A 115343-nucleotide genomic window follows, 5' to 3' on the forward strand; every position below is an offset into this window, starting at 1 on the left:
GTTGTTGAAGAAGTTGGTCACCCCGGTGCGCACGAAGCGTGGGGTGACGTACTGGTAGCCGCTTACCATCGGCAGCAGCACCCATTGGTCCAGGCGGTAGTTGAAGTGATAGACGCGCCGGTTGATCGACTCCAGCGGGTCGTACACGTTCAGCGCTTGCAGGGTGGAGCGCTCGAACTCGCGCTGGTCCAGCCCCGGGTTGAATTTCAGCTCGCGCAGCGGGTCGACGAAACCATCGGCCTCGGGCGCCAGTGGTGCTTCGGTGACTTGCGGGTCGGCCTCGATCACGCTGGCCCGGGGGGCGGTTTCGGCTGCCAGGGCCTGGCCGGCGGCGAACAGGGCAGTGGCGAAGAGGAGTTTGTTAACCACGGAAGAACTCCAGCATGGCGTCACTGTTGACGCGGTAATTTAGGTTGCCGCAATGGCCGCCATGGGGGTAAAGGGTCAGGCGCTCACCGAACACCTTGCGCAGGAAGCCGATGTCGCCAGGGCCGAGGATGACGTCGTCGGCGTTGTGCATCACGGCGATCTTGTCGCTGCTGCTCAGGTAGTCTTCCAGCGCATACAGGCTGACCTGGTTGACCAGTTGCAGGATGCTGTTGCCGTCGGTGCGGGCGCGCCACATGGGGATGACCTGCTCGGTCATGTAGCAGTCGAAGTCGCACTGCAGGGCACGCTTGAAGAACGGCGTGAGGCTGCTGCCCTCGGTGATCGGGAACTTCGGCGGAATGATCAGGCCGCGGCGGTTGATCAGGTCGGAGGTGAAGGCAATGTCGGCCGCCGAGAAGCGGAACGAGGTGCCGATCAGCATGGCCATCTGCTCGTTGGACAGGTGCTGGCGCGACTGCTGGAAGTCGTACAGCAGGGCTTCATTGAGGTCGATGTAGCCCTTTTCCTGGAAGTAGCGGGTCAGCTTGGCCAGCATCAGCTCGTAGAAGGTGGTGCTGCGGTCGATGCCCTTGACCTGGGTCTGCACCAGCTTGTCCAGGTTGTTGATCGAGGTGTACAGATTGACCGGCGGGTTCAGCAGCAGCACGCGCTTGAAGTTGAAGCTGCGGCGGGTTTCGTCCAGGTGGCTGACAAAGGCAGCGTCGAGTGCGCCCAGGCTGTAGCCGGTGAGGTAGAACTCGCTGATCGGCAGGCGCGGGTGCTGGGCGCGCACGGCCTGCATCACCCGGTACATGTCTTCGGCATCCTCCTGGCTGACGCCTGGGGTGGCGAAGCGCGAGGCGGCGCTCATGAAGTCAAAGCTGGTGGGCGAGGAAAGCTGCACCACGTGGAAGCCGGCCTGGTAGAACAGCTTTTTCAGGTATTCGTTGATGCTGCTGGTGTAGGGCGCACCGGTGCCGGCGATGATGAAGATCAGCGGCGCCTCGTGGTCCTGGCGGGCCAGGCGGTACTTGAGCTTCTTCACTGCCCAGAAGTTGTCGGGCAGGGTGAACTCACGGTCCGGGCGCAGGTTGAGGCTGTAGTCGGACTGGCTGATTTCGTCGTCGCCGGGCAGGGTGGGGCGCTGGTCCGGCGGCGTGGTGGCGATGGTTGCCTCGAACGGGTTGGTCAAGGGGTAGCCATAGCTTGCGGCGTCGATATCCCGCGCCGAAGCGGCCACAGCCATGAGCAGGCCGCCGAGCAAGGCAGCGAGGCGCAAAGATCGAAGCATGTAATCCCCCAAAAGAACGCAAGGTCGAGCAGTGTGCAGGCTAGGACCACAACGGGGCGGGCAAAGTTGCCAGGCGCGGTGGTCTTTGGTGTGCTTGTTATCTGCAACATAGCTGCAGGGATGTGATTTTGCCTTACAACTGGGCATAAGCGATCATGGATGCTTTCGATTTCCGCTATTGGAGAACTGGATGTCTCGTTCGCTGCCGGCTGCGCTGCTTGTGCTGTTTCTGGGGCTTTGGCTTGCTGCCAGTTATGGCGTGCGCTACGGGCTGATGGAGGACGGGCAGTGGGTGGGACTGTGCACGGCGCCGGCGGGGTACTGGCAGTGTGAGGTACGGTCGTTGCTGGGGCTGGGCATTCATCATCAGGTGATGGCCTGGGGTGGGCTGGGGCTGGCGCTGCTGGCTCAGTTGGTTGCAGGGCGTGGCGGCTGGTGGCTGGCAGTGGTGGCGTTGGTGTTCGCGGTGCCGGCACTGGTGCTGTATACCGCCAGCATTGCCGTGTTCGCGCTGGTGCTGGCGGGGTTGCGGTTGGTCAGGTCGCCGGAGTAAGGCTGAAAGGGGCCGCTTTGCGGCCCATCGCAGGCAAGCCAGCTCCCACAGGGACCGCGCCGATTCATAGGCAGCATAACTCCTGTGGGAGCTGGCTTGCCTGCGATGGAGCGCGAAGCGGTCCCAAGGATATCAGGCCGGGCGCAGGCGCAAGCTCCGCCACAAGGCTGCGGTCATCAGCACACTGACCACTGCCCACCCCCAGGCCTGTTGGTTCTCCAACCCTTCCACAAACAACTGCGGCGCCACACCGGCACCGACGATGAACGCCAGCAACGCCACCTCCGCCCGCCGCGCCGGCACCGGCCACAGTGCAAACACCAGCGCCGGCAATGCCAACGCTGCGCTGGGGAAGCTGCGATAGCGTGGGTCGAACACCATCGCCAGCATGCTCACCGCCGCGGCAAAACCCGCTGCCAGCAACAGCCAGCCGGCCCGCGCCTGCAGCCAGGCGTACAGGCGCTCGCGCCAGCCCGTGCGCCGCGCCAGGGCCAGCACGGCATGGGCCAGCACCAGCAGGTTCAGCCCTGCCAGCAGCACCGCCCACAGCCACTCCCCGGCAAAGCGCGCATGGGTACGCATCAGCTCGCCCCAAAGCCCCAGGCAGCCTGCCCCAAAAGCTGCCAGCAACGGCAGCAGCATGGCCGCCGCCGGGGTGGCCGGGCGCCCGGCAAGCATCAGCATCAGTACCATCAATACGGCACTGGCCAGCAACCACTGCGGCCAGTAAGGCAGGTTGCTCACCGGCCCTTCGAGTACGCCTTTGTCCTGCCGGTCCGCATCGTAAAGCCCCCAGTAGCCGCCGACCGCCCCCTCATTGGCGCGCTTCCATGGCTGGTCGAACGCCTCGATCAGGTTGTAGTGCCAGCCGTTGCTTTCGGCCATGGCCACGAACCCGCGAATGAAGCGCGCCTCGTTGACACGGCTGGGCTCCGCGGTTTCGCGCTGGCGGCCTTCGCTGGGCCAGCCGGTTTCGCCGATCAGGACGTCCTTCGGCGCGAAGCGTGTGCCGAACACCCGGCGTACATCGGCAACGTGGGCCAGGGCTTCGTCGATGCCACGCGGGTCGTCTTCCCAGTAAGGCAGCAGGTGGATAGTCAGGAAGTCCACCGCAGGCGCCACCTGCGGGTGCTGCAACCAGAACTCCCACACATCGGCGTAGGTCACCGGCACCTTGACCTGGCTTTTCACACGGGCGATCAGCGTGGCCAGGTGCGCGCCGGTCACTTCCTTGCGCAGCAGCGTCTCGTTGCCGACGATCACCGCGCTGACCACGTCGGGGTTGGCATTGGCGGCGGCGATCAGCAGCTCGATTTCTTTCTCGGTGTCGGCCGGGTGGGCGTTGACCCAGGCACCCAGCATCACCTTCAGGCCATGCTTGCGTGCCAGCGCCGGGATTGCCTCAAGACCGGTCTGGGAATAGGTACGGATGCACTGAAAACGCTCGGCCAGCAACGCCAGGTCGGCATCCATGCGCGCCGGGCGCAGGCGCAACGGCCGGTCGTAGGGTGACTGGTCCTTGTCGAACGGGGTGTACGAGGCGCATTGCAGCTTGTGCGTCGGGCTGGCCGCGTCGGGCAGTTGCACCGGCTTGCCAAGCCCGTACCAGAGGCCTCCGAGCCCGAGTAGGGCGAGCAGGCAGGCAAGCAGGTACAACGGCAGCAGCAGGCGGGTAGAACTGGGCATCGGGCGGTCCATCGTCAGGCGCAAAAGGGTAGATAGTAGCCCGGCGCCAAACCTTTGGCATGCAAGGATCGCGCAGGTCGGCGCAGGCCGATGGCGCTAATGGCATAGTGCTGTCGCATATGGGGCGGCTACAGGTCGTAGCTGGAGCAGGTCGACTATTGTTGCAGGACGATGATGCAAATTCCGAGACCTGACGAGGGGATGCTTTGATGGCTGCTATTACAAGAATGCGACGTTTCCTGGGTGTGGGCACCGCCATGGTACTGGCCATGAGTGCGGCACAGGCAATGGCCAAAGAAGTCAGCATTGGTTACGTGGATGGTTGGGCTGACAGCGTGGCGACCACCAACGTGGCCGCCGAAGTGATCAAGCAGAAACTCGGCTACGACGTGAAGTTGCAGGCCGTGGCCACCGGGATCATGTGGCAGGGCGTGGCAACCGGCAAGCTCGATGCCATGTTGTCGGCCTGGTTGCCGGTGACCCATGGCGAGTACTGGGCCAAGAACAAGGACAACGTGGTCGACTACGGCCCGAACTTCAAGGACGCCAAGATCGGCCTGATCGTCCCTGAGTACGTCAAGGCGGTGAGCATTGCCGACCTCAAGACCGACGACACCTTCAAGCAGAAGATCGTCGGCATCGACGCCGGCTCCGGCGTAATGCTCAAGACCGACCAGGCCATCAAGGACTACGACCTGACCGGTTACAAGCTGCAGGCCAGCTCTGGCGCGGCGATGACTGCGGAACTGGGCCGTGCCTATGCCAAGCAGCAGTCGATTGCGGTGACCGGCTGGGTACCGCACTGGATGTTCGCCAAGTGGAAACTGAAGTTCCTCGAAGACCCGAAAGGCGTGTATGGCGCCTCGGAAACCGTGAACAGCATCGGCAGCAAGGAACTGGCCACCAAGGCCCCGGAAGTGGCAGAGTTCCTGAAGAAGTTCAACTGGCAGTCGAAGGACGAGATTGGCGAAGTGATGCTGGCTATCCAGGAAGGCGCCAAGCCTGAAGCGGCGGCCAAGGACTGGGTGGCCAAGCACCCTGAGCGCGTGAAGGAGTGGACTGGCAAGTAACAACCCGTCAGGGCCAGTTTTGCTGCTTCGCGGGTGAACCCGCTCCTACAGGGATATCACTGCCTTCCGGGCTGGTGATACCCCTGTGGGAGCGGGTTCATCGAGGCGTCGAACCGCCGCGAATGGGCCATCACTTTGTTACGCAACCGGTAAAACACCGTTGCATCTAAGACTAAGGTCGTCTGGTTGGCGTCCGATAGCCGCATAAAGTAAGGGTCGTGGGTTCCACCCCTATCTGTGCTGCTAGGACAAAAACAATGAACGACAGCATTTACCTCTCGATACAAAACAGCCCCCGCTTCAAGGAGCTGGTCACCAAACGCGAACGGTTCGCCTGGATTCTCTCGGCGATCATGCTCGGCCTGTACTGCGCCTTCATCCTCCTGATCGCCTACGGTCCTCAGATCCTGGGCACCAAGCTCAGCCCTGAGTCGTCGATTACCTGGGGTATTCCCCTGGGCGTCGGCCTGATCGTCTCGGCATTCGTCCTGACCGCCATCTACGTACGCCGCGCCAACGGCGAATTCGATGAGCTGAACAAGGCCATCCTGAAGGAGGCGCAACAATGATTCGCCACGCCAAAGCCCTGGCCGTACTGGCCTGCGGAGCCTTCGCACCCGCCGTGTGGGCCGCCGATGCCCTGACCGGCGAGGTGCAGAAGCAACCGCTGAACGTCTCCGCGATCGCCATGTTCGTGGCCTTCGTCGCCTTCACCCTCGGCATCACCTACTGGGCCTCCAAGCGCAACAAGTCGGCGTCGGACTACTACGCCGCCGGTGGCAAGATCACCGGCTTCCAGAACGGCCTGGCGATTGCCGGCGACTACATGTCGGCCGCCTCGTTCCTGGGTATTTCCGCACTCGTGTTCACCTCTGGCTACGACGGCCTGATCTACTCGATCGGCTTCCTGGTCGGCTGGCCGATCATCCTCTTCCTGATCGCCGAACGCCTGCGCAACCTGGGCAAGTACACCTTCGCCGACGTGGCCTCGTACCGCCTCGGGCAGAAGGAGATCCGCACCCTGTCGGCCTCCGGTTCGCTGGTGGTGGTGGCGTTCTACCTGATCGCGCAGATGGTCGGTGCCGGCAAGCTGATCGAGCTGCTGTTCGGCCTGGACTACCACGTGGCGGTGATCCTGGTGGGTATCCTGATGTGCCTGTACGTCCTGTTCGGCGGCATGCTGGCCACCACCTGGGTACAGATCATCAAGGCCGTGTTGCTGCTGTCCGGTGCCAGCTTCATGGCGCTGATGGTGATGAAGCACGTGGGCTTCGACTTCAACACCCTGTTCTCCGAAGCGATCAAGGTGCACGCCAAGGGCGAGGCGATCATGAGCCCGGGCGGCCTGGTCAAGGACCCGATCTCGGCGTTCTCGCTGGGCCTGGCGCTGATGTTCGGTACCGCCGGCCTGCCGCACATCCTGATGCGCTTCTTCACCGTCAGTGACGCCAAGGAAGCGCGCAAGAGCGTGCTGTACGCCACCGGCTTCATCGGCTACTTCTACATCCTCACCTTCATCATCGGCTTTGGCGCCATCCTGCTGGTCAGCACCAACCCGGACTTCAAGGACGCCGCTGGCGCCCTGCTGGGTGGCAACAACATGGCAGCGGTGCACCTGGCCAATGCCGTGGGTGGCAGCGTGTTCCTCGGCTTCATCTCGGCTGTTGCCTTCGCCACCATCCTGGCGGTGGTCGCCGGCCTGACCCTGGCCGGTGCCTCGGCGGTGTCCCACGACCTGTACGCCAGTGTATGGCGCAAGGGCAAGGCCAACGACAAGGACGAGATCCGCGTGTCTAAGATCACCACCGTCGCCCTGGGCGTACTGGCGATCGGCCTGGGCATCCTGTTCGAGAAGCAGAACATCGCCTTCATGGTCGGCCTGGCGTTCTCCATCGCGGCCAGCTGCAACTTCCCGGTACTGCTGCTCTCGATGTACTGGAAGAAGCTGACCACCCGCGGTGCCATGATTGGCGGCTGGCTGGGCCTGGTGAGTGCGGTGACACTGATGATCCTCGGCCCGACCATCTGGGTGCAGATCCTCGGCCACGAGAAGCCGATCTACCCGTACGAGTACCCGGCGCTGTTCTCGATGCTGATCGCCTTCGTCGGTATCTGGTTCTTCTCGGTCACCGACAAGTCCAAGGCTGCCGAAGACGAACGTGCGCTGTTCTTCCCGCAGTTCGTGCGTTCGCAGACTGGCCTGGGCGCTTCGGGTGCTGTTTCGCACTGATCCCTTCCGGCAATAAAAAAACCGCGCTTCGGCGCGGTTTTTTTGTGTTTTCGCCGCTAGATCATGCCTAGTAGCAACAAAACCAGCAGAACTACCAGCACCACGCCGATGATGCCGGACGGGCCATAGCCCCAGCTGCGCGAGTGCGGGAAGACCGGTAAGCCACCAATCAGCAGAAGGATCAGGATGATGATGAGAATCGTGGTCATGACGGAGTCCTTGCGTGGTTGAGGGTCAAGGGCCTCGGACTGCTGGCCTCTTGTAAATAAGGACTGGTGGTGAGTGTTAAAGATTCCATTTGAATGGTTGCCAGTGCCGGCCTCTTCGCGGGTAAACCCGCTCCCACAGGGACAGAGCAACCCTCAGGCTTGTGATGATCCTGTGGGAGCGGGTTTACCCGCGAAGAGGCCGGTACTGACCACACAGTCATGCCCCTCCATTCACTACCTTGATGAACCCTGCCTGCCCCCCAGGCCTTGATTAGACTGGTTGCACAACCCATCAGAACAAGGCCAGCCACCATGCAAAACCGCATCATGATCACCGGCGCCGGATCCGGCCTCGGTCGCGAGATCGCCCTGCGCTGGGCGCGTGAGGGCTGGCGCCTGGCGCTGGCCGATGTCAACGAAGCCGGCCTGCGCGAAACCCTGGAGCTGGCCCGCGCAGCTGGCGGCGAAGGCTTTGTCCAGCGTTGCGATGTGCGCGACTACAGCCAGCTCACCGCCCTGGCCCAGGCTTGCACCGAACAGTTCGGTGGTATCGACGTGATCGTCAACAACGCCGGCGTCGCTTCGGGCGGGTTCTTCGCCGAACTGTCGCTGGAGGACTGGGACTGGCAGATCGCGGTCAACCTGATGGGAGTGGTCAAGGGCTGCAAGGCCTTCCTGCCGCTGCTGGAGCGCAGCAAGGGGCGGATCATCAACATCGCCTCGATGGCCGCGCTGATGCAGGGCCCGGGCATGAGCAACTACAACGTGGCCAAGGCCGGCGTGCTGGCCCTGTCGGAAAGCCTGCTGGTCGAGCTACGCCAATTGGAGGTGGCGGTGCATGTGGTGTGCCCGTCGTTCTTCCAGACCAACCTGCTGGACTCGTTCCGCGGGCCGAACCCGGCGATGAAAGCCCAGGTTGGCAAGCTGCTGGAAGGCTCGCCGATCAATGCGGCGGACATCGCCGAGTACATCCACCGGCAGGTTGCCGCTGGCGAGTTCCTGATCCTGCCCCATGAGGCCGGGCGCCAGGCCTGGCAACTGAAGCGCCAGGCCCCTGAGCGGCTGTACGACGAGATGGCCGAAATGGCGGTGAAAATGCGGGCCAAGGCTCAGTCGCGATGATTCGTCTGTAAGGAAAATTACCTGGAAATGTAGGGCGCTTCTGAAACACGGTAGAACTATTGAGTAGCCCTATGCCGTCAAGGCAGGCTCCGGTTTTCCCTTTCGCTGGAGGATCGGAGCATGCTGGTAATAGGGCGCGAAGTGGGAGAGATCATCGTGATTGGTGATGACATTCGGATCATGGTCGTGGAGACGCGGGACGGGGTGGTGCGCTTTGGCGTGGATGCACCACGGCAGGTGCCGGTGCATCGGGCCGAGGTGTACAAGCGCATCAAGGAAGGGCAGAAAGATAAAGCCCGGGGAATCTGATGTTGCCTGTACCGGCCTCTTCGCGGGCACGCCCGCTCCCACAGGTACTGCACCGCTCTCAAGACTTGTGAAATTCCTGTGGGAGCGGGCGAGCCAGCGAAGAGGCCAGGCCTGCTAGTCGAGCAGCTCGCGGGGCACATCATGCTTGGCCAGCAACTGGCACTGCTGGCTTTCCAGGTCGAACAGGATGAACGCCTGGCCCTTGGCCAATGCCTGGCGCACCCGCAGCACGCGGGTTTCCAGCGGGGTGTCGTCGCCGTTGTCGGTACCGTCACGGGTGACGAAGTCCTCGATCAGGCGGGTCAGGGTTTCGGCTTGCAGTTGGTCGTAGGGGATCAGCATGGTGGGCGTTGCCTAGGTGTTGGTGGGGGCATGCTACGCGAAACATTCGGGATTTTGGGGCCGCGATGGGCTGCAAAGCAGCCCCCAGGGCCCTCAGCCTTTGTTGCCAACCAGGCTATCCACCGCCGGCACCCGCGTATCGCTTTCCATCTGCGCATCATGTTCCAGCTGATGGCTGAAGCGCTCCAACGACGCATTGGCCGGCTGCGAATCACTGGCAAACACCGGCGGGCTCAGCAGGTACGCCGACAACAAGCGGCTCAACGCCGCCAGGCTGTCGATGTGTGTTCGCTCGTAGCCATGGGTGGCATCGCAACCAAAGGCCACCAGCGCGGTACGAATATCGTGCCCCGCCGTCACTGCCGAATGGGCATCGCTGAAGTAATAGCGGAACAGATCGCGCCGCACCGGCAGGTCGTGGTCGCCGGCCAGCTTCAGCAGGTGCCGGGACAGGTGGTAGTCGTAAGGCCCCGACGAGTCCTGCATGGCCACGCTCACCGCATGCTCGCTGGAGGCCTGCCCGGGCGCCACCGGGGCAATGTCGATGCCGACGAACTCGCTGACATCCCAGGGCAGGGCGCCAGCCGCTCCCGAGCCGGTCTCTTCGGTGATGGTGAACAGCGGGTGGCAGTCGATCAACGGTTGGCGGCCGCTTTCCACCACGGCTTTCAGCGCCGCCAGTAGTGCTGCCACACCGGCCTTGTCGTCCAGGTGGCGGGCGCTGATGTGGCCGCTTTCGGTGAATTCGGGCAGCGGGTCGAAGGCAACGAAATCACCGATGCTTACACCCAGCGCCTCGCAGTCGGCGCGGGTGGCGCAGTAGGCGTCCAGGCGCACCTCAACGTGCTCCCAGCTGATCGGCATCTGGTCGATGGCGGTGTTGAAGGCATGCCCGCTGGCCATCAGCGGCAGCACGCTGCCCCGGTATACGCCAGTGTCGGTGAACACGCTGACCCGGCTGCCTTCGGCGAAGCGGCTGGACCAGCAACCGACCGGCGCCAGGGCCAGGCGGCCGTTGTCCTGCAACTGGCGCACGCTGGCGCCGATGGTGTCCAGGTGAGCGGACACGGCGCGGTCAGGTGAGGTCTGGCGGCCCTTGAGGGTGGCGCGGATGGTGCCGCGGCGGGTCAGCTCGAATGGGATGCCCAGCTCGTCCAGGCGCTCGGCCACATAGCGCACGATGGTGTCGGTGAAACCGGTGGGGCTGGGGATGGCGAGCATTTCCAGCAGCACGCGCTTGAGGTAGTCGAGATCGGGTTCGGGATGTCGGTCGGACATGGTTGGGGACTCCTTTACTCCTGTGCCGGCCTCTTCGCGGGCACGCCCGCTCCCACAGGTCCACCACACCCCTCGATACTTGTGGGGTCCCTGTGGGAGCGGGTTTACCCGCGAAGAGGCCAGCAGCGGTTACGCCAAAGGCCGGCTATGCGGAAACAGCAGGTCGATAAAACGCTCGGCGGTCGGTTGCGGTTCATGGTTGGCCAACCCGGCACGCTCGTTGGCCTCGATGATCACGTAGTCCGGTTGCCCGGCATCACGCACCATGAAGTCCAGCCCCACTACCGGGATCTCCAGCGCCCGTGCAGCGCGCACGGCTGCGTCGGCCAGCACCGGGTGCAGGCGTTCGGTAACGTCTTCCAGGGTGCCGCCGGTGTGCAGGTTGGCGGTGCGTCGCACGGCCAGGCGCTGGCCGGCGGGCAACACATCGTCGTAGCCAAAGCCCGCCGCGCGCAGGGTGCGCTCGGTTTCGTCGTCCAGCGGAATGCGGCTTTCGCCACCGGTTGCAGCCTGGCGCCGGCGGCTCTGGGCATCGATCAGCTGGCGGATGCTGTGTTTGCCATCGCCCAACACCTGCGCCGGGTGACGGATGGCTGCGGCGACCACTTCGTAGCCGATCACCACGATGCGCAGGTCATGCCCGGCATGGAAGCTTTCCAGCAACACGCGGCTGTCGAACTGGCGAGCCTGCGCCACGGCGTGGGTGATGTCGTCGATGCAGGTGAGGTTCACCGCCACGCCCTGGCCTTGCTCGCCATCGACCGGCTTGACCACCACCGCGCCATGCTCGTCGAGAAACGCCAGGTTGTCGTCGGCATTGCCGGCCAGTTGCTGCGCCGGCACCTGCAGCCCGGCATTGTGCAGGGCATGCTGGGTCAGGCGCTTGTCCTGGCACAGGGTCATGGTCACGGCGCTGGTCAGGTCGCTGAGCGACTCACGGCAGCGAATGCGGCGCCCGCCCAGGCTGAGGGTGAACAGGCCGCCAGCGGCATCGTCCACTTGTACCTCGATGCCCCGGCGCAGCGCCTCGTCGACGATGATACGTGCGTACGGGTTGAGGTCGGCTTGAGGCCCCGGCCCCAGAAACAGTTGCTCGTTGATGCCGTTCTTGCGCTTGACCGCGAAGGTCGGCAGGTTGCGAAAACCCAGTTTCTGGTACAGGCGCTTGGCCTGGCGGTTGTCGTGCAGCACCGACAGGTCCAGGTAGGCCAGCCCACGGCTCATGAAGTGTTCGATCAGGTGGCGCACCAGCACTTCACCCACGCCGGGGCGGGTGCAGTGCGGGTCTACCGCCAGGCACCACAAGCTGCTGCCGTGCTCGGGGTCGTCGAATGCCTTGGCGTGGTTCAGGCCCATGACGCTGCCGATCACCGCGCCACTGTCTTCGTCCTCGGCCAGCCAGTACACCGGGCCGCCCAGGTGCAGAGGGGTGAGCAGCTCGGCGTCGACCGGCAGCATGCCGCGCGCCTGGTACAGGGTGTTGATCGCCTGCCAGTCGCCCGGGTTCTGCGCCCGGCGCACGCGGAAGCCGCGGAACACTCGCTGCGCCGGGCGGTAGTCGGTGAACCACAGGCGCAGGGTGTCGGACGGGTCGAGGAACAGTTGCTGCGGGGCCTGGGCCAGCAGCTGCTGGGGCGCGGCCACGTACAAGGCGATGTCGCGCTCGCCGGGGCGTTCTTCCAGCAGGTCGGCGGCCAGGTCGGCCGGGTTGGGGTAGGTGTGGCCGATCAGCAGCCGGCCCCAGCCGCAATGCACGGCGCGCGGCTGGTCGTGGGGCTGGCTGCCATCGCCGGCCAGGCGCGCCTGCAGGCGCTCGTAGGACGGCGCCTGGCCGCGCAGCAGGCGCTGACCGTAAGCGATTTCGTGGGCTTTCATCGGTCAGATTCCTTGTTCGCTCAGCCACAGGTTCAGCGCCGCCAGCTGCCACAGCTTGGAGCCACGTAGCGGCGTCAGCTGGCCGTGCGGGTTGCTCAGCAGGCGGTCGAGCATGGCCGGGTTGAACAGCCCGCGGTTCTGGCTGGGGTCGGTCAGCAGTTCACGTACCCAGCCGAGGGTGGCGCCTTCCAGATGCTTCAGGCCCGGCACCGGGAAGTAGCCCTTCTTGCGGTCGATCACCTCGTGCGGGATCACCCGCCGCGCCGCCTGCTTGAGCACCTGCTTGCCGCCGTCGGGCAGCTTGAAGCGTGCCGGAATGCGTGCCGAAAGCTCCACCAGGCGGTAGTCGAGGAACGGTGTGCGCGCCTCCAGGCCCCAGGCCATGGTCATGTTGTCGACCCGTTTGACCGGGTCGTCGACCAGCATCACCGTGCTGTCCAGGCGCAGCGCCTTGTCTACCGCATCGGGGGCGCCGGGGCGGGCGAAGTGTTCACGGACGAAGTCGCCGGCTGCGTCGGTTTCCAGCAGCCAGGGTGCCTGCACGGTGTCGCGGTACTCGGCGTGGCTGCGATCGAAGAAGGCCTCGCGGTAGGCGGTAAAGGCATCTTCGGCGCCGTCCACCTGCGGGTACCAGTGGTAGCCGGCGAACAGCTCGTCGGCGCCCTGGCCGCTTTGCACGCCCTTGCAGTGCCGGGCCACTTCCCGCGACAGCAGGTAAAAGGCGATGCAGTCGTGGCTGACCATCGGCTCGCTCATGGCGCGGAAGGCGGCTGGCAACTGCTCGATGATCTCGTGCTCGGCGATGCGCAGCTGGTGGTGACGGGTGCCGTAGTGCTTGGCGATCAGGTCGGAATACTGGAACTCGTCGCCGCGTTCGCCGCCGGCATCCTCGAAACCGATGGAGAAGGTCGACAGGTCGTCCACGCCCACTTCGCGCAGCAGGCCGACCAGCAGGCTGGAATCGACCCCACCGGACAGCAGCACACCCACGTCCACCGCTGCCCGTTGGCGAATGGCCACGGCGTCGCGGGTGGCGTCGAGTACGCGGGTGGTCCAGCCTTCCAGGTCCAGCTCACGTTCATCGGGGTTGGCGCCGTAGTGCAGCTGCCACCAGGTCTGGCGTTCCACTTCGCCATGGCGGTCGATGCGCATCCAGGTACCGGGTTCCAGCTTTTGCACGTTGGCCAGCAGGGTGCGCGGCGCCGGTACCACGGCGTGGAAATTCAGGTAGTGGTTGAGTGCCACCGGGTCGAGCATCGGGTCGATGTCACCACCCTTGAGCAGCGCCGGCAGGGTCGAGGCGAAGCGCAGGCGCTCGCCGTTGCGCGACAGGTACAAGGGTTTGACGCCCAGGCGGTCGCGGGCGAGGAACAGGCGCTGGTTGTCGCGCTCCCAGATGGCCAGGGCGAACATGCCATTGAGCTTGGGCAGCAAAGCCGCGCCCCAGGCGTGGTAGCCCTTGAGCAGCACCTCGGTGTCGCCGTCGGACCAGAAGCTGTAGCCCAGGGCCTGCAGCTCCTGGCGCAGTTCGGGGAAGTTGTAGATGGCGCCGTTGAAGGCCAGCGAAAGGCCCAGGGTGTTGTCGACCATCGGCTGGGCAGAGCCGTCGGACAGGTCCATGATTTTCAGGCGCCGGTGGCCGAGGGCGATCGGGCCTTGGCTATGGAAGCCCCAGGCATCCGGGCCGCGGGGCGCCAGGTGGTGGGTTATGCGCTCTACCGCAGCCAGGTCGGCTGGGCGAGGGGCTTGGTCGATGGGGGTGAAACGCAACTCTCCTGCTAATCCGCACATAGGTCCTTACCGGTTTTTCCGTTGGGGAGGGGGTGCCCCGGATTAGGGCACCTTAAGGAACTGACCCATGTGGTTTGTGAGAGTTTTAGATCGATCTGTTATATGGCGCAAAGCTATGGGGGCGCGTTGCGCCCCTTTCGCGACACAAGGCCGCTCCTACAAGTGAATACGATCTCCTGTAGGAGCGGCCTTGTGTCGCGATGGGCTGCGCAGCAGACCCATTTCCCTATTTCCCGCGAATCAACCTGCGCAAGGCAAACCGGTTCGGGTGGCACGCCTCCGCCACCGCCCGTGGCAACGGCAGCGGTTCCCCGCATACCCACGCCGCCACCAGTTCGCCGCTCAACGGCGCCGTGATCAATCCGCGCGAGCCATGCCCGCTGTTCACATACAACCCATCCAGCCAGGGGCAGGCCACATCCGGCACCTGCCGCGCATCCCGGCCCAGCACTGCGTAGGCTTGGGCGAACGCCTGCGCATCCGCCACCGGCCCGACGATCGGCAGGTAATCCGGGCTGGTGCAACGGAACGCCGCACGCCCCTGCAATTGCCCGGGGTCCAGCTCGGCCGTACCCAGGCGCTGGGCCAGGTCGACCGAAATCTCGTCGAGCAACGTCAGGTTGCCCTGGTGCTCGGCCACCGTCGGTGCCAGGTCTGTGCTGTGGAAGTCGAAGCTCGCGCCCAAGGTGTGTTCATCCCCGCGCGGCGGCGCCACATAGCCTTCCGCACACACCACGGTGCGCAGCGCGCGGCTGCTGGCGGTGGCCGGCAGGCGGGTGATCTGCCCGCGGATGCGCTTGAGCGGCAGCTGCGCGCATGGCTCGAAGCGCAGTACGTCGGCGGCACCGGCCAGGACCACCACCGGCGCGCTGGCCAGCAAACGTTCGCCAGCCCAGGCTTGCCACTGCCCGTCGACCTTGCGCAGTTCGAGCACCTCCTGGTGCGTCAGCAGGCGAATACCCGGGTGCTGCAACTGCTGCTGGCACAGCGCCGGCGGGTGCACCCAGCCACCTTCGGGATAGAACAGCCCACCAGCCGGCAAGGCCACCCCGGCGATGGCTTCGGCCTCTGCACGTTCCAGCGAGCGCAACAGGCCATGTTCGAAGGCGCCAGCCAGCTTGCCCTGGCGTTCGGCTTCCTTGCTGTCGAAGGCCAGTTGCAGCACGCCGCAGGCATCCCAGTCGCGGCCACGTTGCAGGCGCTGCAGCTGGCGCCGGGTGTAACCGAAACCGGCCAGGATCATCTGCGACAACGCCGTGCCGTGGGCGGACAGCTTGAGGTACAGCACCCCTTGCGGGTTACCCGAAGCCTCCCGTGCCGGGGTGTCGTGGCGTTCCAGCACGGTAACCTGCCAGCCACGCCGGGCCAGGCTGGCGGCGGTTGTGCTACCGGCGAGCCCGGCGCCTATCACCAGCGCTTCACGCGGCCCCGCTGCGGCAGCCGGGCGCGCGTACCATGGCGCTCCGGGGCTGGGCACAGGGCCGACGTAGGCGCCGCTCATCACTTCCCATTTCTTGCCGATGCCCGGCACCTTCTTCATGGCGAAGCCGGCGTCAACCAGGCTGCGGCGTACCCAACCGGTGGTGGTGAAGGTGCCTAGCACCGTGCCTGGATGTGACAGCCGTGCCAGTTGCGCGAACAGCTCCGGGGTCCACATGTCGGGGTTCTTGGCCGGGGCGAAGCCGTCGAGGAACCACACATCGATCTGCGCATCGAGTTGCGGCAGCTGTTCCAGTACGTCGCCTATCAACAAGGTGAGGGTGACCCGGCCGTTGTCGAAGGTGAACTGCTGGAAACCAGGGTGCACTGCCACGTACTGCTCCAGCAGGGGCTGGCTGTAGGCCGCCAGTTCCGGCCACAGGCGTATGGCGCGGGCCAGGTCGTCGCGACCGAGGGGGTATTTTTCGACGCTGACGAAATGCAGGCGGGCCTCGGCATGGGCGTGCTGCTCGAACAGTTGCCAGGCGCAGTAGAAGTTCATGCCGGTGCCGAACCCGGTTTCGCCGATCACCAGGCAGGCGTGCGGGGCGAGGTTGGCAAAGCGCTCGGCCAGGCGGGTTTGCCCAAGAAACACGTGCTTGGTTTCTTCGATGCCTTCGTTGACTGCGAAATAGACGTCGTCGTATTGCCGCGAATGGGGGCGGCCCTGGTCGTCCCAGTCGATCTGGGCGTGCTGGAGGAGGGTGGACATGGTTGGCTCGGTTGCAGCGGATGGGCGGATTTTATGCCATCCGGGAGGTTTGCGCAGGCTGTGCCGGCCTCTTCGCGGGCACGCCCGCTCCCACAGGTACTGCACAAGCCTTCAAATCCGCTAGTCTTGCTTATCCATTGAAGGAGCCAGTGCATGTTCGAATCCGCCGAAATCGGCCACAGCATCGACAAGGAGGCTTACGACGCCGAGGTACCCGCTTTGCGCGAGGCCCTGCTCGAAGCCCAGTACGAACTCAAGCAGCAGGCGCGCTTCCCGGTAATCGTGCTGATCAACGGTATCGAAGGCGCCGGCAAGGGTGAGACGGTCAAACTGCTCAACGAGTGGATGGACCCGCGCATGATCGATGTGCTCACCTTCGACCAGCAGACCGACGAAGAGCTGGCGCGCCCGCCGGCCTGGCGCTACTGGCGGGCCCTGCCACCGAAGGGGCGGATGGGCGTGTTCTTCGGCAACTGGTACAGCCAGATGCTGCAGGGGCGGGTGCACGGGGTGTTCAAGGACGCCGTGCTCGACCAGGCCATCACCGGCGCCGAACGGCTGGAGGAAATGCTGTGCGACGAAGGTGCGCTGATCATCAAGTTCTGGTTCCACCTGTCCAAGAAACAGATGAAGGCGCGGCTGAAATCGCTCAAGGACGACCCGCTGCACAGCTGGAAGATCAGCCCGCTGGACTGGCAGCAGTCGGAGACCTACGACCGTTTCGTGCGCTTTGGTGAGCGCGTGCTGCGCCGCACCAGCCGCGATTACGCGCCGTGGCATGTCATCGAGGGCGTCGACCCGAACTACCGCAGCCTGGCGGTAGGGCGCATCCTGCTGGAAAGCCTGCAGGCGGCACTGGACAACAACCCCAAAGGCAAGCACCGGGGCAACGTTGCTCCGCTGGGCCGCAGTATCGACCAGCGCAGCCTGCTTGGCGCGCTGGACATGACCCTGCGCCTGGACAAGTCCGACTACCAGGAGCAACTGGTCACCGAGCAGGCCCGCCTGGCCGGCCTGCTGCGCCACAAGCACATGCGCCGGCATGCCTTGGTGGCGGTGTTCGAAGGCAACGACGCTGCCGGCAAGGGCGGCGCCATCCGCCGCGTGGCCGCCGCGCTGGACCCGCGCCAGTACCGCATCGTGCCGATTGCCGCGCCCACTGAAGAAGAACGCGCGCAGCCTTACCTGTGGCGGTTCTGGCGGCACATTCCGGCGCGTGGCAAGTTCACCATCTTCGACCGTTCCTGGTATGGCCGGGTGCTGGTGGAGCGGGTGGAAGGCTTCTGCAGCCCGGCCGACTGGATGCGTGCCTACAGCGAGATCAACGATTTCGAGGAACAGCTGGTGAATGCCGGCACGGTGGTGGTCAAGTTCTGGCTGGCGATCGACCAGCAGACCCAGCTGGAGCGCTTCGAAGAGCGCGAGCAGATCCCGTTCAAGCGCTACAAGATCACCGAGGATGACTGGCGCAATCGCGACAAGTGGGACGACTATGTTCAGGCGGTGGGAGACATGGTCGACCGCACCAGCACCGAGATCGCGCCGTGGACGCTGGTGGAGGCCAACGACAAGCGCTGGGCGCGGGTGAAGGTGTTGCGCACCATCAACCAGGCGCTTGAGGCGGCGTTTGCCAGGGACAAGAAATAATCGAAGTTCCTGTTTGCCTGTGCCGGCCTCTTCGCGGGTGAACCCGCTCCCACAGGAATACCACAGGGCTGAATCTTGTGGGATCCTTGGACTGCCCCCAAGAAGTTGGACACCAATCCAACCCTTGGGGGATCTATGGGTAAATACACAGAGCAGTTCAAGCTCACGGCTATCACCGCTTACCTAGAGGGCAGCCGGGGCTTTCGCAAGGTGGCACAACACTTTGGCATCGATTTCAGCCTGCTTCGGCGCTGGGTTGCTGGCTACCAAGTCGATGCCAGCCTCAGCCCTCGCTCGCATGGTCGCCGCTACACCGAGGAATTCAAGCGGCGGGTGCTCAAGTACATGCTTGAGCATCGCCTGTCCCTGCGCCAAACAGCGGCGCACTTTGACCTTGGACAGTCCTCACAGATAGGCATTTGGCTGCGGCAGCACTACAGTGGCAGTCCTGTAGCCACTCTCGCCAAACAAAGAAAATCAGCCGTGCCGAAGAAAATTAAGCCCATCAAGCCGACAGACACCAATGACGCAGAGAAATCTCGTGAGCAGTTGTTGAGCGAGCTCGAGTATCTGCGCATGGAGAATGATGTCCTAAAGGAGTTAAAGGCTCTGCGAGAGGAGAAGGAGCGAACACGGACGAAAAAGCCCTGATCGTCTGCAAATTCAGACATAAATATCCGCTGCCCGACCTCTTGCAGATGGTGGGGTTGGCACGCAGTACCTTTTATTACCAGGTCAAGTGCCAGCAAAAGCCGGACAGGCACGCCTCGCTCAAGGAGTTGGTGCAGCGTGTCTATCACGAGGAGAAAGGGCTGTATGGCTACCGCCGCATTGCCCTTGCCATCAGGAATCAGGGGACCTTGGTCAACAAGAAGGTCATTGAACGGTTGATGGCTGAGCTTGGTTTGCAGTCCGTTGTACGCCCGAAGAAGTATCGATCCTATCGCGGCATTGTCGGCAAGGTGGCAATGAATTTGCTGGAGCGTAATTTCGTCGCGCAACGCCCCAACCAGAAGTGGGTGACCGATGTCACTGAGTTCAAAGTGGCCCAACAAAAGCTCTACCTGTCGCCCGTGATGGACTTGTACAACGGTGAGATCATCGCCTATGAAACAGCTTGCCGGCCTACCTATGGCTTGGTCGGGAACATGCTGGAAAAGGCGCTCGATGGGTTGGGTGAAAAGCCCAAGCTAGTGATCCACTCAGACCAGGGATGGCATTACCAGCAGCCCCAATACCGCCATAAGCTCGCAGCGCACGGTGTGAAGCAGAGCATGTCTCGCAAGGGTAATTGTCTGGATAATGCAGCGATGGAAAGCTTCTTCGGCACACTGAAGTCAGAGTTCTTCTACCTGAAGCGCTTTGAAAGCGTCGAACAGCTGAAGGCGGGCCTGGAGGAGTACATCCATTACTACAACCATGACCGCATCAGGCTGAAACTCAATGGCCTGAGCCCTGTCAGCTACAGGACTCAGGCCACGGGCTAAAACTGTCCAACTTTTCGGGGGCAGTCCATCCTTGTGGGAGCGGGTTTACCCGCGAAGAGGCCAGAACAGGCAGCACAACTGCCAAGCCATGCCGTAGAAGAATGACCTGATGAATTCTTTTCCCGGCATCCGCCACCGTCCCCGCCCTCCAAGCCCGTAGAATTCAACTACCCCCACCACGGGCTTGATCGAGGATTTTATGCACACCATTACCGGCCGCTGGGGCTATGGCCTGTTCCTGGCACTTCTGACCGCATTGCTCTGGGGCATCCTGCCGATCAAGCTCAAGCAGGTGCTGCAAGTGGTCGACCCGGTCACCGTCACCTGGTACCGCCTGCTGGTCTCCGGTGGCCTGCTGTTCGCCTGGCTGGCCGCCAAGCGCAGGTTGCCCTCCTTGCGCAAACTGGCGCCCAAGGGCAAAGGCCTTGTGGTAGTGGCCGTGCTTGGCCTGATGGGCAACTACGTGTTGTACCTGATCGGCCTCAACCTGCTCAGCCCGGGCACCGCGCAACTGGTTGTGCAGATCGGCCCGGTGCTGTTGCTGGTGGCAAGCGTGTTCGTGTTCCGCGAGCGTTTCAGCCTGGGGCAGGGCGTGGGCCTGCTGATCCTGCTGGCGGGGTTCGGGCTGTTTTTCAACCAGCGTTTGGAAGAGCTGCTGACCTCGCTCGGCACCTATACCACCGGCGTGCTGACCATCCTGCTGGCCACCAGCATCTGGGTGTTCTATGCGCTTAGCCAGAAGCAGCTGCTGACTGTGTGGCATTCGCAGCAGGTAATGATGGTGATCTACCTCAGCTGCGCCGCGCTGCTGACGCCCTGGGTCCACCCGTTGGAGGCGTTGCAGCTGACCCCGGTGCAAGGCTGGCTGTTGCTGGCCTGTTGCCTGAATACCCTGGTGGCCTATGGCGCGTTCGCCGAGGCGCTGGCGCACTGGGAGGCGTCGCGGGTGAGTGCCACGCTGGCGCTGACCCCGCTGGTGACCTTTGTTGCGGTGGCACTGGCGGCGTTGGTGTGGCCTGAGTATGTGCACGCCGAGGACATCAATGCCCTGGGTTATGTGGGGGCAGTGACGGTGGTGCTGGGCTCTGCGCTGGTGGCGCTGGGGCCTTCGCTGGTGGCCGGGTGGCGCGCCCGCAAGTTCAAGAGGGTTGCGCGCTCTGTGTAGGAGCGGCCTTGTGTCGCGATGGGCTGCGCAGCAGCCCCAGAAATCTCGGCAGCGACATAGATTTTTGGGGGCTGCTGCGCAGCCCATCGCGACACAAGGCCGCTCCTACAGGGGAGCGCGGTCTCTGAGCTGTCAGCTCTTGCCCCCCGGAGCCAGCATGTTCTCCGGCCTCACCCACTGGTCGAACTGCTCATTGGTCAGGTACTTCAACTCCAGTGCCGCCTCGCGCAAGGTCTTGCCTTCGCCATAGGCCTTCTTGGCAATTTCCGCCGCCTTGTCATAGCCAATATGCGGGTTCAGTGCCGTCACCAGCATCAACCCCCGTTCCAGGTGCGCCGCCATCTGCTCGGCATCCGGCTCGATGCCCGCCACGCAGTGCTGCTGGAAGTTGCGGCAGCCGTCAGCCAGCAATTCGATCGACTGCAGCAGGTTGTGGATGATCACCGGCTTGAACACGTTCAGCTGCAAATGCCCCTGGCTGGCGGCAAAGCCGATCGCCGCGTCGTTGCCCAGCACCTGGCAGGCCAGCATCGACAGCGCTTCGCACTGGGTCGGGTTGACCTTGCCTGGCATGATCGAGCTGCCCGGCTCGTTGGCCGGCAGGCGTACCTCGGCCAGCCCGGCGCGCGGGCCGGAACCCAGCAGGCGCAGGTCGTTGGCGATCTTCATCAGGGCCACGGCCAGGGTCTTCAGGGCGCCGGCCAGGCTGGTCAGCGGCTCGTGGCCGGCGAGGGCAGCGAACTTGTTCGGCGCAGTGACGAACGGCAGGCCGGACAACGCCGCCAGCTCGGCGGCGATGGCCTCGGCAAAACCATGCGGGGCGTTGAGCCCGGTACCCACGGCAGTGCCGCCCTGGGCCAGTTCGCACACCGCCGGCAGGGTGGCGCGGATGGCGCGCTGGGCGTAGTCGAGCTGGGCGACGAAGGCCGACACTTCCTGGCCGAAGGTGATCGGCGTGGCGTCCATCATGTGCGTGCGGCCGGTCTTCACCAGCTTGTGGTGGCGTGCCGACAGCTCGGCCAGCCCCGAGGACAGCTCTGCGATGGCCGGCAGCAGCTTGTCGTGCACCGCGTGCGCCGCAGCGATGTGCATGGCGGTGGGGAAGCAGTCGTTGGAACTCTGCGAGCGGTTGACGTGGTCGTTGGGGTGCACGGGTGCCTTGCCGCCACGGCCCTTGCCGGCCAGTTCGTTGGCCCGCCCGGCGATCACTTCGTTGACGTTCATGTTGCTCTGGGTGCCGCTGCCGGTCTGCCAGACCACCAGCGGGAACTGGTCGTCATGCTGGCCGCCCAGCACTTCGTCGGCGGCCTGCTCGATCAGCCGGGCGATGTCGGCTGGCAAGTCGCCGTTACGGTCGTTGACGCGGGCCGCGGCCTTCTTGATCAGCGCCAGGGCGTGCAGCACCGCGATGGGCATGCGTTCCTTGCCAATGGCGAAGTTGATCAGCGAACGCTGGGTCTGCGCACCCCAGTAGGCGTCCTCAGGAACTTCGACCGGGCCCAGGCTGTCTGTCTCGATACGGCTCATTCTGTACTCACTCCTGTGTAGTTCGAAATCGCAGTTTAGGCCCTGATTCGACCGAGCGGTTCCGTCGCTCGTCGTGCCACTTGAGCACATCGCCACCACGGCGCAGAATGCTCTACTCTGAGGTACCCGCCTCCCTCTCTTCTGAAGGAAATGCAATGACCCGTCTCCGTGTCCTTTGTGCCGCCGTTGCCCTGGCTTGCGCCAGCGGCCAGGTACTCGCTGCCACCGCCAGCCACAACGCTGCTGCCGAGAAATTCCTGACCCTGGCCAACGCCGACAAGCTGGGCACCCCGGTGTACATGCAGGTCCAGCAGATGTTCGCCCAGCGTTTCGCCCAGACCAAGGCCCCGACCACCAAGCAGGCGGTGCTGGAAAGCTACCAGGCCAAGGCCAACGCCGCGCTGGACAACGCCATCGGCTGGAACAAGCTGAAGCCGAAGATGGTCGACCTGTACACCCAGACCTTCACCGAGCAGGAGCTCAAGGACCTGGTCAAGTTCTACGAATCGCCGCTGGGCAAGAAAGTGCTGCGCGAAATGCCCAAGGTCACCCAGCAGTCGGCCCAGCTGACCCAGCAGAGCCTGGAGCCAGCGGTACCGGTGGTGAACAAGCTGCTGGACGACATGACCAAGGAGCTGGACCCGAACGCTGGCAAGGCCGCCGCCCCGGCGAAGAAGTGAGTACGCCGCGATGACCATGCAACAGCGTATCGAACAGCAGCTGGCCGCCCTGGCGCCGCAACACCTGCAAGTGCTCAACGAAAGCCACATGCACAGTCGTGGTCAGGAGACCCACTACAAGGCAGTGATCGTCAGCGAGCAGTTTGCCGGGTTGAACAGCGTCAAGCGCCACCAGAAGGTGTACGCCACCATGGGTGAGCTGATGGGCGAGATCCATGCCCTGGCCATCCACACCTACACCGCCGAAGAATGGGCCAAGGTCGGCGTTGCACCGGCCTCGCCGGTGTGCGCGGGCGGCGGGCACTGAAACCTTGCTGTTGTTCTGGTAGAATCCTGCAAAATCCGGGGGCCGCTTTGCGGCCCTTTCGCGACACAAGGCCGCTCCTACAGGGGATCGCAACAGCCATCGGGTTGTGCATTCCCTTGTAGGAGCGGCCTTGTGTCGCGAAAGGGGCGCAAAGCGCCCCCAAGCTTTTTCTACACCTGTCAAACCCGGTCCGCCCCTTACGAGGGCAACCACCTGGAGATTCTGCTTCATGTCCCAACCCATCGTCGTCGCGGCGCTGTACAAGTTCGTCACCCTGGAAGACTACGTCGAGCTGCGCGAGCCGCTGCTCAAGACCATGCTCGACAACAACGTCAAGGGCACCCTGCTGCTGGCCCACGAGGGCATCAACGGCACCGTGTCGGCCACCCGCGAAGGCATCGACGGCCTGCTGGCCTGGCTGCGCAACGACCCGCGCCTGGTCGATGTCGACCACAAGGAATCGTACTGCGACGAACAGCCGTTCTACCGCACCAAGGTCAAGCTCAAGAAAGAGATCGTCACCCTCGGCGTGCCGGGCGTGGACCCGAACCAGGCGGTCGGCACCTACGTCGAGCCCAAGGACTGGAACGCGCTGATCAGCGACCCGGAAGTGCTGCTGATCGACACCCGCAACGACTACGAAGTGGCCATCGGTACCTTCAAGGGCGCCATCGACCCGAAGACCGAAACCTTCCGCGAGTTCCCCGACTACATCAAGGCCAACTTCGACCCCAGCAAGCACAAGAAGGTTGCCATGTTCTGCACCGGCGGTATCCGTTGCGAAAAAGCCTCCAGCTACATGCTCGGTGAAGGCTTCGAGGCGGTCTATCATCTTAAGGGCGGCATCCTGAAATACTTCGAGGAAGTGCCTCAGGAAGAAAGCCTGTGGGACGGCGACTGCTTCGTCTTCGACAACCGCGTCACGGTGCGCCATGACCTGAGCGAAGGCGAGTACGACCAGTGCCACGCCTGCCGCCACCCGATCAATGCAGAGGAGCGCGCGTCCGAGCACTATTCGCCAGGGGTCAGCTGCCCGCATTGCTGGGACACCCTGAGCGAGAAGACCCGGCGTAGCGCCATCGACCGGCAGAAGCAGATCGAGCTGGCCAAGGCCCGCAACCTGCCGCACCCGATCGGTTACAACTACAAAGCCGAGGCTTGATGCATGTCTGCACGCCTGATCTATGTGATGGACCCGATGTGCTCCTGGTGCTGGGGTTTCGCACCCGTGGCCGCGGCCCTGATCGCCCAGGCGCGTGACGCAGGCGTGCCCACCCGCCTGGTGCCGGGCGGGCTGCGTACCGGCGGCAGTGCCCTGGACAGCTCTACCCGCAAGTACATCCTCGAACACTGGCAGGCGGTGGCCGATGCCACCGGCCAGCCGTTCCGCTTCGAGGGGGCCATGCCCGACGGCTTCGTCTACGATACCGAGCCGGCCTGCCGTGCCCTGGTCACCGCCCGCGAACTGGACGCCGAGCGCGTCTGGCCGCTGCTGGCGCTGATCCAGCGTTCGTTCTACGAGCAAGGCGTGGACGTTACCGTTGCACCGCATCTGGTCGACCTGGCCGAACAGGCAGGCTTCGACCGTGCCGTGTTCGCCGAGGCCTTCGCCCGTGCCGACACCCGCGCCGCCACTGCAGCCGATTTCAGCTGGGCCCAGGACCTGGGCATCGCCGGTTTCCCGACCTTGCTTGCCGAACGCAATGGCCAACTGGCCCTGCTGACCAACGGCTACCAGCCGCTGGAGCGCCTGCAACCCTTGCTCGGCCGCTGGCTGCAGCAGGCCGCCTGTGCTTGATGTGCCTGGGTCACCCGACCCGGTACCGGGCAAACCTCACACTGTGGCCGATCGATTGAGCTGGGCGGAAATCCGCCGCCTGGCCCTGCATCACAAGAAAAACCTCTGGTCCGCCAACCTCATCGCCGTATTGGCGGCCTGCTGCAGCGTGCCTATCCCGCTGCTGCTGCCGCTGCTGGTGGACGAAGTGCTGCTGGGCCATGGCGATGCCGCGCTGAAGTGGATGAACCACCTGCTGCCGTCCAGTTGGCAGGTGGCCGCGGGCTACATCGGCCTGATGCTGCTGCTGACCCTGTGCCTGCGCCTGGCCGCCCTGGCGTTCAACGTGATCCAGGCCAAGCTGTTCGCCGGCCTGGCCAAGGACATCGTCTACCGCCTGCGCATTCGGCTGATCGAGCGGCTCAAGCGCATCTCGCTGAAGGAATACGAAAGCCTGGGCAGCGGCACGGTGACCACCCACCTGGTAACCGATCTGGACACCCTCGACAAGTTCGTCGGCGAAACCCTGAGCCGCTTCCTGGTGGCCATGCTGACCCTGACCGGCACGGCGGCCATCCTGATCTGGATGCACTGGCAGCTGGCCTTGCTGATCTTGCTGTTCAACCCGCTGGTGATCTACTTCACCGTGCAGCTGGGCAAGCGCGTCAAGCACCTGAAAAAGCTCGAGAACGACAGCACCGCACGGTTTACCCAGGCGCTGGCGGAAACCCTCGACGCCATTCAGGAGATCCGCGCCGGCAACCGCCAGGGCTACTTCCTCGGTCGCCTTGGCCTGCGCGCCCGCGAAGTGCGGGACTATGCAGTGGACTCGCAGTGGAAGAGCGATGCCAGCGGCCGCGCCAGTGGCCTGCTGTTCCAGTTCGGTATCGATATCTTCCGCGCCGCGGCCATGCTCACCGTGCTGTTCTCCGACCTGTCGATCGGCCAGATGCTGGCGGTGTTCAGCTACCTGTGGTTCATGATCGGCCCGGTGGAGCAGCTGCTCAACCTGCAATACGCCTACTACGCCGCCGGTGGTGCGCTGAGCCGCCTCAACGAACTGCTGGCCCGCGACGACGAGCCGCAGTACCCGGCTGCCAGCGACCCGTTCGCCGGCCGCGAGACGGTGGGCATCGAAGTGCGCGACCTGCGCTTTGCCTATGCCGACGAGCCGGTGCTCGAGCACCTCGACCTGTCTATCGCCCCGGGCGAGAAGGTGGCGATCGTCGGCGCCAGCGGTGGTGGCAAGAGCACCCTGGTGCAGCTATTGCTGGGCCTCTACAGCGCCCAGGCCGGCACCATCCGCTTTGGCGGCGCCAGCCTGCAGGAAATCGGCCTGGAAACCCTGCGTGAAAACGTCGCGGTGGTATTGCAGCACCCGTCGTTGTTCAACGACACCGTGCGCGCCAACCTGACCATGGGCCGTGACTGCAGCGACGAGGCCTGCTGGCAGGCGCTGCGTATTGCCCAGCTGGATGCCACCATCGCCGCGTTGCCGCAGGGCCTGGACAGTGTGGTGGGGCGCTCCGGCGTGCGCTTGTCCGGTGGCCAGCGCCAGCGCCTGGCCATTGCCCGCATGGTGCTGGCTGAACCCAAGGTGGTGATCCTCGACGAAGCCACCTCGGCCTTGGATGCCGCCACCGAATACAACCTGCACCAGGCCCTGGCGCGCTTCCTCAGCGGCCGCACCACTCTGATCATTGCCCACCGCCTGTCGGCGGTGAAACAGGCCGACCGGGTGCTGGTGTTCGACGGCGGGCACGTGGCCGAGGATGGCGACCATCAGCAGCTGATTGCCGAGGGTGGGTTGTATGCCAAGCTTTACGGGCACCTGCAGCAGAGCTGAATTTGTGGCAGCCTGTGCGGGCCCCTGTGGGAGCGGCCTTGCGTCGCGAAAGGGCCGCAAAGCGGCCCCAGACAATCAAGGCAGGTGCAGAAATTGCCGGGGCTGCTTTGCAGCCCTTTCGCGACGCAAGGCCGCTCCCACAGTGCCAGTACAGGCCATATGCAAATCACCCCCTTTCCTGCCATAAAAAACCCAACCGCCGGGATGGCAAATGGCCTACGCTGTGCTTTGTCTGGGTTGATTTGCGCCTTATCTGCTCTGTGACAGGGACTCCATGAAGGGACATCGCACTCTAGAAGCGCCAAAGTTGCTCGGCATCACCTGGCCCTTCATCGCCGTTGTGGTCTTCCAGGTAGCCTTGGGCAGCCTCAGCCTTTATACGCTCTCGGCCGTGCGTGCCTATGTCGCGGGCGAAAGCCTTTGGTCCAAGGCGCAGAAAGACGCCATCTACTACCTCAACCTGTACGCCGAAACCCGCGACGACAGCACCTACCATCGCTATCGCCAGGCCATCACCGTGCCCCAGGGCGACCACCAGCTGCGCGAAGTGCTGGACCAGCCCAGCCCCGACCTGGACGCCGCGCGCCAGGCCGTGCTGCAAGGCGGCAACCACCCCGACGATGTCGAGCGGATCATCTGGTTCTACCGCAACTTCCGCAACGTCAGTTACATGCAGACGGCCATCGACTACTGGGACATCGGCGACGACTACCTGGGCAAGCTGGATATGCTGGCCATGGAAATGCGCAGCAGCTTCGCCGCTGGCCCGGTGGACGCCCGCACGGTCAGCGACTGGAAGGCGCGCATCGTCACCATCAACGAAGGGGTAACCCCGGCCGCCAAGGCGTTCAGCGATGCCTTGGGCGAGGGCTCGCGCATGTTGCTGCGGGTGCTGCTGATCACCAACCTGCTGACCGCGATGTTCCTGATTGCCATTGCCTGGCGCCGCTCCAGCAAGCTGTTGGCCCAGCGCCAGGCCTTTGCCAGTGCCCTGCAGGAAGAAAAGGAGCGGGCGCAGATCACCCTGCAGGCCATTGGCGATGCGGTGATTACCGCTGACGTGGAAGGCAGTATCGGCTACATGAACCCCGCCGCCGAGCAACTGACCCACTGGCAGGCCGGTCATGCCCAGGGCCTGCCGCTTTCGGCGCTGTTCAGCCTGGTGGACGAGCAGGCCGAGGAAGACGGCCGCAGCCTGGTCGAACAGGTGCTCAGCGGCAGCCTCAAGGGTGGCGCCGAGCATGCCCGGCTGATCCAGCGCCTGGACGGTAGCACCGTGTCGGTCAACCTGGTCGGTTCGCCGATCGTCAATGACGGCCAGGTCAGCGGCATCGTGCTGGTGCTGCACGACATGACCCAGGAGCGCCAGTACATCGCCAACCTGTCCTGGCAGGCGACCCACGACGCCCTGACCGGCCTGGCCAACCGCCGCGAGTTCGAATACCGCCTGGAGCAGGCGCTCAATGACCTGGCGCGCCAGGCCGGGCGGCATTCGCTGATGTTCCTCGACCTCGACCAGTTCAAGCTGGTCAACGATACCTGCGGGCATGCCGCTGGCGACGAGCTGCTGCGGCACATCTGCGCCGTGCTGCAGTCCGGCCTGCGCGAGGGCGACACCCTGGCCCGGCTGGGGGGTGACGAATTCGGCGTGCTGCTGGAAAACTGCCCGCCCGATCAGGCCGAGCGCATTGCCGAGCAGCTGCGCCAGCTGGTGCAGAGCCTGCATTTCGTGTGGAAAGGGCGGCCGTTCGTCACCACCGTCAGCGTCGGCCTGGTGCATATGGCCCAGTCCCCCGGCACCCTCGAAACCTCGCTGCGTGCCGCCGACATGGCCTGCTACATGGCCAAGGAAAAGGGCCGCAACCGTGTGCAGGTGTACCATGCCGACGACAGCGAGCTGTCCATGCGCTTTGGCGAAATGGCCTGGATCCAGCGCTTGCACGTGGCCCTGGAAGAAAACCGCTTCTGCCTGTACGCCCAGGAAATCGCCCCGCTGAAAACCTTCGAAGGCCCCGGCCATATCGAGATCCTGCTACGCCTGCACGACGAAAGCGGCCGTACCATCCTGCCCAGCAGCTTCATCCCGGCGGCCGAGCGCTACGGCCTGATGACCGCGCTGGACCGCTGGGTGGTGCGCAATGTGTTCCTGGTCATCCGCCAGTGCCTGGACGAAGGGCGCGAGGGGCCGCTGTCGATCTGTGCGATCAACCTGTCGGGGTCGAGCATTGGCGATGACAAGTTCCTCGAATACCTGCAACGCCTGTTCGTCGAATACGCCATTCCGCCGCGGATGATCTGTTTCGAAATCACCGAAACCAGCGCCATAGCCAACCTTGGCAGCGCCATCCGCTTCATCAACGAGTTGAAAGGGCTGGGTTGTCGCTTCTCGCTCGATGATTTCTGCGCTGGCATGTCGTCGTTCGCCTATCTCAAGCATTTGCCCGTGGATTACCTGAAGATCGACGGTAGTTTCGTCAAGGACATGCTCGACGACCCGGTCAACCGGGCCATGGTCGAGGTCATCAACCACATCGGTCACGTAATGGGCAAGCGCACCATTGCCGAATTCGTCGAAACACCCTTGATCGAGCAGGCCTTGCAGGAAATTGGCGTGGATTACGCCCAGGGCTACCTCATCGAACGCCCCCAGGTGTTCACCTGTGACAGTCTGCAGCGCCAACGGATCGCCGCCCGGCCTCTGTTGCAGCGGGCACCTGGCACGTTTCGCTAGCTAGAAATCACAAGGATCAAGGAGCTGAAAGTGATTGACGCATTCGTTCGTATCGGGCCTTTGATGGATCCCGCCAGCTACCCCCAATGGGCCCAGCAACTGATTGAAGACTGCCGCGAGAGCAAGCGCCGGGTAGTCGAGCATGAGTTCTACGCGCGCCTGCGCGATGGCCAGTTGAAGCAATCGACCATTCGCCAGTACCTGATCGGTGGCTGGCCGGTGGTGGAGCAGTTTTCGCTCTACATGGCTCACAACCTGACCAAGACCCGCTATGGCCGTCACCAGGGCGAAGACATGGCGCGGCGCTGGCTGATGCGCAACATCCGTGTCGAGCTCAACCACGCCGACTACTGGGTGAACTGGTGCCAGGCGCATGGCGTGCACCTGCACGAGCTGCAGGCCCAGGATGTGCCGCCAGAGCTGAACGGCCTGAATGACTGGTGCTGGCGCGTGTGCGCCACCGAGAACCTGGCCATTTCCATGGCGGCGACCAACTACGCCATCGAAGGTGCGACCGGTGAATGGTCGGCGGTGGTGTGCTCCACCGACACCTATGCGCTGGGCTTCCCGGAGGATCAGCGCAAGCGGGCGATGAAGTGGCTGAAGATGCATGCCCAGTATGACGACGCGCACCCGTGGGAGGCGCTGGAGATCATCTGCACCCTGGCCGGCGAGAACCCGACCCAGGGGCTGCGCAATGAACTGCGCAAGGCGATTTGCAAGAGTTATGACTGCATGTACCTGTTCCTGGAGCGGTGCATGCAGCTGGAAGGGCGCCAGCAGGGGCGCATGCGCCCGGTGTTGGCAGCGGGCTGATCGCTCTCCTGTCCCGGCCTCTTCGCGGGTAAACCCGCTCCCACAAGTACTGCGCTGCCCTCATGGGCGGTGAATAACCCTGTGGGAGCGGGTTCACCCGCGAAAGGGCCGGTACAGGCAAAAGCCTTACTGGGCGTTGAACGCCTGCCCATTCACCCCTTTGCTGTCCGGCCCCATCAGGTACAGGTACACCGGCATGATCTCTTCCGGCAGCGGGTTGTTCTGCGGGTTTTCGCTAGGGTAGGCCTGCGCCCGCATCGCCGTGCGCGTGGCGCCCGGGTTGATGCTGTTGGAGCGCACCGGTGCCACGCCTTCCAGTTCATCGGCCAGGGTTTGCATCAGGCCCTCGGTGGCGAACTTGGACACGCCATAGGCGCCCCAGTAGGCCCGGCCCTTGCGCCCGACGCTGCTGCTGGTGAACACCACCGAAGCGTCTTCCGACAGCTTCAGCAGCGGCAGCAGGGTGCTGGTGAGCATGAAGGTGGCATCGACGTTGATGTGCATCACGCGCATGAAGTTGTCACCCGACAGCTGTTCCAGCGGCGTGCGCGGGCCGATGATCGAAGCGTTGTTCAGCAGGCCGTCGAGGCGGCCGAACTGGTCTTCGATCATCACCGCCAGTTCGTCGTACTGGTGGGGCAGGGCGGTTTCCAGGTTGAACGGGATCACCACCGGTTGCGGGTGCCCGGCGGCTTCGATCTGGTCGTAGACCTCGTTCAGGTTGGCCTCGGTCTTGCCCAGCAGCAGCACAGTGGCGCCCAGCGCAGCGTAGGCCTTGGCGGCAGCGGCGCCGATGCCGCGGCCGGCACCGGTAACCAGGATGACCCGGCCTTGCAGCAGGTCGGGGCGGGCGGTGTAGTCGAACATGGTAGGTCCTTCGAGTTCGTTGGCGCGGCACCGTCCCCTGTGGGAGCGGGTTTACCCGCGAATGCGTACTATCAGACGCCGGTGTCGCCTGGGCTGGCGCATTCGCGGGTGAACCCGCTCCCACAGGGGCTGTGCTGCGGTCTAGACGGGGTTCAGCAGCCGCACAGCGCGCTGTCGATCACTTTGCGCAGTTCCAGCGGGTGGTCCACCACCACGTCGGCGCCCCAGTTGTTGGGGTTGTCCTCTGGATGAATATAGCCGTAGCGCACCGCCGCCGTGCGGGTGCCGGCGTCGCGGCCAGACTCGATGTCGCGCAGGTCGTCGCCGACGAACAGCACGCTGGCCGGGTCCAGGCCGAGGGTCTTGCAGGCGAGGATCAGCGGCTCGGGGTCGGGCTTGCTGTTCTTGACATGGTCCGGGCAGATCAGCAGCGCCGAACGCTCGGCCAGGCCCAGTTGCTGCATGATCGGCTCGGCGAAGCGCACCGGCTTGTTGGTGACCACGCCCCACAGCAGGTTGCCTTTCTCGATGTCGGCCAGCAGCTCGGCCATGCCGTCGAACAGCTTGCTGTGCACCGCGCAGTCGCGCTGGTAGCGCTCGAGGAACTCCAGGCGCAGGGCCTCGAAGCCTTCGGCATCCGGGCTCATGGCGAAGGTCGCGGCGACCATCGCCCGGGCGCCGCCCGAGATCACGTCGCGGATCAGCTTGTCATCGACGGCCGGCAGGCCGCGCTCGGCGAGCATGGCCTGGCAGATGGCGATGAAGTCCGGCGCCGTGTCGAGCAAGGTGCCGTCCATGTCGAAGAGTACTGCTTGCAAACGCATGCTTATTCCTCGCGCAGGGTCTGGATCATGTAGTTGACGTCGACGTCGCTACTGAGCTTGTAGTGCTTGGTCAGCGGGTTGTAGGTCAGGCCGATGATGTCCTTCACCTGCAGGCCGGCAACGCGGCTCCAGGCGCCCAGCTCGGACGGGCGGATGAACTTCTTGAAGTCGTGGGTGCCGCGCGGCAGCATCTTCAGGATGTACTCGGCGCCGACGATGGCCAGCAGGTAGGCCTTGGGGTTGCGGTTGATGGTGGAGAAGAACACCTGGCCGCCAGGCTTGACCATGCGGTAGCAGGCGCGGATGACCGAAGACGGGTCGGGCACGTGCTCGAGCATTTCCAGGCAGGTGACCACGTCGAACTGTTCAGGCATTTCCTCGGCCAGGGCTTCGGCGGTGATCTGCCGGTATTCCACCTGGACGCCCGACTCCAGCTGGTGCAGCTGGGCCACGGCCAGTGGCGCTTCGCCCATGTCGATGCCGGTGACCGTGGCGCCGCGCAGGGCCATCGCCTCACTGAGGATGCCGCCGCCGCAACCCACGTCCAGCACTTTCTTGCCGGCGAGGCTGGCGCGCTCGTCGATCCAGTTGACGCGCAGCGGGTTGATTTCGTGCAGCGGCTTGAACTCGCTTTCGCGGTCCCACCAGCGGTGGGCCAGCGCTTCGAACTTGGCGATTTCGGCGCGGTCGACGTTGCTCATTAGAACAGTCCTCTGAAACTTCGCAAAATTGCGCCGGAGTATACCCGAGCGCTCGGCCCCGAGGGTCGCTATAATCGCCGGCTTTTGATATCCGAACGACGGGGAGAGGCGATGCGCGAGCGACTTTTGGCGGCGGAGAAGGTGACCGGGATCCGCTGGCAGGGCGGCGTCTTGCACCTGCTCGACCAGCGCCTGCTGCCGTCGGAAGAGCGCTGGCTGGCCTGCGACAATGTCGCGCAGGTGGCGGCGGCGATCCGCGACATGGCCGTGCGCGGCGCCTCGGCCATCGGCATTGCCGCGGCCTATGGCCTGGTGCTGGCCTTGGAAGAGCGGCTGGCCGAGGGTGGCGACTGGGAAATGGACCTGGAAGAAGACTTCCTTGTCCTGGCTGAAGCGCGCCCTACCGCCGCCAACCTGTTCTGGGCGCTGAACCGCATGCGTGAGCGCCTGCAGCGCCTGCGTCCGGACGAAGGCGTGCTGGCGGCGCTGGAGGCCGAAGCGGTGGCCATTCACGAAAGCGACCGCGAAGCCAACCTGACCATGGCCCAGCACGGTATCGAGCTGATCCGCCGCCACCAGGGCAACGCCCAGGCCCTGCTCACCTACGGCAACGCCGGCGCCCTGGCCTGTGGTGGTTTCGGCACCGCGCTGGGGGTGATCCGCGCTGGTTACCTGGAGGGCATGGTCGAGCGGGTGTATGCCGGCGAGACCCGCCCCTGGCTGCATGGTTCGCGCCTGACTGCCTGGGAGCTGGCCAACGAGGGCATTCCAGTGACCCTGTGCGCCGACTCGGCGCTGGCCCACCTGATGAAGAGCAAGGGCATCACCTGGGTGGTGGTGGGCGCGGACTGCATCGCCGCCAACGGCGACGTGGCCAGCAAGATCGGCACCTACCAGCTGGCGGTCAGCGCCATGCACCACGGCGTACGTTTCATGGTGGTGGCGCCGAGCACCAGCATCGACCTGAACCTGGCCACGGGCGAGGACATCCCGCTGGAAGAGCGCGCTGCCGACGAGTTGCTGGACATTGGCGGCACCCGCGTGGCGCCGGATGTCGAGGTGTTCAACCCGGTGTTCGACGTGACCCCGGCGGACTTGATCGACGTGATCGTGACCGAGCGCGGCATCGTCGAGCGGCCGGATGCCGCCAAACTGGCACAATTGATCTGCCGCAAGCGCCTGCATTGATATTCGTGGCGCCTATGCCGGCCTCTTCGCGGGTAAACCCGCTCCCACAGGGATAGCACAAGGCCTGAGGGCGGTGGTGTACCTGTGGGAGCGGGTTTACCCGCGAAGAGGCCGGCACAGGCTATAAAAAATCCAGATTCAACCTCGTGTGAGGCCACCTGCCACATCTCCCCACCGCCCCTGCCTTTGTGATAACATCCGGCAGTTTCCAAGACCGCCCACCACGGCGGCCTTCATTGCGCAGATCCATGGCACAACTCATTGATTTGTCGTAAGTCGTCGCACCCTTATGCGCTGCGGCGGCGAGCTTCGTTCGGCCCTTGATGGAGCTGCGAAGTTTCACCAGAAAAAGGAATCAGGCTTCTCATGGGCGAACTGGCCAAAGAAATCCTCCCGGTCAATATCGAAGACGAACTGAGACAGTCTTACCTCGACTACGCGATGAGCGTGATTGTCGGGCGAGCGCTGCCCGATGCGCGTGACGGCTTGAAGCCCGTGCATCGTCGCGTTCTCTATGCGATGAGCGAACTGGGCAACGACTGGAACAAGCCGTACAAGAAATCCGCCCGTGTGGTCGGTGACGTGATCGGTAAGTACCACCCGCACGGCGACACTGCGGTCTACGACACCATCGTGCGTATGGCCCAGCCGTTCTCGCTGCGCTACCTGCTGGTCGACGGCCAGGGCAACTTCGGTTCGGTGGACGGCGACAACGCCGCAGCCATGCGATACACCGAAGTGCGCATGGCCAAGCTGGCCCACGAGCTGCTGGCCGACCTGCACAAGGAGACCGTCGACTGGGTGCCCAACTACGACGGCACCGAGCAGATCCCGGCAGTCATGCCGACCCGTATTCCCAACCTGCTGGTCAACGGCTCCAGCGGTATCGCCGTGGGCATGGCGACCAACATCCCGCCGCACAACCTCGGCGAGGTCATCGATGGCTGCCTGGCACTCATCGACAACCCCGACGTCACCATCGATGAGCTGATGCAGCACATCCCTGGCCCGGACTTCCCGACTGCCGGCCTGATCAACGGCCGCCAGGGCATCATCGAGGCCTATCGTACCGGTCGTGGTCGCATCTACATGCGTGCCCGCTCCGAGATCGAAGACATCGACAAGGTCGGTGGCCGCCAGCAGATCGTGGTTACCGAGCTGCCGTACCAGCTGAACAAGGCTCGCCTGATCGAGAAGATCGCCGAGCTGGTCAAAGAGAAGAAGATCGAAGGCATCACCGAGCTGCGCGACGAATCCGACAAGGACGGCATGCGCATCGTCATCGAGCTGCGTCGCGGCGAGGTGCCGGAGGTGGTGCTCAACAACCTCTACCAGCAAACCCAGCTGCAGAGCGTATTCGGCATCAACGTGGTGGCCCTGGTCGACGGCCGTCCGCGCCTGCTCAACCTCAAGGACCTGCTCGAAGCGTTCGTGCGTCACCGCCGTGAAGTGGTGACCCGCCGTACCGTGTTCGAGCTGCGCAAGGCCCGCGAACGCGGCCATATCCTTGAAGGCCAGGCGGTCGCGCTGTCCAACATCGATCCGGTCATCGCCCTGATCAAGGCCTCGCCGACCCCGTCCGAAGCCAAGGAAGCCCTGATCTCCACTGCCTGGGAATCCAGTGCCGTGCAGGTCATGGTCGAGCGCGCCGGCGCCGACTCCTGCCGCCCCGAGGACCTGCCGGAGCAGTACGGCCTGCGTGAAGGCAAGTACTACCTGTCGCCGGAACAGGCCCAGGCCATTCTCGACCTGCGCCTGCACCGCCTGACCGGCCTGGAGCACGAGAAGCTGCTGGCCGAGTACCAGGAAATCCTCGAGCAGATCGGCGAGCTGATCCGCATCCTCAGCAGCGCCGAGCGCCTGATGGAAGTGATCCGCGAAGAGCTGGAAGCCATCCGCGCCGAATATGGCGATGCCCGCCGTACCGAAATCCTCGATGCGCGCCACGACCTCAACTACGGCGACATGATCCCGGAAGAAGAGCGCGTGGTGACCATCTCCCACGGCGGCTACGCCAAGACCCAGCCGCTGTCCGCCTACCAGGCCCAGCGCCGTGGCGGCAAAGGCAAGTCGGCTACCGGGGTGAAGGACGAGGACTACGTCGAGCACCTGCTGGTTGCCAACAGCCATGCCACCCTGCTGCTGTTCTCCAGCAAGGGCAAGGTGTACTGGCTGAAGACCTACGACATCCCTGAAGCGTCCCGCGCCGCCCGCGGCCGCCCGCTGGTCAACCTGTTGCCGCTGGAGGAAGGTGAGCGCATCACCGCCATGCTGCAGATCGACCTCGAGGCCCTGCAGCAGAACGCTGACGCCGACGAAGAGCTGGAGGACGCGGAAGACACCGTGCTCGAAGGCGAAGTGGTCGAGGCCGAGGAAGTGGACGAGGAAGACGGCGACACCCCTGAGTGGGTGGCCGAGCCGACCGGCGCCTACATCTTCATGGCCACCGCTTCGGGTACCGTGAAGAAGACCCCGCTGGTGCAGTTCGCCCGTCCGCGCTCCAACGGCCTGATCGCCCTGAAGCTGAAGGAAGGTGACACCCTGATCGCCGCGGCCATCACCGACGGTGCCAAGGAAGTCATGATGTTCTCCGACGCCGGCAAGGTGATCCGCTTCGCTGAAAGCGTGGTGCGCGAGATGGGTCGTAACGCCCGTGGCGTGCGCGGCATGAAGCTGGGCAAGGGCCAGCAGATCATCTCCATGCTGATCCCGGAATCCGGCGCGCAGATCCTCACCGCCTCCGAGCGTGGCTTCGGCAAGCGCACACCGCTGTCCAAGTTCCCGCGTCGCGGCCGTGGTGGCCAGGGCGTGATCGCCATGGGCACCAAGGGGCGCAACGGCCTGCTGATCGGCGCCATCCAGGTGCAGGAAGGCGAAGAGATCATGCTGATCTCCGACCAGGGCACGCTGGTGCGTACCCGCGTTGGCGAAGTGTCCAGCCTGGGTCGTAACACCCAGGGCGTGACCTTGATCAAGCTGGCTACCGACGAGACACTGGTGGGCCTGGAGCGCATCCAGGAGCCTTCCGAGGACGAACTCGATGATGTGATCGAGACGGACGAAGAGGGCGTCGAGGCTGAAGCGCCAGACAACGAAGAAGCTGCTGGTGCCGAAGAGGCCCCGCAGGAGTAAGCAAGCGTAAAACCCGAACGGGGCGACCAAGGTCGCCCCGTTTGACTGATTACAGCAGGCAATACTGAACCTCCCTTTGGTGGGGCGAGCTTTTTGTAGGAGCGGCCTTGTGTCGCGAAAGGGCTGCACAGCAGCCCCAGGATTTCAGCGGCGCTGCAAAAAGCTGGGGGCCGCTTTGCGGCCCTATCGCGACACAAGGCCGCTCCTACAAAGAGCAGTGAGTGGCCTGCAAGAAACGATTTTGTACCATTTGGCAGAGCGAGAGTGGATGTGAGCAAACGAGCCTTTAACTTCTGCGCAGGCCCTGCCGCGCTTCCTGACGCTGTTCTGCAGCGCGCCCAGGCCGAGATGCTGGATTGGCGTGGCAAGGGCTTGTCGGTGATGGAAATGAGCCATCGCAGCGACGATTACGTGGCCATCGCCGAAAAGGCCGAGCAGGACCTGCGTGACCTGCTGTCCGTCCCCTCCAACTACAAGGTGCTGTTCCTGCAGGGCGGCGCCAGCCAGCAGTTCGCCGAAATCCCGCTGAACCTGCTGCCGGAAAACGGCACCGCCGACTACATCGAAACCGGCATCTGGTCGAAAAAGGCCATCGAGGAAGGGCGCCGCTTCGGCAACGTCAACGTCGCCGCCAGCGCCAAGCCCTACGATTACCTGGCCATCCCGGGCCAGAACGAGTGGAAGCTGACCAAGAACGCTGTCTACGTGCACTATGCGTCCAACGAGACCATCGGTGGCCTGCAGTTCGACTGGGTGCCGGAAACCGGTGACGTACCGCTGGTGGTCGACATGTCGTCCGACATTCTCTCGCGCCCGATCGACGTGTCGCAGTACGGCCTGATCTACGCCGGCGCGCAGAAGAACATCGGCCCGAGCGGCCTGGTAGTGGTGATCGTGCGCGAAGACCTGCTGGGCCGCGCCCGCAGCAGCTGCCCGACCATGCTCGACTACAAGGTCTCGGCCGACAACGGCTCGATGTACAACACCCCGGCCACCTACTCCTGGTACCTCTCGGGCCTGGTGTTCGAATGGCTGAAAGAGCAGGGTGGCGTCGATGCCATGGAGCAGCGCAACCGTGCCAAGAAAGACCGCCTGTACGGTTTCATCGACAGCAGCGAGTTCTACACCAACCCGATCAGCCACAATGCCCGTTCGTGGATGAACGTGCCGTTCCGCCTGGCTGACGAGCGCCTGGACAAGGCCTTCCTCGCCGGCGCCGATGCCCGTGGCCTGCTCAACCTCAAGGGCCACCGTTCGGTAGGCGGCATGCGCGCCTCCATCTACAACGCCCTGGGTCTTGAAGCAGTCGAAGCCCTGGTGGCCTACATGACCGAATTCGAGAAGGAGCACGGCTGATGTCCGAGCACGAACTGAAGGCGCTGCGCGTTCGCATCGACAGCCTCGACGAGAAGATCCTCGAGCTGATCAGCGAGCGCGCCCGTTGCGCCCAGGAAGTGGCCAAGGTCAAGACCGCCTCGTTGGCGGAAGGCGAAAAGCCGGTGTTCTACCGCCCCGAGCGTGAAGCAGCCGTGCTCAAGCGCGTGATGGAGCGCAACAAGGGCCCGCTGGACAACGAAGAGATGGCGCGGCTGTTCCGCGAAATCATGTCGTCGTGCCTGGCCCTGGAAGAGCCGCTGAAAATCGCCTACCTCGGCCCTGAAGGCACCTTCACCCAGGCCGCGGCCATGAAGCACTTCGGCCACGCGGTGATCAGCCGGCCGATGGCGGCCATCGACGAAGTGTTCCGCGAAGTGGCGGCCGGTGCCGTCAACTTCGGCGTGGTACCGGTGGAAAACTCCACCGAAGGCGCGGTCAGCCACACCCTGGACAGCTTCCTCGAGCACGACATGGTGATTTGCGGCGAGGTCGAGCTGCGCATCCACCACCACCTGCTGGTGGGCGAGAACACCAAGACCGACAGCATCACCCGCATCTACTCCCACGCCCAGTCGCTGGCCCAGTGCCGCAAGTGGCTGGACGCGCACTACCCGAACGTGGAGCGCGTGGCCGTGTCGAGCAATGCCGAGGCGGCCAAGCGGGTCAAGGGCGAGTGGAACTCGGCGGCGATCGCCGGCGACATGGCGGCCAACCTGTACGGTTTGACCCGCCTGGCCGAAAAGATCGAAGACCGCCCGGACAACTCCACGCGCTTCCTGATGATCGGCAGCCAGGAAGTGCCGCCGACCGGCGACGACAAGACCTCGATCATCGTTTCGATGAGCAACAAGCCGGGTGCCTTGCACGAGCTGCTGGTACCGTTCCACCAGAACGGCATCGACCTGACTCGCATCGAGACCCGCCCATCGCGCAGCGGCAAGTGGACCTACGTGTTCTTCATCGACTTCGTCGGCCACCACCGCGACCCGCTGATCAAGGCGGTGCTCGAGCAGATCAGCCAGGAGGCTGTGGCGCTGAAGGTGCTGGGTTCGTATCCGAAGGCGGTGCTTTGATTTGAGATGGTTGGGGCCGCTTCGCGCCCCGTCGCGACACAAGGCCGCTCCTACAGGTATTGTGCAGGCCTCGAAACTGTACTGGCCCCTGTAGGAGCGGCCTTGTGTCGCGATGGGCTGCAAGGCAGCCCCAATGGCCCTCACAGGCTGTCTAGATTTCTGAACAGGGTTCGCACCAGTGGTAAATGCAGCAAAAACCAAACCCGCACCAATCATCAACCGCCTGGTCGTGGTCGGCCTCGGCCTGATCGGTGGCTCGTTCGCCAAGGGCCTGCGTGAAAGCGGCCTGTGCCGCGAAGTGGTCGGTGTCGACCTGGACGCGCCCTCGCGCAAGCAGGCCGTGGCCCTGGGCGTGGTCGACCGCTGCGAAGAAGACCTCGCTGCAGCCTGTGTCGGTGCCGATGTCATCCAGCTGGCCGTGCCGATCCTGGCCATGGAAAAACTGCTGGCCCGCCTGGCCCAGCTCGACCTTGGCGATGCTGTCATCACCGACGTCGGCAGCGCCAAGGGCAACGTAGTGCGCGCCGCGCGGGAAGTGTTTGGGGGGCGCCTGCCGCGCTTCGTCCCCGGCCACCCCATCGCCGGCTCCGAGCAGAGCGGGGTAGAGGCCTCCAACGCCACCCTGTTCCGTCGGCACAAGGTCATCCTCACGCCGCTGGCCGAAACCGACCCGGCCGCCCTGGCCCTGGTCGACCGCCTGTGGCGCGAGCTGGGCGCCGATGTGGAGCACATGTCGGTCGAACGCCACGACGAAGTGCTTGCCGCCACCAGCCACCTGCCGCATCTGCTGGCCTTCGGCCTGGTCGATTCACTGGCCAAGCGCAATGAAAACCTCGAAATCTTCCGGTACGCTGCGGGAGGCTTCCGCGATTTCACGAGAATCGCCGGCAGCGACCCGACCATGTGGCACGACATCTTTCTCGCCAACCGCGACGCTGTCCTGCGCACGCTTGATACATATCGCAGCGATCTCGACGCCTTGCGCGACGCGATCGCTGAAGGGGACGGGCACCAGCTGCTGGGTGTATTCACCCGCGCACGCGTTGCCCGCGAGCATTTCAGTAAAATCCTGGCCCGCCGGGCCTATGTGGACGCTATGAACGCCAACGATCTGATTTTCCTGGCCCAACCGGGTGGCCGCCTGTCAGGGCGAATCCGCGTACCGGGCGACAAGTCGATTTCCCACCGCTCGATCATGCTCGGCTCGCTGGCCGAAGGCACCACCGAGGTCGAAGGCTTCCTCGAGGGTGAGGACGCGCTGGCGACCCTGCAGGCATTCCGTGACATGGGTGTGGTCATCGAAGGCCCGAACCACGGTCGCGTGACCATTCACGGTGTCGGCCTGCACGGCCTCAAGCCACCACCCGGGCCGCTGTATGTGGGCAACTCGGGTACCTCGATGCGCCTGCTTTCGGGCCTGCTGGCCGGCCAGCCGTTCGACGTGACCATGACCGGCGACGCTTCGCTGTCCAAGCGCCCTATGAACCGTGTGGCCAACCCGCTGCGCGAAATGGGTGCCGTGGTCGAGACCGGCCCTGAGGGCCGCCCGCCGCTGACCATCCGCGGTGGCCACAAGCTCAAGGCGCTGACCTACACGCTGCCGATGGCCAGTGCCCAGGTCAAATCCTGCCTGCTGCTGGCCGGCCTGTACGCCGAAGGCAAGACCACCGTCACCGAGCCTGCGCCAACCCGTGACCACACCGAGCGCATGCTGCGCGGCTTCGGCTACAGCGTCGACAGCAACGGCCCGGTGGCCTCGCTGCAGTCCGGCGGCAAGCTCACTGCCACCCGTATCGAAGTGCCGGCCGACATTTCCTCGGCGGCGTTCTTCCTGGTGGCGGCGTCCATCGCCGAAGGCTCCGAACTGGTGCTGGAGCACGTTGGCATCAACCCGACCCGTACCGGCGTGATCGACATCCTGCGCCTGATGGGCGGCGACATCACCCTGGAAAACCAGCGTGAAGTCGGCGGCGAGCCGGTGGCCGACCTGCGTGTGCGTGGTGCCAAGCTGAAGGGTATCGACATCCCTGAAGAGCTGGTGCCACTGGCCATCGACGAGTTCCCGGTGTTGTTCGTCGCCGCTGCCTGTGCCGAAGGGCGTACCGTGCTGCGTGGTGCCGAAGAGCTGCGTGTGAAGGAATCCGACCGTATCCAGGTCATGGCCGACGGCCTGATCACCCTGGGCATCAAGTGCGAGCCGACCCCGGACGGCATCATCATCGACGGCGGCCAGTTGGGTGGCGGCGAAGTGCATGGCCACGGTGACCACCGTATCGCCATGGCCTTCAGCGTTGCCTCGCTGCGCGCCAGCGCACCGATCCGCATCCACGATTGCGCCAACGTCGCCACCTCGTTCCCCAACTTCCTGGCGCTGTGCGCCGAAGTGGGCATCCGCGTGGCGGAAGAGGGCAAGTCGTGAGTGCCCTGGCGCCAGTCATCACCATCGACGGGCCAAGCGGTTCGGGCAAGGGTACGGTCGCCGGGCTGCTGGCCCGCGAGCTGGGCTGGAAGTTGCTGGACTCTGGCGCGCTGTACCGTCTGCTGGCGTTCAACGCCAGCAACCACGGCGTCGACCTGACCAACGAAGAGTTGCTGACCAAGCTTGCCGCCCATCTGGATGTGCAGTTCATCGCCGCCGAGCCCGGTAAGCTGCAACAGATCATCCTCGAGGGCGAGGACGTCAGCAACGTCATCCGCACCGAAACCGTCGGCGCCGGTGCCTCGATGGTTGCTTCGCTGCCGGCCGTGCGTGATGCGCTGCTGGTGCGCCAGCGCGAATTCCGCGAGGCGCCGGGCCTGATCGCCGACGGTCGCGACATGGGCACCGTGGTGTTCCCGGACGCGCCGTTGAAAGTCTTCCTCACCGCCAGCGCGGAGGAGCGGGCGCGTCGCCGCTACCTGCAGTTGAAGGGCAAGGGTGAAGATGTTAGTCTGTCGAGTCTGCTGGATGAGATTCGTGCGCGTGATGAGCGCGACACCCAACGTGCAGTGGCCCCGCTGAAGCCAGCGGTCGATGCCATTCAGTTGGACTCTACCGAGTTGTCCATCGAGCAGGTGTTGCAACGTATCAGGAGCGAGATCGCACTGCGCGACCTTCTCTGATAGCCAGGAAAGCAGGCAGGGGCACCAGTCAACGTCCTGCCGGCTTTCCTTTACTTAAAACAAACCCACATTGTCTGGAATGTGGCTATGGGCGTCTGTTTCGCCCGAATCTACAGGAATTAAAATGAGCGAAAGCTTTGCAGAACTCTTTGAAGAAAGCCTGAAAACCCTCAATCTTCAGCCGGGTGCCATCATCACCGGTATCGTTGTCGACATCGACGGCGACTGGGTTACCGTACACGCTGGCCTGAAGTCCGAGGGCGTCATCCCGCTCGAGCAGTTCTACAACGAAGCTGGCGAGCTGACCATCAAGGTCGGTGACGAAGTTCACGTTGCGCTGGACGCGGTCGAAGACGGCTTTGGCGAAACCAAACTGTCCCGTGAAAAAGCCAAGCGCGCCGAGTGCTGGATTGTTCTGGAAGCAGCTTTCGCCGCCGAAGAAGTGGTCAAGGGCGTTATCAACGGTAAGGTTAAGGGCGGCTTCACTGTCGACGTTAACGGCATCCGTGCGTTCCTGCCGGGCTCCCTGGTTGATGTCCGCCCTGTGCGCGACACCACCCACCTGGAAGGCAAAGAGCTGGAATTCAAGGTCATCAAGCTGGACCAGAAGCGCAACAACGTTGTCGTTTCCCGTCGCAGCGTGCTGGAAGCCGAGAACAGCGCCGAGCGCGAAGCCCTGCTGGAAACCCTGCAGGAAGGCCAACAGGTCAAGGGTATCGTCAAGAACCTCACCGACTACGGCGCCTTCGTGGACCTGGGCGGTATCGACGGCCTGCTGCACATCACCGACATGGCTTGGAAGCGCATCAAGCACCCATCGGAAATCGTTAACGTTGGCGACGAAGTCGACGTACGCGTTCTGAAGTTCGACCGTGAGCGCAACCGCGTTTCGCTGGGTCTGAAGCAGATGGGCGAAGATCCGTGGGTAGCTATCACTGCCCGTTACCCAGAAGGTACTCGCGTACAGGCTCGCGTTACCAACCTGACCGACTACGGCTGCTTCGCTGAGCTGGAAGAAGGCGTTGAAGGTCTGGTACACGTTTCCGAAATGGACTGGACCAACAAGAACATCCACCCGTCGAAAGTCGTTCAGGTTGGCGACGAAGTGGAAGTCATGGTTCTGGACATCGACGAAGAGCGTCGTCGTATCTCCCTGGGCATCAAGCAGTGCAAGTCCAACCCATGGGAAGACTTCTCCGGCCAGTTCAACAAGGGTGACAAGATCACCGGTACCATCAAGTCGATCACCGACTTCGGTATCTTCATCGGCCTGGACGGCGGCATCGACGGTCTGGTTCACCTGTCCGACATCTCCTGGAACGAAACCGGCGAAGAAGCCGTGCGTCGTTTCAAGAAGGGCGACGAGCTGGAAACCGTCATCCTGTCGGTCGACCCAGAGCGCGAGCGCATCTCCCTGGGCATCAAGCAGCTGGAAGACGATCCATTCTCCAACTTCGTTGCTGTCAATGACAAGGGCGCTATCGTCAAGGGCATCGTGAAAGAAGTTGACGCCAAAGGCGCCATCGTCACTCTGGCCGACGACATCGAAGCTACTCTGAAAGCTTCCGAAATCAGCCGTGACCGCGTTGAAGACGCGCGTAACGTCCTGAAGGAAGGCGAAGAGATCGAAGCCAAGATCATCAGCGTTGACCGCAAGTCCCGCGTTATCAGCCTGTCCATCAAGTCGAAGGACGATGCTGAAGAGCGCGAAGCCATCCAGAGCCTGAAAAACGCTCCGGAAGCGGCTGCCGACACCACCATGGCTGCGCTGCTGCGCGAAGCAATGGCCAAGCAGAACTGAGTTCTGTTTGATCGGTAAAAAAGGGCGACCCTCGGGTCGCCCTTTTTTTATGTCGGAAATGGTCCATATCGGAGGTGGATGATGTTGATGTTTGGCGACGTCATGAAAGGTCGCGGGCGTTATAACAATTTCCTGGTCATCAGGTTGCTGGCGGCAACCGCTGTGGTAGTTGGGCATTCCTTTGCGTTGTCCTACCTGGAGTGCCTGAGTTGTGCCGACCCGGCGTTGCTGCTGGGTATGCCGGTGCCGGTTCACAGCCTGGGCGTTGAAGTGTTCTTCATGGTCAGCGGGTTCTTGATCGCTGCCAGTGGTGAGCGCAATGGTGCACGGGATTTCTACCTGGCGCGCGCACTGAGGATCTTGCCTGGTTTGCTGGTGTGTCTGCTGCTCATGGCCTTTGTGCTGGGGCCAGTGGTTACCTCGTTGCCGCTTGCCGAGTATTTCTCGAAAGGCCAGGTTTACAAGTACGTCTACAGCCCGCTGTTGATATTCAAGGATGCCCAGTTCGTGCTGCCCGGCGTGAGTTTTACTCCGAGGTTTCATGGGGTTTCGGTCAATGGCAGTTTGTGGACCATTCCGCTGGAAATGCGCATGTACCTGGTGCTGGGGGTATTGGTGCTGGTGGCCAGGGTTTGTCGATGGCCGATGGCAGGGCTGACGCTGGCGGCGCTGGTGATTGCGCTGGGGCTGCATACCCTGCATCCGGCTTATGGGGAGTACCCATTCAAGTTGGTGGTGTGTTTCCTGGCGGGTTCGGCGTTCTATTCGTGCCGGGCGGTGATCCCGCATGGGTGGTGGCTGCTGCTTGCCTGCGCCGGATTGTTCTTGCTGAGCAAGGGTGGGCGCTTCGAGGTGTTTACCTGCGCCATCCTGACGCTTTACGGCACGTTGTACTTTGCTTACTGCCCGCAGGTGAAGCTGCCTTCGTTGGTGCAGGATTACTCGTACGGTATCTACCTGTATGCATTTCCGATCCAGCAAGTGTTGGCGGGGGCCATGCCATGGGCCGGTCCCTACTGGTTGATGTTGGCTGCGGTGCCGGCGTCGTGGTTTGCGGGCTATGTTTCGTGGGAGCTGGTAGAGAAGCCTGCCTTGGCGATGCGCAAACGCTTTTCCCGAGCGGGTTCCCGGCAGCAATTGGCATAGGCGTCCGGGTTCCAGCAGCTGGCGTGTCCGCCCCCCCCCTCAGTGGGATAATGGTGTGTCCACCTCTCCGGAAACTGGCGCGATCCCTCTGTGGAAGCGGGTTCACCCGCGAACACCGGCGTAGCCGGTGCCATCCATGGCATCGCCCGCTCTTACAGAAGGTGGTGTAGCCTTCAAGGCATGTGCTGCCTCAGTGGTATTACGGTGTGCCCAACTCTCCAGAAACTGGCGCGATCCCCTGTGGTAGCGGACATGCCCGCGAAGCAGGCGACGCGATGGATGGCACCGGCTACGCCGGTGTTCGCGGGTGAACCCGCTCCCACAGAGGGTGGTGTGGCCTTCAAGGCATGTGCTGCCTCAGTGGTATATCGGTGTGCCCCACCTTTCCGGAAGCTGGCGCGATCCCCTGTGGGGGCTGGCTTGCCGGCGATGAGGACGGGCCTGCCAGGCGCCGCCAGCTAGACCATCCCTGTAAAACTTCAATCTTGAATTTTTTTATTAAGTCAAGAACCACCCTGTTCAAATCCCTCCCAGCGTGCTACAAACTGGTTAAGCAATGATCTAGCTGCTTGATAACGAAGGGAAAAATATGACGAAGTCGGAGCTGATCGAACGTATTGTCACCCATCAGGGGCTGCTCTCGTCCAAGGACGTGGAGCTGGCCATCAAGACCATGCTTGAGCAGATGTCACAATGCCTTGCCACTGGCGATCGCATCGAGATCCGCGGTTTTGGCAGCTTCTCGCTGCACTATCGCGCCCCTCGCGTAGGCCGTAACCCGAAGACCGGCCAGTCGGTCAGCCTCGAAGGCAAGTTCGTGCCGCACTTCAAGCCTGGCAAGGAGTTGCGCGATCGGGTCAATGAAGAAGAACATGAGGCCCACACCTGATTCCACAAGGAGCAATCTGATGCGTAACCTCAAGCGCGCCCTGGCGGCGGTGTTCGTGCTGCTGTTGGCGGCTGTGGTGCTGTTCTTCGTGCTGGAGAACCAGCAAACCGTCTCGTTGGTCCTGTTCGGTTGGGCAGCCCCGGCCGTGCCAGTCGCCGTGCTGGTCCTGGCCGCCCTGGTCATTGGCCTGGCAGTCGGGCCGCTGCTGGGTGCCTACGGCGTGCAGCGCAGCAAGCGCAAGATCAGGGCTTCTGCCCGCCAGGCAGCACTGAACGGTAACTAAGGATATTTCCTACAACTGTTTGGGAAAGTCTCACCTATGCCTGTACCGGCCGTCATGGAGTAATAACGCACTTCATTTTCGGCCCAGGCGAGTGTGCGCAGCATGGAATATCCTGTCCTTTCCCATCACGGTGGTGCCCGTGGCGTCACCGGCTCATGCCATCAACTGCACCTCGCCCCGTCCACCAGCCTGCTGATCGACTGCGGCCTGGAGCAGGGCGCCGAGGCCGCGCCAGGCGCAGCATCGGCACCGTTGGGCTTCGACGTGCAGGGTATTCAGGCCCTGGTCATCACCCATGTGCATCTCGACCATGTAGGTCGCATTCCGGCATTGCTGGCTGCCGGCTACCGTGGCCCGATCCTGTGCAGCGAGCCGTCCGCCCGGCTGCTGCCTCTGGTGCTGGAAGATGCCTACAAACTGAGTATCAGCAGTGAGCCCGCCCAAGTGGCGAGGTACCTGGAGTTCATCCGCGACCTGATCGTGCCGGTGCCTTTCGAGCAGTGGCACACCCTGGTCGAGCGCCCCGGCCTCGGTTGCCGCATTCGCCTGCAGCGCGCTGGTCATCTGCTGGGTTCGGCCTATGTCGAATGCGATGTGCAGCGTGAACAAGCCAATACCCGATATGTGTTCTCCGGTGACCTTGGCGCCGGTGGCAACCCTTTGCTGCGCCCTGTGCTGCCCCCGGAACGGGCCGATGTGCTGGTACTGGAAAGCACCTACGGCGACCGCCTGCACCCGCCTGCAGGCGACCGGCAGCAGCGGCTGGAAGCGGCCATCGACCGCGCCCTTGCCGACCAGGGCACGCTGCTCATTCCGGCCTTCAGTCTCGGCCGCACCCAGGAGCTGCTGTACGAGCTCGAAGGCATTCTTCATCGCAAGGCCTTGCTGAACAAGGCCGGCCCGGCCTCCGAGGGCGACCCGCTCGACTGGTCACAGCTGCCCATCATCCTTGACTCACCATTGGCCCAGCGCATTACCGGTGTGTACCGGGAGTTGCACGACTACTGGGATGCCGAAGCCAGGGCGCGCCTGGCAGAAGGGCGCGACCCGCTTGGCTTCAGCCAGTTGATCAGCGTGGACACCCATGCCCGCCACCAGCAGGTGGTCAATTACCTGAAGAGCACCGGGCGGCCGGCGATCGTGATTGCTGGCAATGGCATGTGTTCGGGTGGGCGCATCGTCAATTACCTCAAGGCCATGCTCGGGGATCCGCGGCACGAGGTGATGTTTATCGGTTATCAGGCCAAGGGCACGCCGGGCGCGGTGATACAGGCGAGTGAAGGGGCGGAAGGGTTTGTGCAGATTGATCTGGATGGGCGGATGTATGAGGTGCGCGCAAAAGTCGTAACCTTGCCGGGCTACTCTGGTCATGCGGATCAGCAGGGGTTGGTTAGCTTCGCGCTGGATGGTGCGAAAGCCGCAAGGAAGGTTGTGCTGGTACATGGAGAAGCTCGGGCGAAATCAGCTTTGGCCGAAGCATTAAGCAAGCGCGGCGGTAGGGAGGTCGACGTCATGGTTGCCCAGTAGCGAGCCGCAGGCCGTCGGCTCGTGGGGCGGCGGTGGAACTTTGTTGACGGTATCTTTCTCTTAGATCGGATAAGTGCTAAAGCTGTAGGTCGTTTCGAGCGGTCTGCGGTGGATGAGCAAAATGCCGCTACGCTTAGCTTCAGCTGGTCTTTCGTCAGGTCAGCTGCAGCCAAGGCTAAGCCTGGCTGACATAGGAATCATGCAAATGGCCGGATCTAAGGAAAACGAGAACAAATGCGAAATGAACGTAGTCCCGGAGTCGAAAATGACGAAGTTGATGTTCTCGAACTCTGGCATGTCTTGTGGAGTCGTAAGCTGCTCATCCTTTCGTGCGTTGTTTTAGTTACTGCAGCTACTCTTGTTTATGTTTGGCTAAAGACGCCGATGTATGAGGCCAAGTCTTTTATATTGCCACCTACCAAGAATGATATTGCCCAGTTGAACTATGGCCGCACTGAAGCCAGCGGCCTCAAAGCGTTTACACCCAAAGATGTTTATCAGATTTACCTGCGTTCCCTGCAATCCGAGTCACTGCGGCGCCAGTTTTTTCGCGCGGTCTATTTGCCTAATTTGCCAGAGGTCGCCCGCCAAGGCTCTCAAGATGCACTTTATGACCAGTTTGGCAAGGTATTGACTGTGGGGGCTGTGGCGGGAGATAGTGCCGAGCGCTTTTTGATCAGGGCGTTAAGCGACGACCCCAAGATGAGTGTGAAGTGGGTAACGCGTTTTTCGGAAATGGCCAGCGACCTTGCTAAAAAGACGCTGGTTGAAGATGCCGATACTGAAGTGAAGGTGCTGGTCAAGAACCTGGAGCAACAGATCCGCAGCGCACGAGATGCGGCGCACAAGCAGCGGGAAGATCAAATCGCCCGCCTTGAAGAGGCGCTGAAAGTTGCCAAGGCAGTGAACCTGAGCAAGCCCCCCATCATTGCCAGTGGCATGGATACTGAGGTGTCTGGCGGCATGCAGGGCGCACTGACCTACATGCGCGGTAGCCAGGCCCTTGAGGCAGAGCTTGCAAACCTTCGCACGCGGGAGTCCGATGACCCATTCGTCGCCGGTTTGCGGGAGATCCAGGAGAAACTCGACTTCTACCGCAACCTGCAGCTGAACCCGGCCGTGATCGAGGTGTTTCAGCAGGATGGTGCCATCGAGGTGCCTGATACCCCGGTCCGGCTGCGCAAATTGCTTATTGTCGTAGGGGGTGTGTTCGTAGGGCTGGTACTCGGTGTGCTCCTGGCCGCATTTACCCACCTGGTATCTACTGAAAGAGAGCGTCGTCTGGGGCGCGTTTGAGCTACCCCGCCCCCCCAGAGCCTGTATGCTGCGGGAAGAGTCGAACTGATAGTAATAAATTTCAACAAGAGGCTGGTTGCGTGAAGCTCATAGAAACAAATATCTCGGACGTAGTCGTTTTTGAACCTACCGTTTTCGAGGACGACAGGGGCTGGTTCTATGAGTCTTATAGCGAGCCTAAGTTTCATGCCTTGCTCAGTGCGCAAGGTATTACCCTTCCGCCTTCTTTTGTTCAGGAAAATTGCTCTTTATCCAAAAAGGGCGTCATGCGCGGCTTGCACTATCAGCTTTATCCATTTGCCCAAGGCAAGTTGGTAAGCGTGGTCAAGGGCGCAGTGTTCGACGTGGCAGTGGATATTCGAAAAGGCTCCCCTACCTTCGGGCAGTGGGTAGGCATGGAGCTGTCGGCGGCCAACCGCAAGATGATGTGGGTGCCTGAAGGCTTCGCCCATGGGTTTATCGCGCTGGAAGAAGATACGGTGTTCCAGTACCGCACGACCAATGTCTACTCTAAAGAGCATGAACGCAGCATTGCCTGGAATGACCCGGACCTTGCCATCGAATGGCCACAGCTGGAGGGGCTGCTGATCAGTGACAAGGATGCGATTGCGCCAACCCTTGCCGAGGCTGACTTGCCACCGCTGATCCTGAAAGGGCAGGCGGAAGACTTGGTACTACCGATCATTGGTGATGATCGCGGGAGCCTGATCAGTATTGAAAAGGCGTTGAATATCCCGTTTGCCATCCGTCGCGTCTACTACATCTTCGGTACCAAGGCCGGCGTCAGCCGCGGCTTCCATGCCCACCGGGATCTCCAGCAACTGATAATCTGCCTGGCCGGCAGTTGCCGCATGACCCTGGATGACGGTACCGGCCGAGTCGACCATATGCTTGACGCGCCACAGAAAGCCTTGCTGATCAAGAATATGGTCTGGCGTGAAATGCATGATTTCAGTGAAGACTGCGTACTCATGGTCATCGCCAGTGAAACCTACGACGAGCGTGATTACATTCGCAGTTACGATGACTTCAAGAGGCTGATCGCCCATGCCTAGCATTCATGCCTTGGCCGATGTACAAACCGATGCCATCGGTGAAAAAACCAGAGTCTGGCAATACGCGGTCATCCTCAAAGGTGCGCGAATTGGCAGCAACTGCAACATATGCGCCCACACCCTGATCGAAGGAGGGGTTGTAGTCGGGGACAACGTCACCGTGAAAAGTGGTGTGTTTCTGTGGGAGGGGCTCGTGATCGAGGACAATGTCTTCATTGGCCCCAATGCTACATTCACCAACGACAGAGTACCGCGCTCCAAGTGTTACCCCGAGGCATACGAAGTCACGGTGCTGAAGGAAGGCTGCAGCATCGGTGCCAACGCAACATTGCTCCCGGGCGTCACGATTGGTCGACATGCCATGGTAGGTGCCGGTGCCGTCGTGACAAAGGATGTACCTGATTACTGCGTGGTAGTGGGTAATCCGGCAAAAATAACAAGGGAGCTAGAGCATGGTTGATTTCCTGAATCTCAAGGCCGTCAATAAACAGTACCGCGAAGAATTGTTGCAAGCGTGTGCCGATGTCATCGATTCCGGCTGGTACATCGGCGGTAGCGCTCTGGCCCGCTTTGAAAGCAACTTTGCCGCTTATTGCGGTACCGCTCATTGCATTGGCGTGGCAAACGGCCTCGATGCGCTGACGTTGACCTTGACTGCCTGGAAACAGCTGGGGCGGGTGAAGCAGGGTGATGAAGTCATCGTCCCGGCCAATACCTACATTGCGAGCATCCTGGCAATCACCGCCAGTGGGCTTGAGCCTGTGCTCGTCGAACCTGACCCCGCAACCTTCAATATTGATACCTCCCTCATACGCCAGGCTATTACCGACAAGACGCGCGTCATCCTGCCGGTACACCTGTATGGGCAAATTGCAGACATGAAGGCGATCACCGAGATTGCCGCCGAATACGGTTTGCTGGTACTCGAAGACTCGGCCCAGGCTCACGGTGCCTCAATCGATGGCAAGCGGGCGGGGAGCTGGGGGAATGCCTCGGGCTTCAGCTTCTATCCGGGCAAGAATCTGGGTGCGCTCGGTGATGCCGGGGCGATAACCACCTCGGATGCCGAGTTGGCGGAAGTGCTGCGCGCCCTCAGAAACTACGGCTCCCATGAGAAGTACAAGAACTTGTACGTCGGAGTGAACAGTCGTTTGGACGAGATCCAGGCGGCTATGCTGGACGTGAAGCTCAAGTATCTGGGTGAAGAAATCAGCCGGCGCCGGCACATCACCAAGTGCTACCGCGCGGGCATTCAAAATGCTCAAATCGTCCAGCCGCAAAATAGTGTTGTCGAGGAGCATGTCTGGCATCTGTATGTAGTACGCACGCCGCACAGAAACGATTTGCAGCAACATCTTCGCGAGCAAGGGATACAGACGCTGGTTCACTACCCAATCCCGCCTCACAGGCAGCAGGCTTACAGTCAATACAACGGTTTGAGCCTGCCGCTGACTGAAAAAATTCATGATGAAGTGCTCAGCCTGCCTGTCGACCCCACCATGAGCGACGCGGATATTCAGACGGTCATCGATGCCTGCAACAGTTTTACTGTGTCCGGGCAATAATACATGACGTTGATCAAGACCAGTCTGCTGAATGCTATTGCTGTTTTTGTAAAGATGGCGACATTGCTGGGGCTCAACAAGGTGCTGGCCCTTTATGTAGGGCCAGCGGGTTACGCGGCGATCGGGCAATTGCAGAATGCCGTTACCATGTTCACGACACTGGCCAGCGGCGCTGTCAGCACAGGGGTAACCAAGTACACGGCGGAGTTTGCTGATCGGCCGGACGAACAACACAGGATCTGGCGAACTGCCGGGACGCTGTCACTGCTGGTTTCGTGTGTATTGGCAGTGCTGATCGTGGCCATGCGGGCACCATTGGCAGGTTGGTTTTTCAACGACGAAAAACTCGCCCCAGTGCTGGTGTGGTTTGCCGCTACCTTGGTATTTTTTGCTTTCAACTCTTTGCTGCTGGGCATTCTGAACGGCAAGAAAGACGTTCAGCGCTACGTGCTTGCCAATATTTCTGGCAGCCTGATATCGCTGGTGGTGACCTGTGCCCTGACCATCAGGCTGGGGTTGTACGGTGCGCTGGTTTCGCTGGCTGTGTACCAGTCGTTGAGCTTCGTGGCCACCTTGGTCATCTGCATGCGCACATCATGGTTCCGCCTCTCAGATTTCATCGGGGCGCTGGACAAGCAGTCCTTGTCCCGGCTGGCAAAGTTTGCCCTCATGGCCGTTGTGACAGCATGTTCTCTGCCCGTTTGCCATGTGTTCATCCGGGATTACCTGGGGGCGGAGTTCGGCTGGGATCACGCTGGTTACTGGGAGGCCATGTGGCGGTTGAGCACGGCCTATCTCATGTTGATCACCACGACGCTTGCGGTCTATTACCTGCCGAGGCTCTCGGAGCTTTCAGATGCAGGTGAACTTCGTCGGGAAATCATTCAGGGATACAAGCTCATCCTGCCCCTGACCATTGCTGCCGGCCTGGTTATCTACCTGCTCAGGGACTTCATCATCCATGTCCTTTTCTCGGCGTCATTCCTGCCCATGCGTGAGCTGTTCGCATGGCAGATGGTAGGGGACAGCTTGAAGGTCATCAGTTGGTTGATGGCCTACCTGATGCTCGGCAAGGCACTCACCCGGTTGTATCTGATTACCGAAGTCCTCTCGACGCTTTCGCTTTATGCTCTGACGGTCTATTTCACCCAGTTGTGGGGGTATGAAAAAGTTACCCTTGCATACGCGGCAAACTACCTGTTGTACGGAGTCGTGATGTATTTCTCGGTATTCCGTCGTTTGCACATTATTGTTGGCGATACGACGCGGAGCTGAGTAGAGATGAAGGACGTCATCGAACAGTTACATGGGCGCATCCTTGGCGCTGAACCTGCCCAGGCATTGGTGCAGGCGCAGGTCTATGGGGCACTGCTCTGGGCGGTGGACCTGGGAATTTATGATGCCACCGCGCTGGAGCGCCACCTGGTGGCCCGATGCGCCAGCCAGGTCACGCTGCCGGCTGTCAGCAGCGTATCGCGCGGCTGCCTGCATGTGGTCAGCGAACCCTATATGCAAGGCGGGCACACCCGGCTGATGGAGCGCCTGGCGCACATGCACGAGGGGCCTGTGGACCTGCTGGTCGCGCGCAGCGCCAAGCCCCAGGTGCTCGAACGCCTGGCAGGCTATTTCGCCCATATCGAGGTGGCGCGCGGCGATGACCCGTGTGCCCGCCTGCAGTCCATCGTCGACATCCTGGCCCAGTACGACAAGGTGGTGTTGCACATTCACCCGGACGACATCATCACCACCGTCGCCTGCGGCCTGCTGAAGCAACAACGTGGCGCCGCGCTGACAGTGTATTTCGTCAACCATGCCGACCACGTGTTCAGCTTTGGCGCGTCGGTGGCCGACGTGTATTTCGAGATCAGCGCCTACGGGCACCACCTGGACAAGAAAAAGCACCTCTCCTGCCAGAAGAGCTTCCTGGCGATACCGATCGAGACCAGCGGCGCCAAAGTGCCGGGTGCCGTGCCAACCCATGAGCGGATCAAGGTGTTCAGCGCTGCCTCGGCGGCCAAGTACAAGCCCCACGGCGGCCTGGACATGCGTCCGTCGATCACGGCGATTCTTCAGCGTTTCCCCAATGCCGAGTGCTGGATCATCGGTGCCAACCCCCTGACCAACACCTGGTGGTGGACAGTGAAGCTGCGCTACCCCAAGCGCTTCTTCATCCGCCGCCACCTGCCGTACAAGGACTACCTGGCCTTTGCGGAAAAAGCCGACTTCTACCTGGACAGCTACCCTATACCCGGTGGCACGGCGTTCGCCGAGCAATTGCTCAAGGGCCGGCGTTGCGTGGGGCTGGTGGCGCCGATTCAGGGCTATTCCCCGGCAGACGGCCTGAAGGTGGCCAGCATCGACCAGCTGCTGGCCAGCATCGAACAACCCCGGCCCAGTGCCTCGGTGGTGGAAGCGGTGCAGCGGGTCAACTCGCTGGAGTCGGTGAAAGCGCGTTACCTGGCGTGCATCGAGCGGGGCGAATTCAGCGAGAACGAACTGGCAGCCATGTTGCCGTGGACGGGCAACCTCGATTTCATGAAACCGACAGGTAAGGTCACTAGCATGATCCCTGCGGATGTCTTCGACGCCCTGTGCCGCATAGACACGAACCTGGCGTTGCGAACCCTGTTTGCCTACGCCTGGGTGCCGAGAATCAAACTCTTGATCAAGGTCGTGCTGTTCCGGCTGGCCAGGCTGACCAGAGCGCGAGGGTGAGTGTGATCAGGATATTTATCGGCGTGCTGTTCTGCCTGCTGTTCTTCAGCGACTTCGTCGTGTTGACGCTGGGGCTGGGCAGTGTGTTTGCCGGTTGGCGAGAAATGATCAGCCTGTTGATGATCATGTGGCTGCTGCTGCGGGTGCTGGCCGGTGTCACGGCACGTGGCATGGTCAACCTCGAAGTCGGGCGGTGGTTGCTGGTCGTGCTGTTCTTCGTCTTCCTGTATCTGCTGTTCGGCGACCTTAGCGCGTCGTCGGTGCGCATGTTCCGCGCACTGGCCGTGCCGGTGTTCGTCGGCATGGCGGTGGCCATCTGGGCCCACGCGGTGTCGACCGAGAAGAAGCTGCGCCATGTGTACTGGTCGGTGCTGGCGATGAGCGTACTTACCGGCGCATATGCGTTTTACCAGTACCTGACCATCGTCTCGGCCGAGCAGTTCTGGTACTGGCCGCTGCTTACCGCCAAAGGCTATGAGCTGCAACCCTACAACTCGATGCGTGACGGGCTGCCGCGGGTTTCCGGCTTCTTTACCGGCACGCTGGAGTTTTCTGCGGTAATCCTCAATACCGCCGCCATGACCCTGGCCGTGTTGCTCAGCGGGCGCAACTGGTCTTTGACCCGGCGCCTGCTGCTGAGTGTTGCCTTCCTGCTGCTGTGCGGGCTGATTGTGATCGGTTCGGTGCGTACGGCCATGATCGGCCTGGTGTGCATCTGCTCGATGCTGGTGGCGGCCCGGGTACTGCGTACGGCCTGGCTGATCTCCCTGCTGGGCTACCTGCAGTTCGTGGGCCTGACCGTGGCGATTTTCGCCTACCTGTCGATGGGCTACACCGAGGACTTGTCGGCACTGGACCGTGAGCGGCAGTGGCTGCACATGTTTGAGGTGCTTGGCGCGCACCCCATGGGCTATGGCTTTGGCGCGGTAGGCCCGGGCCAGCCGCACTGGTTCGATTCGTTCTGGCTCAACCTGCTGGCCACCTGCGGTCTGGTCGGCCTGCTGATCATGGCCGGGTTGATCCTCTGGTATCACAAGCTGGTGACGATCATCGTCCGGGACAGGCCTCACGGCAGCTCCTGGAAAAACGGCCTGGGCAACTTCGTGATTGCCAGCTATCCGTTCTTCCTGAGCTCGTTCTTTTTCCAGTCCTATACGAACAGTGTTGTCCTCTACATTTTCGCGATCGTGGTGATGGTGATCATTGGTGAAAACAGAAGAACAAAAGTTGAGCCTGGCAGTCCTGATCGTTCTGTATCGGAAAGCTAGCCAGGACTCGATTGCCCTGCAGTCGTTGCTCGCGCAGCAGGCGTTACTGCGTGACGAGGGTATCGACCTGCAGCTGTACGTCTGGAACAACTCCCCCGGCGTGGCACAGCCGTGCCCGGGCGTACGCTGGTACGAGGCGGACAACCAGCGGTTGTCGGTGGTCTACAACCAGGTGGCCGAACAGGCGTTTGCCGCCGGGGTCGACCTGTTCATGATCTCGGACGACGACACCAACTACTCGAACATCCGCCTGTCCAGCTGCCTGGCGCAGATCGGCCAGGTACGCCGTGCGCCAGGCGGCGAGCAGGTGGGCGTGTTCATGCCCCGGCTGGTCAGCCATGGGCAACTGGTCAGCCCCGGCAAGCGCTGGTTGTTCATGGGCCGCCTTACCCCCAACGTGGCCGCGGGGCTGGTGGACTCGAAAAACCTGCTGGGCATCAACAGTGGCCTGATCTTCACTCGCGAGTGCTTCCAGCGCATGACGCCTTTCTATGACGAGCGGTTGCGCTTCTATGCCACCGATACCGACTTTTTCATCCGCTACGAGGGTTATTTCCCCAAGGCCTGCGTGCTGGATGTGGAGATTGCCCACGACCTGTCCGAGCACAGTGCCGATACCCCCGAGCGTGCCTTGTTCCGCTTCGAGGAAATGATCCACGGGCTGCGTATCAGCTTCCATTCCCACGGCCTGCTGGAGCGAGGCCTGCTTGATCTGTACCTGGTCTATGCGGCCATTCGCAAAGCGGTGGCCTACCGCCGTCCGGCCTTCGTCAAGGCCTTGTTTACCCAGGTGAGGGCCGTGAAATGATGCATGCCTTGCTCGAAAAGCTGGTGCTGCTGGTTAAAAAGCGCCCATTGGTTGTCGACCGGCGCATCTCGTCGGGCTATCTGCTGGGGCTGTTCGTGACCAAGCTGCTGATGGCCTGCCGCGGCGTGATCCGCCTGCGCCGGCGGCGCCTGGCGTTCATCGGCTCGGGGGTAACCCTGAAGGAAGTGGGCAAGATCGAGTACGGCCCGGGGCTGGTCATTGACCAGGGCTGCTTCGTCGATGCCTTGTCCAATGACGGCATCCGCTTCGGCACCGCCGTGTCGCTGAACAAGCACATCATCATCGAGTGCACCGGCAGCCTGGCCAACATCGGCAAGGGCCTGGTGATTGGCGACAACGTCGGCCTGGGTGCCGGCTGCTTCCTGGGCTGCGCCGGCGGCATCGAGATCGGCAGCGACACCATCATCGGCAACTTCGTCAGCTTCCATTCGGAAAACCACAACTTCGAAGACCCGCTGCAACCCATCCGCCTGCAGGGCGTGACCCGCCAGGGCATCAAGGTGGGCCGCAACTGCTGGATCGGCGCCAAGGTGACCGTACTCGATGGCGCGGTGATCGAAGACGGCTGCGTGTTCGCCGCAGGGGCGGTGGTGGCCGCGGGCGTGTACCGCAAGAATTCGATTTATGGCGGTGTGCCGGCCAAGTTCATCAAGGCGCGCGTAGCGGAAGAAGGGGTGGCATGAAAACGTTGCACTTTGTCCATCTGCTGAATGACTACAGCGGCAGCCCCCGGGTGTTGAACCAGACCATCACCGCGCTACAGCGACACGGCGCCGACTGCACCCTGCATGTGGGCAGCAGCGGCCACGGTGTGCTCGACGAGCTGCAGGTACGCACCTGCAGGTTTGCCTACAAGCGCTTCGACAACCGCTGGCTGACCTTGCTGGCGTATGCCGGCTCGCAGGTGGCGCTGTTCTTCAGCCTGTTGCGCCAGGTGCGGCCGGGGTCGATCGTGCTGGTTAACACCATGCTGCCCTTTGGTGCCGCCCTGGCCGCCCGTTTGCGCGGTGCCAAGGTGGTCTACCACGTGCACGAAACCTCCATCCGGCCTGCGCTGCTCAAGGCGTTCCTGCGCCGGGTGATTGCCGGCTGTGCCAGCAAGGTGGTCTACGTGTCGAAGTACCTGCAGGTACAAGAGGGCGTGGCCGGCGTGCCAGCGGTGACCGTGTACAACGGGCTGGCCGAGGGCTTCCAGCAGCAGGCAATGGCCACGCCGTACCAGCACTTGCACGACGGCAGCTTCAACGTGCTGATGCTGGCGTCGTTGAAGGGCTACAAAGGGGTGGACGAATTTGTCGCCCTGGCCACCGCACTGGCCGCGAACCCTGTGCTGAAGTTCACCCTGGTGCTCAATGCCAGCCCGCAGGAAGTGGACGCCTACTTTGCCGGCAAGGTTCTGCCGCAAAACCTCATGCTCAGCCCGGCCAGTGCCGAGGTGGCGAAGTTCTACCGCAATGCCAGCCTGGTGCTGAACCTGTCCCATGTGGACGGCTGGGTTGAAACCTTTGGCCTGACCATTCTCGAGGCGATGGCTTTCGGCATCCCGACCATAGTGCCCCCGGTAGGCGGCCCGGTCGAACTGGTCAGTGACGGGGTTGAGGGCTACCAGATCGATTCCAAGAACCATGAACAACTGGTGCGCACCGTTGCGCGCCTGTCGCAGGACCCACAGGTGTGCCAGGCACTGTCCGAGTGCGCACGCAGGAAAGCGAGTGAGTTTTCCACTGCCAACTTCCAGAAAAAAATCGTGATGGTGTTTGATGACCTATAAGATTGCAGTGATTGGTACGGTCGGTTTACCCGCTCAATACGGTGGTTGGGAAACACTGACCGAGCAATTGGTGCGCAACCTGCCGGGTGACTGCGAACTCACCGTATATTGCAGTGCGCCCCATTACCCCCAGCGCCCGAAGTTTTTCGAGCGTGCCCGCCTGGTCTACCTGAACCTCAAGGCCAATGGCGTGCAAAGCATTCCGTACGATGTGCTGAGCATGCTGCACGCCTACCGCAAGCATGACCTGATGCTGATTCTGGGTGTTTCCGGCTGCATTGCCCTGCCATTCATGCGCCTGCTGACCCGCAAGCCGATCGTGGTGAACATCGACGGCTATGAATGGAAGCGCGCCAAGTGGTCCAACTTCGCCCGCTGGTTCCTGAAGTTGTCCGAAGCGGTGGCCGTGCGTTTTGCCCACGCGGTCATCACCGACAACAAGGTGTTGCAGGAATACGTGACCGCCGAATACAACAAACCCAGCGAACTGATTGCCTACGGTGGCGACCAGGCCCGGGCCGGCGAGCCAAGCGAGCAAGCCCGCCAGGCTTACCCCTTCCTGGGTGCGCCCTATGCCTTTACGGTGTGCCGCATCGAGCCGGAGAACAACATCCATGTCATTCTCGAAGCCTTCGCCGGCTCTGGCATGCCGCTGGCGATCATCGGCAACTGGAACCACAGCGAATACGGCGTGCAACTGCGCAAGCAATACGAAGGGGTAAGCAACATTCACCTGCTGGACCCGATCTACGACGTGGAGCAACTGAGCCCGCTGCGCAGCAATGCCACGGTGTACCTGCATGGCCACAGCGCCGGCGGCACCAACCCGTCGCTTGTCGAAGCCATGTGGCTGGGCCTGCCGGTGGTGGCCTTCGATGTGTCGTTCAACCGCGCCACCACCGAAGACCAGGCGCTGTACTTTGCCGACAGCACCTCGCTGCGCAACCACGCCCAAGCCCTGTTTGCCGATGAAGGCGCCCGTGCGCAGCTTTCGGCGCGCCTGCATGAAATTGCCAACCGCCGTTACCGATGGTCGGTGGTGGCAGACCAGTACCGTAGCGTGTTCACCCGCCTGCTGGGCCGGGCGGGGAGAGGCTGATGGCCGAGCAAGGCAACGGGCAACGGCCAGGTATCCTGGCCACCGGCGGTAGCGGTTTTGTCGGCAAGGTGTTGCTGCAACGGCTTGCTGCAGACACACGCTGGGCGCCGCGCGCGCTGGTACGGCAAGCGCCCGGCCAGCGGCTGGCGGGCGTCGACTACCGGCCATTCAGCGAACTGGCGGCGGTGGATGTTGCGTCCGGGCATTTCGAGCAGGTCGACACCGTAATCCACCTGGCCTCCCGCGTGCACGTAATGCAGGAAACCGCCGCCGATCCGCTGGCCGAGTTCCGCCGGGTAAACGTGGAAGGTACCCTGAGCCTGGCCCGAGCCGCCGCCCAGGCCGGTGTGCGGCGCTTCATTTTTGTAAGCTCGGTGAAGGTGAACGGCGAAACCACCAACGGCCGCCAGCCGTTCACCGCCGATGAAACCCCCGCGCCTTCGGACCCGTACGGCATCTCCAAGCGCGAAGCCGAAGACGGCCTGCGCCAATTGGCGGCTGAAACCGGGCTGGAAGTGGTGATCGTGCGCCCGGTGCTGGTGTATGGTCCAGGCGTGAAAGCCAACTTCCGCAGCATGATGAACTGGCTGAGCAAAGGTGTGCCGCTGCCGTTTGGCGCCATCCACAACAAACGCAGCCTGGTGGCGTTGGACAACCTGGTGGACCTGCTGCTGACCTGCATCGACCACCCGGCCGCCGCCAACCAGACTTTTCTGGCAAGCGACGGCCACGACCTGTCCACCACCGAACTGCTGCAACGGTTGGGCAAGGCGCTGGGCAAGCCAGCCAGGTTGTTGCCCGTGCCCGCCGCCTGGTTGAAGGGCGCGGCCACCTTGGCCGGCAAGGCCGGGCTGGCCCAGCGCCTGTGCGGCTCGCTGCAGGTAGACATTGGCAAAACCCGTGAACTGCTGGGCTGGCAGCCCCCGCTGGATGTCGACCAGGCACTGCGGGCTACGGCACTCAACTTTCTGAAAGAGCAAGACAAATGATGGCATGGTGGCTTATCCCCCTGGTCGCAGGGGCATCCCTGCTTTTGACCGCAGTGCTGCGGCGCTACGCCCTGAACAAGCAGATCATCGACGTGCCCAACGCGCGCAGTTCGCACACCGTGCCCACCCCACGGGGTGGCGGTGTGGCCATTGTGCTGAGCTTTCTTGGCTGCCTGCCGCTGCTGGGCCTGGCGGGCGCTGTGCCGCTGCCGGCACTGGTTGCCATCGGCGGGGCAGGGGCACTGATCGCGGTAATCGGCTTCATGGACGACCACGGCCACATCGCTGCCCGCTGGCGCCTGCTTGGCCACTTCGCCGCGGCCGCCTGGATGCTGTACTGGCTGGGTGGCCTGGCGCCGCTGCAAGTGTTCGGCTTTACCCTGGACCTGCAGTGGTTCGGCTACATCCTGGCCGCGTTCTACAGCGTGTGGATGCTCAACCTGTATAACTTCATGGACGGTATCGACGGCATCGCCAGCGTCGAAGCGGTGACCGCCTGCCTGGGCATGGTGCTGCTCTCGGCCCTGGCCGGTGTGCCACAGTTGATGGCGTTGCCACTGTTGCTGGCCGCGGCCACGCTGGGCTTCCTGTTCTGGAACTTCCCGCCGGCCAGGATCTTCATGGGTGACGCTGGCAGTGGCTTCCTTGGTATCGTGCTGGCAGGCCTGTCGCTGCAGGCGGCCTGGGCCGCGCCGCAGCTGTTCTGGTGCTGGCTGATCCTGTTGGGCGTGTTCGTGGTCGACGCTACCTTCACCCTGATCCGCCGCCTGCTGCGCGGCGACAAGGTGTACGAAGCGCACCGCAGCCACGCCTACCAGTTCGCCTCGCGCCACTATGGCAAGCACCTGCCGGTGACCCTGGCTGTGGCCGGGCTCAACCTGTTCTGGCTGCTGCCGGTGGCCTTGTGTGTGCTGTTGCTGGGCCTGGACGGCGTGTTGGGCGTGATCATCGCCTACCTGCCATTGGCGTTTCTGGCCGTGCGCTGGCGCGCCGGTGAACTCGAACACTAGCTAGAGTGATAGAAAGAAGACGCTAGACATGTCACTTTGCAACACTCTCAGAGGTTCTATGGATAAGCTGCGCTCAAGACTGCTTGGACTACCTCGACGCCACAAACGGCTGATCCAGGTAGCGACCGATGTAATTCTGGTCTGGTTCGCGCTGTGGCTGGCGTTTGTCGTGCGCCTGGGCATCGATGACCTGGCCAACCCTGTCCGTGATCACACCTGGCTGTTCATCACGGCGCCGATCATCTCGATCCCGTTGTTCATCCGCTTTGGTCTTTACCGGGCGGTGATGCGCTATTTCGGCAATGACGCACTGATCGCGATCATCAAGGCGGTGACCCTGTCGGCGCTGATCCTCGGTTTCATCATCTACTGGGCCAGCAACCACCAGAACGTGGTGCCGCGCTCGATCACCTTCAACTACTGGTGGCTGAGCCTGATCATGGTCGGAGGCCTGCGTCTGGCCATGCGCCAGTACTTCCTCGGCGACTGGTTTGCCACTGCCGTGCAGCACGTGCCCTTTGCCAACCGCGACGACGGCCTGCCACGGGTGGCCATCTACGGCGCCGGCTCGGCCGGTAACCAGCTGGTGGCGGCGCTGCGCATGGGCAAGGCCATGCGCCCGGTAGCGTTCATCGACGACGATGCCAGCATCACTGACCGAGTGATCGCCGGCCTGCAGGTGTACCAGCCGGAACAACTGCAACGCATGATCGACGATACCGGCGCCGAAGAAATCCTGCTGGCGCTGCCCTCGGTGAGCCGCAGCCGTCGCCGCGAAATCCTCAACCTGCTGGAAGGCTACCCGCTGCACGTGCGCAGTGTGCCCGGCTTCATGGACCTGGCCAGCGGCCGGGTCAAGGTGGACGACATCCAGGAGGTGGACATTGCCGACCTGCTGGGCCGCGACGCGGTGCCGGCGCAAGGCGACCTGCTACAGCACTGCATCATTGACCAGACGGTCATGGTGACCGGTGCCGGCGGCTCTATCGGCTCCGAGCTGTGCCGCCAGATCCTCGGGCAGACACCGCGCACCCTGCTGTTGTTCGATCACAGCGAATTCAACCTGTACACCATTGCCGGCGAACTGGAGCAGCGCATCATTCGCGAAGGCCTGGCGGTGCAGCTGATCCCCATCCTCGGCTCGGTCCGCGACCAGGCCAAGATGCTCGACGTGATGCGCGCCTGGCAGGTGGACACCGTGTACCACGCCGCTGCCTACAAGCATGTGCCGATTGTCGAGCACAACATTGCCGAAGGCCTGACGAACAACGTGTTCGGCACCCTGTACACCGCCCAGGCGGCGCTGCAGGCCGGCGTTGCCAACTTCGTGCTGATTTCCACCGACAAGGCCGTGCGCCCCACCAACGTGATGGGCAGTACCAAGCGCCTGGCCGAAATGGTGCTGCAGGCCCTTAGCCGTGAGCTGGCGCCGGTACTGATGGGCGAAACCGGCAATGTCTCACAGGTGAACAAGACCCGCTTCACCATGGTGCGTTTCGGCAACGTGCTGGGCTCGTCGGGCTCGGTCATTCCGCTGTTCCACAAGCAGATCAAGGCCGGTGGGCCGCTGACCGTGACCCACCCGAAAATCACCCGCTACTTCATGACCATCCCCGAGGCCGCGCAGCTGGTGATCCAGGCCGGTTCCATGGGGCAGGGCGGCGATGTGTTCGTGCTGGACATGGGCGAACCAGTGAAGATCGTGGAGCTGGCGGAAAAGATGATTCACCTGTCCGGCTTCAGCATCCGCTCCGAGCGCAACCCGCTGGGCGACATCGCCATCAACTTCACCGGCCTGCGTCCGGGGGAGAAGTTGTACGAAGAGCTGCTGATCGGCGACAACGTGATTGCCACCCGCCACCCCATGATCATGAGCGCACACGAGGACTACCTGCCCTGGGATGTGCTGAAGCAGCGCCTTGACGCCCTGCGCGCGGCGACTGCGGAAGATGACTTTGCCACCGTGCGACAGCTGCTGCGTGACACCGTAAGCGGATACGTGCCTGGCGGCGACATTGTGGATTGGCTGTACCAGCGCCGGCGCATGGAGCCCTGAACGCTGCACTTACAAAATGAACGGCGGTGCCGATACAGGAACGCCTACATGAACTTCAAACGCTGTGAAGTTTGAACGCGGGAATTGGGAAGAACTGAACGATGACTATTCTGGTAACTGGTGGTGCGGGCTTCATTGGCGCGAACTTCGTGCTGGACTGGCTGGCCGGCAATGACGAGCCCGTGGTCAACCTCGACAAACTCACCTACGCAGGCAACCTGCAGACCTTGAGCAGCCTGCAGAACGACGCGCGGCACATTTTCGTGCATGGCGACATTGGTGATTCCGCGCTGGTGGAACAGCTGCTGAAAACCCACCAGCCACGCGCCATCGTCAACTTTGCCGCCGAGTCCCACGTCGACCGCTCGATCCACGGCCCGGAAGACTTCATCGAAACCAACATCGTCGGCACCTTCCGCCTGCTGGAAGCCGTACGCGCCTACTGGGGCGGCCTGGATGAGCAATCGCGTCAGGCCTTCCGCTTCCTGCATGTGTCCACCGACGAAGTGTATGGTTCGCTGGCCGCCGATGAACCGGCCTTCACCGAAACCCACCAGTACCAGCCCAACAGCCCGTACTCGGCCAGCAAGGCCGCCAGCGACCACCTGGTGCGCTCGTACCACCACACCTACGGCCTGCCGGTGTTGACCACCAACTGCTCGAACAACTACGGCCCTTACCACTTCCCGGAAAAGCTCATCCCGCTGATGATCGTCAACGCCCTGGCCGGCAAACCGCTGCCGGTATACGGCGACGGCCAGCAGATTCGCGACTGGCTGTACGTCAAGGACCACTGCAGCGCCATCCGCCGCGTGCTGGAAGCCGGCAAGACCGGCGAGGTGTACAACGTGGGCGGCTGGAACGAAAAGCCCAACCTGGAAATCGTCAACCGCGTGTGCGCCCTGCTGGACGAACTGCGCCCCCGCGCCGACGGCAAGCCCTACGCCGAACAGATCACTTACGTGACCGACCGCCCAGGCCATGACCGCCGCTACGCCATCGACGCCCGCAAGCTCGAGCGCGAACTGGGTTGGAAGCCTGCCGAAACCTTCGAAACCGGCATTCGCAAGACCGTGGCCTGGTACCTCGACAACCAGGAGTGGGTGCAGAACGTACAGTCCGGCAGCTACCGCGACTGGGTCGAGAAAAACTACGCAGGGCGCTCGGCATGAAGATTCTGCTACTGGGCAAGGACGGCCAGGTAGGTTGGGAGCTGCAACGCAGCCTGGCCCCGCTGGGCCAGGTGCTGGCGCTCAATTCCCGCAGCCAGGCACACTGCGGCGACCTGGCCAACCTGCCGGGCCTGGCCGAAACAGTGCGCGCCTACGCCCCCGATGTAATCGTCAACGCCGCCGCCTACACTGCCGTGGACAAGGCGGAAAGCGACCGCGAACAAGCCTTCAAGGTAAACGCCGAAGCCGTCGGCGTGCTGGCCCGCGCCGCCGCCGACTGCGGAGCATTGTTGGTGCATTACTCCACCGATTACGTGTTCCCAGGGCAGGGCACTCAAGCCTGGCGCGAAGACGACAGCGTCGGCCCACTGAATGCCTATGGCGAAAGCAAGCTGGCCGGCGAACAGGCCATCCAGGCCGCCGGTTGCCAGCACCTGATCTTCCGAACCTGCTGGGTGTATGCCGCACGCGGCAACAACTTCGCCAAGACCATGCTGCGCCTGGCTGCGGAACGCGACAGCCTGGGCGTGATCGACGACCAGCACGGCGCCCCGACCGGCGCCGAACTGATCGCCGACATCACCGCCCACGCAATCACCGCCACCCGCCGCGACCCGGCCCTGGCCGGCCTTTATCACCTGGCGGCGGCCGGCGAAACCACCTGGTGCGGCTACGCCCGTTACGTGCTGGAGCAGGCAGCGGCCTTGGGTGTGCCATTGAAAGCCCACGCCGAACAGGTCAACCCGTTGACCACCGACGCCTACCCGACCCCGGCCAAGCGGCCGGCCAACTCACGTCTGGACACCCATAAACTGCAGCAAGCCTTTGCCCTGAACCTGCCAGACTGGCGCCTGGGTGTGGCTCGCATGCTTACGGAAATACACGAGAAATGACCACTATGAAGCGTAAAGGCATCATTCTGGCGGGCGGGTCGGGTACCCGTCTGCACCCCGCGACCCTGGCTATTTCCAAGCAGCTGCTGCCGGTTTACGACAAGCCGATGATCTACTACCCGTTGACCACCCTGATGCTGGCGGGTATCCAGGACATCCTGATCATCTCCACCCCGCAGGACACCCCGCGTTTCGAGCAACTGCTGGGCGACGGCCACCAGTGGGGCATCAACATCAGCTACGCCGTGCAGGCCTCGCCAGACGGCCTGGCGCAGGCCTTCCTGATTGGTGAAGACTTCATTGGCAACGACCTGTCGGCACTGGTGCTGGGCGACAACATCTATTACGGCCACGACTTCCAGCAACTGCTGCGCAACGCCATGGATCGCGACGAAGGCGCCAGCGTGTTCGCCTACCACGTGCACGACCCCGAGCGTTACGGCGTGGTCGAGTTCGATGAGAAGGGCAAGGCGATCAGCCTGGAGGAGAAGCCGACCAAGCCGAAGTCCAGTTATGCCGTGACCGGGTTGTACTTCTACGACAAGGACGTGGTCGAGATCGCCAAAGGCATCAAGCCATCTGCGCGGGGTGAGCTGGAGATTACCGATTTGAACCGGGTATACCTGGAGCAGAACCGGTTGTCGGTGGAGATCATGGGGCGCGGGTATGCCTGGCTGGATACCGGGACGCATGACTCGTTGCTCGAGGCTAGTGGGTATATCGCGACCATTGAGCGGCGGCAGGGGTTGAAGGTGGCTTGTCCGGAAGAGGTGGCGTACAGGCAGGGGTGGATTGGGGCGGAGCAGTTGCTGAAGTTGGCGGAGCCGCTGGCTAAGAATGGGTATGGGCAGTATTTGAAGAGGTTGGTGGGGGATAGGGTTTATTGAGAGGGAGTTAAGCCTTGCCTTAGCGCAACCGGACCTAGAGGGGACGGTGGTAGGTTTTTGTTGGGAGGCTTTGTTGGCACAGCGTTTTGCTAACTTGTCGAAACACTGAGGATTCGGCGATTTTTTCTCTAGCAGTCATACATGCGTCCGAAATGTTGCAACAGCGGTTGATGAACACTCGATCGAGGTGGGCAAACCTGGTATGGTTTTTCGCTTAATTCTCGGGCGTTGAAGCGATGTCCGCAACGTTCATAAGCTCCTTCGAGCGCATCTCCTGAGCCCACCTTACGGTGGGCTTTCTATTTCAGTTCGCATAGATATCCCGGTACAATCGCTGATTTTTACAGGGAAAGATCGGTGAATAGACGAAAATTTTTAACAGTTGCGGCTGCTGCTGCAGCATATCCGGCCTATCGAGGACTTGGGGTGTTATTTAACGATCGACTGGTGCACTTTTATGGTGGGCAACTTGGCAGACTTAAAACTGCCCTTGCCGACCCCAATCAAGCTATGACTGGAATCTCGTTTATTGGGGATTCAATAACCTGGGGTACAGGTACTCGACAAGGCCCTAATCCCGATCCTCGAAACGGTACGCTGTCTGATCCTAGAGACAATTTTGCGAGTGAAAGCTATGTCAATAATGTTAAGCGCTTCATCGGAAATAAATTTTTACCAAACGCATCATTGAAGTTGTCTAATTGGCGCACATCGCCCTCTGGACAATCCATTGTGGAGTTTCTTGATGGGGCCAAGGATAAAGCGGTGCGCATCAGCAATCAAGGCATCAACGGAGCAAGCACTACCAGTTATACGACCCGTAATCTAGTTGCCTCTGGTGAAGATAATTTTGCTTTGCTTTCCGGCGACAAGTTTGTTTTTGTGCAACTTGGGACCAATGATCGAATTATCGATCGCCGGAATCCGAAGAGCGGTAGTGAATTAGCGGAAAATCTGGAGCGTCTTGTTTCCCGAATCAATGATAACGCTGATGTGGTTCTAATGTGCGCAAATCCATCAACTGTCGAGTCGTCTGGAAAATATTTGTTTGATATGAGGGTGGTTAGAGATGCTGTACTTGCGGCTGCCAAAAATTGCCGCATTGATTTTATTGATAATTACGCATTGTTTGAAAGTCTTGATCTCAAGGCGCACTTAAGTGATGGGAGTCACCCGAACGTTAAGGGGCATTCAGTAATTGCTGGGAATATAATGACAGCAATCGAAATGGCTTAAATGTATGGGCGCAAGCTGCGCCCTGTTATAAGACTTTGGGTTTTCGTCGGTACTTGAAAGCTGTATTGAGGTATGTCAGGCCAGCGACGTCGTCCAGTAGTTTGAGGGTTTAGCTCTGTCCGTTATCAATTGTATCCTATCCAAGAAGTACAAAGCGTAAGGACGTACCGGGGACGTCACAAAGCGTGTCAGATCGCCAGGGAAGGTCAGGGCTGTGATCAGTATGCCCTCGGGCCCTTATCCCTCCTGATGAGGCAGTTCGTCTGCTCCAGAGATACAACCGTATAAGCAACTGATTGTTCAGGCGCCGAAGCGCTCCATCGAGCGTCAGCCGTTGACTGAACATTGTCCTGCTCCTTTTGGCGGAAAGCCCTGTAAACACATGCCATGCCCTACCGAGGAGTCGAGTTTCGTCGGGACCCCGGGAGGTCTTAGGTGGATAGATCAATGTGTCCTGATACCCATGGAGCATACAACCCTGGTTTCGTCCCTAGCAGGCTCTTCCCGGCTTTGCGCGGCAATGGAGTCTCCTCTCCGGTATGGTATGAGTTTGCCGCAGGTCATACGAGCATCCCTGAATAGCTTGAGATAGCCGCTTCAGCATGGGCAAAGCGTCATCAGTATGCTTTTTTCTTGAGAAAAATAGAGCGGTCTGAGTAAAAAAAAATCCGCAAACGCTAGTAAAACGGTATCATTTGCCATTTCTTAAAGGCCCCCATGACAGGGAATTCAGAGATGCAAGGCAAGAAAATGTCCTACCGTCCAGACATAGATGGGTTACGGGCTCTGGCGGTATTAGCGGTAGTGATATTTCACTTTAATAAACAGTGGCTGCCCGGTGGTTTCGTCGGTGTCGATATATTCTTCGTGATTTCAGGGTATTTGATCACGGGTATCATCTTGAAAGAAGTTGCAAGGGGAGAGTTTTCCTTTGTGGACTTCTATATGAGAAGAGTTCGAAGGATTCTTCCGGCTGCATTCTTCCTTATTTTCGTTACGGTGCTTTTCGGGCTTACCTTCATGGTGCCTATGGATGCGAAGGATTTGGCTTCCTCGGCAATCGCATCCACTTTTTCAGTTGCAAATATTTACTTTTGGAAATATCTGGATGTAAGTTATTTTGCAGCATCATCTGACATGGTGCCGCTGCTTCACATGTGGTCGCTAGGTGTAGAGGAGCAATTTTATCTTGTCTGGCCAGCCTTACTAGTCATTTTGTATAAGGTCGGAGGACGGAAAGGGATAGTCCCGGCTGCGTTGCTGATATCTTTAGCATCAGTTCTGTATGGTGAAAGCAAATTGGCCTCTGATCCTAAGTTTGCCTATTATATGCTTCCTTCACGAGCTGGCGAGCTGCTTGTGGGTGCGCTTGCACTTTTTGCAAGTGAGACATGGAAAGGTCGTATCAATAAAAACGTCGGCCAGGCTCTAGCTCTTTTCGGTGTTGCAGCAATTGGTTTTTCAATTGCGTTTATAAGCGAGGCAGGGGGCTTTCCGGGAATTATTTCGTTACTTCCGGTAGTGGGCGTAGCATCTGTGATTTTTGCGGGTGCTATTGGCAATAATGTCGTGAGTTCATTGTTGTCATTGAGGCCTCTTGTATTTATCGGGCTTGTATCATTTTCTCTGTATCTGTGGCACTGGCCTATCCTGGCATTTTATCGCTATGCGTATGGTCAGCCAGCAGGCAGCGGGTATCTGATCTGCGGCGTGTTGCTAATCGTAGCGACATTGATTTCCTATTATTTAGTTGAAGTGCCATTCCGGCGTCCGGCAAAACGAATCGTAAACCTAAAAGGTTTTGCTGTTGCTGTGGTGGCAATTTTAACCGTTTCCGTATCTTACTACGCCATCGGCACTAAAGGCTTAGTAAGAGAGCTCTCGCCAGAGGGGTACCATGCCAAGGTGACTGAGCATTTTAATCAAACTAAAGCTGCCTACCGCTACGAATATAATTGCCAAACTCCACGTTATGATGCAAGTTTGATAAATTTGGAACGCTGCCTTATCGGTCCTGGCGACAAAAAACCAAGTGTTTTGATTTTTGGTGATTCTAATTCTGCCCATTACGTTGGTTACTGGAAGGTCATTGCGGAAAATCAAGGTGTCACCATGCGCAATATTGCGCATGATTCTTGTGTGCCTTTTGCAGGGGAAAAAAGTCGCCCGTATGTGAAGGTGGCTAGTCGAGACTCTTGCCAGAAGTTCAATTCGCTGGTTAGAGAGCATTTTGGTGATTATGATACGCTAATTGTTAGCGCTGACTGGGAAGGCTATAAATACAGAACAAAAAACTATGTGGAAGATATTGAGGGTCTTGTTAGGGAACTCTCATCTACCGGAAAGAGTATCATAATCGGCCTGAAAGTGCCGATCTTTAAGGGATATGATAGGTCGTGTGACCTAAAAGCCATCAAGATTCCCGGGGTGGATTGCGCTGCTAGAGGTGTGTATGCCGATACAGGTGAGACAGAAATAAACAACCAGATTATTGCTATTGCTGGTAAGTATAATAACGTCAAGACTTTTACGCTGAGAGACTATGTCTGTACTCACGGTACATGCTCTGCTTATCTGCGAGGAAAACCTATCTATTTTGACCTCGGTCATTTGAGCATGGCTGGATCAGAGCAGATTGGGCGGATATCGGTTGCCGAGAAAAATATGCCTGGATTGATTTCTCAAAAATAGAGGCTGACGAGGCGACCAAGTGGTCGCCTCTATTTAGAGCACTATGGCACAAACACAGTTTACCTACCCAGTAGTTCATTTGCGGGCGAGTTCCCGAGGCTCGCGTCCTACGTACCTGACCAAGGGCAATGCCCTACGAAAGGGAATTCATGAGTAACAAAATTATTGCCTATCGTCCTGATATTGATGGATTGAGGGCCATTGCCGTATTGGCAGTCGTGATATTTCACTTCAACAAGCAATGGTTGCCGGGTGGCTTTGTTGGGGTTGATATTTTCTTTGTGATCTCTGGATACTTGATCACAGGGATTGTGGCTAGGCAACTAACCGCAGGGGAGTTCAGATTTGCAGATTTTTATTTGCGAAGAATTAGGCGAATCTTCCCCGCTACTGCTTTTATGATCTTCGTTGTCCTGTCGATCGGCATTGTTCTGATGTTGCCAGCTGACGTGAATGATCTATCAGGATCAGCACTTGCCTCTATTTTGTCAGTGGCGAATGTATATTTTTGGAAGTATCTGGACGTAAGTTACTTTGCTGCGTCTTCAGATATGGTTCCGTTGCTTCATATGTGGTCGCTAGGCGTTGAGGAACAGTTCTATTTGCTGTGGCCCGCTTGTCTATTTTTTGCATTTGCTTGGGCTGGGAGATATTGGCTAATAGTTTTTGCCGTGTTCGTGGCGATAGCATCTTTCATCTGTGGGCAACTAAATCTGGTTGTCGATCAGAAGTTTGCATACTATATGTTGCCTTCGCGTGCTGGTGAGCTGTTGGTTGGTGCGGTCACCTATTTTATATGTCAGAACAGTAATTACAGACTTCAGCGGATTTATGCTGAGCTTATGGCTGTTGTCGGCCTTGTGATTGTAGTCTGGTCTTTGGTAATGATCCGTGAGTCGGATGGTTTCCCTGGCCTCATCTCGATAGTGCCTACAGTTGGCGTTGCGCTGCTTATTGCAGTTGGCACATTCAGCCCTACATTCATCGGTAAACTGTTTTCCTTCCGTCCGATAGTCGGTATCGGGCTGGTTTCATTCTCTCTCTATTTATGGCATTGGCCGGTGTTGGCGTTTTATCGTTACGCAATGGGGGAGCCGGATCTACTGGGAGGGGGCTTGTGTCTTGTTATCATTATAGTGATGACATTGTTCTCATACTTCTTCGTTGAAAAGCCCTTTAGGCATGGAGGGGCTCCCGCCAAAGCTCTGGCTCTTTCTGGATTGCTCGTAGCGACATGCATGCTTTCCGGTGTTGCGTTGTATTTTAATGGAGTGATTCAGCTTCTGTCGCCAAAAGGCTACGCAGAGACATTAGCTGATATTGGCAATAACACAGGTCCAGCTTTCAGCTATCGATATGTATGTCAGGTAGGAGCAAAGCCGGAATTTTTGAGTGACAAGAGATGTGTAGTCGGAGATACGAGTAAAGAGCCACGAGCAATGTTGTTTGGTGATTCTAATGCTGCGCACTTCATGGGTTATTTTAAGGTTCTTTCTGAGCATTATGGGTTCGCGCTGCGAAATATAGAACACTCCTCTTGTCCGCCATTCCCTGAAGAGTTAAGCAGGAAGTACACTCCACCCGCCGCAAAAAATAGCTGTGTTGAATTCAATAGAATGGTGCGGAGTGAACTGAACAAGTACGAAACTGTTGTCTTGGGTGCAAGCTGGCATGCGTATGCGAAGGAGCCGAGTTTCGAATCTGACCTTAGGCGGACATTGAAGCTTCTTACCGACTCCGGTAAGAGTGTCGTTATTGCTCTCCGCGCGCCAGGTTTCATTGGCTATGACCGCGAGTGCAGTAAGAAACAACTGAAGATTCCTTTCATGTCATGTGAGAAGCAATCTTCGTATGTGGATAAAGGCGATATTGCGGTTAATAAGCTAATTGGTGATGTGGCTCGAGATTATCCGCGAGTAGCCGTGTTCGGCTTGCGAGATTTGATTTGCAAGAATGGTATGTGCTCAGCCTACATGAATGGCATTCCGCTGTATTATGATGAAGGGCACTTAAGTATCCCTGGTTCTGAAATGCTAGGTGCGGAAGCATTGCGAACAAATTCACTTCCTTGGGAACTATTGCGAGTGCTTTCGAATAACTCTGAGCCGTTAGCGGATAGTGACAGTAGTCCAAGCATGTAATGGACTGTTGGGCTGCATGAAGATTGGACAGGCACTGAAAAGTACCTGTCCAATCTTCTATTTTCAATAGGGGGAGATCTTTATAAAAGGTTTTCGATCTGTTCTACATTGCATTTTGCAGATAGCTGCTCTTCGAGGGCGTCTTTGTAAAAAGCAATGATCTCTAATGTCTCGTACGAACTAGGAACTGGGAAGCGGGCGTCTCGCGATGTGTCGTACCAGCGCACATCACGGCGAGCACCATCGACTACTAGATAAAAAGCAACGCTCCCGCTATCCTGAAACTTCCCATCGATTACCAAAGAGCAATGTGCAAATATTTCTTCATCGGCTTTAAAAGCAGCAACAGCAAGCTTTGCGCCTAAAGAAATGAACGGTGGATAAGGGCGAGGTGTTGACGGGGGTTCGATAACCATCGCATTTGGGTGGTCGGTTTTTTTTCTTATTTGACTAAGAGCTTCTACGTAGTAACCCTTACAGTAATGGAAAGGAGAAACCCCCCATCGGTGTTGTTCGTCCGCAGTTAAAAGAGATGGTGAAAAACTCATGAATTGATGTTCGGCCAATTCATGGCTTAAAACATCATACATCCAGTTTAGTTCGGCATTTGCTTTTTCAATAAAAGCGGGGGCTACGGGGAAATTTGTATCGCTATCTTTTTCAAACTTAGATGACCAGAAGACTTTGTTGATGATAACTTTGTCAAGCTTGTTTCGATCTTTCAAGAAAGCAAATAATTTTTGCATTCCTTGGAACCAGAGTCGACGACGCTCCATGGATCCTTGAGGAATTATCCTAAAGCCAGCTATGGATGGCTCTTCGAGTAAGCCGCTTTCGGTAAGCTCATTTGAGAGCGTGATTATTTGGCCGGAAGGCAAGGCTATAAGGTCGAATCTTTCATCGATCAGGTCAATTAGGATTATATCTGCGTCATTGAATTGATTGTTCTCGGAGAACATCGCTTTGGAGAAGTCGTACGCAACCATGCGGCGTCGAAAGGCAGAAGGAATGCGTTGTAATGCCTCATCGTTAGCATAAGCCGCACTACATAGTGAAGCCATAGAGGATCTGGCATAGTATTCTAAGAGACTGAAGTCGCTGTTTTCTTCGAGGTTAAATATGTCTCGGGAAACGCAGCTGCCATAGATAATTAAATTCTTAGTCACTGTATTGTTTTAGCCTTCTGGAATGATGCAGTTTGAACGTGCATCAAATGGTGCGACCACATAGCCCATATGGTTTTTGGGCGTAACCGAACTGATTATCTTGGCCAACACTGATGCGGTTCGATATTCATGGGACGGTTAGCGGTGGCGATCATATAGGATCCAATTTATGCCTTGTGAGGGGTAGCTGATAATGCATTATCCCGAGCAGGAAGGGCGAATGCAACGACCACGCAGCGGTTGCTAGGCGCTCTAAACACATAATACGTCACACAAATAAAATCGTGACGCACTGGGCGCTCATGCATGGGGTTCTTGATGTCGTCATGCTGCTTGAGTCGTAAAGCTATGACCCCCGGATAGCGCAGATAGTTCATTTTTCGGTCGACTGGATGCGCTGTAGGGCGTGGTAGCCGAGGGTCTTTCTTAGAGGTCTATACGAATGGAGGCAGGGCTGGAGGAAAAGTGTAAGCTTTTATAAGAATAAACTACTTGGAGGATAATTGAGCCAGGTATGCAAACTTCAGCTCGAGAGAAGCCTTTCAAAAGTTGAGAGTTCGCGACCCTTGCTATGTCCTAACTTTTAGTATTCTGGCCTGTTGATCGAGCCAGGTATTTTGGCGAAATCTGCAGAATGTCCTTGGCCATTTCTTTCTTGATGTTGTTTCGAGAGAATTGCTCGACAAAATCAGAGCGAGAGGTTTGCTGCATTTCCAGACGTTGAAAGGCTTCAATTGCACCGTCTATATCGCAAGGTCGAAACAGTGCAATGTTCTTGATGCGCTTTTGCGCAAAGCGCGCCGCATAACCAGAAAGGCCACCCCAAATAGGTTTGTTGGTGGCGGCGTACTCAAACAGCTTCGAGGGAAGGACGCGGCGAAATGCCTTTAGGTTATTCAAGTGCAAAAAAAGTACGTCTGCTTGATAATAAACACGAAGCAGTTCATCTCGCTTCATTGGTTGTGAAATTCGAACGTTATCGACCTTAGCATGCTCCAAGGCAATCTTAAGGTGTTCTAATGTGCTGCCAGCACCGACTAGGTGAAACTCAACTTGATCGGCAAGTCGCTTTGCGAGTTCTGGAAGTATTTGGTGGAGCCCTTGTCCGGTGCCAATATTGCCTGCGTAAACCACTTTAATTCTCGACGACTTTTTTTCGGACTCTGCTATCTGGGAGGGCGAGATTTGGTTGATGAATAAATCATCTACGCCATTGGTGTAAAGAGTGAAATCTCGACCTGGATAGCGAGTGTTGAAGTAAGGCAGGAATCCAGGTGATATCAAATTCACTCGGGTCGCTCTATTAATCGTCCAACGCTCAATCGGTGAGAAAGTTAATGCTGCGAAACGCCCCCATCGAGCGGGTAAGAGCTCTCGTAAGGTATCAACGAAAATGTCGCGAATATCTAAATACAATCCACAACCATTTCGTTGCGCGATGAAAGCCCCGAGAGATGCAGTCATTAAGCGCGACGATGTGGCGAAAACCAAATCGTAGTTTTGATTTCGTGTGATCTTTAAAGCGTTGGTAGCAAAGCTGATGAAAGCTCTAGCCTGGTCCCTAATCCCACTTCGATGTGCCGGTACATCAATGCGCCTTATTGTTAACAGCGGGGAGCATTCAAAGTTCACCGCATTTGCTGTAAAGGAGTGATAACGATTAGGGCGTGTCGTGACCACATCGATAGCCACGTGCTCTCCTAATTCAGCCCTTAGCGCGTTGACCAGCGCTTCTGCACGAAATGAACCGGCCGAAAGATCCGGCGGGTAGTAAAAGCTTAGCAGAAGAATCCGGGTGGTCATTATCGAACCTATTCTATTGGTGTGGTCGCAGGGAGTATTTGTTGGTAAAGGTCCACCAAGCGAGCCTCCTGCTCCTCCCAATTCAAGGTACTTGCAGTTGCGCGCGCGTTACTGGCAAGTTTTTTACGCAACTCGAGATCTGTAACCAGTTGGTTCAGCGCACGTGCTAGAGCAGGTGAATTATTGGCTGGTACCAGTATTCCTACATCATTGTTACGCACGATGCGACGTATTTCAGGGAAATCAGTTGCTACAACAGGGAGTCCAGCGATCAAATATTCGAAGAGTTTGTTGGAGTCGGTAGTGTAGTGATTGAGACAAGTGTTTTCGATTGGCTGCACGCCAATGTCAGCAGATGCTGTGTACTTTGGCAGTTCTGATAGAGCTACCGTGGGAATGAAGTGAACACGTTCCTGCAATCCGAGTTCCTCGCAGAGCTGGATCAGGTTTTGAGTCAGGCGCCCGCCTCCGATAAGCACAAAGTAGGCATTTGGCACCTCTTTGGCAGTTTTAATCAGCTTTTCAAGCCCTCGACCTTGCTGCAAGCCACCTTGATAAATGACTATCGGCCAAGGCGCTGCCAGACCAAGTTCTTCTCTAATGCGATTCGATGTTTCACAATGAGACAGCCGAGGACGATTTTGTAAAACAGTAGGGCGTGCTACTCCATAAGCGCGAGCAAAGTACTTCGCTCTTGCATCGGTCGTAGTAATGCTGCCATCTACTTTGGGCATCAGCAACTTTTCAACCAAGCCAACTAGGCTGCGGAAGCTTTCATAACCTTCGCGACTGGTGCTGATTTCATGGGCGTCATAAACCAAACGTGCTTGGCTGAAGCGGGCTGCTAGCCAGGATGTGGGTAGGGTGTTCACATCGTGGGAGTGCACAAGATGAGGGCGATACCGGACCATGTGCCAAAGAAGAGCAGTATGCGTCCATGTTCGGGCGATAAGGCGGAGAAGTTGATGCTTGAACGTGAGTTTGCCAATGGGGCCTTGAGGTTTGCTCGTGCGGGGTGCCACATTTGGCACAGTTCTGCCCTTACGCCAACGCCACAACGGACTACGAGCAACACGGAAGACTTCAATACCATCCTTTAGTTGTTCCTGCTGGCTAGTTACGCCGGGAGTATGCAAAGCAAAGACTTTAACTTTATAGCCTGCCCGTTGGAGGGTTTGGGCTTCTTTCAGAACACGAGCATCATTCAGGAATTCATTCCAAACAATCATGGCTACGCGTTGCATACGGCTACCTCTAAAGCTGATTGGTTGAGTGCACTTACCAAATTTGAAATTTGAGGAAGGGTTTCAGCAGCCGATATATAGTTTTGTCTGACGAGAAACTGATCGAGTTGGAAGCATAGGGCCGAAAAATGCAGGTGCTGCACCGTAATCTCCTGCATATCTACGCGTTGCTCTTTGAGTTCAATTAGCAGTTCAGAAAGCAATGGTTCCAGTTTTTTGGATATTTGCAGGCTGGCTCCGACGGGCTCGAGGCTCCAGTTTCCCCAGTAACTGGCCGTAAGGGCTCCAGTGTTGGAAATGAATATTTGGTCCTTGCCCACCTGAGAGTTACAAACATGAAGAGGAAGGGTGCGAAGCAGATAGCGAATGCTTTCTATATGTCGCATGAAATCCTCGAATGCAGCTTTGTGTTGGCTGACGTCGAGCGCCTCGCCTAGATTGATCAGTGCGGAATCACTTAGGCGATCCCACAGGAGCGGCCTGGAACGGGTATATTTCTGTACCAGTGATTGAGATGGGGTGCTTCTCATGAGGAGTTTGGTAAGTTCAAGTTGATGTATACCAAATTCAACCGCGGGTATTTTGTTCAGGTGCTCTGGTCGGAAAATGTGACAGTGAAAACCATCTAGCACAGTTGCATGAACGAAAGGAAGGGTATAAAGGTTCCGAACGTGCGGATCGGAAAGTAAAGTCGCTTCGTTGATGGCCAAAGTGCTTCGCGTGGTGTTGAAGATTTTGATAAGATGTGTGTCTGAAGTTCCCTGGATGCATTTTGACCTGACTTCGAGAGCGAACACATCGTGCACTCCACTTTGATGCCAGTTTACATGATGCTCTGTATAAGCCTTCTGCATGACGTCGTTAAGTAAAGCCGGCACCCAATTGTCGATCTGGCTTTGCGTGAAAATGCTCCAGAACTTTGTTGCTTTAGACTTTGTTTCGCCTGTTAATTTATGACCGTTAAAAAACAGGGCTGAAATCTGAAGGCGCTGCTCTTTCAGCAGCATCACATCCTGTATGAGCAAGGTCGCACGCTGCATGATCTGACGTGTGAGCAATACTCCGATTATAGCTGGAAGCAAGCTTGGTGGCGTATCTGAAAGTAGATCATAGGCGAGATAAGAAAAAGAAGCCAAGAAGCCAAAGGATCCCATTGAATTAATTAGTTCGTAGGTGCCTTCGTTTGTCGACGATGAGTTACCTTTTTTTAACGCAGATATAGCTTTGGCGGCGACGCCCATGCAGAGCCAGAATGAGATGACTGCGATAGTCAGCTCTAAATAGATGAATCCAAGTGCCGCGATGGTTAGTGCGAGAAAAACTACAGCAGCTAAACTGCGTGTAAATCGAAGATATGCCTTGCGGGCTACATCATCCTGCCCATCGAAGACAATCAACTTGCTGCTATTGTTTACCAGCTTTTCGCTGCCAAGGGCTGTTAGCTTCTTTGTTATCGATTCTGATGCAAGATAAAGCAAGTAGAATGCAATGGCTGCAATGCAGAGGCCTACGAACAGGTTCTTTTGCTCAAATTCCTTGAAATATTCGGGGAAGTATGAGGGGATGGAAGGTGACCCAATAAGAATGATTGCCTTCAGGGGCAGATATGATGCTGCCAACAAGCTGATCTGCGCTGCTAAAGTGCAGATGATGATTGTGAGGGTTAGCCCCGGAATATTGCGAGTTATCTTGGAAGCAACGGAATAGATCCAGCGGCCTGAGTTGGGGTTTACGCTTTTTGCTTCGTTCATGATAACTTGCCTTGTTTCAAGTGTATCTGGGTTTTCCGGGGCGTTACTTTAGTTTATTGCCCAGGAAAGTACTGCTTGGGTGGCTGCCTGGTTAAGGTTGGGCTGTTTGAAGTTTGCAACAATCATCGCGGAGTTCGGCTTCCTGAAGTATACCTGAATTGTCGACTCGTCTTGAGTTTTAATGGTCGGGTTGTAGCCGTTCTTTTCTAGTGCTTGGCTGAAGTCTTGGTATACAGTCTTCAGGTCAGCAGTGGTCTCGAAGTAATGGAATTGACGATCCTTCTCGTCCTTGGTTGTCAGGTAGCTTTTGGTGCTCTTGACATTATTTAAGGAGATCTTGTGGCCTTCCTTAAGGTTAACGTTGGCGGTGTTCGGCGCATCGCAAGCGGTCAGGAAAAGGGCTAGAATCGAATACAGAGCAATCTTTTTCATGTTTGTTCCGAAATGCTTCAGTTTTGGTGGGCTGTAACAGTGAATTTCGCTTTAATAGCGTTCTTCATTTCAAATGCGACCATCGTCGTGTCAATCTGCTGCATGAATCCAACTCCGCTGATGCCTTTTATCAGTTGATCATCGTTCCAGCCTGTGACGACCGTGCAAGGGCAGTTCGAAGCGATGGTAATTCGATAGCTGGACGCCGGATGACGAATTTCCACGCCATCCTCAGTTGTTGTCACCCGCGTGCCGTCACCGCAGTGGAACAGGCTAAACATGGGCTTGTCTTTCAGTGTTGTATGGATCTCGTCGCTGATATCAAGCTGCAGTTGATCCAGATATCCTGTGATGCTGCGTTTTACGATGGCGTCGGTAAAGGCGTCATGCGAGCCATGCAAAGCAAAGTCATTGCCAATGATCTCCCCTGCAAGTTGAGCGTGCCCGGGTTCAATGCTATATGGCACATCGCCGATAACCGGGTTGTTGTGAGAGTAGGGGCCCCTCAGGAAGCTTTGTATTGGCTTAACATACTCATGCGAGTAGAAGCTAGGGTCGATAAGCCACTCAATACCATCCATGAACAACGTGAAAGACAGGTTGTCCTGATGTTTGTGTGTTTTGCACAGCGAAGTTGCAAACATGGTCAGCATGTAAGCGGTCTGTGCATGGTTGCCCTTGATAATCGCGTATCCTGCAGTCGGAAGGATCGTCGCGGAGGCAGTTGGGTAATTCTTGCAATTACGTACCGTTTCCAGGTCCGGATTAGCGCGGCGGAACGTGTCGCCCTGCGCAGGGGAGCGATTATCTGGGTAGCGCAAGAAGTCAGAGAATTTGAGTAGTTCTTCAGCGACCGTTGGAATGGTGGTGACGTGGGAACTCTGCTGCGCCAGTTCGCCGGCGAAGGCGATCAGCCGTTGCACACCTTGGTGATAGCCGATGGAGTTTTCTACAAACACCGCGTAACCGTTGTCGCGAACGATCAACCTGTCAAGCTGGTCAGTCAGGCGTGACAAGGCCAGCGACTGCCAGCGTTCGGAGCATGGGAAATCGGGCATGGCCAGGCTGGTTGCCAGCAGTGCCATATCCTGGAACCAGGCATGGTTGTGGTAGCGGGATGCTTGGTGAGAGGCGTAGAACATCTCCGAAGCCAGCAGCTGGGCGTGTTTGAAGATGGCTGCGCGCAGGCGCACCATGAAGCGGGTATCGAACTGCTGCTTTGCACCAATATCCCAGATCATCAAGAACGCTAGCAGTCGCTCGGCGGTGCCATGGTCATACCAGGCAAACTTCCTGTCCTCGTCGGCATTGAAATAGCTTCGTTCCAGCCAGTTACTGGTGAACTCGCGTGCCGGGAACAGAGGAGCAACGCTGCTCTCTTGCCGTGCATGCAGCATCAGAATGATTGCCGGATGCAGCGAATGCCACGAAAAACGATAGGTGCCAACAGCGTCAAGTTCGTCTGGCAGGGTCAGTTGCCAGTCCCAGTCCAGGCCAATGTTTCCATAGAGTGGGCAGACGCCTTTCTCCAGATAATCATTCGCTTGAGTCGGCACGTCCTTGAAGCACTTCTCCATGTAAGCATACAGAGAATCGAGAAGTGCTTCGGGAAGAGGCTGTCTTGCAAAACCTTCGGTCAGCCAGGCAGCGGGCTTGTCGTTTTCATGCCAGCAAGTCAGGCGCTCGATCTCCAGGGTGGAGCCTTCTTCTTGCGGCTGTCCTTTGAAATAGAGCTTTATTTCCTCAAAATCGCAGGCGGGCGGGGCAGCCCAGTCATTCTGAATACCGAATGCCAGGTCGTTGTGCCCGATAGTGAAATCAACCCACTCACCTCGTGCGGCATTCACGATCTTTACATGGCGGTAGCTGCCTTCGAATGTGTAGCCAACGCCGATGTAGTTCAGCTTTTCCCAATCGGATATGCGGAACCTCAGGTGCAGGCCGTTCCCGTGGAAGCTACGCGGCATCTTGAAGCGAAGTTGGTAGACGTTCGCGTTTCCAGTAAAGGTAAATACTGGATTGCCATCCAGCATTGCAGCGCGCGCATTGCCGCTGAAACCCTGCAGGTTGAAAGGCTCGTCGATTTCGCTACCGTGGTTGCAGAATGATCTGTAGTCCAGAATGGCCCGGTCGGAGAGGAAGTCCAACGCAGGCTTATCTACCACGGGTACTGGTGTGGCCTCGATTTCGTCTTCCTTGAAGAGGTGATCGCGGATTTTCTTAAGCATGTCTTTGTAATGTTTTCTGAATAGTGAAAAGGGCGCAGCCCTCAATGGCGCTGCAAGGCGCTCAGTCAGTTCGCCGAAAGATGATCGCAGAGCACGCTGCGGCAGCTGATCTGCTGCCGCGCTGCCACGGGTGCCAACAGTTGGCTCTGCACCAGGATCATGCTTGTCGAATCAGCTCGATTTCACGGTTGATGATTGAATGCTTGGCGGTTTGTTTTTCAACACGTACACGTGCCGCAGCGGACATCTTACGGAACAGTTCCGGTGATTCGATCACCCGCGCGATACCGTCTGCCATCGCTTGGGCGTCATCGCCAGGTGCAAGAATCCCACATTCATCATCGACGAATTCAGGGATCGCTGTAACGGCGTTTGTCACGGCGACCAGACCGGAAGCCATCGCCTCATCACGGGAGACACCTTGTGCATCCATGCGTGTCGGGCAAAGGAACAGGCCGTACTGTTTGTGCAGTGCTGCAATCTCTTGATGCTTGAGGAAGCCGCGCTCAATTGTCACGTTGCTGAACTTGCGCAGCGGGGCGAGGGTGTCTTCAAACAATACGCCATCACCAATCATGCGGAATTCAAGGTCCTTGAAGTACGGTTTCTCTGCCAGCAGCTCGATCGCTTTGACACTCAGGTCGTTTGCGTACTTGGCGGATGCATAGGGGCGGATGGACAGCAGCTTCATACGCTGCGCTTCCGGCTTGGCCTGGTACGAGAACGTTTCCGTATCAATCGGGTTATGAATGATCTCGTAGCGATCTTCAGGAATGCGGAAGCCCACATCCTCCATTACTTCTTCAGCAAAGTAGCGAGACACGAAGACGAGTTTCAGGTTGGCTGGTATGTTGCTCAGCGTCTCGCGCCAGAACGCCATGCGTTTTTCGCTCTCGACTTTTGCCAGCGCCAACTGGTGTTCATCCGAGTAGTTGTACTCGCGTCGCCACCAAGGCTGTACCTCTGCGCCGTGCACCCACACCACTACCTTGACCAGGTGCGTGAAGCGCTTGAGCACCTCCCACATATCGGGATCCAGGAAGTGCACCAGCACGCTCTTGTACTGGCCACTTTCAAGCATCTTGGTGAGCGTAGTCTGGCACCCGGTTACCACATCCACGTTCTGGAACTCGTGATAGCTGACAGCCTCGTTCTTGCGCAGGCGGAAGATGTCGACGTTCAGGTTCTGCTCCTGATACGCCATCACTCGGCTATGCACAAAGCCGTTGCGATACAAGTCTTCATAGGCCGGGTAATGGTTGGTGACAACCAGATGTTGCGAACGGCCCAGCATCTCCGACGGCTGCAGGTTGCGGTGGCCGAGCACCAGCGACTTGATCTCGGTGTTGCCGGAAGCATAGGCACGCAGGCCGAAGCGCACGAAGGCGGCTTCCGGCGGCACATCGGAAGTCTGGTTACGGTTGGCATGCTGCATCACGTGGCTGATCCGCTGCTTCTCGGCATCGAGGAACAGCACCACCAATTGCAGGTTCAGGCCAGGCGTGCAGTCGAGGTACAGTTTGAGCTTTCGGTCCTGGATATTCAGCTGGTCCAGGCTGACTTCATTCAGCGCATACACATACTCGTGCTTGCCATCTGCCAGCTTGGAGTTCACGCGCCAGCTATCGACATCGACGGCCAGGTCGAGGAACTTGTTGTGCTTGACTCCGAATATCTCGGCCAAGGCGCGGCCAGTGATTTCCGGTGAGTCGTGGCTGACTTTCAGAGGCGCGATGGCTTGGGCCCGCGCCTGCAGTTGGTCGATGGTCATGCCGAGGTTCAGGTCCAGGTCGTCAGCCTTGGCGCTGATCTTGTCGTGCTGTGCCGCGCCATTCTCGCAATAGTTGAATGGGTCGATCGCCAGGCCTTGCTCGTGTGCGTACTCCAGCGATGGCAGGCCCTTCAACCAGTTAAGCAATGGCTGGCCGGCAATGATTTCGGTTGCGACCAACGAGCGCCGTGCGCGCAGCGATTGAGCTGGACGGTATGCCAGTTCATTCGACTGCAGCTTGGCATCTTGCCCTTGGCAGGTGAAGTGAGCAGCTTTACCAACCACCTGTGCACGGCTGTAGCGCGTTGCCAGTGCCAGGTCGAGCAGGTAGTTAGGGCCGTAGTAATCGCCCGGTACAAACGCGGCAACCCACGGGGTGTTGCCAACCAGCTCGCCAAGGCTGGATTTCTTCAGTTGGGCTGGTTTGAGTACCACGACACGAGGGTCATCACTCACGATGCTGCCCTGATAGGCATCGGTGATGATGACCATGCGTACCTGGCTGTAGGTCTGGCGGTTCAGGTGGGCGCGCAGCATGTCGAACTGCTGGCGATCCTGAGCTTCGCAGACGACTACGATTTCCGGCAGGCGCTGGGTCTTGACGGTGCCTGTCACCTTGGTGAGCACGTATTCCAGGCGCTGAGTGTAAGTGTGCTCTTGCATCACTTTACGCAGGGCGGCGAGCTTCAGCTTGTCACTGTTGAGCGGGTCTTCGGCCAGCAGCTCCAGGCGGCGCAGCATCTCTTCGCCATTGTCGGAAGTGACGACCAGGTCGCCGAACAACAGGCGCACACCGCGCGAGAAGTTGCTGACGGTGATGGTGTTGCAGCCCAGCAACTCGAATACTCGACGTGCGAACATCGATTGCGACTGCTTGATCGAGTTCAGGTTGATCGCATACCGGTAGCCCTTGTAAGCCGTGTCGATTTTTTCGAAGGGCAGGGTGCCGACGATGTAGGGCTGGTATTCCTCGGGGAACTGATAGTTCGCATCGTTCTTGCCGAAGTTGCGGTCGAAGATTTCCAGCGGGCGGAACTTCGGCAGCTCGCAGACGAAATTGCCCAGGTCGCGGGTACGTTCCGGGTAACGGGCGTAGTAGGCGCCAGCGAAGCAGAAGGCGTCTTTGCGCTCGTACAGCTCGATCGGGTTATGCAGCGCTGGCTGGCAGGCGAACGGCAGCAGGTAAACTCGATCGTGACCGAGCGCACCCTTGTAGCGGTGAATGCAGTCGATGTCGGTGGTGAACACATGGTCGAACTGCTTGGCAGTGGTCAGGAAGGTCTCGAAGTGAACCGGGTCTTCCTTGTTCCAGAACACGGTTGGTACCTTGTTCTGACGGCACCAAGACAGAATGTCCTGAAGTTCCTGGCTGTTGTGGCCAACCTTGCTACCCCACAGTTCATCCTTGCCGCGCCAGGCAGATTCGATGAACAGCAGTTCTGGGCCGAAACCTTCCAGTTCTGCCTTCCAGTTGCCAGGAGTGAGCTGCATCAGGTTGCATTCGTAGCGGTACGAGCCAAAGGTAAACTCGTCCATTACGCACGCCACTTTCAGGCGGCTTACAGGTTGGTCGGCCTGGCGCAACAGCGTAGAGCGGCTCTGCGCGCTGGTAGGCAGGGCCTCCGGCAGCTTCAGGTAGTTCTCATCCTGAATGATCGGTGCAGGAGGCAGCAGGGCCTTCATCGGTTCGTTGGCGATCCGCTTCTGTTCGCTTTGCTGGCGTTGCTGGTTGGCCTTGCGGTACAGGCGCAGTAGGCGCACGGGCAGTTTGACCAGCCCGCCCAAGGAGGTTGCGCTGCTCTTGATCTGGTAGCCCAGCTGGTAAGTCATGCTGGTGCGTGTCTTGACCAGACGCTGTTCGGCTAGATGGCGTTGTGTGTTGGCTCGTTCCAGATTCGCATTGAGTTCGTCGATCTTGCGCTGTTGCGCGGCAGTGCGCTCTAGCAATTGATTGAGGTTGGCCTTCAGTTGCGGGATTTGTTCAGTGCTGACGGTGCGGTACTTCAGGTTTGCCGCACCCAAGCCTGCTTTCGACGAGTTGAGCTCGTTTTCCAGCTGCATGCGCAGGCCTTGCCACTGTTCATTGGTGGCCGCAAGGCTCGCCTCCGCCGCCAGGCGGCTAGCAGTTTCAAGCGTCAACTGTTCGGCCAGCGCATCCTTGGCCTGATTCAGAGAGGCAATGGTTTCTGCCTGTTCTATCTGGGTGTCTTGTGCTTGGGCATTGGCCTGCATCATTGCGTGCAGTTGCTCTTCCAGGCCATTGCGCAGGTCGACCAGTTTATTGATGGTGTTGGCCTGGGCAGCATGCTCACGCTCGTTGCGTGCCTGTGTTTCGCTCATCGCCTGCAACTGGCTTTCCAGTTCAGCTTGACGCGCTTTCAACAGGGCAATGGTTTCGGCCTGTGCAGCGTCGGCCCGTTGGGTTTGGGCCTGCAATTCGTTCATATACTCCAACTCGCTTTCAAGTTCGGCTTCCAATTCCGCTTGGCGCATGCGCAGCGTAGTGATGCATTCATCCTTCTCGGCAATATCCTGATCGCTCTCGTATTGCAGTTGGCTCATTGCCTCCTTCTGTTTCTCCAGCGCGGTCTCCAAAGTCGCAAGGCGTTCGCGCAAGGTGGCAATGGTGTCTTCATGAGTAGCACTTGTCTGATCCGCCAGGGCCTGAGCCTCTGCCGATACTTGCCGCTGACTTTCCAGCGCGGCTTGCAGGGCTGCCTGCTGAGCGCGGAGGGCAGTGATGGTGTCTACATGGCCAGCATTGGTCTGCTCGGCCTTGGTCTGCAGTTCGGTTGCCGCCTGCCGCTGATTTTCCAGCCTGGCTTGCAAGGCGGCTTGCTGTGCACGAAGCACTGTGATGGTTTCTACATGACCATCGTTGATCTGCCGGGCTTGGACAAGCTGCTCTGACAACGCCTCTAGCTGAGCCTCCAGTTCGTCACGCTGTTTCTGAAGCGCACTCTTGCTTTCATTCAGGTTTGCATTGTCGAGCTGGTCCTTTGCCTGAAGCTCCAACATTTGCTGAAGCCGGCTTTCCAGGTCATCGTGTTGCGCCTGCAGGGCGGCTATCTCTGCCGTCTCGTTTGCTGCCAGCGCTTCAGCAGCCACACGCTGCTGATCGGTGGCCAGCAATCGTTCTTCGATGCTGTGAAGGGATTGCTGCAGGGTTTCCAGCTCCTGGTTCCGCTGCTCCAGTTCGTCGTTGGCTACGGTCAGTTCCTGGCATGTCTGCGCCTGGGTTTCTTCAAGCGCCGCGAATCGCTGTTCCAACTGGGCATACTGCTGCGCAGTGGCGAGGCACTTTTCATTCGCCTCGCCCAACTTGGACTTGAGTGAATCAAGCTCTTCATTGAGCGCCTGGATGCTGCGCGCGCTGGCCTCAAGGGCTTCCCGGCTCGCTTGCTCGATAGAACTGATATGTGATTCGCGATCCTGCAGCTGACGCGAGAGGGTCTCGGCTTTCTGAGCTTCGGGCTTTAGCAGGGAAAGTTGTTCAGTGGTCAGCCGGTACTTTCTGTTGGCGTCATCCAGGCGCTCCTTGATTTCCTCAAGTTCTTGTACCCGCTTTGCCTTGGCGTCGAGCATTTCGCGGTTGGCCTGTTGCAGCGCCGCAATGTCGGCATCGCGGTTTTGCAACGTTCTGGATAGCGTTTCAGCCTTCTGGGCTTCCGGCTTGAGTTGAGCAATCTGTTCGTTGGCGGTGCGATACTTCTTGTTCGTGTCTTCCAGTCGCTTACCGATTGCGCCAAGGCTCTCGCGCAGGGCGCGCTCGATGGATTCGAAGGCCTTTTCAAGCTCACGGACGCGATCGATAGTCAGCGAGTCAATAACACCAGGTTTATGCGCTTCGCTCTTCACGGCAACGATACCCAGCCACTTGCCGAGCATCTTTACATCGATGATCTGCAAGTGTTCGGCCAGCAGCCGGAACGGTTCCATCAGGTAGAACGTGTGTTTGTGGTCAATGAAGTCATTAACCCCGAACGGCACGGTAATCACCAGTCGGCCACCCTGCTTGAGCAGGTCGTGGGCCTTTTCGATGAACAGCTCCGGGCGTACCAGGTGCTCGAGCACTTCGCTGATGACAACGGTGTCCGGTTCAACCTCGAGCGTGTCCAGTGCGAGGAAGTCTGAATTGATATACGTGACGTTCTGCTGGATGTGGGCCGGTTCGGCAGACAGGTAGCCCTTGGCCTCTTCGATGGCCTGCGGGCTGGTATCCACTCCAGTGATCTGGCAGCCTTCACGTGCCAGCAGCAGGGGCACGATGCCCTGCGAGCAGCCGACATCCAGGATCCGGCGCCCTTTGACCTGGGCGCAGATCCAATGGATGCGGGACTGCGTTTCCCGCATGAATTGCTCCCCCAGCTTGCCGTAATAGGCTTCCATCACGCGGTCATGAATATCGGCCAATGGTGAAGGCAGCTCTGTGTTCACGGTAAGTTTCTCAAGCGTGGGGTTGTTCATGCGGTTGGGTCCATCAAGCCTGGGTAACGCCGGCGGCGTCGATCACGAATGCCGCGTCGCGCACGTTGAAGGTGCCGCGGAATTCGCGGTGCTTCACCAGCAGTACGTGGATGTCGGCGCTGTCCTGGGCAAAGTCGAAGTCCACATGCTCGTGGCGCGCCAGGCGCTGCGGCAGGGCTTCGATGTTCGGCTCGACCAGTTGCAGGGTGGCTTCCAGCTCGTTGCCCAGACGCTCGGCAATGCTCAGGGCAGGGCTTTCGCGCAGGTCATCGATGTCGGCCTTGAAGGCCAGGCCGTAGCAGGCAATTTTCACTTGCTGGGCCGACTTGCCCGGGTTCTTGATCAGGAAGTTGGCCAGGGCCATCTTGACCTTGTCGATCACCCACTCAGGCTTGCTGTCGTTGACCACGCGGGCGGTGCGGATCAGGCGCGCCTGCTCTGGGGTCTGGCTGACGATGAACCATGGGTCGACGGCAATGCAGTGGCCGCCCACGCCTGGGCCCGGCTGCAGGATGTTGACGCGCGGGTGGTGGTTGGCCAGGCGAATCAGCTCCCACACGTCGATGTCCAGCTTGTCGCAGATGATCGACAGTTCGTTGGCGAAGGCAATGTTCACGTCGCGGAAGCTGTTTTCGGTCAGCTTGCACATTTCTGCGGTGCGGGCGTTGGTGACGATGCACTCGCCTTCAACGAAGGTGCGGTACAGGCGTACGGCAGCTTCAGAGCACTTCCTGGTCATGCCGCCGATGATGCGGTCGTTTTCCACCAGCTCGCGCAACACGTGACCTGGCAGCACGCGCTCAGGGCAGTGGGCAACGCGGATATCGGAGTCTTCACCGTGGGTTTGCGGGAAGCTCAGGTCCGGGCGGGCCTGGGCCAGCCAGAAGGCCATCTGCTCGGTGGCGCCGACAGGGGAGGTCGATTCCAGGATGACCAGGTCACCCTTTTTCAGCACGGGCGCGATGGCCTTGCTGGCGGACTCGATGTAGCTCAGGTCCGGCTGGTGGTCATCCATGAACGGGGTTGGCACGGCGATCAGGAAGGCGTCGGCAGCTTCCGGAACGGTGGAGGCGCGCAGGTAGCCCTCGGTCACGGCAGCGTGTACCACCATGTCCAGCTCAGGCTCGACGATGTGGATTTCACCACGGTTGATGGTGTCGACTGCGAGCTGGTTTACATCGATACCGATCACGTGCTTCTTGCGGGCGGCGAAAACGGCGGCGGTTGGCAGGCCGATATAGCCCAGGCCTACGACGGAAATCTTGTTGAAGCTCATGCTACTTCCTTGGAACGGGAGAAGTTGGAAAGTGCGTCGAGGATTCGCGCGCACGCTTTTCCATCGCCGTAGGGGTTGTGGGCGAAGCTCATCTCGCGATAGGTCGCATCGTCGGTCAGCAGTTTCGCCAGGTTTTCGGTGATCGATTCCACGTCGGTACCCACCAGCTTGACGGTACCGGCAGCCACGGCTTCCGGGCGCTCGGTGGTGTCACGCATGACCAGTACCGGCTTGCCCAAGGCTGGGGCTTCTTCCTGGATACCGCCGGAGTCGGTCAGGATCAGGTAGGAACGGGTCATCAGGTAGACGAACGGCAGGTAGTCCAGCGGCTCGATCAGGTGAATGTTGTTGACGTCGGCCAGCAGGCGGTTGACCGGTTCGCGCACGTTCGGGTTGAGGTGTACCGGGTAGACGATGTCCACATCAGGGAATTGACGCGCGGTTTGCACCAGGGCCTGGCAGATGCGCTCGAAGCCGCCACCAAAGTTTTCGCGGCGGTGGCCGGTGACCAGCACCATGCGGCGCTCAGGGTTCAGGAAGCTGAACTGGTTTTCGAACTGGCTTTTCAGCTCGGGGCTTTCCAGTTTGCGGACCACTTCCAGCAGCGCGTCGATCACGGTGTTGCCTGTGGTGTAGATGGTCGCGGCGTCCGTACCTTCACGCAGCAGGTTGTCCTGCGAGGTGGAGGTGGGCGCGAAGTGCAGGGCGGCCAGCGCGCCCGTCAGGCGGCGGTTGCCTTCTTCCGGCCATGGCGAATACAGGTTGCCTGTGCGCAGGCCGGCTTCCACGTGGGCAATCGGAATCTGCTGGTAATACGCGGCCAGGCTGGTGGCCAGGGTAGTTGCGGTGTCGCCGTGCACCAGTACCACGTCAGGCTTGAACTCGGCCAGCACAGGCTTCAGACCCTGCAGGATGGCAGTGGTCACATCGGTCAGATCCTGGCCGGGTTTCATGATGTTCAAGTCGTAGTCGGGCGTGATCTCGAACAGCTCCAATACCTGGTCGAGCATCTGGCGGTGCTGGCCAGTTACGCAGACACGCGACTCAAAACGGTCGTCCTGGGCAAGGTTGAGGGCCAGGGGGGCCATTTTGATGGCCTCTGGGCGGGTGCCAAATACGGTGAGGGTCTTGAGGGACACGGCGACGGTCTTCTGTGTATTGATGTAAAGGCGATTGGATCTGGTGTTACGGGGTGCAGATCACAGGTATTACGCAAATCGGCCGGGGGGAGTGGCCTAGGGGGCTCCACACACGCAAGCGCGAACGGGGGGCTTTGAAGGTGGTGAAGAAAAATTCATTTGGCTCGGATCCTTCAAGCATAGCGGTTGTCCAATGACCGCAAATTTATCATTTCGTCATCAAGATGACATCCCGTATGGCACGTTTTTTTCCCCTGATCGTCCGAATTTGCCTCTATCTATCGGATGATTGGATCCTATTTTTGAAAGTTGCATCAAGAAAAACGATTGTTTGATGTTATTCAGGCATCATGCCAATAAAGTCAATACAACCGAGGCATACGACGAATGGGATGGGGCCTTGTCCGGCAAGGCTTGTGGGAAAAACAACAGCTTTTGGTCTGAATGAAACCTAGGTTAAACGGGAATTTACCTAGCGGCGATTTGCTATCGCCTTTGTTTCATGAACTTATCCTGAAATATGGCGTAACGCCATTGCTTTTGGGTGGGCGAAGTTGCTTTTTTTAATGTCGGATTCGGTAACGATTAACCAGTCAAGAGCCTTTTTGCAAAATGGCAGAGCCGCTAGGGTTGATTGCGCAGCCGAAGGAAAACGGCTGCTGGAAAATGACCAACCCAGGAGTGTTCACCATGCGTAACAACGTTCTGTCGTACCTGCTGCTGCCGCTGTTCGCCAGCCTGTCCTTTTCCCTTAGCGCTGCCCCGGCCAGCGCCACGGCGGTGCCCGAGCCGGTGCCGGTGGTAAGCCAGCAGCAGGCCCAGCAGCCGCAGCGGCTGGACCTGAACACCGCTGACGCGCTTACTTTGCAGAAGGAGCTGAACGGGATAGGGAGGGCCAAGGCTGAGGCCATCGTGGCGTACCGGGAGGCCAATGGGCCGTTTGCCTCGGTGGATGAGCTGCTGGAGATCAAAGGGATTGGTAATGCGTTGCTGGAGCGCAACCGTGACAAGGTGATGGTGGAATAGGGGGGAGGGGCTGGGGTTTGTATCCTGGCCCTGACGTTCATGAAGTAGGCGATCTAATTGGCTGGTTGACGCGCCCCCTGTAGGAGCGGCCTTGCGTCGCGATAGGGCTGCAAAGCAGCCCCAGCTATTCCTGCAGTGCCGCTGAACCCCGGGGGGGCCGCTTTGCGGCCCTTTCGCGACGCAAGGCCGCTCCTACATCGACCGTGACAGCCGGTCAGATCGTGGCAGCGCCAGCGACCGGTGGGCGCTAGCGGTCCTGCGCATCCTTGGCATCCGCTTCGGCATTGCGCTCATGTACCTTGCGCAGCTGTTCTTCGGTCAGTGGCAGTTTCTTTGCCGTGTCGCGCAGCAGCATCAGCCCGCCGACGATCGAGCCGAGCGCTATGATGAGTATCAGCCAGGCATACCAGGGCATTTTCGTTCTCCTTTGCTGGTGATGGGCAGCGCTTGTACAAATGTTGAGCAATTGCCCGTTCCGTTGGTTCAATTATAGGAGCCAGCCACTGTCGGGCCAATTCCGTGACCCGCGGGCCCCAAAGCCTGTGCCACTTCGTTTACAATGCGCGCCGTTTTCGACTTGCCAAGAGACCCTGCCCATGTCCGCCTGCCAGACGCCCCTGATCGTCGCCCTGGATTTCCCTACCCGTGAGGCCGCCCTGAAGCTGGCTGACCAGCTTGACCCTGCGCTGTGCCGGGTGAAGGTTGGCAAGGAGCTGTTCACCAGCAGTGCTTCGGGCATTGTCGAAACCCTGTGCGACAAGGGCTTCGAAGTGTTCCTGGACCTCAAGTTCCACGACATCCCCAACACCACCGCGATGGCGGTGAAGGCTGCCGCCGAGATGGGGGTATGGATGGTGAACGTGCATTGCTCCGGTGGCCTGCGCATGATGGCGGCCTGCCGTGAAGAGCTGGCCAAGCGCAGCGGCCCGCAGCCGTTGCTGATTGGTGTGACCGTGCTGACCAGCATGGAGCGTGAAGACCTGGCCGGCATCGGCCTGGATGTCGATCCGCAAGAGCAGGTGCTGCGCCTGGCGGCGCTGGCCGAGAAGGCTGGCATGGACGGTTTGGTGTGCTCGGCGCTGGAAGCCCCGGCACTGAAGGCGGCGCACCCGTCGCTGCAATTGGTGACCCCAGGCATTCGCCCGGCGGGCAGTGCGCAGGATGACCAGCGCCGTATCCTCACCCCCCGCCAGGCACTGGATGCGGGTTCGGATTACCTGGTGATCGGCCGGCCGATCAGCCAGGCTGCCGATCCGGCGCAGGCGTTGGCTGCGGTGGTGGCGGAGATTCGTGGGTAAGTAGCCCGCGTTGTAGAGAAAGGCCAGCATGAGAGTGCTGGCCTTTTTTGTTTGGTACATGGCACCGCCTTTGGCGGTGATCGCCGGCAAGACGGCTCCCACAGAAGAGCGCAGCCTCACAGGCAGAGCTGGACCTGTGGGAGCGGGTGAGTCAGCTTTTGGATTTTGGGTTGTTCCCTCAAAGCCTGTCAGTGCAGCTTGTTCTTGGCCAGTTCGACGTCGTTCATCAGGGCCTTGGCCATGGCCAGCAGGTAATCGGCGGAGCCCAGCAGTTTGTGGTCATCTTCCATGTCGCCCTCGCGCACAAGGTGCTTGATGTAGCCCAGCAGCACTGACACGTGCTCGTAGGCATCATCGATCGGCACGCCGGGCTGTACGCGGAGCAGGTCCAGGGTGGGGTTGCCGGCTTCGAGGAAGGTTTCCAGGCCTGCGGTGAGGATGGGGGAGGGGGGGTTCTTTTTCATGGTAGTAGCTCCTGACAAGTGGAACTGCCACGCGGATCTTTCTCACGGACCTGGGCGGCAGTCGTACACGGGGTGAGAAACCGAGGGAGCTTCAAAGCTCGGCCAGACCGAGGTCTGCCCGCGTACGACCGCCATGACAGGCAAGCCAGCTAACTCGCAACAGGTTCTCACACCCGGTCACCAACATGGCGACCCGGTGAAGTTATCCCTGAGGGATTTCCCCGACAATTCAGCTGCTTCCGACCGCTGCGTAGGATAGTTCGCTTGTTGCTTCAAGCTGAAGCGGTGGGGGCAAGGTTCAGGAAAGTCTGACGATTCTCGAGGGGCTGACAGTTGTACGCCTCAAGTGCCTTAGCGCCTGTCAGATCGAGCGCCGCGCGGGCGGCACTCGAGCTCACAGGCGCTGCAAAACCAAAGGCATACACCTGGACGCCCAATCGCAATCCCCAATCAAACCTTCAGCACCAACTTGCCAAAGTTCTCCCCACTGAACAGCTTCAGCAAGGTCTCGGGGAAGGTCTCCAGCCCTTCCACCACATCTTCCTTGCTCTTCACCTGCCCGGTGGCCAGCCACCCGGCAATCTCCAGCGCGGCCTTGCCGTAATCCTTGGCGTAATCCATCACCACGAAGCCTTCCATGCGCGCTCGGTTTACCAGCAGCGACAGGTAGTTGGCCGGGCCTTTTACCGCTTCCTTGTTGTTGTACTGGCTGATCGCGCCGCAAATCACGATACGTGCCTTGAAGTTGATGCGGGTCAGCACGGCGTCGAGGATGTCGCCGCCGACGTTGTCGAAGTACACGTCCACGCCTTTGGGGCATTCGCGCTTCAGGCCGGCCAGCACGTCTTCGGCCTTGTAGTCGATCACCCCGTCAAAGCCCAGTTCGTCCTTCAGGTACTGGCACTTCTCGGCGCCGCCGGCAATGCCGACCACGCGGCAGCCTTTGATCTTGGCAATTTGCCCGACAATGCTGCCCACCGCGCCTGCCGCGCCGGAAATGACCACGGTGTCACCGGCCTTGGGCTGGCCGACGTCCAGCAGGGCGAAGTAGGCGGTCATGCCGGTCATGCCCAGCGCCGACAGATAGCGCGGCAGGGGCGCCAGGCTGGGATCGATCTTGTGCAGGCCCTGGGGTTCGCCAGTGAAGTAGTCCTGCACCCCAAGGGCGCCGCTTACATGGTCGCCCGGCTTGTAGGCGGGGTGGTTGGAGGCAACCACTTCGCCAACACCCAGCGCGCGCATCACCTGGCCCAGGGCCACGGGCGGGATGTAGGACTTGCCTTCGTTCATCCAGCCGCGCATGGCCGGGTCCAGTGACAGGTACAGGTTGCGCACCAGCACCTGGCCTTCGCCGGGTTGTTCGGCGGGCACGGTCTCGAAGCTGAAGTCGTCACGGCGCACGGCGCCGACCGGGCGTTTGGCGAGCAGGAAGCGGCGGTTGGTGTTGGTCATGGCGGGTCCTTGTGGGCAGTGGAAGGGGGAGGCGTCAAATCTACCCTGTTGATGTAGGCAGGTCCTTAACATCACTGACAAGCATGGTAGCCCAACCGGTGGGGTGATGATGCTGCCCGGGCGGGTGGTGGCTGACTATGCTCTGAACCCCACCAAGCACGCTTTGGAGCACGCGATGAGCATGACCTTTTCCGGCCAGGTAGCCCTGGTCACTGGCGGCGCCGCCGGCATCGGCCGGGCAACCGCCCTGGCTTTCGCCCGGGAGGGCCTGAAGGTGGTGGTGGCCGACCTTGACTCGGCCGGTGGCGAGGCCACTGTGGCCCTGATCCACGCTGCGGGCGGGGAGGCGCTGTTCGTTGCCTGCGACGTTACCCGTGACGCCGAGGTGCGCCAACTGCACGAGCGCCTGATCGCCGCCTATGGCCGGTTGGACTATGCCTACAACAACGCAGGTATCGAGATAGAGCAGGGCCGCCTGGCCGAGGGCAGCGAGGCGGAGTTCGATGCCATCATGGGCGTCAACGTGAAGGGTGTGTGGCTGTGCATGAAGTACCAGCTGCCGCTGCTGTTGGCCCAGGGCGGTGGGGCCATCGTCAATACCGCTTCGGTGGCGGGCTTGGGCGCGGCGCCGAAGATGAGCATCTACAGCGCCTCCAAGCACGCGGTGATCGGCCTGACCAAGTCGGCGGCCATCGAGTACGCCAAGAAGGGCATCCGGGTGAATGCGGTGTGCCCGGCGGTGATCGACACCGACATGTTCCGCCGTGCCTATGAGGCCGACCCACGCAAGGCCGAGTTTGCCGCTGCCATGCATCCGGTGGGGCGCATTGGCAAGGTCGAGGAAATTGCCAGTGCCGTGCTGTACCTGTGCAGTGATGGCGCAGCGTTCACTACTGGGCATTGCCTGGCGGTGGATGGTGGGGCTACGGCGATCTGAGCCGAAACCGCGTGGCCTTCTTCGCGGGTAAACCCGCTCCCACAGATACCCCGCTGCCCTCAGGTCCTGTGATGTCCCTGTGGGAGCGGGTTTACCCGCGAAGAGGCCCTGGCAGACCACCACAATGCTAGGCCTACAACCACACACCCCACCATCAACACCCCACCAAATACCAGCAACGCCAATCGTGATCCCAGCCGGTCGCTCAACAGCCCGGTAAAGATCACCGGCAGGCTGAACCCTAGGTACGCCAGCAGGAAGAACCCGGCACTGGCCTGTGTCTTCTCGCTGCCGGCCAGCTCGTTCACCGCCGCCAGCCCGCCCAGGTAGATAAACCCGTAGCACGCACTACTGGCCGCCACCGCACCCAGCAATACCGCGCCCAGCTGGCCGCTGTCCGCGCCCCAGGCCAGCACGGCATAGCTGCACGGCAATATCACCAGCCCCAGCAACGTGGCCGTACGGCTGCTGAGGCGCCGTGCCATGGGCTGGAACAACAACCCGCAGCTGATCACGCAAAAGGTCGAGAACCCCGACCAGGCGCTAAGCCCATGCTGGCGCAGGATGCCCGGCAGCAGGGCGATCACCAGCCCCACGCAGGCCCATGCCAGCAAAATGGCCAGACCATAGGCCACGCTGCCACGGGGGTAGCAGGGCAGGCGCAGCATGGGGTTGCGTTGTGCCGGGCGTGGGTCCGGCAGGCGCCACACCAGCAGCATGGCCAGCGCCGCCAGCAGCAGTTGCAGGTGGAAGCTGCCTGGGGTCAGGCTGGGGCCGCGTAGCAGGAACAGGCTGGTCAGCGCCGCACCCAGGCCAAAGCCCAGCGAGGTGCTGGCGGTAACCCAATTGGCGGCGCGGGTGTTGTCCGCGCCGCCCATCAGTTCACCCATGTAGGCCGTGGCCGTGGCCGAGGCCAGGCCGGTACCCAGGCCGAGGAACAGCCGCGCCAGGCCCAGGGTTTGCAGGCTGGGGGCCAGCAGCATCAGCATGGTGGCGACCATCGACAGGGCCAGTGCGGCGAGCACCAATGGCCGGCGCCCAACCCGGTCGGCCAGCCCGCCCAGGGCCAGCAGCACGGGTAGCACGCCCAGCACATAGCCGGAGAAGGCCACTGCGGTGGCGGCGGCGCCTTGCCCGGAGAGGTCGGCGTAGGTGATGTATAGCGGGGCCTGCAGGTTGACGGCCAGGGTGATCAGGCAGAGGGCGAAGGCCAGGCGGGCCGGGGCGGAGGGCATGGGTAGGGATCCTGGTTCTGTAGTGGCTGTACTGGCCCTTTCGCGGGTGAACCCGCTCCCACAGGTACTGCACCGCTCTCGGGTTGGGTGCGATCTCTGTGGGAGCGGGTTCACCCGCGAAAGGGCCGGGCCTGCCCACTCTGATGCCAGCCCATCCCCATCACCAGACACACCGCCAACCCTTTTATGCTTAACTGTTCGCTCAAAACCAGCGAACACTTGCCCCATGCACTTGCCCCTCGACCGCACCAGCACCACCCCGTTGGTGCAGCAACTCACCGACCACCTGCAAACCTGGATCGACCAGCAACGCCTGCGCCCCGGCGCGCGCCTGCCGTCGATCCGGGCCTTGGCCCGCAGCCAGGCGGTCAGTGCGTCGTGTGTGATCGAAGCCTACGACCGCCTGGTCGCCAGCGGCTGGCTGGAGGCCCGCCACGGCACTGGCTTTTTCGTCGCCGAGCGCAAACCCGGCCTGGCCGTGGAAGACGCCCAACCCTGGGGCGAGGCCGGCGACGGCAGCTGGCGGCAGTTTCGCGAGGGCCATGACGAGTTGCTCAAGCTGGGCTGCGGCTGGTTGCCCAGCAGTTGGCGCGCCGCCACCGAACTGGCCCAGGCAGTGCGCCAGGTCAGCCGCGGCAACCCACAGGACCTGTTCGACTATTGCCCACCTTTGGGCCTGGCCAGCCTTCGCCAGCAGTTGCACAAGCGCCTGGCGCAGCTGGGCATCGCCGCCGGCCCCGAACGTATCCTCACTACCCACGGCGCCAGCCACGGCCTCGACCTGCTGGTGCGCACCCTGCTGCGCCCGGGCGACACGGTGCTGGTGGAAAACCCCGGCTACTACAACCTGTACAACCTGCTGCGCCAGCACCAGGTGCACATGCTGCCGGTGCCGCGCACCGCCGAAGGCCCGGACCTGGCCACCCTCGAAGCTCTGCTGGCGGCGCATAAGCCGCGCTGCCTGTTCATCAACAGCCTGTACCAAAACCCCACCGGCACCAGCCTGACGCCCAAGGTGGCCTACCGCCTGCTGGAGCTGGCCCGCGAGCACGACTTGCGCATCATCGAGGACGATATCTACGCCGACTTCCAGGAAGGCCCGGCCACCCGCCTGGCCACCCTCGACAGCGAACAGCGGGTAATCTACATGGCCAGCTTTTCGAAAACTCTCAGCAGCTCGCTGCGGGTCGGCTACCTGGTCGCCGACCCGGCATTGCTGGCGCGCCTGGCCGAGTTGAAGATGGTCAGCGGCATTGGCACCTCGCGCTTTGCCGAGCAGGTGGTGGGGCAGATGCTGGCCAACGGCAGCTACCGCAAGAGCGTGCAGCGGCTGCGTGTGCGCCTGGGGCAACACATGGCCAGGCTGCTCGGCCAGCTGGAGCAGGCGGGCTGGCAGGTGTTCTGCGAGCCCTACGGCGGCATGTTCGTCTGGGCCTGCGTGCCGGGTCGGGATTTCGCCAGCCTGGAGCGCCTGGCGCTGGAACACGATGTGCTGCTCACCCCCGGCAGCGCCTTCGATTACCAGGGCACGGCCAGCACCTGGCTGCGCATCAATGTCGCCTACGGGCAGGACTCTCGCGCCCAGGCCTTCCTTCAGCACGCAGGGCGACCTCTGCCAAGCTGATAGCGACACGCTCATAGCTATTTGACACTATTCTGACGCCAGGCCCTTGTTCATCGGCTGGCAACGTTGCCACCCTTGGCCTTCGGGATAACCTCGCACGCAGAAGGGGAATCGGCATGGGCGCGAGCAAGCACGGTGTGCTGGCCAACCTGGGCATGGCCCGCAAACTCGGCCTGGGCTTTGCCTTGGTGCTGGTGCTGACCCTGGCGGTGGCGGCCATTGGCATTGCCGCGCTGCACAGTGTTGGCCAGCGCTTCGACAGCTTGCGCCAACTGGCCCAGTTCAATACCGACCTGCTGCGCTTGCGCCAGCACGAGCAGGCCTTTGCCCTACGCTCCGACCTGCAGCAGGCCGAGGCCTTGCGCAGTGGCCTGCAGGGCCTGGCCGAACGCGCCCGTGGCCTGCCGGCGCTGGCGGCGGCGGAAACCGACCTGGCCGCCTACGGCCAGGCATTCGAGGCCTTTGTCGAAGCGGTGCAGGCCAAGGAGCTGGCGCTGGACATGGCCAGCTGGTCGGTGTCCAGCGTGGCCAACAACCTCGATGTGCTGCAGGCCGGCCTGGCTGACGACGGCGTGTATACCCTCAAGCAGTCCCAGGGCCAGCAGGGCGGCGCGTTCCTCGAGCAGGCCGGGCAGGTGGCACAGGTGTCGCGGCTGATGCTGCAGGCCATGGACGAAGCGCGGGTACGCCTGGAAAAAAGCCGCAAGGGCGAAGAGGGCGTCAGCCAGGAACGCATCGCCCAGACTGTCGAGGCCGCCAGCCTGGTCAGCCAGTTGCAGGGCGCCGTCAGCGATGCTGGCTACCAGAGTGTGCTGGGCGAAGTGGCGGGGCACATCGGCAGCTTCTCGGAAAAACTCAACGAATACACTGACCAGCTGGCCCGCGAGCAGGGCTTGAAGGCGCAGTTGCAGGCCAGTGCCGAACAAGTCACCAGCCGGGTCGACCAGGCTTACCTGGGGCAGGAGCAGGCCCTGCAGGGCGAACTGCAACGCAATGCCGTGGCCATCGGCCTGGCTACGGCATTGGCGTTGCTGGTAGGTGTGCTGGCCGCCTGGCTGATCACCCGCGCCGTGGTCGGCCCGCTCAAGCATGTGATTGCCCGCGCCCAGCGCATCGCTGCCGGCGAGCTGAGCTTTGACGCCCAGGCACCACGGCGTGACGAAGTAGGGCAGCTGATGCAGGCCATGCAGCAGATGGCGGCGGGCCTGTCGGGCATTGTCAGCGGTTTGCAGCAGGGCATCGAGCAACTGGCCGGCAATGCGCAGGCGCTATCGGCGGTGACCGAGCAGACCAACCGCGAGGTGGGCAGCCAGAAGGAAGAGACCGAGCAGGTAGCCACCGCCATGCAACAGATGACCGCCACGGTGCACGATGTGGCGCGTAATGCCGAAGAGGCGGCGCAGGCGGCCCAGGCTGCGGACGAGAAGGTTGATTCCGGGCAGCAGGTGGTGCGCCAGAGCATGCAGCGCATCGAGCAGCTGGCGGCGGCGGCGGAGACGGCCAGCGCCGGTATCGACAGCCTCAGTGCCGAGATCCACACCATTGGCGACGTGCTGGAAGTGATCAAGAGCGTGGCCGAGCAGACCAACCTGCTGGCGCTGAATGCTGCTATCGAAGCCGCCCGGGCGGGTGAGCAGGGCCGTGGTTTTGCCGTGGTCGCTGATGAGGTGCGTGCGCTGGCGCGGCGTACCCGGCAGTCTACCGAGCAGATCGAGACCCTGGTCGCCAGCCTGCGCGGCAATGCCCAGCAGTCGGTGGCGCAGATTCGCGGCAGTACCGAGCTGGTGCGTTTGGCGGTGGCCGATGCGCTGCAGACCGAAAGCGCGCTGGGCAGCATTGCGGCGGCGGTGTCATTGATCCAGCAGATGAACCAGCAGATTGCCGCGGCGGCCGAGCAGCAGAGCTCGGTGGCGGAAGAGATCAGCCGCAGCGTCACGCAGATCCGTGGTAGTGCCGATCAGGCGGCGTTGGCAATGCAGGACAATGCCCGTTCGAGTATCGAGCTGGCGCAGTTGGGGACCGACCTGAAGGGGATGGTGGGGCATTTCAGGTTGTGATCTGGGCTTTGGCCTTGTGTTGCCTGTACCGGCCTCTTCGCGGGTAAACCCGCTCCCACAGGAATACCACAATGCTGAATATTGTGTGATCCCTGTGGGAGCGGGTTTACCCGCGAAGAGGCCGGTACAGGCAACAAATACCTTCAGGCCCTGCGCGGGTTGAGGATCATCAAGGTCAGTACCCCCGCCACAATCCCCCAGAACGCCGAGCCGATCGAGAACAAGGTCAGCCCCGAAGCGGTAACCATGAAGGTGATCACCGCCGCCTCCCGCTCCCGCGCTTCGCTCATGGCCACGGTCAGCCCGTTCATGATCGAGCCAAACAGCGCCAGCGCCGCAATCGACAGCACCAGCTCTTTCGGCAGCGCCGCAAACAACGCCGCCAAGGTCGCGCCGAACACCCCGGCAATGCCATAGAAAATCCCGCACCACACCGCCGCGGTATAGCGCTTGGCCGGGTCTTCATGGGCATGTGGCCCGGTGCAGATCGCCGCGCTGATCGCCGCCAGGTTGACCCCGTGCGAGCCGAACGGTGCCAGCAGCAGCGAGGCAAAGCCGGTGGCAGAGATCAGCGGCGAGGCCGGCACCTGGTAGCCGTCCGCGCGCAGCACGGCCACACCCGGCATGTTCTGCGAGGTCATCGCCACCACGAACAGCGGGATGCCAATGCTGATGGTCGCCGCCAGCGAGAAGCTTGGCGTGGTCCACACCGGTGTGGCCGCTTCCAGGCGGAAGCCGCTGAAATCCAGCAGGCCCAGGGCGCCGGACAGCACCGTGCCCACCAGCAACGCGGCCAGTACGCAGTAACGCGGCGACAGGCGCTTGACCAGTAGGTAGCTGAAGAACATGCCCAGTACCAGCAAGGTGCGGTGCTGGGCGGCAACGAAGATTTCGCTGCCGATCTTGAACAGGATGCCCGCCAGCAGCGCCGAGGCCAGCGAGGCCGGGATGCGCTTGACCAGGCGCTCGAAGCTGCCGGTCAGGCCACAGATCAGCACCAGCACGGCGCAGGTGATGTAGGCGCCGATCGCCTCGCCATAGCTGACTCCGCCCAGGCTGGTGATCAGCAGGGCGGCGCCGGGGGTGGACCAGGCCACGGTGATCGGCGTGCGGTAACGCAGCGACAGGCCGATGCTGCACACCGCCATGCCGATCGACAACGCCCAGATCCATGACGAAATCTGCGCGCTGGTCAGCCCGGCAGCCTGGCCGGCCTGGAACATCAGCACCAGCGAGCTGGTATAGCCGGTGAGCATGGCGATGAAGCCGGCGACCACCGCCGACGGGGAGCTGTCTGCCAGGGGCCGCAGGCGTGCGGAAGTGGCATCGGTCATGAACAAAATCCTTGTAAAGGTGTAAGCAGTTTTTTCAGACTACAGCGAGCAAGGTTGATCCTTGCCATACAGCGGCCATTGCTTTTAGCCGTACAGTCGCCAACTATTGGGCGCAAATGCAGAACTGCTTGGGAGTGGAGGGGCGATGTACAAGGTCTATGGCGACTACCAGTCGGGCAACTGTTACAAGGTCAAGCTGATGTTGAGCCTGCTGGGCCGGCCATATGAATGGCACCCGGTGGACATCCTCAAGGGCGAGACCGAAACGCCCGAGTTCCTGGCGATGAACCCCAACGGCAAGGTGCCGGTGCTGGGGCTGGAAGACGGCAGCTACCTGTGGGAGTCCAATGCCATTCTCAACTTCCTGGCCGATGGCAGCGAGTTTCTGCCCACCGAGCCACGCCTGCGCACCCAGGTGTTGCAGTGGCAGTTCTTCGAGCAGTACAGCCATGAGCCGTACATTGCCGTGGCGCGTTTCATCCAGTTCTACCTGGGGTTGCCAGACGAGCGCCTGGAGGAGTACCGCAAGCTGCACAAGGGCGGTTACAAGGCCCTGAGGGTGATGGAGCGGCAGCTGCAGATGACGCCGTACCTGGTCGGCGAGCAGTATTCGATTGCCGATGTGGCGTTGTATGCCTACACCCATGTGGCGCAGCAGGGCGGGTTCGACCTGGCCGACTACCCGGCAGTGAGGGCCTGGCTGGAGCGGGTCAGCAGCCATCCACGGCATGTGCCGATGGTGGGCTAGTTTCTAGCCTGTGCCGGCCTCTTCGCGGGCGTGCCCGCGAAAGCGCTGGTACAGGAAGTCTACAAACGGTCAGGCCGAAGCGAACCGCTCATCCAGGTAGGCAATGATCGCCTTGGACTCATACATCCAGGTCACCTTGCCCGCCTCTTCAATACGCAGGCACGGCACTTTCACCCGGCCGCCACCTTCCTGCAGGGCCTGGCGGTGCACCGGGTCGTTCTTGGCATCGCGCAGCGCCACCGGCACGTTCAAACGGTGCAGGGTACGGCGGGTCTTGACGCAGAACGGGCAGGCGTGGAACTGGTACAGCGCCAGGCCCTGGGCCGCTTGCTCGACGCGGGCCTGGGCGGCGGCGTCGCGCTTGCGCTTGGCCGGGCGGCTGATCCAGTCACCGAACACGATGAGCTGGCCGAGGCCAACCCGCAGGGCTTTGACGATCATGGGCAACTCCTGAAATGAAAAAGCCGACCCGGCAGGGTCGGCTCGGGGTCAGCAGCCAATCACTTGATCAGGCTGAGGAACTCGCTGCGGGTGGCGGCGTTTTCGCGGAATTCACCCAGCATCACCGAGGTGATCATGGTCGAGTTCTGCTTCTCGACACCGCGCATCATCATGCACATGTGCTTGGCTTCGATGACCACGGCAACGCCGGCGGCACCGGTTACCTGCTGCACGGCCTCGGCAACCTGGCGGCTGAGGTTTTCCTGGATCTGCAGGCGGCGAGCGTACATGTCGACGATGCGCGCCACCTTCGACAGGCCCAGTACCTTGCCCTTGGGCAGGTAGGCCACGTGCGCCTTGCCGATGAACGGCAGCATGTGGTGTTCGCACATCGAATACAGCTCGATGTCCCGGACCAGCACCATTTCGCTGTTGTCAGAGCTGAACAGCGCGTTGTTGGTGACTTCTTCCAGTGTTTGCTCATAACCGCGGCAAAGGTACTTCATCGCCTTTGCAGCCCGCTTGGGCGTGTCGAGCAGGCCCTCACGGGAGACGTCCTCGCCAATCTGGCTGAGGATCTCGGTGTAGTTCTGTTCCAGGGACATGGATCTACCTGTGGGAAAAAATCGCAAAAACGAAGGGTACGGCGGTGAGGGCGGCGCTGCAAGCGCGGCGTTACTCGTCGCGGCCTTCGAGCATGGTTCGCTTGAGCATCACATACACCGCGCCGGTGCCGCCGTGGCGGGCGTTGCACGAGGCAAAACCGAGCACCTGCGGGTGCTGGCGCAGCCAAGTGTTGACGTGGCTCTTGATCATCGGGCGCTTGCCGTCCAGGCGCGCGGCCTTACCGTGGGTAACCCGCACGCAGCGCACTTCCAGTTTGGTGGCTTCGGCGATGAAGTCCCACAGGGTTTCGCGGGCCTTTTCCACGGTCATGCCATGCAGGTCGAGGCTGCCCTCGAACGGGATCTGCCCCAGCTTCAGCTTGCGCAGCTGGCCTTCCTGCACGCCATCGCGGCGCCACAGCAGCTCGTCTTCGGCGCCAACGTCGATGACGAACTGGTCGGACATGCCGTCGATCACCAGTGCTTTATCGCTGCGCACGGTCGCCGCCTGGCGCAGGCCGGCCAGCTTCTGGCGGTCGGCCTTGGGCTTGCCGACTTCGGCGCGGTCGTGCGTGATCGGTTTGACACCGCGCACTTCGGCCTTGAACAGGGAAAAATCGTCGTCTTGCATGATGCCTCCACGTGGGCGGCGTAGTTTACGCGACTGTGGGGCCTTGTGCAGCCTGTGCCGGCCCTTTCGCGGGTAAACCCGCTCCTACAGGGATTGCGCATGGCTTGAGGCTGATGTGATCGAGGTGGGAGCGGCCTTGTGTCGCGAAAGGGGCGCGCAGCGCCCCCAGGATTCAGCTTCACTGCACAAATTGCCAGGGCCGCTTTGCGGCCCTTTCGCGACACAAGGCCGCTCCCACAAGGAGCGCGTCAGCAGCGCCTCAATCGTGTTTTTTCATCAGGTGCGGCGACAGGTTCAGTTCCCGCCCGCGGCGCAGGCGAATGCGGCTGCGCCGCCAGAAGCGCACGCCCAGCCACAGCAGCAGCAAGCCGGCCACGGTGAGGATGCCGGCCAGCGGTTTGTTGGCATTGAGCTCCGCCAGGGCAGGGTAGTTGCCCAGCAGGCCGGCGACCCCGGCCATCGCCAGCAGCACGCCAAGGGTCGCCAGCATGGCCGACAGGCCGGCCGCCAGGCGGGCGCCCCAGTTACGCGGTTCGCGCGGGCGCAGGCGCTTGGCGTCGAAACTGCCTTTGAGCTTCATTCCGCTCTCCTCTGTGGATATCCGGAATTCGACCTGGAGCCGCCCATCGGGTTCCGCCCGGCTGCCGGGCGGTCGTACCCAGCCGATCAGATCAGGCTGGCGGTGGGGGCCACGCAAGCGAAGTTGTCGGCCATCACGGCCATTTCGCACTGGTGGATCTGCGCGGCCGGGATCACCCCATCCTTGAATGCCAGGTCGCGGGTCGCCGAAGCGTCTTCCACCAGGGTGCAGCGGTAACCATAGTCCTTGGCGCGGCGTACCGTGGTGCTGACGCTGGAGTGGCTCATGAAGCCGCAGACGATCAGGTCCAGGTGGCCCAGCGCCTGCAGGGTCTCATGCAGTTGGGTGTTCTTGAATGCATTGGGCATGCGTTTTTCGATGACGATTTCGCCTTCCAGCGGCTCCAGCCCCGGAATGAACTGGCCGGCCGGCCCTTGTGGGTCGAAGCGGCCACCGACAGTGCCCAGGTGGCGAACGTGGATGATCGGACGGCCGCTCTTGCGCGCGGCGTCGAGCAACCTGGCGATGTTGGCCACGGCCTCGTCCATGCCCGACAGCGCCAGGGGCCCGCTGAGGTACTCCTTTTGCGCATCGATGATGATCAGGCTGGCGTGGCTCAGCTTGGCCGGCGGGTAGTCGCGGCCAGTGAGGCGAAACATCGTGGTTGGAACGGACATCAAGGGCTCCTTGGATAGGGCTTTTGTATACCTATTCTCCCCTGCCTTGGCGCCAATGGGAATGGTTGACAACGCAAGCGGCATGGTTACTGGCTTGTGGCTAGCCATTGGGTAAGGCAAAGGAACAAATGTGCGGATGGGGCTGTTAGACTTTTGTCCGGTCTGAATTAGGAGTACCCCGTGATCACATCCCGCCTGCGCACGCTGCGCGACTACATCCGCTGGGCGGTCAGCCGCTTCCACGAGCACGACCTGTTCTTCGGCCACGGTGCCGACAACGCCTGGGACGAGGCCCGCCTGTTGGTACTGGGAGCGGTTCACCTGCCGTGGGAGGTGGCCGACAGCTACCTGGACTGCATGCTCGAGGACGACGAGCGGGTACGCCTGCAGCACCTGCTGAAGCGCCGTATCGAAGAACGCGTGCCGGCCGCCTACCTGCTGGGCGAGGCCTGGTTCTGCGGCATGTCGTTCATCGTCGACGAGCGCGTGCTGGTGCCGCGTTCGCCGATTGGCGAGCTGATCGAGAAACGCTTCGAGCCTTGGCTGGCGAGCGAGCCGGCGCGCATTCTCGACCTGTGCACCGGTTCTGGCTGCATCGGCATCGTTGCCGCCGACGTGTTCCCCGAGGCCGAGGTAGTGCTGGCCGACCTGTCGTTCGAGGCGCTCGAAGTGGCCAACCAGAACATCGAACGCCACGGCCTGGACGGGCGCGTGTATACCGTGCAGGGCGACGGTTTTGGCGGTTTGCCGGGGCAGCGTTTCGACCTGATCCTGTCCAACCCGCCGTATGTCGATGCAGAGGACTTCGACGACATGCCGGCCGAGTATCACCACGAGCCCGAGTTGGGCCTGGCCTGCGGCAACGATGGCCTGGACCTGGTGCGGCGCATGCTGGCCGAAGCGGCGGACCACCTGACCGACAAGGGCTTGCTGATTGTCGAGGTGGGCAACAGCCAGGTGCATGTCGAGGCGCTGTACCCCGAGGTGGACTTTGCCTGGCTGGAGTTCGAGCGCGGCGGGCATGGGGTGTTCATGCTGACTGCCGAGCAGTGCCGCCAGCATCAGGAACTGTTCAAGGCCCGGGTCTGACTTCAGGGCCCCTTCGCGGGCTTGCCCGCTCCCACAGGTACAGCGCTGTCCTCAGGCTTTGCGCAATTCCTGTGGGAGCGGGCAAGCCCGCGAAGCAGGCGACGCGGTCTCAGCGCGTGGCAATCCAGATCAGCAACCCCGCCTGGAACACCGCAAACGCCACCAGGCAGGTGATGGTAAAGCGCAACCCGCTGTCCTCACGCTGGTACTTGGCAACCCGTTCATCCCGCTCACGCAGTTGCCCTTCCTTCTCCTGCAACTGCTGGTCAGCCTGCTGCAGCAGGCCGGCAGCATCCAGCATCCCCACTCGCTGCAAGCGCTCGCTGTTCCACGCGCCCTTGAGCTGGCCCACCGTCATTTCCACGGTACGGCCCTTCAGATGCTGGCTGTCCTCGTACTCCACCTCGATACCCATGCCCCGCAGGCAGTGGTCACGACGCAGGCGTGAGTCTTCGTTCAGCGCATCCTTGCTCGGCAGCGCCATGCCCTCGATCTGGTAGTGCGACCACTTGCGCTGCAGCCACTGCGCGGCCTGGGCCAGCAAGAAGCGGCCGATGCCACGGTTCAGCGGCTCCAGTTGCAAGCCATGTTCATTGCCAATGCGCACCAGGCGCGCGGTGTGGTCGACGCGAATGTCCAGGCGGTTCTGTTCCTTGTGCACCTTCTGCCCGGGCAGCTGGATTTCCATGCGCAACAGGCTGTGGGCCTTGTCGTGGCGTTCGGCATAGCCGAACTGCACAAAGCGCAGCGGCCGTGCGCCGGTGTTGCGGTCGGTGGGCAGGGCGGCCAGGCGCAACAGCTGGAAATGTTCGGCGGCCAGCTCGGCCCAGGGCAGGGCGGGGCTTTCCTCGGGCTCTTCGGCCGGCTCTACGGCGGCGGGGGCGGTTGTCATCAGGGTTTGTCCTCAAGTGCGTGCCGGCTGCAAGAGGGGGCACTGCGTGCCCCTTTCGCGACGCAAGGCCGCTCCTACAGAGGATCGCGCATCGCAGAGACGACGCGTAACGCTGTAGGAGCGGCCTTGTGTCGCGAAGGGCCGCGCAGCGGCCCCAATTTTCGCCGTTATCCACCCTATCGGCAGAAGCGCCCAGGACCTGAGCCTATTTCCCTTACGCCGAAGGCAAATGCTGGATAAACGTCACAATCTGCTCGCCAAGCTCCCTTGCCAGCGGCAGTTCAGGGTTGAGGTAGCTGTCGCGCTGCTGGCTCATCGCCTTGGGGCTGATGCGCAGCATGTGGTTCATGCCATCGATCAGCACCAGTTGGGCATCCGGCTTGGCAGCCTTCAGCCGTTCGGCGTCGACCACGCCCACCTGCACGTCGTTGCGCCCCTGCACGATCAGCGCGGGCATGGGCAGGCGGGCAAAGGCCGCCGCCGGGTTCTGCTGGAACAGCGAAATCAGGTAGGGCTGCACGCTGGGGCGGAACACCTGGCGCAGCGGCGCCGGCACCTCCAGGCTGGTCTGACCGGCCTGCAGGCGGTCGAGCAGGGCGCTGCCACCGGCCAGTTGTGCTGGCGGCAGGCGCTGGGCCAGCTGTTCGCGCAGCACCTCGGCCAGCGGCCGGCCGCTGCCGGCCAGGGTAATCACCGCGCTGGCGCCGGCCTGCTCGGCGGCCAGGCTGGCGATCAGCGCGCCTTCGCTGTGCCCGATCAGGATCAACGGGCCAAAGCGCGGGTCTGCCTTGAGCTTGTGGCTCCAGGCGACCACGTCGGCCACGTAGCGCTCCACGCTCAGGTCACGCTCGTCGGGCGTGGCCGGCTGGCTGGCGGCCACCCCGCGCTTGTCGTAGCGCACGCTGGCGATGTGCTCGTTGGCCAGCAGCAGGGCCAGGCGCTTGAGATTGTCGACCCGGCCTGACGCCGGATTGTTGCCGTCTCGGTCGGTTGGGCCGGAGCCGGCGATGATCAGCACCACCGGTGGCGGGGTGGGCTGTTGCGGCAGCAGCAGGCTGCCGTGCAGCACGCCCTGGCCGGTGTCGAGGTCGATCGGGCGTTGCAGCACGGTGGGGGCGGCGGCCTGGGCCAGACCGGTGCACAGCAGGAAGAAGAGGGCGACGAGGCGCGACATCATGCGGTACTACATGGGGAGATGAGGGTTTGACCCAGTGTTTGCGGGAAGGTTCGAAGGGGAGGTTGCCTGTACTGGCCTCTTCGCGGGTAAACCCGCTCCCACAGGTACAGCACGATTTTCGCATCTTGTGACTACCCTGTGGGAGCGGGTTTACCCGCGAAGAGGCCAGCACAGGCGATCAATCCATCTGTATACTGCCGCTTTCGTTCACTTCAGGCAGATCTCGCGGAGCGTCCATGTCCGGCAATACCTACGGCAAGCTGTTCACTGTCACCACCGCTGGCGAGAGCCATGGCCCGGCGTTGGTCGCCATTGTCGATGGATGCCCACCGGGCCTGGAAATTTCCCTCGCCGACCTGCAGCACGACCTTGACCGGCGCAAGCCCGGCACCAGCCGGCACACCACCCAGCGCCAGGAAGCCGATGAGGTGGAGATCCTCTCCGGCGTGTTCGAAGGCCGCACCACCGGCTGCTCGATCGGCCTGCTGATCCGCAACACCGACCAGAAGTCCAAGGACTACTCGGCGATCAAGGACCTGTTCCGCCCGGCCCACGCCGACTACACCTACCACCACAAGTACGGCATCCGCGACTACCGCGGCGGTGGCCGCAGCTCGGCCCGCGAAACCGCCATGCGCGTGGCCGCCGGTGCCATCGCCAAGAAATACCTGGCCACCCAGGGCATTACCGTGCGCGGCTACATGAGCCAGCTGGGCCCGATCGAAATCCCGTTCAAGACCTGGGAGTCGGTGGAGCAGAATGCTTTCTTCAGCCCTGACCCGAGCAAAGTGCCGGAGCTGGAGGCCTACATGGACCAGCTGCGCCGTGACCAGGACTCGGTGGGTGCCAAGATCACCGTGGTCGCCGAAGGCGTCATGCCGGGCCTGGGCGAGCCTATCTTCGACCGCCTCGACGCCGAACTGGCCCATGCGCTGATGAGTATCAACGCGGTCAAGGGCGTGGAAATCGGCGCCGGCTTCGCCAGCGTGGCCCAGCGCGGCACCGAGCACCGTGACGAACTGACCCCGGAAGGCTTCCTCAGCAACAATGCTGGCGGCATCCTCGGCGGTATTTCCTCGGGCCAGCCGATCGTTGCCCACCTGGCGCTGAAGCCGACCTCCAGCATCACCACCCCGGGCCGCTCCATCGACATCGACGGCAACCCGGTGAACGTCATCACCAAAGGCCGCCACGACCCGTGCGTGGGCATCCGCGCCACGCCGATCGCCGAGGCGATGATGGCCATCGTGCTGATGGACCACCTGCTGCGCCACCGCGCGCAGAATGCCGATGTGAAGGTGAATACCCCGGTGCTGGGCCAGCTCTGATTCGCTTGCACTGGCCCTATCGCCGGCAAGCCAGCTCCCACAGGATTACCACAAGCCTGAACATTTTGGGGTACCTGTGGGAGCTGGCTTGCCGGCGATAGGGCCAGTACCGGCAACCCCATAGGCCACCCCATGCAACCAATCCCCTACTGGCGCCTGTCCAGCTTCTATCTGTTCTACTTCGCCCTGCTCGGTTCCACCGCCCCGTTCCTGGCGCTGTACTTCGACCACCTGGGCTTCTCTCCAGCACGCATCGGCGAGCTGGTGGCCATCCCCATGCTTATGCGCTGCATCGCCCCCAACCTGTGGGGCTGGCTGGGTGACCGCACCGGCCAGCGCCTGCTGATCGTGCGCCTGGGCGCATTGTCGACCCTGGCCACCTTCGCCCTGATCTTCCTTGGCAAAAGCTACGCCTGGCTGGCGCTGGTCATGGCCCTGCACGCGTTCTTCTGGCATGCGGTGCTGCCGCAGTTCGAGGTCATCACCCTGGCCCACCTGCACGGGCAAACCGCGCGCTACAGCCAGGTGCGCCTGTGGGGCTCGATCGGCTTCATCCTCACCGTGGTTGGCCTGGGCCGGCTGTTCGAGTGGCTGAGCCTGGATATCTACCCGGTGGCGCTGGTCACGATCATGGCCGGCATCGTCGCCGCCAGCCTGTGGGTACCCAATGCCCAGCCGGTGGAGCAGGGCGAGCGCAGCGGCGCGGGCGGCTTCCTGCAGCAGCTGCGCGCGCCCGGGGTGATCGCGTTCTACGCCTGCGTGGCACTGATGCAACTCAGCCACGGGCCGTACTACACCTTCCTCACCTTGCACCTGGAACACCTGGGCTATGCCCGGGGTGCCATTGGCTTGCTGTGGGCACTGGGGGTGGTGGCCGAAGTACTGGTGTTCATGGCCATGAGCCGCATCTTCGCGCGCTTTTCGGTGCAACAGGTGCTGCTGGCCAGCTTCGTGCTGGCGGCGCTGCGCTGGCTGTTGCTGGGCAACCTGGCCGGTGAGCCGGCGGTGCTGGTGTTCGCCCAGGTGCTGCATGCTGCCACCTTCGGCTGCTTCCATGCCGCCAGCATCGCTTTCGTCCAGGCAAGCTTCGGCGCACGCCAGCAGGGCCAGGGCCAGGCGCTGTATGCGGCGCTGTCGGGCACTGGCGGTGCGCTGGGGGCGTTGTATTCGGGTTACAGCTGGAAACTGCTGGGGCCCACCTTCACCTTTGGTATGGCCAGTGCCGCAGCCTTGGCTGCAGCCGTTATCATTGCCCTTTGTTCGCAACCGACCAGGACCCGCCCCTGATGAGCATTCTCAGCGTTTTCCACCCCTCCAGCCCGGAACTGCCGAACAAGGTGCTGACCCACCACGACGACATCGCAGCCACCCTGGCCGAGCAGGGCGTGCGCTTTACCCAGGCCGAGCATGGCCTACGGGTGCGCCCGGGTACGGCCCAGGACGAGGTGCTGGAGGCCTGCCGCGAGCACCTGGACCAGTTGATGACAGCGCATGGCAGCAAAGCCTTCGTGGTGCTCAACCGTGACGGCGAGGCCCCGGCGCAGGTGGACGTGCGCGATGAGCATGTGCATGACGCCGACGAGGTGTTTGCCGTGATCAGCGGGCGGGCGCAGATTGGCCTGCGTTTGGGGGATTGGGTGTATTCGGTGCTGTGCGAGAAGGGCGACCAGCTGGTGGTGCCAGCGGGGACCCGGCGCTGGGTCGAGCTGGGCGATGCGCCGTTTTGCCTGGCGTTGCGTTTGTATGGCAGCGAGCAGGGGATGCAGTCGAGGTTTACCGGGGATGTGACTGCGCGGGCGTTTCTGGGCATTGATGAGTTGTGATGGCTTTGCCGGCCTCTTCGCGGGCTCGCCCGCTCCCACAGGTATATCGCCGAGCCTGAGGGCCGCGCTATGCCTGTGGGAGCGGGCGAGCCCGCGAAGAGGCCAGATAATCCAACACAAAACTCAGCGATAAGTCGGCAAGGCAAACCGCTGCTGGCTCTGCAGCATCGAAATCACCGGCAGTTCACTGGCCTGTTCGGCCAGATCCCGGCGAATCGCACTGATCGCCCACGAAAGCTGTTCGGCACTGTGCAATTGTGTATAGGTCAGTACCCGGCGGGTGACCTTGCCATCAGCAGCGCGCAGGGTCAGCAGCACACCGCCGTCGGGTCGGGCCTGGGTATTCACCTGGTAGGCCGAAAATACCGAAACAAACTTTTCCTGGATGAGGTCCATATCAACTCCTGGCTGTTGCGTGGCAGACGTGAGTTGATTGTTGCAGTGACCGTGCCAGGAATTTTTTCTGAAAAATCCCTTTAAATTCAGTTGTTTACGCATTTTTTTCCGAAGCGCTGTCGTGCAAGCTGCACGGTCGTGCATTTTGCACAGTGCATATTGCACGACCCGTGGCCAGCTATCGGCCCGATAGAATCTGAACCTTTGACCCGGCAGCCTTGCCTGACAAAAACTTGGGCAACGATTTCTGCCAGGAGGTTCCAAATGTCCAGCCAACCCACGCCTGCCACCATGACCGACGACGAAACCGCCGCCTTCGCCGAGCAGGTGTTCGAACGTGCTCGCCAAGGCGATGCCGAGATGCTCGGGCGCCTGCTTGCCAGCGGCCTGCCGGCCAACCTGCGCAACCACAAGGGCGACACCCTGCTGATGCTGGCCAGCTACCACGGCCACCACGACGCAGTGCGCGTGCTGCTGGCGCATGGCGCCGACCCGCTGATTGCCAACGATAACGGCCAGCTACCCATCGCCGGTGCCGCATTCAAGGGCGACCTGGCCATGATCCGCCTGTTGCTGGAGCACGGCGTACCGGTGGACGCCGCCGCGCAGGATGGCCGCACCGCGCTGATGCTGGCGGCCATGTTCAACCGCAGCGAAATCCTCGACTACCTGCTGGCCCAGGGGGCCGACCCGGCCCGTCAGGATGCCCGTGGTACCACCGCGTTGATGGCAGCGCAAACCATGGGGGCCGTGGACGCCGCAGCGCGCCTGCAAGTGCTGGCCGGCTAACCGCAAGGGGGCATTTGCGGCTATCCTTGGCGACTTTTCACCCGTCGCAGGCCCCCTTTCATGAAAACTCAGTTGCTCGAATTCATCAGCCTCATTGGCGCTGGCTGCATGCGCGAGGAAGACATCGAGCGCATCGCCGACGAGGCCGCCCAGGCCTACGCCGACCCCGCCGCCTTCCTGGCCGCCAACCCCGACATCAACTACGACGACAGCTTCCCCATCCCGCTGGGCGAATGGGTGGTGCTGGGCAGCCTGCCGGACACCGTGGTGTTCCAGGCCGACAGCTACCAGGACCTGTTCCAGCAGATCAGCGATTCGTTCGACCAGAGCGTGCCGTTCACCCTCAAGCCCAAGCAACTGGCCCGCACCGAGCCGCTGACCGCACTCAACCGCATCCAGGTGCAGATGGGCGCGCTGAACAAAGAGGCGGGTGGTTATGTGCTGCTCAACTTTAGCCAGTTGCTGGATGACGAGCTGCAGATGGTGATGGTGGGGCAGAAAGACCTGGCGCGGGTGCTGGAGCTGGGGGCAGAGGTGGGGATCAAGGTCGAGCCGGCCCTGGAGGCCCTGAAGGTCGCCGTGCACGTCTGATTTCCGCGTTTGCTTCTTCGCGGGCATGCCCGCTCCCACAGGATAATCACTGGGCCCGAGGGCAGTGGAGTCCTGTGGGAGCGGGCAAGCCCGCGAAGAGGCCGGTTCAGGCAACCTGAATAGTCAGCCCAGCGCGGTATCCAGGAACATCATCACCGCAAACCCACCCATCAACCCCAGGGTCGCCGCTGTCTGGTGCCCATTGCGGTGGGTTTCGGGAATCACCTCGTGGCTAACCACAAAGATCATCGCCCCCGCCGCCAGCCCCATGCTCACCGGGTAGGCCAAGGCAAAGCCGGTTGAAATCCCCAGGCCGATCACCGCTCCCAGCGGCTCCATCAGCCCCGACCCGATCGCCACCAGCGCAGCCTTCAGGTTCGACAACCCGGTAGCGCGCAAGGCCAGCGCCACGGCCAGCCCCTCGGGGATGTCCTGGATGGCGATGGCGCTTGTCAGTGGCAGGCCGATGTTCATGTCGCCATTGGCAAAGCTCACGCCAATGGCCATGCCCTCAGGCAGGTTGTGCAGGGTAATCGCCAGCACGAACAACCAAACCCGGCTGATGCGCTCGGCCTCCGGGCCGCACGGGCCGGTGCTTTCGTGTTCATGCGGGGTGAAGCGGTCCAGGCCCAGCATCAGCAGCACGCCCAGGCCCATGCCCAGCACCACGGTAAAGGCCGCGGCCGGGCCGTTGCCGGTAATTTCGCGGGCGGCATCCAGGCCCGGCAGAATCAGCGAAAACGAACTGGCCGCCAGCATCATGCCGGCAGCAAAACCTAGCATCACATCCTGGGTGCGCGCCCTGACATCGCGCAGCACCACCGCCAGCACCGCGCCCAGCGCCGTGGCGCCAAAGCCGGACAACCCGCCCAGTGCGGCCAGATGCAGGTTTTCGGCGTGGTCGCCGTTCACTGCGTTCCACAGGCTTGCCCCCAGCAGTACCAGTACCACCAGCAGGCTCAGGGCCAGGCCGGCACCTATCCATGGGTTGTCGTGCATCTGTTGGCGCCAGGCGCTGACGGGCGAGGGCAGGGCAACGGGGTGGGTATGAGCGGGGGGCATGGCAACCTCGAAATCAATGGATACAGCAGTTTAAGCAGTGACCCGCGCAAACGGCCAAGGATTCCCTTCTATCGACGTGATAGCTGGCTATGCTGTGGCAAAGCCTCTGGACAGGAGTTTAGGCATGGGGTCGACGTTCAACAGCCTGGTCGGGCTGATCATCCTGGCGCTGGATATCTGGGCCATCCTCAATGTGATCAAGAGTGGCAGCGAAGTGGGCATCAAGGTGTTGTGGATCCTGCTGATCGCCTTGCTGCCGGTAGTGGGGCTGGTGATCTGGGCGATTGCCGGGCCGCGGGGGAATGTGCGGATCTGAATGGCTGTGCCGGCGATAGGGCCGGAACAGACAAAACCCGCAACACCCCCGTGACAAAATTTTCACATTGGTTTAAACAGAATCCGCACCCGCACAATGCTGCGTTGGTATACACCTGCACCATATCCGCAAACCCGCAATCCTAGGACCTTCCCATTCATGGCTAACCCGGACGCCTTGAAGCAACGGGGCGCGCGAGCGTCGTTCTCGCCCACCCTGAAATCCCACCTGGCCTACACGCTGCTCAGCGGCCTGGTGATCATGCTGATGCTCAGCCTCGTGCGCCTGGCGCTGCTGGTCTACAACAGCGACATGATCGGCGATACCCCCAATGCGACCGTCGCCGAAGGCTTCCTCAACGGCTTGCGCTTCGACCTGCGGGTGGTGGTGTACATCAGCATTCCGCTGCTGCTGGCCATCCTCAGCCCCTGGGCCATGGCCCGGCGTGGCCTGTTCCGTTTCTGGCTGACCATCACCTCGAGCGTGGTGATGTTCCTCGGCCTGATGGAGATGGACTTCTATCGCGAGTTCCACCAGCGCCTCAACGGCCTGGTGTTCCAGTACATCAAGGAAGACCCGAAAACCGTGCTGAGCATGCTCTGGTACGGCTTC

Annotated in this window: 97 protein-coding genes and 2 pseudogenes (2 of these 99 cut by a window edge); 63 read left to right on the forward strand and 36 right to left on the reverse strand. The window is 60.9% G+C overall.

Annotation, left to right across the window (positions count from 1 at the left end; translation table 11 throughout):
* Both ABNP31_RS06455 and ABNP31_RS06460 read right to left on the reverse strand, forming a co-directional pair.
* A protein-coding gene (locus tag ABNP31_RS06455; RefSeq protein WP_080958529.1) for an MlaA family lipoprotein crosses the window boundary here: on the reverse strand, window positions 1-369 show its start. It extends 456 nt beyond the left edge of the window; the window shows 369 of its 825 coding nt (coding positions 1-369); the start codon lies at window positions 367-369; its stop codon lies beyond the left edge, outside the window.
* Window positions 362-1660 (reverse strand): serine/threonine protein kinase, encoded by a 1299-nt coding sequence (locus tag ABNP31_RS06460; protein ID WP_350013104.1) that lies wholly within the window; start codon window positions 1658-1660, stop codon window positions 362-364. The genes ABNP31_RS06455 and ABNP31_RS06460 overlap by 8 nt, the downstream gene beginning before the upstream one ends.
* A gap of 190 nt (window positions 1661-1850) precedes the next feature.
* Between ABNP31_RS06460 and ABNP31_RS06465 the strand changes: the two genes are divergently transcribed.
* Window positions 1851-2213 carry a hypothetical protein gene (locus ABNP31_RS06465; protein ID WP_238067373.1) on the forward strand — a complete coding sequence of 121 codons (363 nt, stop codon included), beginning with the start codon at window positions 1851-1853 and terminating at the stop codon, window positions 2211-2213.
* A 132-nt stretch (window positions 2214-2345) separates the two neighbouring features.
* Here the strand turns inward: ABNP31_RS06465 and ABNP31_RS06470 are convergent, their stop codons facing one another.
* Window positions 2346-3911 (reverse strand): beta (1-6) glucans synthase, encoded by a 1566-nt coding sequence (locus ABNP31_RS06470; RefSeq protein ID WP_350013105.1) that lies wholly within the window; start codon window positions 3909-3911, stop codon window positions 2346-2348.
* A 197-nt stretch (window positions 3912-4108) separates the two neighbouring features.
* Here ABNP31_RS06470 and ABNP31_RS06475 point away from each other — a divergent pair, with 197 nt between their 5' ends.
* The 3 genes from ABNP31_RS06475 (at window position 4109) to ABNP31_RS06485 (ending at window position 7199) form a co-directional block, all read left to right on the forward strand.
* Window positions 4109-4969, forward strand: a complete 861-nt coding sequence (locus ABNP31_RS06475) for a glycine betaine ABC transporter substrate-binding protein (protein ID WP_085665337.1) — start codon at window positions 4109-4111, stop codon at window positions 4967-4969.
* A gap of 257 nt (window positions 4970-5226) precedes the next feature.
* On the forward strand, window positions 5227-5538 hold the full coding sequence (locus tag ABNP31_RS06480; RefSeq protein WP_003260090.1) for a DUF485 domain-containing protein: 312 nt from the start codon (window positions 5227-5229) through the stop codon (window positions 5536-5538).
* Complete coding sequence (locus ABNP31_RS06485; RefSeq protein ID WP_013971432.1) at window positions 5535-7199, forward strand: cation acetate symporter; 1665 nt, start codon at window positions 5535-5537, stop codon at window positions 7197-7199. The genes ABNP31_RS06480 and ABNP31_RS06485 overlap by 4 nt, the downstream gene beginning before the upstream one ends.
* A gap of 56 nt (window positions 7200-7255) precedes the next feature.
* Here ABNP31_RS06485 and ABNP31_RS06490 read toward each other — a convergent pair whose 3' ends face one another.
* Window positions 7256-7408: a DUF3309 family protein gene (locus ABNP31_RS06490; RefSeq protein WP_013971433.1), complete on the reverse strand. Its 153-nt coding sequence runs from the start codon at window positions 7406-7408 to the stop codon at window positions 7256-7258.
* Window positions 7409-7720: 312 nt separating this feature from the next.
* Here ABNP31_RS06490 and ABNP31_RS06495 point away from each other — a divergent pair, with 312 nt between their 5' ends.
* Window positions 7721-8530 (forward strand): SDR family oxidoreductase, encoded by an 810-nt coding sequence (locus tag ABNP31_RS06495; RefSeq protein ID WP_085692402.1) that lies wholly within the window; start codon window positions 7721-7723, stop codon window positions 8528-8530.
* A gap of 120 nt (window positions 8531-8650) precedes the next feature.
* The gene (gene csrA, locus ABNP31_RS06500; RefSeq protein WP_085589970.1) at window positions 8651-8839 is read left to right on the forward strand and encodes a carbon storage regulator CsrA; all 189 of its coding nucleotides are present in this window, start codon (window positions 8651-8653) and stop codon (window positions 8837-8839) included.
* Window positions 8840-8953: 114 nt separating this feature from the next.
* Here the strand turns inward: csrA and ABNP31_RS06505 are convergent, their stop codons facing one another.
* The 5 genes from ABNP31_RS06505 to mnmC all read right to left on the reverse strand — a co-directional run bounded on the left by ABNP31_RS06505 (window position 8954) and on the right by mnmC (window position 16316).
* A complete protein-coding gene (locus tag ABNP31_RS06505) occupies window positions 8954-9181 on the reverse strand; it encodes a YheU family protein (protein WP_003252629.1) in 228 nt (75 codons plus the stop codon).
* A 93-nt stretch (window positions 9182-9274) separates the two neighbouring features.
* Window positions 9275-10459 carry an osmoprotectant NAGGN system M42 family peptidase gene (locus tag ABNP31_RS06510; protein ID WP_025338084.1) on the reverse strand — a complete coding sequence of 395 codons (1185 nt, stop codon included), beginning with the start codon at window positions 10457-10459 and terminating at the stop codon, window positions 9275-9277.
* 129 nt (window positions 10460-10588) lie between these two features.
* Window positions 10589-12334 carry an N-acetylglutaminylglutamine synthetase gene (gene ngg / locus ABNP31_RS06515; protein WP_238067376.1) on the reverse strand — a complete coding sequence of 582 codons (1746 nt, stop codon included), beginning with the start codon at window positions 12332-12334 and terminating at the stop codon, window positions 10589-10591.
* Between the two features lie 3 nt (window positions 12335-12337).
* Window positions 12338-14125, reverse strand: a complete 1788-nt coding sequence (locus ABNP31_RS06520; protein WP_085665333.1) for an N-acetylglutaminylglutamine amidotransferase — start codon at window positions 14123-14125, stop codon at window positions 12338-12340.
* A gap of 226 nt (window positions 14126-14351) precedes the next feature.
* Window positions 14352-16316 (reverse strand): bifunctional tRNA (5-methylaminomethyl-2-thiouridine)(34)-methyltransferase MnmD/FAD-dependent 5-carboxymethylaminomethyl-2-thiouridine(34) oxidoreductase MnmC, encoded by a 1965-nt coding sequence (gene mnmC / locus ABNP31_RS06525; protein ID WP_085665332.1) that lies wholly within the window; start codon window positions 16314-16316, stop codon window positions 14352-14354.
* 153 nt (window positions 16317-16469) lie between these two features.
* Here mnmC and pap point away from each other — a divergent pair, with 153 nt between their 5' ends.
* The 3 genes from pap (at window position 16470) to ABNP31_RS06540 (ending at window position 20615) form a co-directional block, all read left to right on the forward strand.
* Complete coding sequence (gene pap / locus ABNP31_RS06530) at window positions 16470-17963, forward strand: polyphosphate:AMP phosphotransferase (protein ID WP_025338088.1); 1494 nt, start codon at window positions 16470-16472, stop codon at window positions 17961-17963.
* Window positions 17964-18098: 135 nt separating this feature from the next.
* Window positions 18099-19450 (forward strand): IS3 family transposase gene (locus tag ABNP31_RS06535; RefSeq protein ID WP_371915777.1). Its coding sequence is split into 2 segments (ribosomal slippage): window positions 18099-18570 and window positions 18570-19450, totalling 1353 coding nucleotides; the frame shifts between segments, so codons are not numbered across the junction.
* A gap of 199 nt (window positions 19451-19649) precedes the next feature.
* Window positions 19650-20615 (forward strand): DMT family transporter, encoded by a 966-nt coding sequence (locus ABNP31_RS06540; protein ID WP_025338089.1) that lies wholly within the window; start codon window positions 19650-19652, stop codon window positions 20613-20615.
* Between the two features lie 132 nt (window positions 20616-20747).
* On the opposite strand, the gene ABNP31_RS06545 is transcribed toward ABNP31_RS06540, so the two are convergent.
* Window positions 20748-22142: a class II fumarate hydratase gene (locus tag ABNP31_RS06545; RefSeq protein ID WP_350013106.1), complete on the reverse strand. Its 1395-nt coding sequence runs from the start codon at window positions 22140-22142 to the stop codon at window positions 20748-20750.
* 155 nt (window positions 22143-22297) lie between these two features.
* On the opposite strand from ABNP31_RS06545, the gene ABNP31_RS06550 reads away from it, so the two are divergent.
* The 7 genes from ABNP31_RS06550 to ABNP31_RS06580 all read left to right on the forward strand — a co-directional run bounded on the left by ABNP31_RS06550 (window position 22298) and on the right by ABNP31_RS06580 (window position 30299).
* Entirely contained in the window at window positions 22298-22822 is a 525-nt protein-coding gene (locus ABNP31_RS06550; RefSeq protein WP_025338091.1) for a DUF2059 domain-containing protein, read from the forward strand.
* 10 nt (window positions 22823-22832) lie between these two features.
* Entirely contained in the window at window positions 22833-23129 is a 297-nt protein-coding gene (locus ABNP31_RS06555) for a BolA family protein (protein ID WP_003252644.1), read from the forward strand.
* A gap of 229 nt (window positions 23130-23358) precedes the next feature.
* Window positions 23359-24291 (forward strand): rhodanese-related sulfurtransferase, encoded by a 933-nt coding sequence (locus tag ABNP31_RS06560; protein WP_025338092.1) that lies wholly within the window; start codon window positions 23359-23361, stop codon window positions 24289-24291.
* A gap of 3 nt (window positions 24292-24294) precedes the next feature.
* Window positions 24295-24927: a DsbA family protein gene (locus ABNP31_RS06565; RefSeq protein WP_025338093.1), complete on the forward strand. Its 633-nt coding sequence runs from the start codon at window positions 24295-24297 to the stop codon at window positions 24925-24927.
* Entirely contained in the window at window positions 24920-26752 is a 1833-nt protein-coding gene (locus tag ABNP31_RS06570; protein ID WP_075044054.1) for an ABC transporter ATP-binding protein, read from the forward strand. Before ABNP31_RS06565 ends, ABNP31_RS06570 begins: the two co-directional genes overlap by 8 nt.
* 274 nt (window positions 26753-27026) lie before the next feature.
* Window positions 27027-29483: an EAL domain-containing protein gene (locus tag ABNP31_RS06575; RefSeq protein WP_085617668.1), complete on the forward strand. Its 2457-nt coding sequence runs from the start codon at window positions 27027-27029 to the stop codon at window positions 29481-29483.
* Window positions 29484-29513: 30 nt separating this feature from the next.
* Window positions 29514-30299 (forward strand): TenA family transcriptional regulator, encoded by a 786-nt coding sequence (locus ABNP31_RS06580; protein ID WP_075044056.1) that lies wholly within the window; start codon window positions 29514-29516, stop codon window positions 30297-30299.
* 126 nt (window positions 30300-30425) lie between these two features.
* Here the strand turns inward: ABNP31_RS06580 and ABNP31_RS06585 are convergent, their stop codons facing one another.
* The 3 genes from ABNP31_RS06585 to ubiG form a co-directional block, all read right to left on the reverse strand.
* The gene (locus ABNP31_RS06585) at window positions 30426-31166 is read right to left on the reverse strand and encodes a YciK family oxidoreductase (protein ID WP_025338096.1); all 741 of its coding nucleotides are present in this window, start codon (window positions 31164-31166) and stop codon (window positions 30426-30428) included.
* Between the two features lie 152 nt (window positions 31167-31318).
* Window positions 31319-31990 (reverse strand): N-acetylmuramic acid 6-phosphate phosphatase MupP, encoded by a 672-nt coding sequence (gene mupP, locus ABNP31_RS06590; protein WP_085617670.1) that lies wholly within the window; start codon window positions 31988-31990, stop codon window positions 31319-31321.
* A 2-nt stretch (window positions 31991-31992) separates the two neighbouring features.
* Window positions 31993-32691 (reverse strand): bifunctional 2-polyprenyl-6-hydroxyphenol methylase/3-demethylubiquinol 3-O-methyltransferase UbiG, encoded by a 699-nt coding sequence (ubiG, locus tag ABNP31_RS06595; protein WP_025338098.1) that lies wholly within the window; start codon window positions 32689-32691, stop codon window positions 31993-31995.
* Between the two features lie 111 nt (window positions 32692-32802).
* On the opposite strand from ubiG, the gene mtnA reads away from it, so the two are divergent.
* The 32 genes and pseudogenes from mtnA to ABNP31_RS06755 all read left to right on the forward strand — a co-directional run bounded on the left by mtnA (window position 32803) and on the right by ABNP31_RS06755 (window position 72882).
* The gene (gene mtnA / locus ABNP31_RS06600; protein ID WP_085665329.1) at window positions 32803-33879 is read left to right on the forward strand and encodes an S-methyl-5-thioribose-1-phosphate isomerase; all 1077 of its coding nucleotides are present in this window, start codon (window positions 32803-32805) and stop codon (window positions 33877-33879) included.
* A gap of 366 nt (window positions 33880-34245) precedes the next feature.
* Window positions 34246-37011, forward strand: coding sequence for a DNA gyrase subunit A (gene gyrA / locus ABNP31_RS06605; RefSeq protein ID WP_238067382.1), 2766 nt, complete (start codon window positions 34246-34248; stop codon window positions 37009-37011).
* Between the two features lie 270 nt (window positions 37012-37281).
* Complete coding sequence (gene serC / locus ABNP31_RS06610) at window positions 37282-38367, forward strand: 3-phosphoserine/phosphohydroxythreonine transaminase (protein ID WP_350013107.1); 1086 nt, start codon at window positions 37282-37284, stop codon at window positions 38365-38367.
* A complete protein-coding gene (gene pheA, locus ABNP31_RS06615) occupies window positions 38367-39461 on the forward strand; it encodes a prephenate dehydratase (protein WP_025338102.1) in 1095 nt (364 codons plus the stop codon). Before serC ends, pheA begins: the two co-directional genes overlap by 1 nt.
* A 211-nt stretch (window positions 39462-39672) precedes the next feature.
* Entirely contained in the window at window positions 39673-41880 is a 2208-nt protein-coding gene (locus ABNP31_RS06620) for a bifunctional prephenate dehydrogenase/3-phosphoshikimate 1-carboxyvinyltransferase (RefSeq protein WP_238067670.1), read from the forward strand.
* Window positions 41877-42563 carry a (d)CMP kinase gene (gene cmk, locus ABNP31_RS06625; RefSeq protein ID WP_085589994.1) on the forward strand — a complete coding sequence of 229 codons (687 nt, stop codon included), beginning with the start codon at window positions 41877-41879 and terminating at the stop codon, window positions 42561-42563. Before ABNP31_RS06620 ends, cmk begins: the two co-directional genes overlap by 4 nt.
* A gap of 124 nt (window positions 42564-42687) precedes the next feature.
* Window positions 42688-44364, forward strand: a complete 1677-nt coding sequence (gene rpsA, locus ABNP31_RS06630) for a 30S ribosomal protein S1 (protein WP_003252673.1) — start codon at window positions 42688-42690, stop codon at window positions 44362-44364.
* An 87-nt stretch (window positions 44365-44451) separates the two neighbouring features.
* Window positions 44452-45510, forward strand: coding sequence for an acyltransferase family protein (locus tag ABNP31_RS06635; protein ID WP_350013108.1), 1059 nt, complete (start codon window positions 44452-44454; stop codon window positions 45508-45510).
* Between the two features lie 589 nt (window positions 45511-46099).
* A complete protein-coding gene (gene ihfB, locus ABNP31_RS06640; RefSeq protein ID WP_013971456.1) occupies window positions 46100-46399 on the forward strand; it encodes an integration host factor subunit beta in 300 nt (99 codons plus the stop codon).
* Between the two features lie 19 nt (window positions 46400-46418).
* Window positions 46419-46682, forward strand: a complete 264-nt coding sequence (locus ABNP31_RS06645; protein WP_085617676.1) for a lipopolysaccharide assembly protein LapA domain-containing protein — start codon at window positions 46419-46421, stop codon at window positions 46680-46682.
* Between the two features lie 102 nt (window positions 46683-46784).
* Entirely contained in the window at window positions 46785-48209 is a 1425-nt protein-coding gene (locus ABNP31_RS06650; RefSeq protein WP_085665324.1) for an MBL fold metallo-hydrolase RNA specificity domain-containing protein, read from the forward strand.
* Window positions 48210-48443: 234 nt separating this feature from the next.
* On the forward strand, window positions 48444-49505 hold the full coding sequence (locus ABNP31_RS06655; RefSeq protein WP_350013109.1) for a Wzz/FepE/Etk N-terminal domain-containing protein: 1062 nt from the start codon (window positions 48444-48446) through the stop codon (window positions 49503-49505).
* 80 nt (window positions 49506-49585) lie between these two features.
* Window positions 49586-50146, forward strand: a pseudogene (rfbC, locus tag ABNP31_RS06660) (dTDP-4-dehydrorhamnose 3,5-epimerase); the annotation flags it as partial.
* 84 nt (window positions 50147-50230) lie between these two features.
* Complete coding sequence (locus ABNP31_RS06665) at window positions 50231-50560, forward strand: sugar 3,4-ketoisomerase (protein WP_238067671.1); 330 nt, start codon at window positions 50231-50233, stop codon at window positions 50558-50560.
* A complete protein-coding gene (locus tag ABNP31_RS06670) occupies window positions 50553-51020 on the forward strand; it encodes an acyltransferase (protein ID WP_085590002.1) in 468 nt (155 codons plus the stop codon). The genes ABNP31_RS06665 and ABNP31_RS06670 overlap by 8 nt, the downstream gene beginning before the upstream one ends.
* Window positions 51013-52125 (forward strand): DegT/DnrJ/EryC1/StrS family aminotransferase, encoded by a 1113-nt coding sequence (locus ABNP31_RS06675; protein ID WP_085665322.1) that lies wholly within the window; start codon window positions 51013-51015, stop codon window positions 52123-52125. The genes ABNP31_RS06670 and ABNP31_RS06675 overlap by 8 nt, the downstream gene beginning before the upstream one ends.
* Before the next feature lie 3 nt (window positions 52126-52128).
* Window positions 52129-53400, forward strand: coding sequence for an O-antigen translocase (locus ABNP31_RS06680; RefSeq protein WP_085665321.1), 1272 nt, complete (start codon window positions 52129-52131; stop codon window positions 53398-53400).
* A 6-nt stretch (window positions 53401-53406) separates the two neighbouring features.
* Window positions 53407-54840 (forward strand): hypothetical protein, encoded by a 1434-nt coding sequence (locus tag ABNP31_RS06685; RefSeq protein ID WP_238067383.1) that lies wholly within the window; start codon window positions 53407-53409, stop codon window positions 54838-54840.
* A gap of 2 nt (window positions 54841-54842) precedes the next feature.
* A complete protein-coding gene (locus tag ABNP31_RS06690; RefSeq protein ID WP_238067384.1) occupies window positions 54843-56108 on the forward strand; it encodes a hypothetical protein in 1266 nt (421 codons plus the stop codon).
* Window positions 56068-56916 (forward strand): hypothetical protein, encoded by an 849-nt coding sequence (locus tag ABNP31_RS06695; RefSeq protein WP_085590012.1) that lies wholly within the window; start codon window positions 56068-56070, stop codon window positions 56914-56916. Before ABNP31_RS06690 ends, ABNP31_RS06695 begins: the two co-directional genes overlap by 41 nt.
* Complete coding sequence (locus tag ABNP31_RS06700) at window positions 56913-57620, forward strand: acyltransferase (protein WP_046615532.1); 708 nt, start codon at window positions 56913-56915, stop codon at window positions 57618-57620. Before ABNP31_RS06695 ends, ABNP31_RS06700 begins: the two co-directional genes overlap by 4 nt.
* Window positions 57617-58708 (forward strand): glycosyltransferase family 4 protein, encoded by a 1092-nt coding sequence (locus ABNP31_RS06705; protein WP_085590014.1) that lies wholly within the window; start codon window positions 57617-57619, stop codon window positions 58706-58708. The genes ABNP31_RS06700 and ABNP31_RS06705 overlap by 4 nt, the downstream gene beginning before the upstream one ends.
* Complete coding sequence (locus ABNP31_RS06710) at window positions 58698-59807, forward strand: DUF1972 domain-containing protein (protein WP_085590016.1); 1110 nt, start codon at window positions 58698-58700, stop codon at window positions 59805-59807. The genes ABNP31_RS06705 and ABNP31_RS06710 overlap by 11 nt, the downstream gene beginning before the upstream one ends.
* Complete coding sequence (locus ABNP31_RS06715; protein ID WP_085590018.1) at window positions 59807-60796, forward strand: UDP-glucose 4-epimerase family protein; 990 nt, start codon at window positions 59807-59809, stop codon at window positions 60794-60796. The genes ABNP31_RS06710 and ABNP31_RS06715 overlap by 1 nt, the downstream gene beginning before the upstream one ends.
* A complete protein-coding gene (locus ABNP31_RS06720; RefSeq protein ID WP_085617693.1) occupies window positions 60793-61806 on the forward strand; it encodes an MraY family glycosyltransferase in 1014 nt (337 codons plus the stop codon). The genes ABNP31_RS06715 and ABNP31_RS06720 overlap by 4 nt, the downstream gene beginning before the upstream one ends.
* A gap of 58 nt (window positions 61807-61864) precedes the next feature.
* Complete coding sequence (locus ABNP31_RS06725; protein WP_085590023.1) at window positions 61865-63862, forward strand: polysaccharide biosynthesis protein; 1998 nt, start codon at window positions 61865-61867, stop codon at window positions 63860-63862.
* A gap of 101 nt (window positions 63863-63963) precedes the next feature.
* Complete coding sequence (gene rfbB, locus ABNP31_RS06730) at window positions 63964-65034, forward strand: dTDP-glucose 4,6-dehydratase (protein ID WP_085590025.1); 1071 nt, start codon at window positions 63964-63966, stop codon at window positions 65032-65034.
* On the forward strand, window positions 65031-65927 hold the full coding sequence (gene rfbD / locus ABNP31_RS06735; protein WP_061550844.1) for a dTDP-4-dehydrorhamnose reductase: 897 nt from the start codon (window positions 65031-65033) through the stop codon (window positions 65925-65927). Before rfbB ends, rfbD begins: the two co-directional genes overlap by 4 nt.
* Before the next feature lie 5 nt (window positions 65928-65932).
* A complete protein-coding gene (gene rfbA / locus ABNP31_RS06740; protein WP_085590156.1) occupies window positions 65933-66814 on the forward strand; it encodes a glucose-1-phosphate thymidylyltransferase RfbA in 882 nt (293 codons plus the stop codon).
* A 357-nt stretch (window positions 66815-67171) separates the two neighbouring features.
* Window positions 67172-68050: an SGNH/GDSL hydrolase family protein gene (locus ABNP31_RS06745; RefSeq protein WP_350013110.1), complete on the forward strand. Its 879-nt coding sequence runs from the start codon at window positions 67172-67174 to the stop codon at window positions 68048-68050.
* Window positions 68051-68785: 735 nt separating this feature from the next.
* Window positions 68786-70741, forward strand: a complete 1956-nt coding sequence (locus tag ABNP31_RS06750) for an acyltransferase family protein (protein WP_350013111.1) — start codon at window positions 68786-68788, stop codon at window positions 70739-70741.
* A 149-nt stretch (window positions 70742-70890) separates the two neighbouring features.
* Window positions 70891-72882 carry an acyltransferase family protein gene (locus ABNP31_RS06755; protein WP_350013112.1) on the forward strand — a complete coding sequence of 664 codons (1992 nt, stop codon included), beginning with the start codon at window positions 70891-70893 and terminating at the stop codon, window positions 72880-72882.
* Window positions 72883-72962: 80 nt separating this feature from the next.
* On the opposite strand, the gene ABNP31_RS06760 is transcribed toward ABNP31_RS06755, so the two are convergent.
* From ABNP31_RS06760 to wecB, 9 genes are all read right to left on the reverse strand, one after another.
* On the reverse strand, window positions 72963-74048 hold the full coding sequence (locus ABNP31_RS06760; RefSeq protein WP_350013113.1) for a DUF6270 domain-containing protein: 1086 nt from the start codon (window positions 74046-74048) through the stop codon (window positions 72963-72965).
* A gap of 576 nt (window positions 74049-74624) precedes the next feature.
* On the reverse strand, window positions 74625-75851 hold the full coding sequence (locus tag ABNP31_RS06765; protein ID WP_350013114.1) for a glycosyltransferase family 4 protein: 1227 nt from the start codon (window positions 75849-75851) through the stop codon (window positions 74625-74627).
* An 8-nt stretch (window positions 75852-75859) separates the two neighbouring features.
* A complete protein-coding gene (locus tag ABNP31_RS06770) occupies window positions 75860-77095 on the reverse strand; it encodes a glycosyltransferase family 4 protein (protein WP_350013115.1) in 1236 nt (411 codons plus the stop codon).
* Window positions 77083-78846 (reverse strand): hypothetical protein, encoded by a 1764-nt coding sequence (locus ABNP31_RS06775; protein WP_350013116.1) that lies wholly within the window; start codon window positions 78844-78846, stop codon window positions 77083-77085. Before ABNP31_RS06775 ends, ABNP31_RS06770 begins: the two co-directional genes overlap by 13 nt.
* Window positions 78847-78894: 48 nt before the next feature.
* Window positions 78895-79278 carry a hypothetical protein gene (locus ABNP31_RS06780; protein ID WP_085692421.1) on the reverse strand — a complete coding sequence of 128 codons (384 nt, stop codon included), beginning with the start codon at window positions 79276-79278 and terminating at the stop codon, window positions 78895-78897.
* A 17-nt stretch (window positions 79279-79295) separates the two neighbouring features.
* Window positions 79296-81506: a heparinase II/III domain-containing protein gene (locus tag ABNP31_RS06785; RefSeq protein ID WP_350013117.1), complete on the reverse strand. Its 2211-nt coding sequence runs from the start codon at window positions 81504-81506 to the stop codon at window positions 79296-79298.
* Between the two features lie 157 nt (window positions 81507-81663).
* A complete protein-coding gene (locus tag ABNP31_RS06790; protein WP_350013118.1) occupies window positions 81664-87744 on the reverse strand; it encodes a glycosyltransferase family protein in 6081 nt (2026 codons plus the stop codon).
* 13 nt (window positions 87745-87757) lie between these two features.
* Window positions 87758-89020, reverse strand: coding sequence for a UDP-N-acetyl-D-mannosamine dehydrogenase (wecC, locus tag ABNP31_RS06795; protein WP_350013119.1), 1263 nt, complete (start codon window positions 89018-89020; stop codon window positions 87758-87760).
* Window positions 89017-90159, reverse strand: a complete 1143-nt coding sequence (gene wecB / locus ABNP31_RS06800) for a non-hydrolyzing UDP-N-acetylglucosamine 2-epimerase (protein ID WP_085617718.1) — start codon at window positions 90157-90159, stop codon at window positions 89017-89019. The genes wecC and wecB overlap by 4 nt, the downstream gene beginning before the upstream one ends.
* Window positions 90160-90849: 690 nt before the next feature.
* Here wecB and ABNP31_RS06805 point away from each other — a divergent pair.
* On the forward strand, window positions 90850-91185 hold the full coding sequence (locus ABNP31_RS06805; RefSeq protein WP_085665358.1) for a ComEA family DNA-binding protein: 336 nt from the start codon (window positions 90850-90852) through the stop codon (window positions 91183-91185).
* Between the two features lie 247 nt (window positions 91186-91432).
* Here ABNP31_RS06805 and ABNP31_RS06810 read toward each other — a convergent pair whose 3' ends face one another.
* Window positions 91433-91600 carry a DUF2897 family protein gene (locus ABNP31_RS06810; protein ID WP_010952850.1) on the reverse strand — a complete coding sequence of 56 codons (168 nt, stop codon included), beginning with the start codon at window positions 91598-91600 and terminating at the stop codon, window positions 91433-91435.
* A gap of 181 nt (window positions 91601-91781) precedes the next feature.
* Here ABNP31_RS06810 and pyrF point away from each other — a divergent pair, with 181 nt between their 5' ends.
* Window positions 91782-92483 (forward strand): orotidine-5'-phosphate decarboxylase, encoded by a 702-nt coding sequence (gene pyrF, locus ABNP31_RS06815; protein WP_010952851.1) that lies wholly within the window; start codon window positions 91782-91784, stop codon window positions 92481-92483.
* Between the two features lie 188 nt (window positions 92484-92671).
* Here the strand turns inward: pyrF and ABNP31_RS06820 are convergent, their stop codons facing one another.
* Together ABNP31_RS06820 and ABNP31_RS06825 are read right to left on the reverse strand one after the other, a co-directional pair.
* On the reverse strand, window positions 92672-92947 hold the full coding sequence (locus tag ABNP31_RS06820) for a DUF3077 domain-containing protein (RefSeq protein WP_350013120.1): 276 nt from the start codon (window positions 92945-92947) through the stop codon (window positions 92672-92674).
* A gap of 450 nt (window positions 92948-93397) precedes the next feature.
* Window positions 93398-94399 (reverse strand): NADP-dependent oxidoreductase, encoded by a 1002-nt coding sequence (locus ABNP31_RS06825; protein WP_350013121.1) that lies wholly within the window; start codon window positions 94397-94399, stop codon window positions 93398-93400.
* A 175-nt stretch (window positions 94400-94574) separates the two neighbouring features.
* On the opposite strand from ABNP31_RS06825, the gene ABNP31_RS06830 reads away from it, so the two are divergent.
* Entirely contained in the window at window positions 94575-95336 is a 762-nt protein-coding gene (locus tag ABNP31_RS06830; RefSeq protein WP_350013122.1) for an SDR family oxidoreductase, read from the forward strand.
* 59 nt (window positions 95337-95395) lie between these two features.
* Here ABNP31_RS06830 and ABNP31_RS06835 read toward each other — a convergent pair whose 3' ends face one another.
* Complete coding sequence (locus tag ABNP31_RS06835; RefSeq protein ID WP_350013123.1) at window positions 95396-96571, reverse strand: MFS transporter; 1176 nt, start codon at window positions 96569-96571, stop codon at window positions 95396-95398.
* 226 nt (window positions 96572-96797) lie between these two features.
* Between ABNP31_RS06835 and ABNP31_RS06840 the strand changes: the two genes are divergently transcribed.
* From ABNP31_RS06840 to ABNP31_RS26175, 3 genes and pseudogenes are all read left to right on the forward strand, one after another.
* Window positions 96798-98195, forward strand: a complete 1398-nt coding sequence (locus tag ABNP31_RS06840; protein WP_085590048.1) for a PLP-dependent aminotransferase family protein — start codon at window positions 96798-96800, stop codon at window positions 98193-98195.
* Between the two features lie 668 nt (window positions 98196-98863).
* Window positions 98864-99343: pseudogene (locus tag ABNP31_RS26170) on the forward strand (methyl-accepting chemotaxis protein); the annotation flags it as partial.
* Between the two features lie 204 nt (window positions 99344-99547).
* On the forward strand, window positions 99548-100252 hold the full coding sequence (locus ABNP31_RS26175; RefSeq protein WP_411959613.1) for a methyl-accepting chemotaxis protein: 705 nt from the start codon (window positions 99548-99550) through the stop codon (window positions 100250-100252).
* A 143-nt stretch (window positions 100253-100395) separates the two neighbouring features.
* Here ABNP31_RS26175 and ABNP31_RS06850 read toward each other — a convergent pair whose 3' ends face one another.
* Window positions 100396-101586: a benzoate/H(+) symporter BenE family transporter gene (locus ABNP31_RS06850; RefSeq protein WP_350013124.1), complete on the reverse strand. Its 1191-nt coding sequence runs from the start codon at window positions 101584-101586 to the stop codon at window positions 100396-100398.
* A 145-nt stretch (window positions 101587-101731) separates the two neighbouring features.
* Here ABNP31_RS06850 and ABNP31_RS06855 point away from each other — a divergent pair, with 145 nt between their 5' ends.
* Window positions 101732-102334 carry a glutathione S-transferase family protein gene (locus tag ABNP31_RS06855; RefSeq protein WP_061302973.1) on the forward strand — a complete coding sequence of 201 codons (603 nt, stop codon included), beginning with the start codon at window positions 101732-101734 and terminating at the stop codon, window positions 102332-102334.
* Between the two features lie 69 nt (window positions 102335-102403).
* Here ABNP31_RS06855 and ABNP31_RS06860 read toward each other — a convergent pair whose 3' ends face one another.
* The 5 genes from ABNP31_RS06860 to ABNP31_RS06880 form a co-directional block, all read right to left on the reverse strand.
* Window positions 102404-102775: a glutaredoxin family protein gene (locus ABNP31_RS06860; RefSeq protein ID WP_003260822.1), complete on the reverse strand. Its 372-nt coding sequence runs from the start codon at window positions 102773-102775 to the stop codon at window positions 102404-102406.
* 59 nt (window positions 102776-102834) lie between these two features.
* Window positions 102835-103380, reverse strand: coding sequence for a GTP cyclohydrolase I FolE (folE, locus tag ABNP31_RS06865; RefSeq protein ID WP_013971502.1), 546 nt, complete (start codon window positions 103378-103380; stop codon window positions 102835-102837).
* Window positions 103381-103450: 70 nt separating this feature from the next.
* Window positions 103451-104011 (reverse strand): Smr/MutS family protein, encoded by a 561-nt coding sequence (locus ABNP31_RS06870; protein ID WP_024086499.1) that lies wholly within the window; start codon window positions 104009-104011, stop codon window positions 103451-103453.
* Window positions 104012-104270: 259 nt separating this feature from the next.
* On the reverse strand, window positions 104271-104591 hold the full coding sequence (locus ABNP31_RS06875) for a hypothetical protein (RefSeq protein WP_024086500.1): 321 nt from the start codon (window positions 104589-104591) through the stop codon (window positions 104271-104273).
* Window positions 104592-104677: 86 nt separating this feature from the next.
* Window positions 104678-105268: a cysteine hydrolase family protein gene (locus tag ABNP31_RS06880; RefSeq protein WP_025338152.1), complete on the reverse strand. Its 591-nt coding sequence runs from the start codon at window positions 105266-105268 to the stop codon at window positions 104678-104680.
* A gap of 180 nt (window positions 105269-105448) precedes the next feature.
* On the opposite strand from ABNP31_RS06880, the gene prmB reads away from it, so the two are divergent.
* Window positions 105449-106357 (forward strand): 50S ribosomal protein L3 N(5)-glutamine methyltransferase, encoded by a 909-nt coding sequence (prmB, locus tag ABNP31_RS06885; RefSeq protein WP_015269350.1) that lies wholly within the window; start codon window positions 105449-105451, stop codon window positions 106355-106357.
* 109 nt (window positions 106358-106466) lie between these two features.
* Here the strand turns inward: prmB and ABNP31_RS06890 are convergent, their stop codons facing one another.
* A complete protein-coding gene (locus ABNP31_RS06890; protein ID WP_350013125.1) occupies window positions 106467-107249 on the reverse strand; it encodes a hypothetical protein in 783 nt (260 codons plus the stop codon).
* 214 nt (window positions 107250-107463) lie between these two features.
* Window positions 107464-108426: an alpha/beta hydrolase gene (locus ABNP31_RS06895; RefSeq protein WP_084785076.1), complete on the reverse strand. Its 963-nt coding sequence runs from the start codon at window positions 108424-108426 to the stop codon at window positions 107464-107466.
* Window positions 108427-108662: 236 nt separating this feature from the next.
* On the opposite strand from ABNP31_RS06895, the gene aroC reads away from it, so the two are divergent.
* The 3 genes from aroC (at window position 108663) to ABNP31_RS06910 (ending at window position 111577) form a co-directional block, all read left to right on the forward strand.
* Window positions 108663-109754: a chorismate synthase gene (aroC, locus tag ABNP31_RS06900; protein WP_350013126.1), complete on the forward strand. Its 1092-nt coding sequence runs from the start codon at window positions 108663-108665 to the stop codon at window positions 109752-109754.
* Between the two features lie 132 nt (window positions 109755-109886).
* Window positions 109887-111041, forward strand: coding sequence for an MFS transporter (locus ABNP31_RS06905; RefSeq protein ID WP_085692431.1), 1155 nt, complete (start codon window positions 109887-109889; stop codon window positions 111039-111041).
* On the forward strand, window positions 111041-111577 hold the full coding sequence (locus ABNP31_RS06910; RefSeq protein WP_350013127.1) for an oxidase: 537 nt from the start codon (window positions 111041-111043) through the stop codon (window positions 111575-111577). The genes ABNP31_RS06905 and ABNP31_RS06910 overlap by 1 nt, the downstream gene beginning before the upstream one ends.
* A gap of 123 nt (window positions 111578-111700) precedes the next feature.
* On the opposite strand, the gene ABNP31_RS06915 is transcribed toward ABNP31_RS06910, so the two are convergent.
* The gene (locus tag ABNP31_RS06915; RefSeq protein WP_025338158.1) at window positions 111701-111973 is read right to left on the reverse strand and encodes a DUF3509 domain-containing protein; all 273 of its coding nucleotides are present in this window, start codon (window positions 111971-111973) and stop codon (window positions 111701-111703) included.
* 264 nt (window positions 111974-112237) lie between these two features.
* Between ABNP31_RS06915 and ABNP31_RS06920 the strand changes: the two genes are divergently transcribed.
* Both ABNP31_RS06920 and ABNP31_RS06925 read left to right on the forward strand, forming a co-directional pair.
* Window positions 112238-112762, forward strand: a complete 525-nt coding sequence (locus ABNP31_RS06920; RefSeq protein ID WP_025338159.1) for an ankyrin repeat domain-containing protein — start codon at window positions 112238-112240, stop codon at window positions 112760-112762.
* Window positions 112763-112822: 60 nt separating this feature from the next.
* Window positions 112823-113353: a hypothetical protein gene (locus ABNP31_RS06925; protein ID WP_085665302.1), complete on the forward strand. Its 531-nt coding sequence runs from the start codon at window positions 112823-112825 to the stop codon at window positions 113351-113353.
* A 123-nt stretch (window positions 113354-113476) separates the two neighbouring features.
* Here ABNP31_RS06925 and ABNP31_RS06930 read toward each other — a convergent pair whose 3' ends face one another.
* The gene (locus ABNP31_RS06930) at window positions 113477-114415 is read right to left on the reverse strand and encodes a ZIP family metal transporter (RefSeq protein WP_085590062.1); all 939 of its coding nucleotides are present in this window, start codon (window positions 114413-114415) and stop codon (window positions 113477-113479) included.
* A gap of 124 nt (window positions 114416-114539) precedes the next feature.
* Here ABNP31_RS06930 and ABNP31_RS06935 point away from each other — a divergent pair, with 124 nt between their 5' ends.
* Window positions 114540-114731 carry a PLDc N-terminal domain-containing protein gene (locus tag ABNP31_RS06935; RefSeq protein ID WP_012271091.1) on the forward strand — a complete coding sequence of 64 codons (192 nt, stop codon included), beginning with the start codon at window positions 114540-114542 and terminating at the stop codon, window positions 114729-114731.
* A 159-nt stretch (window positions 114732-114890) separates the two neighbouring features.
* Window positions 114891-115343, forward strand: partial view of an LTA synthase family protein gene (locus ABNP31_RS06940; RefSeq protein ID WP_350013128.1) — the 5' portion only. The gene runs 1623 nt beyond the window's last position; only the first 453 of its 2076 coding nucleotides appear in the window; the start codon lies at window positions 114891-114893; the stop codon falls past the right edge of the window.

The sequence above is a fragment of the Pseudomonas asiatica genome (assembly GCF_040214835.1).
Classification (GTDB): Bacteria; Pseudomonadota; Gammaproteobacteria; order Pseudomonadales; family Pseudomonadaceae; genus Aquipseudomonas; species Aquipseudomonas putida_Z.

Excerpts from the sequence above, each read along its gene's own strand:
- ABNP31_RS06710 (WP_085590016.1), top strand. The coding sequence starts at position 58,698 with ATGACCTATAAGATTGCAGTGATTGGTACGGTCGGTTTACCCGCTCAA.
- ABNP31_RS06770 (WP_350013115.1), bottom strand. The coding sequence starts at position 77,095 with ATGCAACGCGTAGCCATGATTGTTTGGAATGAATTCCTGAATGATGCT.
- ABNP31_RS06575 (WP_085617668.1), top strand. The coding sequence starts at position 27,027 with ATGAAGGGACATCGCACTCTAGAAGCGCCAAAGTTGCTCGGCATCACC.
- ABNP31_RS06565 (WP_025338093.1), top strand. The coding sequence starts at position 24,295 with ATGTCTGCACGCCTGATCTATGTGATGGACCCGATGTGCTCCTGGTGC.
- ABNP31_RS06810 (WP_010952850.1), bottom strand. The coding sequence starts at position 91,600 with ATGCCCTGGTATGCCTGGCTGATACTCATCATAGCGCTCGGCTCGATC.
- rpsA (WP_003252673.1), top strand. The coding sequence starts at position 42,688 with ATGAGCGAAAGCTTTGCAGAACTCTTTGAAGAAAGCCTGAAAACCCTC.
- rfbD (WP_061550844.1), top strand. The coding sequence starts at position 65,031 with ATGAAGATTCTGCTACTGGGCAAGGACGGCCAGGTAGGTTGGGAGCTG.
- ABNP31_RS06750 (WP_350013111.1), top strand. The coding sequence starts at position 68,786 with ATGCAAGGCAAGAAAATGTCCTACCGTCCAGACATAGATGGGTTACGG.
- ABNP31_RS06825 (WP_350013121.1), bottom strand. The coding sequence starts at position 94,399 with ATGACCAACACCAACCGCCGCTTCCTGCTCGCCAAACGCCCGGTCGGC.
- ABNP31_RS06855 (WP_061302973.1), top strand. The coding sequence starts at position 101,732 with ATGTACAAGGTCTATGGCGACTACCAGTCGGGCAACTGTTACAAGGTC.
- ABNP31_RS06775 (WP_350013116.1), bottom strand. The coding sequence starts at position 78,846 with ATGAACGAAGCAAAAAGCGTAAACCCCAACTCAGGCCGCTGGATCTAT.
- ihfB (WP_013971456.1), top strand. The coding sequence starts at position 46,100 with ATGACGAAGTCGGAGCTGATCGAACGTATTGTCACCCATCAGGGGCTG.
- ABNP31_RS06720 (WP_085617693.1), top strand. The coding sequence starts at position 60,793 with ATGATGGCATGGTGGCTTATCCCCCTGGTCGCAGGGGCATCCCTGCTT.
- ABNP31_RS06805 (WP_085665358.1), top strand. The coding sequence starts at position 90,850 with ATGCGTAACAACGTTCTGTCGTACCTGCTGCTGCCGCTGTTCGCCAGC.
- ABNP31_RS06650 (WP_085665324.1), top strand. The coding sequence starts at position 46,785 with ATGGAATATCCTGTCCTTTCCCATCACGGTGGTGCCCGTGGCGTCACC.
- ABNP31_RS06460 (WP_350013104.1), bottom strand. The coding sequence starts at position 1,660 with ATGCTTCGATCTTTGCGCCTCGCTGCCTTGCTCGGCGGCCTGCTCATG.
- ABNP31_RS06755 (WP_350013112.1), top strand. The coding sequence starts at position 70,891 with ATGAGTAACAAAATTATTGCCTATCGTCCTGATATTGATGGATTGAGG.
- ABNP31_RS06910 (WP_350013127.1), top strand. The coding sequence starts at position 111,041 with ATGAGCATTCTCAGCGTTTTCCACCCCTCCAGCCCGGAACTGCCGAAC.
- ABNP31_RS06915 (WP_025338158.1), bottom strand. The coding sequence starts at position 111,973 with ATGGACCTCATCCAGGAAAAGTTTGTTTCGGTATTTTCGGCCTACCAG.
- ABNP31_RS06840 (WP_085590048.1), top strand. The coding sequence starts at position 96,798 with ATGCACTTGCCCCTCGACCGCACCAGCACCACCCCGTTGGTGCAGCAA.
- ABNP31_RS06545 (WP_350013106.1), bottom strand. The coding sequence starts at position 22,142 with ATGAGCCGTATCGAGACAGACAGCCTGGGCCCGGTCGAAGTTCCTGAG.
- rfbA (WP_085590156.1), top strand. The coding sequence starts at position 65,933 with ATGAAGCGTAAAGGCATCATTCTGGCGGGCGGGTCGGGTACCCGTCTG.
- ABNP31_RS06925 (WP_085665302.1), top strand. The coding sequence starts at position 112,823 with ATGAAAACTCAGTTGCTCGAATTCATCAGCCTCATTGGCGCTGGCTGC.
- folE (WP_013971502.1), bottom strand. The coding sequence starts at position 103,380 with ATGTCCCTGGAACAGAACTACACCGAGATCCTCAGCCAGATTGGCGAG.
- ABNP31_RS06635 (WP_350013108.1), top strand. The coding sequence starts at position 44,452 with ATGTTTGGCGACGTCATGAAAGGTCGCGGGCGTTATAACAATTTCCTG.
- ABNP31_RS06830 (WP_350013122.1), top strand. The coding sequence starts at position 94,575 with ATGAGCATGACCTTTTCCGGCCAGGTAGCCCTGGTCACTGGCGGCGCC.
- ABNP31_RS06645 (WP_085617676.1), top strand. The coding sequence starts at position 46,419 with ATGCGTAACCTCAAGCGCGCCCTGGCGGCGGTGTTCGTGCTGCTGTTG.
- ABNP31_RS06685 (WP_238067383.1), top strand. The coding sequence starts at position 53,407 with ATGAAGGACGTCATCGAACAGTTACATGGGCGCATCCTTGGCGCTGAA.
- ABNP31_RS06790 (WP_350013118.1), bottom strand. The coding sequence starts at position 87,744 with ATGAACAACCCCACGCTTGAGAAACTTACCGTGAACACAGAGCTGCCT.
- ABNP31_RS26175 (WP_411959613.1), top strand. The coding sequence starts at position 99,548 with ATGACCGCCACGGTGCACGATGTGGCGCGTAATGCCGAAGAGGCGGCG.
- aroC (WP_350013126.1), top strand. The coding sequence starts at position 108,663 with ATGTCCGGCAATACCTACGGCAAGCTGTTCACTGTCACCACCGCTGGC.
- ABNP31_RS06675 (WP_085665322.1), top strand. The coding sequence starts at position 51,013 with ATGGTTGATTTCCTGAATCTCAAGGCCGTCAATAAACAGTACCGCGAA.
- ABNP31_RS06905 (WP_085692431.1), top strand. The coding sequence starts at position 109,887 with ATGCAACCAATCCCCTACTGGCGCCTGTCCAGCTTCTATCTGTTCTAC.
- ABNP31_RS06585 (WP_025338096.1), bottom strand. The coding sequence starts at position 31,166 with ATGTTCGACTACACCGCCCGCCCCGACCTGCTGCAAGGCCGGGTCATC.
- ABNP31_RS06935 (WP_012271091.1), top strand. The coding sequence starts at position 114,540 with ATGGGGTCGACGTTCAACAGCCTGGTCGGGCTGATCATCCTGGCGCTG.
- ABNP31_RS06780 (WP_085692421.1), bottom strand. The coding sequence starts at position 79,278 with ATGAAAAAGATTGCTCTGTATTCGATTCTAGCCCTTTTCCTGACCGCT.
- ngg (WP_238067376.1), bottom strand. The coding sequence starts at position 12,334 with ATGAAAGCCCACGAAATCGCTTACGGTCAGCGCCTGCTGCGCGGCCAG.
- ABNP31_RS06850 (WP_350013124.1), bottom strand. The coding sequence starts at position 101,586 with ATGACCGATGCCACTTCCGCACGCCTGCGGCCCCTGGCAGACAGCTCC.
- mupP (WP_085617670.1), bottom strand. The coding sequence starts at position 31,990 with ATGCGTTTGCAAGCAGTACTCTTCGACATGGACGGCACCTTGCTCGAC.
- ABNP31_RS06560 (WP_025338092.1), top strand. The coding sequence starts at position 23,359 with ATGTCCCAACCCATCGTCGTCGCGGCGCTGTACAAGTTCGTCACCCTG.
- ABNP31_RS06485 (WP_013971432.1), top strand. The coding sequence starts at position 5,535 with ATGATTCGCCACGCCAAAGCCCTGGCCGTACTGGCCTGCGGAGCCTTC.
- ABNP31_RS06680 (WP_085665321.1), top strand. The coding sequence starts at position 52,129 with ATGACGTTGATCAAGACCAGTCTGCTGAATGCTATTGCTGTTTTTGTA.
- ABNP31_RS06785 (WP_350013117.1), bottom strand. The coding sequence starts at position 81,506 with ATGCTTAAGAAAATCCGCGATCACCTCTTCAAGGAAGACGAAATCGAG.
- ABNP31_RS06880 (WP_025338152.1), bottom strand. The coding sequence starts at position 105,268 with ATGTCCGTTCCAACCACGATGTTTCGCCTCACTGGCCGCGACTACCCG.
- ABNP31_RS06895 (WP_084785076.1), bottom strand. The coding sequence starts at position 108,426 with ATGATGTCGCGCCTCGTCGCCCTCTTCTTCCTGCTGTGCACCGGTCTG.
- ABNP31_RS06550 (WP_025338091.1), top strand. The coding sequence starts at position 22,298 with ATGACCCGTCTCCGTGTCCTTTGTGCCGCCGTTGCCCTGGCTTGCGCC.
- ABNP31_RS06820 (WP_350013120.1), bottom strand. The coding sequence starts at position 92,947 with ATGAAAAAGAACCCCCCCTCCCCCATCCTCACCGCAGGCCTGGAAACC.
- ABNP31_RS06875 (WP_024086500.1), bottom strand. The coding sequence starts at position 104,591 with ATGAAGCTCAAAGGCAGTTTCGACGCCAAGCGCCTGCGCCCGCGCGAA.
- ABNP31_RS06725 (WP_085590023.1), top strand. The coding sequence starts at position 61,865 with ATGGATAAGCTGCGCTCAAGACTGCTTGGACTACCTCGACGCCACAAA.
- mtnA (WP_085665329.1), top strand. The coding sequence starts at position 32,803 with ATGCGCGAGCGACTTTTGGCGGCGGAGAAGGTGACCGGGATCCGCTGG.
- ABNP31_RS06930 (WP_085590062.1), bottom strand. The coding sequence starts at position 114,415 with ATGCCCCCCGCTCATACCCACCCCGTTGCCCTGCCCTCGCCCGTCAGC.
- ABNP31_RS06765 (WP_350013114.1), bottom strand. The coding sequence starts at position 75,851 with ATGACCACCCGGATTCTTCTGCTAAGCTTTTACTACCCGCCGGATCTT.
- ABNP31_RS06495 (WP_085692402.1), top strand. The coding sequence starts at position 7,721 with ATGCAAAACCGCATCATGATCACCGGCGCCGGATCCGGCCTCGGTCGC.
- ABNP31_RS06555 (WP_003252644.1), top strand. The coding sequence starts at position 22,833 with ATGACCATGCAACAGCGTATCGAACAGCAGCTGGCCGCCCTGGCGCCG.
- ABNP31_RS06470 (WP_350013105.1), bottom strand. The coding sequence starts at position 3,911 with ATGGACCGCCCGATGCCCAGTTCTACCCGCCTGCTGCTGCCGTTGTAC.
- ABNP31_RS06715 (WP_085590018.1), top strand. The coding sequence starts at position 59,807 with ATGGCCGAGCAAGGCAACGGGCAACGGCCAGGTATCCTGGCCACCGGC.
- ABNP31_RS06520 (WP_085665333.1), bottom strand. The coding sequence starts at position 14,125 with ATGTGCGGATTAGCAGGAGAGTTGCGTTTCACCCCCATCGACCAAGCC.
- ABNP31_RS06860 (WP_003260822.1), bottom strand. The coding sequence starts at position 102,775 with ATGATCGTCAAAGCCCTGCGGGTTGGCCTCGGCCAGCTCATCGTGTTC.
- pyrF (WP_010952851.1), top strand. The coding sequence starts at position 91,782 with ATGTCCGCCTGCCAGACGCCCCTGATCGTCGCCCTGGATTTCCCTACC.
- ABNP31_RS06655 (WP_350013109.1), top strand. The coding sequence starts at position 48,444 with ATGCGAAATGAACGTAGTCCCGGAGTCGAAAATGACGAAGTTGATGTT.
- ABNP31_RS06510 (WP_025338084.1), bottom strand. The coding sequence starts at position 10,459 with ATGTCCGACCGACATCCCGAACCCGATCTCGACTACCTCAAGCGCGTG.
- rfbB (WP_085590025.1), top strand. The coding sequence starts at position 63,964 with ATGACTATTCTGGTAACTGGTGGTGCGGGCTTCATTGGCGCGAACTTC.
- ABNP31_RS06705 (WP_085590014.1), top strand. The coding sequence starts at position 57,617 with ATGAAAACGTTGCACTTTGTCCATCTGCTGAATGACTACAGCGGCAGC.
- ABNP31_RS06505 (WP_003252629.1), bottom strand. The coding sequence starts at position 9,181 with ATGCTGATCCCCTACGACCAACTGCAAGCCGAAACCCTGACCCGCCTG.
- ABNP31_RS06480 (WP_003260090.1), top strand. The coding sequence starts at position 5,227 with ATGAACGACAGCATTTACCTCTCGATACAAAACAGCCCCCGCTTCAAG.
- ABNP31_RS06670 (WP_085590002.1), top strand. The coding sequence starts at position 50,553 with ATGCCTAGCATTCATGCCTTGGCCGATGTACAAACCGATGCCATCGGT.
- ABNP31_RS06540 (WP_025338089.1), top strand. The coding sequence starts at position 19,650 with ATGCACACCATTACCGGCCGCTGGGGCTATGGCCTGTTCCTGGCACTT.
- gyrA (WP_238067382.1), top strand. The coding sequence starts at position 34,246 with ATGGGCGAACTGGCCAAAGAAATCCTCCCGGTCAATATCGAAGACGAA.
- mnmC (WP_085665332.1), bottom strand. The coding sequence starts at position 16,316 with ATGTCCACCCTCCTCCAGCACGCCCAGATCGACTGGGACGACCAGGGC.
- ABNP31_RS06870 (WP_024086499.1), bottom strand. The coding sequence starts at position 104,011 with ATGCAAGACGACGATTTTTCCCTGTTCAAGGCCGAAGTGCGCGGTGTC.
- ABNP31_RS06700 (WP_046615532.1), top strand. The coding sequence starts at position 56,913 with ATGATGCATGCCTTGCTCGAAAAGCTGGTGCTGCTGGTTAAAAAGCGC.
- ubiG (WP_025338098.1), bottom strand. The coding sequence starts at position 32,691 with ATGAGCAACGTCGACCGCGCCGAAATCGCCAAGTTCGAAGCGCTGGCC.
- ABNP31_RS06475 (WP_085665337.1), top strand. The coding sequence starts at position 4,109 with ATGGCTGCTATTACAAGAATGCGACGTTTCCTGGGTGTGGGCACCGCC.
- ABNP31_RS06835 (WP_350013123.1), bottom strand. The coding sequence starts at position 96,571 with ATGCCCTCCGCCCCGGCCCGCCTGGCCTTCGCCCTCTGCCTGATCACC.
- wecC (WP_350013119.1), bottom strand. The coding sequence starts at position 89,020 with ATGAGCTTCAACAAGATTTCCGTCGTAGGCCTGGGCTATATCGGCCTG.
- ABNP31_RS06920 (WP_025338159.1), top strand. The coding sequence starts at position 112,238 with ATGTCCAGCCAACCCACGCCTGCCACCATGACCGACGACGAAACCGCC.
- pap (WP_025338088.1), top strand. The coding sequence starts at position 16,470 with ATGTTCGAATCCGCCGAAATCGGCCACAGCATCGACAAGGAGGCTTAC.
- ABNP31_RS06890 (WP_350013125.1), bottom strand. The coding sequence starts at position 107,249 with ATGACAACCGCCCCCGCCGCCGTAGAGCCGGCCGAAGAGCCCGAGGAA.
- csrA (WP_085589970.1), top strand. The coding sequence starts at position 8,651 with ATGCTGGTAATAGGGCGCGAAGTGGGAGAGATCATCGTGATTGGTGAT.
- ABNP31_RS06490 (WP_013971433.1), bottom strand. The coding sequence starts at position 7,408 with ATGACCACGATTCTCATCATCATCCTGATCCTTCTGCTGATTGGTGGC.
- ABNP31_RS06465 (WP_238067373.1), top strand. The coding sequence starts at position 1,851 with ATGTCTCGTTCGCTGCCGGCTGCGCTGCTTGTGCTGTTTCTGGGGCTT.
- pheA (WP_025338102.1), top strand. The coding sequence starts at position 38,367 with ATGTCCGAGCACGAACTGAAGGCGCTGCGCGTTCGCATCGACAGCCTC.